Source organism: Shewanella corallii (genome assembly GCF_023349125.1).
Lineage (GTDB): Bacteria > Pseudomonadota > Gammaproteobacteria > Enterobacterales > Shewanellaceae > Shewanella > Shewanella corallii.
This window is the reverse complement of the sequence record NZ_JAKIKT010000004.1, coordinates 56,112-171,454: the sequence shown is the minus strand read 5'-3', so window position 1 is coordinate 171,454 and position 115,343 is coordinate 56,112. Positions and strand designations below refer to the sequence as shown.

At 50.5% G+C, this 115,343-nt stretch carries 106 protein-coding genes and 1 riboswitch (2 of these 107 cut by a window edge); of the genes, 46 read left to right on the top strand and 60 right to left on the bottom strand.

Annotated elements, in window-relative coordinates:
* Positions 1-805 carry the 3' portion of a BRCT domain-containing protein gene (locus tag L2725_RS12295; RefSeq protein ID WP_249249233.1) on the top strand. It extends 65 nt beyond the left edge of the window, so the window shows 805 of its 870 coding nt (coding positions 66-870); the start codon falls outside the window, past its left edge; the stop codon is at positions 803-805.
* A 411-nt stretch (positions 806-1,216) separates the two neighbouring features.
* On the opposite strand, the gene dmpG is transcribed toward L2725_RS12295, so the two are convergent.
* Genes dmpG through L2725_RS12280 form a run of 3 tightly spaced genes read right to left on the bottom strand, consistent with a single transcriptional unit; the run spans position 1,217 to position 3,989 of the window.
* A complete protein-coding gene (dmpG, locus tag L2725_RS12290; protein WP_249249232.1) occupies positions 1,217-2,236 on the bottom strand; it encodes a 4-hydroxy-2-oxovalerate aldolase in 1,020 nt (339 codons plus the stop codon).
* A gap of 14 nt (positions 2,237-2,250) precedes the next feature.
* Positions 2,251-3,171 carry an acetaldehyde dehydrogenase (acetylating) gene (locus L2725_RS12285; protein WP_249249374.1) on the bottom strand — a complete coding sequence of 307 codons (921 nt, stop codon included), beginning with the start codon at positions 3,169-3,171 and terminating at the stop codon, positions 2,251-2,253.
* A 32-nt stretch (positions 3,172-3,203) separates the two neighbouring features.
* Positions 3,204-3,989 carry a fumarylacetoacetate hydrolase family protein gene (locus tag L2725_RS12280; RefSeq protein WP_249249231.1) on the bottom strand — a complete coding sequence of 262 codons (786 nt, stop codon included), beginning with the start codon at positions 3,987-3,989 and terminating at the stop codon, positions 3,204-3,206.
* Positions 3,990-4,156: 167 nt separating this feature from the next.
* Between L2725_RS12280 and L2725_RS12275 the strand changes: the two genes are divergently transcribed.
* Positions 4,157-5,074 carry a LysR family transcriptional regulator gene (locus L2725_RS12275; RefSeq protein WP_249249230.1) on the top strand — a complete coding sequence of 306 codons (918 nt, stop codon included), beginning with the start codon at positions 4,157-4,159 and terminating at the stop codon, positions 5,072-5,074.
* Between the two features lie 9 nt (positions 5,075-5,083).
* On the opposite strand, the gene L2725_RS12270 is transcribed toward L2725_RS12275, so the two are convergent.
* The 9 genes from L2725_RS12270 to L2725_RS12230 all read right to left on the bottom strand — a co-directional run bounded on the left by L2725_RS12270 (position 5,084) and on the right by L2725_RS12230 (position 14,054).
* A complete protein-coding gene (locus L2725_RS12270; protein ID WP_249249228.1) occupies positions 5,084-6,052 on the bottom strand; it encodes an alpha/beta hydrolase in 969 nt (322 codons plus the stop codon).
* A complete protein-coding gene (gene kynA / locus L2725_RS12265) occupies positions 6,053-6,913 on the bottom strand; it encodes a tryptophan 2,3-dioxygenase (RefSeq protein ID WP_249249227.1) in 861 nt (286 codons plus the stop codon).
* Positions 6,914-6,915: 2 nt separating this feature from the next.
* The gene (locus L2725_RS12260; protein WP_249249226.1) at positions 6,916-8,286 is read right to left on the bottom strand and encodes an FAD-dependent oxidoreductase; all 1,371 of its coding nucleotides are present in this window, start codon (positions 8,284-8,286) and stop codon (positions 6,916-6,918) included.
* The gene (kynU, locus tag L2725_RS12255; RefSeq protein ID WP_249249225.1) at positions 8,279-9,589 is read right to left on the bottom strand and encodes a kynureninase; all 1,311 of its coding nucleotides are present in this window, start codon (positions 9,587-9,589) and stop codon (positions 8,279-8,281) included. Before kynU ends, L2725_RS12260 begins: the two co-directional genes overlap by 8 nt.
* 19 nt (positions 9,590-9,608) lie before the next feature.
* Positions 9,609-10,379, bottom strand: coding sequence for a 2-keto-4-pentenoate hydratase (locus L2725_RS12250; RefSeq protein ID WP_249249224.1), 771 nt, complete (start codon positions 10,377-10,379; stop codon positions 9,609-9,611).
* Between the two features lie 75 nt (positions 10,380-10,454).
* On the bottom strand, positions 10,455-11,483 hold the full coding sequence (locus tag L2725_RS12245) for an amidohydrolase family protein (RefSeq protein WP_249249223.1): 1,029 nt from the start codon (positions 11,481-11,483) through the stop codon (positions 10,455-10,457).
* Positions 11,480-12,037, bottom strand: coding sequence for a 3-hydroxyanthranilate 3,4-dioxygenase (locus L2725_RS12240; RefSeq protein WP_249249222.1), 558 nt, complete (start codon positions 12,035-12,037; stop codon positions 11,480-11,482). The genes L2725_RS12245 and L2725_RS12240 overlap by 4 nt, the downstream gene beginning before the upstream one ends.
* A gap of 59 nt (positions 12,038-12,096) precedes the next feature.
* Entirely contained in the window at positions 12,097-12,531 is a 435-nt protein-coding gene (locus L2725_RS12235) for a RidA family protein (RefSeq protein WP_115137579.1), read from the bottom strand.
* A 59-nt stretch (positions 12,532-12,590) separates the two neighbouring features.
* Complete coding sequence (locus L2725_RS12230) at positions 12,591-14,054, bottom strand: 2-hydroxymuconic semialdehyde dehydrogenase (RefSeq protein ID WP_249249221.1); 1,464 nt, start codon at positions 14,052-14,054, stop codon at positions 12,591-12,593.
* A gap of 307 nt (positions 14,055-14,361) precedes the next feature.
* Between L2725_RS12230 and L2725_RS12225 the strand changes: the two genes are divergently transcribed.
* The 3 genes from L2725_RS12225 to L2725_RS12215 all read left to right on the top strand — a co-directional run bounded on the left by L2725_RS12225 (position 14,362) and on the right by L2725_RS12215 (position 21,326).
* Positions 14,362-18,102, top strand: a complete 3,741-nt coding sequence (locus L2725_RS12225; protein ID WP_249249220.1) for a response regulator — start codon at positions 14,362-14,364, stop codon at positions 18,100-18,102.
* 169 nt (positions 18,103-18,271) lie between these two features.
* A complete protein-coding gene (locus L2725_RS12220) occupies positions 18,272-20,662 on the top strand; it encodes a zinc-dependent metalloprotease (protein ID WP_249249219.1) in 2,391 nt (796 codons plus the stop codon).
* A 130-nt stretch (positions 20,663-20,792) separates the two neighbouring features.
* On the top strand, positions 20,793-21,326 hold the full coding sequence (locus L2725_RS12215) for a GNAT family N-acetyltransferase (RefSeq protein ID WP_249249217.1): 534 nt from the start codon (positions 20,793-20,795) through the stop codon (positions 21,324-21,326).
* Between the two features lie 15 nt (positions 21,327-21,341).
* On the opposite strand, the gene L2725_RS12210 is transcribed toward L2725_RS12215, so the two are convergent.
* Positions 21,342-22,718 (bottom strand): MATE family efflux transporter, encoded by a 1,377-nt coding sequence (locus L2725_RS12210; protein ID WP_249249216.1) that lies wholly within the window; start codon positions 22,716-22,718, stop codon positions 21,342-21,344.
* Positions 22,719-23,051: 333 nt separating this feature from the next.
* On the opposite strand from L2725_RS12210, the gene L2725_RS12205 reads away from it, so the two are divergent.
* Together L2725_RS12205 and groL are read left to right on the top strand one after the other, a co-directional pair.
* A complete protein-coding gene (locus L2725_RS12205; protein ID WP_249249214.1) occupies positions 23,052-23,342 on the top strand; it encodes a co-chaperone GroES in 291 nt (96 codons plus the stop codon).
* A gap of 47 nt (positions 23,343-23,389) precedes the next feature.
* Positions 23,390-25,036: a chaperonin GroEL gene (gene groL, locus L2725_RS12200; RefSeq protein WP_249249212.1), complete on the top strand. Its 1,647-nt coding sequence runs from the start codon at positions 23,390-23,392 to the stop codon at positions 25,034-25,036.
* 527 nt (positions 25,037-25,563) lie between these two features.
* Here groL and L2725_RS12195 read toward each other — a convergent pair.
* A complete protein-coding gene (locus tag L2725_RS12195; protein ID WP_249249211.1) occupies positions 25,564-26,472 on the bottom strand; it encodes an NYN domain-containing protein in 909 nt (302 codons plus the stop codon).
* 670 nt (positions 26,473-27,142) lie between these two features.
* On the opposite strand from L2725_RS12195, the gene L2725_RS12190 reads away from it, so the two are divergent.
* The 8 genes from L2725_RS12190 to L2725_RS12155 all read left to right on the top strand — a co-directional run bounded on the left by L2725_RS12190 (position 27,143) and on the right by L2725_RS12155 (position 34,886).
* Positions 27,143-27,724 (top strand): hypothetical protein, encoded by a 582-nt coding sequence (locus L2725_RS12190; protein WP_249249210.1) that lies wholly within the window; start codon positions 27,143-27,145, stop codon positions 27,722-27,724.
* 48 nt (positions 27,725-27,772) lie between these two features.
* Positions 27,773-28,066, top strand: a complete 294-nt coding sequence (locus L2725_RS12185) for a G protein-coupled receptor family protein (protein ID WP_249249207.1) — start codon at positions 27,773-27,775, stop codon at positions 28,064-28,066.
* A 225-nt stretch (positions 28,067-28,291) separates the two neighbouring features.
* Complete coding sequence (ybiA, locus tag L2725_RS12180) at positions 28,292-28,852, top strand: riboflavin biosynthesis intermediates N-glycosidase (protein WP_249249205.1); 561 nt, start codon at positions 28,292-28,294, stop codon at positions 28,850-28,852.
* A 211-nt stretch (positions 28,853-29,063) separates the two neighbouring features.
* Positions 29,064-29,723, top strand: a complete 660-nt coding sequence (locus L2725_RS12175) for a Bax inhibitor-1 family protein (protein WP_115137591.1) — start codon at positions 29,064-29,066, stop codon at positions 29,721-29,723.
* A 273-nt stretch (positions 29,724-29,996) separates the two neighbouring features.
* The gene (locus L2725_RS12170) at positions 29,997-30,470 is read left to right on the top strand and encodes an HAD family hydrolase (protein WP_249249204.1); all 474 of its coding nucleotides are present in this window, start codon (positions 29,997-29,999) and stop codon (positions 30,468-30,470) included.
* Positions 30,471-31,210: 740 nt separating this feature from the next.
* Positions 31,211-33,283 carry a S8 family serine peptidase gene (locus L2725_RS12165; protein ID WP_249249203.1) on the top strand — a complete coding sequence of 691 codons (2,073 nt, stop codon included), beginning with the start codon at positions 31,211-31,213 and terminating at the stop codon, positions 33,281-33,283.
* A gap of 343 nt (positions 33,284-33,626) precedes the next feature.
* A complete protein-coding gene (locus L2725_RS12160) occupies positions 33,627-34,001 on the top strand; it encodes a DUF6841 family protein (protein ID WP_249249202.1) in 375 nt (124 codons plus the stop codon).
* Positions 34,002-34,013: 12 nt separating this feature from the next.
* Positions 34,014-34,886, top strand: coding sequence for a hypothetical protein (locus L2725_RS12155; protein WP_249249201.1), 873 nt, complete (start codon positions 34,014-34,016; stop codon positions 34,884-34,886).
* A gap of 44 nt (positions 34,887-34,930) precedes the next feature.
* Here the strand turns inward: L2725_RS12155 and L2725_RS12150 are convergent, their stop codons facing one another.
* Entirely contained in the window at positions 34,931-35,821 is an 891-nt protein-coding gene (locus tag L2725_RS12150) for a LysR substrate-binding domain-containing protein (protein ID WP_249249200.1), read from the bottom strand.
* 109 nt (positions 35,822-35,930) lie between these two features.
* Between L2725_RS12150 and L2725_RS12145 the strand changes: the two genes are divergently transcribed.
* Complete coding sequence (locus L2725_RS12145; RefSeq protein ID WP_249249199.1) at positions 35,931-36,236, top strand: hypothetical protein; 306 nt, start codon at positions 35,931-35,933, stop codon at positions 36,234-36,236.
* Positions 36,237-36,330: 94 nt separating this feature from the next.
* Positions 36,331-36,714, top strand: coding sequence for a hypothetical protein (locus tag L2725_RS12140; RefSeq protein ID WP_249249197.1), 384 nt, complete (start codon positions 36,331-36,333; stop codon positions 36,712-36,714).
* A 16-nt stretch (positions 36,715-36,730) separates the two neighbouring features.
* Here L2725_RS12140 and L2725_RS12135 read toward each other — a convergent pair whose 3' ends face one another.
* Positions 36,731-38,590 carry a sensor domain-containing diguanylate cyclase gene (locus tag L2725_RS12135; RefSeq protein WP_249249196.1) on the bottom strand — a complete coding sequence of 620 codons (1,860 nt, stop codon included), beginning with the start codon at positions 38,588-38,590 and terminating at the stop codon, positions 36,731-36,733.
* 401 nt (positions 38,591-38,991) lie between these two features.
* On the opposite strand from L2725_RS12135, the gene L2725_RS12130 reads away from it, so the two are divergent.
* From L2725_RS12130 to L2725_RS12115, 4 genes are all read left to right on the top strand, one after another.
* On the top strand, positions 38,992-40,803 hold the full coding sequence (locus L2725_RS12130; RefSeq protein ID WP_249249195.1) for a hypothetical protein: 1,812 nt from the start codon (positions 38,992-38,994) through the stop codon (positions 40,801-40,803).
* 334 nt (positions 40,804-41,137) lie between these two features.
* Positions 41,138-41,764, top strand: a complete 627-nt coding sequence (locus L2725_RS12125; RefSeq protein WP_249249193.1) for a hypothetical protein — start codon at positions 41,138-41,140, stop codon at positions 41,762-41,764.
* Between the two features lie 595 nt (positions 41,765-42,359).
* Positions 42,360-43,019: a DUF2799 domain-containing protein gene (locus L2725_RS12120; RefSeq protein ID WP_249249192.1), complete on the top strand. Its 660-nt coding sequence runs from the start codon at positions 42,360-42,362 to the stop codon at positions 43,017-43,019.
* 43 nt (positions 43,020-43,062) lie between these two features.
* On the top strand, positions 43,063-44,319 hold the full coding sequence (locus tag L2725_RS12115; RefSeq protein WP_249249191.1) for a DUF3137 domain-containing protein: 1,257 nt from the start codon (positions 43,063-43,065) through the stop codon (positions 44,317-44,319).
* On the opposite strand, the gene L2725_RS12110 is transcribed toward L2725_RS12115, so the two are convergent.
* Positions 44,316-44,714, bottom strand: coding sequence for a hypothetical protein (locus tag L2725_RS12110; RefSeq protein ID WP_249249190.1), 399 nt, complete (start codon positions 44,712-44,714; stop codon positions 44,316-44,318). The two genes, L2725_RS12115 and L2725_RS12110, sit on opposite strands and share 4 nt — an antisense overlap.
* A 13-nt stretch (positions 44,715-44,727) precedes the next feature.
* Positions 44,728-45,405, bottom strand: a complete 678-nt coding sequence (locus L2725_RS12105) for a biotin/lipoyl-containing protein (RefSeq protein ID WP_249249187.1) — start codon at positions 45,403-45,405, stop codon at positions 44,728-44,730.
* A 194-nt stretch (positions 45,406-45,599) separates the two neighbouring features.
* On the opposite strand from L2725_RS12105, the gene L2725_RS12100 reads away from it, so the two are divergent.
* From L2725_RS12100 to uvrB, 3 genes are all read left to right on the top strand, one after another.
* A complete protein-coding gene (locus tag L2725_RS12100) occupies positions 45,600-46,913 on the top strand; it encodes a DUF3137 domain-containing protein (RefSeq protein ID WP_249249185.1) in 1,314 nt (437 codons plus the stop codon).
* Positions 46,914-47,477, top strand: a complete 564-nt coding sequence (locus L2725_RS12095) for a LemA family protein (RefSeq protein WP_115137602.1) — start codon at positions 46,914-46,916, stop codon at positions 47,475-47,477. It begins immediately after the preceding gene.
* A 108-nt stretch (positions 47,478-47,585) separates the two neighbouring features.
* Entirely contained in the window at positions 47,586-49,562 is a 1,977-nt protein-coding gene (gene uvrB, locus L2725_RS12090) for an excinuclease ABC subunit UvrB (protein WP_249249184.1), read from the top strand.
* A 32-nt stretch (positions 49,563-49,594) separates the two neighbouring features.
* Here the strand turns inward: uvrB and L2725_RS12085 are convergent, their stop codons facing one another.
* Together L2725_RS12085 and L2725_RS12080 are read right to left on the bottom strand one after the other, a co-directional pair.
* A complete protein-coding gene (locus L2725_RS12085; protein WP_249249183.1) occupies positions 49,595-49,942 on the bottom strand; it encodes a 50S ribosome-binding protein YggL in 348 nt (115 codons plus the stop codon).
* A gap of 117 nt (positions 49,943-50,059) precedes the next feature.
* Complete coding sequence (locus L2725_RS12080) at positions 50,060-51,736, bottom strand: hypothetical protein (RefSeq protein WP_249249182.1); 1,677 nt, start codon at positions 51,734-51,736, stop codon at positions 50,060-50,062.
* Positions 51,737-52,051: 315 nt separating this feature from the next.
* Between L2725_RS12080 and L2725_RS12075 the strand changes: the two genes are divergently transcribed.
* Positions 52,052-52,210, top strand: a complete 159-nt coding sequence (locus L2725_RS12075; RefSeq protein ID WP_162807211.1) for a hypothetical protein — start codon at positions 52,052-52,054, stop codon at positions 52,208-52,210.
* Between the two features lie 229 nt (positions 52,211-52,439).
* Positions 52,440-53,471 (top strand): cytosolic protein, encoded by a 1,032-nt coding sequence (locus L2725_RS12070; RefSeq protein ID WP_248936593.1) that lies wholly within the window; start codon positions 52,440-52,442, stop codon positions 53,469-53,471.
* 34 nt (positions 53,472-53,505) lie between these two features.
* Here the strand turns inward: L2725_RS12070 and L2725_RS12065 are convergent, their stop codons facing one another.
* Both L2725_RS12065 and L2725_RS12060 read right to left on the bottom strand, forming a co-directional pair.
* Positions 53,506-54,357, bottom strand: a complete 852-nt coding sequence (locus L2725_RS12065; protein WP_249249181.1) for a DUF4253 domain-containing protein — start codon at positions 54,355-54,357, stop codon at positions 53,506-53,508.
* 137 nt (positions 54,358-54,494) lie between these two features.
* The gene (locus L2725_RS12060; protein ID WP_249249180.1) at positions 54,495-55,388 is read right to left on the bottom strand and encodes a YeeE/YedE thiosulfate transporter family protein; all 894 of its coding nucleotides are present in this window, start codon (positions 55,386-55,388) and stop codon (positions 54,495-54,497) included.
* A 266-nt stretch (positions 55,389-55,654) separates the two neighbouring features.
* On the opposite strand from L2725_RS12060, the gene L2725_RS12055 reads away from it, so the two are divergent.
* Both L2725_RS12055 and L2725_RS12050 read left to right on the top strand, forming a co-directional pair.
* Entirely contained in the window at positions 55,655-55,876 is a 222-nt protein-coding gene (locus L2725_RS12055) for a hypothetical protein (RefSeq protein ID WP_249249179.1), read from the top strand.
* A 72-nt stretch (positions 55,877-55,948) separates the two neighbouring features.
* The gene (locus tag L2725_RS12050; RefSeq protein ID WP_249249178.1) at positions 55,949-56,212 is read left to right on the top strand and encodes a glutaredoxin family protein; all 264 of its coding nucleotides are present in this window, start codon (positions 55,949-55,951) and stop codon (positions 56,210-56,212) included.
* A 171-nt stretch (positions 56,213-56,383) separates the two neighbouring features.
* Here L2725_RS12050 and L2725_RS12045 read toward each other — a convergent pair whose 3' ends face one another.
* Both L2725_RS12045 and creD read right to left on the bottom strand, forming a co-directional pair.
* On the bottom strand, positions 56,384-56,959 hold the full coding sequence (locus L2725_RS12045; RefSeq protein ID WP_249249177.1) for a hypothetical protein: 576 nt from the start codon (positions 56,957-56,959) through the stop codon (positions 56,384-56,386).
* A gap of 182 nt (positions 56,960-57,141) precedes the next feature.
* Complete coding sequence (gene creD / locus L2725_RS12040; RefSeq protein WP_249249176.1) at positions 57,142-58,575, bottom strand: cell envelope integrity protein CreD; 1,434 nt, start codon at positions 58,573-58,575, stop codon at positions 57,142-57,144.
* Positions 58,576-58,792: 217 nt separating this feature from the next.
* Here creD and L2725_RS12035 point away from each other — a divergent pair, with 217 nt between their 5' ends.
* Together L2725_RS12035 and L2725_RS12030 are read left to right on the top strand one after the other, a co-directional pair.
* The gene (locus L2725_RS12035; protein ID WP_249249175.1) at positions 58,793-59,206 is read left to right on the top strand and encodes a PaaI family thioesterase; all 414 of its coding nucleotides are present in this window, start codon (positions 58,793-58,795) and stop codon (positions 59,204-59,206) included.
* 2 nt (positions 59,207-59,208) lie between these two features.
* Positions 59,209-61,905 carry a DEAD/DEAH box helicase gene (locus L2725_RS12030; protein ID WP_249249174.1) on the top strand — a complete coding sequence of 899 codons (2,697 nt, stop codon included), beginning with the start codon at positions 59,209-59,211 and terminating at the stop codon, positions 61,903-61,905.
* On the opposite strand, the gene L2725_RS12025 is transcribed toward L2725_RS12030, so the two are convergent.
* From L2725_RS12025 to L2725_RS11975, 11 genes are all read right to left on the bottom strand, one after another.
* Positions 61,902-62,366 carry an HIT family protein gene (locus tag L2725_RS12025; RefSeq protein ID WP_249249173.1) on the bottom strand — a complete coding sequence of 155 codons (465 nt, stop codon included), beginning with the start codon at positions 62,364-62,366 and terminating at the stop codon, positions 61,902-61,904. The genes L2725_RS12030 and L2725_RS12025 overlap by 4 nt on opposite strands.
* Complete coding sequence (locus L2725_RS12020; RefSeq protein WP_249249171.1) at positions 62,356-63,939, bottom strand: amino acid adenylation domain-containing protein; 1,584 nt, start codon at positions 63,937-63,939, stop codon at positions 62,356-62,358. Before L2725_RS12020 ends, L2725_RS12025 begins: the two co-directional genes overlap by 11 nt.
* Positions 63,927-65,981: an alpha/beta fold hydrolase gene (locus tag L2725_RS12015; RefSeq protein ID WP_249249170.1), complete on the bottom strand. Its 2,055-nt coding sequence runs from the start codon at positions 65,979-65,981 to the stop codon at positions 63,927-63,929. Before L2725_RS12015 ends, L2725_RS12020 begins: the two co-directional genes overlap by 13 nt.
* 8 nt (positions 65,982-65,989) lie before the next feature.
* Positions 65,990-66,232, bottom strand: coding sequence for a hypothetical protein (locus tag L2725_RS12010; protein ID WP_115137620.1), 243 nt, complete (start codon positions 66,230-66,232; stop codon positions 65,990-65,992).
* Between the two features lie 18 nt (positions 66,233-66,250).
* Complete coding sequence (locus tag L2725_RS12005) at positions 66,251-67,099, bottom strand: diiron oxygenase (protein WP_249249169.1); 849 nt, start codon at positions 67,097-67,099, stop codon at positions 66,251-66,253.
* Between the two features lie 365 nt (positions 67,100-67,464).
* Positions 67,465-69,111, bottom strand: coding sequence for an AMP-binding protein (locus tag L2725_RS12000; RefSeq protein WP_249249168.1), 1,647 nt, complete (start codon positions 69,109-69,111; stop codon positions 67,465-67,467).
* Positions 69,112-69,461: 350 nt separating this feature from the next.
* Entirely contained in the window at positions 69,462-69,674 is a 213-nt protein-coding gene (locus L2725_RS11995; protein ID WP_115137231.1) for a type II toxin-antitoxin system antitoxin, read from the bottom strand.
* Between the two features lie 7 nt (positions 69,675-69,681).
* Positions 69,682-70,527 carry an SPFH domain-containing protein gene (locus L2725_RS11990; protein WP_249249167.1) on the bottom strand — a complete coding sequence of 282 codons (846 nt, stop codon included), beginning with the start codon at positions 70,525-70,527 and terminating at the stop codon, positions 69,682-69,684.
* Between the two features lie 232 nt (positions 70,528-70,759).
* On the bottom strand, positions 70,760-71,188 hold the full coding sequence (locus tag L2725_RS11985) for a DUF6491 family protein (RefSeq protein ID WP_249249165.1): 429 nt from the start codon (positions 71,186-71,188) through the stop codon (positions 70,760-70,762).
* A gap of 94 nt (positions 71,189-71,282) precedes the next feature.
* Positions 71,283-71,489: a hypothetical protein gene (locus tag L2725_RS11980; protein WP_249249164.1), complete on the bottom strand. Its 207-nt coding sequence runs from the start codon at positions 71,487-71,489 to the stop codon at positions 71,283-71,285.
* A gap of 322 nt (positions 71,490-71,811) precedes the next feature.
* On the bottom strand, positions 71,812-72,063 hold the full coding sequence (locus L2725_RS11975) for a hypothetical protein (RefSeq protein WP_249249163.1): 252 nt from the start codon (positions 72,061-72,063) through the stop codon (positions 71,812-71,814).
* A gap of 185 nt (positions 72,064-72,248) precedes the next feature.
* Between L2725_RS11975 and L2725_RS11970 the strand changes: the two genes are divergently transcribed.
* Complete coding sequence (locus L2725_RS11970) at positions 72,249-72,692, top strand: hypothetical protein (protein WP_249249162.1); 444 nt, start codon at positions 72,249-72,251, stop codon at positions 72,690-72,692.
* 167 nt (positions 72,693-72,859) lie between these two features.
* Entirely contained in the window at positions 72,860-74,845 is a 1,986-nt protein-coding gene (locus tag L2725_RS11965; RefSeq protein ID WP_249249161.1) for a S8 family serine peptidase, read from the top strand.
* Here the strand turns inward: L2725_RS11965 and L2725_RS11960 are convergent.
* Entirely contained in the window at positions 74,842-75,264 is a 423-nt protein-coding gene (locus L2725_RS11960; RefSeq protein ID WP_249249160.1) for a DUF3592 domain-containing protein, read from the bottom strand. The genes L2725_RS11965 and L2725_RS11960 overlap by 4 nt on opposite strands.
* Before the next feature lie 301 nt (positions 75,265-75,565).
* On the opposite strand from L2725_RS11960, the gene L2725_RS11955 reads away from it, so the two are divergent.
* Positions 75,566-76,867 (top strand): hemolysin family protein, encoded by a 1,302-nt coding sequence (locus tag L2725_RS11955; RefSeq protein ID WP_249249159.1) that lies wholly within the window; start codon positions 75,566-75,568, stop codon positions 76,865-76,867.
* Here the strand turns inward: L2725_RS11955 and L2725_RS11950 are convergent.
* Positions 76,864-79,617 carry a methyl-accepting chemotaxis protein gene (locus L2725_RS11950; RefSeq protein ID WP_249249157.1) on the bottom strand — a complete coding sequence of 918 codons (2,754 nt, stop codon included), beginning with the start codon at positions 79,615-79,617 and terminating at the stop codon, positions 76,864-76,866. The genes L2725_RS11955 and L2725_RS11950 overlap by 4 nt on opposite strands.
* A gap of 170 nt (positions 79,618-79,787) precedes the next feature.
* Positions 79,788-81,158 (bottom strand): NCS2 family permease, encoded by a 1,371-nt coding sequence (locus tag L2725_RS11945; RefSeq protein ID WP_249249155.1) that lies wholly within the window; start codon positions 81,156-81,158, stop codon positions 79,788-79,790.
* A 70-nt stretch (positions 81,159-81,228) separates the two neighbouring features.
* Positions 81,229-81,328: riboswitch (purine riboswitch) on the bottom strand.
* A gap of 277 nt (positions 81,329-81,605) precedes the next feature.
* On the opposite strand from L2725_RS11945, the gene L2725_RS11940 reads away from it, so the two are divergent.
* Positions 81,606-82,175, top strand: coding sequence for a hypothetical protein (locus L2725_RS11940; protein WP_249249154.1), 570 nt, complete (start codon positions 81,606-81,608; stop codon positions 82,173-82,175).
* A gap of 32 nt (positions 82,176-82,207) precedes the next feature.
* Here the strand turns inward: L2725_RS11940 and L2725_RS11935 are convergent, their stop codons facing one another.
* The gene (locus L2725_RS11935; protein WP_249249153.1) at positions 82,208-83,065 is read right to left on the bottom strand and encodes a patatin-like phospholipase family protein; all 858 of its coding nucleotides are present in this window, start codon (positions 83,063-83,065) and stop codon (positions 82,208-82,210) included.
* 182 nt (positions 83,066-83,247) lie between these two features.
* Between L2725_RS11935 and L2725_RS11930 the strand changes: the two genes are divergently transcribed.
* The gene (locus L2725_RS11930; RefSeq protein ID WP_249249152.1) at positions 83,248-84,141 is read left to right on the top strand and encodes a LysR family transcriptional regulator; all 894 of its coding nucleotides are present in this window, start codon (positions 83,248-83,250) and stop codon (positions 84,139-84,141) included.
* Between the two features lie 74 nt (positions 84,142-84,215).
* Here L2725_RS11930 and L2725_RS11925 read toward each other — a convergent pair whose 3' ends face one another.
* The 7 genes from L2725_RS11925 to L2725_RS11895 form a co-directional block, all read right to left on the bottom strand.
* On the bottom strand, positions 84,216-85,277 hold the full coding sequence (locus L2725_RS11925; RefSeq protein ID WP_249249151.1) for a DcaP family trimeric outer membrane transporter: 1,062 nt from the start codon (positions 85,275-85,277) through the stop codon (positions 84,216-84,218).
* A gap of 112 nt (positions 85,278-85,389) precedes the next feature.
* A complete protein-coding gene (locus L2725_RS11920) occupies positions 85,390-85,866 on the bottom strand; it encodes a peptide-methionine (S)-S-oxide reductase (RefSeq protein ID WP_249249149.1) in 477 nt (158 codons plus the stop codon).
* A 51-nt stretch (positions 85,867-85,917) separates the two neighbouring features.
* Complete coding sequence (locus L2725_RS11915) at positions 85,918-86,208, bottom strand: DUF3624 domain-containing protein (protein ID WP_249249148.1); 291 nt, start codon at positions 86,206-86,208, stop codon at positions 85,918-85,920.
* A 43-nt stretch (positions 86,209-86,251) separates the two neighbouring features.
* Complete coding sequence (locus L2725_RS11910; RefSeq protein WP_248936633.1) at positions 86,252-86,515, bottom strand: DUF5062 family protein; 264 nt, start codon at positions 86,513-86,515, stop codon at positions 86,252-86,254.
* Positions 86,516-86,638: 123 nt separating this feature from the next.
* Entirely contained in the window at positions 86,639-87,319 is a 681-nt protein-coding gene (locus L2725_RS11905) for a polyphosphate polymerase domain-containing protein (protein ID WP_249249147.1), read from the bottom strand.
* Positions 87,316-89,949, bottom strand: a complete 2,634-nt coding sequence (locus L2725_RS11900) for a CotH family protein (RefSeq protein WP_249249146.1) — start codon at positions 89,947-89,949, stop codon at positions 87,316-87,318. The genes L2725_RS11905 and L2725_RS11900 overlap by 4 nt, the downstream gene beginning before the upstream one ends.
* 2 nt (positions 89,950-89,951) lie before the next feature.
* Positions 89,952-90,668, bottom strand: coding sequence for a DUF4956 domain-containing protein (locus L2725_RS11895; RefSeq protein ID WP_249249145.1), 717 nt, complete (start codon positions 90,666-90,668; stop codon positions 89,952-89,954).
* Between the two features lie 268 nt (positions 90,669-90,936).
* On the opposite strand from L2725_RS11895, the gene L2725_RS11890 reads away from it, so the two are divergent.
* Positions 90,937-92,358: an Lcl C-terminal domain-containing protein gene (locus L2725_RS11890; RefSeq protein WP_249249144.1), complete on the top strand. Its 1,422-nt coding sequence runs from the start codon at positions 90,937-90,939 to the stop codon at positions 92,356-92,358.
* Positions 92,355-92,963, top strand: coding sequence for an outer membrane beta-barrel protein (locus L2725_RS11885; RefSeq protein ID WP_249249143.1), 609 nt, complete (start codon positions 92,355-92,357; stop codon positions 92,961-92,963). Before L2725_RS11890 ends, L2725_RS11885 begins: the two co-directional genes overlap by 4 nt.
* A 64-nt stretch (positions 92,964-93,027) precedes the next feature.
* Here L2725_RS11885 and L2725_RS11880 read toward each other — a convergent pair whose 3' ends face one another.
* Positions 93,028-93,342 (bottom strand): cation diffusion facilitator family transporter, encoded by a 315-nt coding sequence (locus L2725_RS11880; RefSeq protein WP_249249142.1) that lies wholly within the window; start codon positions 93,340-93,342, stop codon positions 93,028-93,030.
* Between the two features lie 282 nt (positions 93,343-93,624).
* Between L2725_RS11880 and L2725_RS11875 the strand changes: the two genes are divergently transcribed.
* From L2725_RS11875 to L2725_RS11860, 4 genes are all read left to right on the top strand, one after another.
* Positions 93,625-95,805, top strand: coding sequence for an amidohydrolase family protein (locus L2725_RS11875; RefSeq protein WP_249249141.1), 2,181 nt, complete (start codon positions 93,625-93,627; stop codon positions 95,803-95,805).
* 142 nt (positions 95,806-95,947) lie between these two features.
* Positions 95,948-96,670 (top strand): YebC/PmpR family DNA-binding transcriptional regulator, encoded by a 723-nt coding sequence (locus L2725_RS11870; protein ID WP_248936641.1) that lies wholly within the window; start codon positions 95,948-95,950, stop codon positions 96,668-96,670.
* Positions 96,671-96,744: 74 nt separating this feature from the next.
* The gene (locus tag L2725_RS11865; protein ID WP_249249140.1) at positions 96,745-97,224 is read left to right on the top strand and encodes an Lrp/AsnC family transcriptional regulator; all 480 of its coding nucleotides are present in this window, start codon (positions 96,745-96,747) and stop codon (positions 97,222-97,224) included.
* A gap of 279 nt (positions 97,225-97,503) precedes the next feature.
* Entirely contained in the window at positions 97,504-98,871 is a 1,368-nt protein-coding gene (locus tag L2725_RS11860; protein ID WP_249249139.1) for a sodium-dependent transporter, read from the top strand.
* A 58-nt stretch (positions 98,872-98,929) separates the two neighbouring features.
* Here L2725_RS11860 and L2725_RS11855 read toward each other — a convergent pair whose 3' ends face one another.
* A complete protein-coding gene (locus tag L2725_RS11855) occupies positions 98,930-99,355 on the bottom strand; it encodes a MarR family winged helix-turn-helix transcriptional regulator (protein ID WP_249249138.1) in 426 nt (141 codons plus the stop codon).
* Entirely contained in the window at positions 99,352-100,398 is a 1,047-nt protein-coding gene (gene dmeF / locus L2725_RS11850) for a CDF family Co(II)/Ni(II) efflux transporter DmeF (protein WP_249249137.1), read from the bottom strand. The genes L2725_RS11855 and dmeF overlap by 4 nt, the downstream gene beginning before the upstream one ends.
* A gap of 134 nt (positions 100,399-100,532) precedes the next feature.
* Here dmeF and mnmC2 point away from each other — a divergent pair, with 134 nt between their 5' ends.
* Entirely contained in the window at positions 100,533-101,222 is a 690-nt protein-coding gene (gene mnmC2 / locus L2725_RS11845) for a tRNA (5-methylaminomethyl-2-thiouridine)(34)-methyltransferase MnmC2 (protein WP_249249136.1), read from the top strand.
* A gap of 34 nt (positions 101,223-101,256) precedes the next feature.
* Here the strand turns inward: mnmC2 and rarD are convergent, their stop codons facing one another.
* On the bottom strand, positions 101,257-102,144 hold the full coding sequence (gene rarD / locus L2725_RS11840) for an EamA family transporter RarD (protein ID WP_249249135.1): 888 nt from the start codon (positions 102,142-102,144) through the stop codon (positions 101,257-101,259).
* 223 nt (positions 102,145-102,367) lie between these two features.
* Positions 102,368-103,795 carry a sensor domain-containing diguanylate cyclase gene (locus L2725_RS11835; protein WP_249249134.1) on the bottom strand — a complete coding sequence of 476 codons (1,428 nt, stop codon included), beginning with the start codon at positions 103,793-103,795 and terminating at the stop codon, positions 102,368-102,370.
* 228 nt (positions 103,796-104,023) lie between these two features.
* On the opposite strand from L2725_RS11835, the gene L2725_RS11830 reads away from it, so the two are divergent.
* On the top strand, positions 104,024-104,695 hold the full coding sequence (locus tag L2725_RS11830) for a YiaD family glycine zipper/OmpA-like lipoprotein (protein ID WP_248936649.1): 672 nt from the start codon (positions 104,024-104,026) through the stop codon (positions 104,693-104,695).
* A 59-nt stretch (positions 104,696-104,754) separates the two neighbouring features.
* On the opposite strand, the gene L2725_RS23325 is transcribed toward L2725_RS11830, so the two are convergent.
* Together L2725_RS23325 and L2725_RS11820 are read right to left on the bottom strand one after the other, a co-directional pair.
* Complete coding sequence (locus L2725_RS23325; RefSeq protein WP_249249133.1) at positions 104,755-106,005, bottom strand: sensor histidine kinase; 1,251 nt, start codon at positions 106,003-106,005, stop codon at positions 104,755-104,757.
* Positions 106,002-106,697, bottom strand: a complete 696-nt coding sequence (locus L2725_RS11820; RefSeq protein ID WP_249249132.1) for a response regulator transcription factor — start codon at positions 106,695-106,697, stop codon at positions 106,002-106,004. The genes L2725_RS23325 and L2725_RS11820 overlap by 4 nt, the downstream gene beginning before the upstream one ends.
* A 121-nt stretch (positions 106,698-106,818) precedes the next feature.
* Between L2725_RS11820 and L2725_RS11815 the strand changes: the two genes are divergently transcribed.
* Genes L2725_RS11815 through L2725_RS11805 form a run of 3 tightly spaced genes read left to right on the top strand, consistent with a single transcriptional unit; the run spans position 106,819 to position 109,738 of the window.
* Entirely contained in the window at positions 106,819-107,877 is a 1,059-nt protein-coding gene (locus tag L2725_RS11815) for a glycosyltransferase family 2 protein (protein WP_249249131.1), read from the top strand.
* Positions 107,877-109,322, top strand: coding sequence for an ArnT family glycosyltransferase (locus L2725_RS11810; protein ID WP_249249130.1), 1,446 nt, complete (start codon positions 107,877-107,879; stop codon positions 109,320-109,322). Before L2725_RS11815 ends, L2725_RS11810 begins: the two co-directional genes overlap by 1 nt.
* A complete protein-coding gene (locus L2725_RS11805) occupies positions 109,319-109,738 on the top strand; it encodes a GtrA family protein (RefSeq protein ID WP_249249129.1) in 420 nt (139 codons plus the stop codon). Before L2725_RS11810 ends, L2725_RS11805 begins: the two co-directional genes overlap by 4 nt.
* A gap of 42 nt (positions 109,739-109,780) precedes the next feature.
* Here the strand turns inward: L2725_RS11805 and mgtE are convergent, their stop codons facing one another.
* The 7 genes from mgtE to lptB form a co-directional block, all read right to left on the bottom strand.
* Positions 109,781-111,154 (bottom strand): magnesium transporter, encoded by a 1,374-nt coding sequence (gene mgtE, locus L2725_RS11800; RefSeq protein ID WP_249249128.1) that lies wholly within the window; start codon positions 111,152-111,154, stop codon positions 109,781-109,783.
* A gap of 182 nt (positions 111,155-111,336) precedes the next feature.
* Positions 111,337-111,609 (bottom strand): HPr family phosphocarrier protein, encoded by a 273-nt coding sequence (locus L2725_RS11795; protein ID WP_248936656.1) that lies wholly within the window; start codon positions 111,607-111,609, stop codon positions 111,337-111,339.
* Positions 111,599-112,450 carry an RNase adapter RapZ gene (rapZ, locus tag L2725_RS11790; RefSeq protein ID WP_249249127.1) on the bottom strand — a complete coding sequence of 284 codons (852 nt, stop codon included), beginning with the start codon at positions 112,448-112,450 and terminating at the stop codon, positions 111,599-111,601. Before rapZ ends, L2725_RS11795 begins: the two co-directional genes overlap by 11 nt.
* Positions 112,447-112,890, bottom strand: coding sequence for a PTS IIA-like nitrogen regulatory protein PtsN (gene ptsN, locus L2725_RS11785; RefSeq protein WP_115137194.1), 444 nt, complete (start codon positions 112,888-112,890; stop codon positions 112,447-112,449). Before ptsN ends, rapZ begins: the two co-directional genes overlap by 4 nt.
* Positions 112,891-112,892: 2 nt before the next feature.
* Positions 112,893-113,180, bottom strand: a complete 288-nt coding sequence (gene hpf / locus L2725_RS11780) for a ribosome hibernation promoting factor (protein WP_248936658.1) — start codon at positions 113,178-113,180, stop codon at positions 112,893-112,895.
* A 30-nt stretch (positions 113,181-113,210) separates the two neighbouring features.
* Positions 113,211-114,686, bottom strand: coding sequence for an RNA polymerase factor sigma-54 (locus L2725_RS11775; protein WP_115137192.1), 1,476 nt, complete (start codon positions 114,684-114,686; stop codon positions 113,211-113,213).
* A gap of 145 nt (positions 114,687-114,831) precedes the next feature.
* Positions 114,832-115,343, bottom strand: partial view of an LPS export ABC transporter ATP-binding protein gene (gene lptB, locus L2725_RS11770; RefSeq protein ID WP_115137191.1) — the 3' portion only. It continues 220 nt past the right edge of the window; only the last 512 of its 732 coding nucleotides appear in the window; its start codon lies beyond the right edge, outside the window; it ends in the stop codon at positions 114,832-114,834.

Below are 115,343 nucleotides of genomic sequence, written 5' to 3'. Positions count from 1 at the left end.
AATTTTGAAGGGAATTGATGCGGATAAGACGCTGAAGAATGAGGAGGTCCTGTTTTTAGGCAGTTGGCTAAAGGAACAAAAGTACCTTCCCAGAGATGGCGATGTACTGGATATCGAAGATTTGATTACGGATATTCTTGATGATGGAATAATTACCCAGGATGAAATGGATGACTTGAGGTCTTTATTACGAGATGTCGTTGACTTTAACGACTGTGCCGTTATCGGCTCCGACGAAGCTGTGAATCAATTGATAGGCTTCATGAAGGGAATCACTTGTGATAACACTCTGAACGACCGAGAAATATCGTCCTTAGCTGACGCCATAGCCTCGTTAGGGCTGGGAGCAGAAAACAGCGTGATATCCATAGTCACACGGAAGTTGGAGCAGATTCTTGCTGATGGCGTTGTTACTGACTGCGAGAGGCTTGAGTTATTGAATCTATTAAAGCGGGCAAGTGGTCAAGAGTTTATGGAGACAGGGGCCGCTGAAGGATGTGCGCTGTCTATTGTTACTGAAAATCTTCCTTTTCAATCGATTTCCGGTGTGACAGTTTGTTTTACCGGAACGTTTAGTGGTCAGTCGCGAAAAGATATCCAAAAAATAGCAACCCTTCGCGGTGCAATTGTTTCCAAGTCGATAACTCAGAAGCTAAATCTGTTGGTGGTTGGCGGCGAGGCATCTCGTGATTGGAAGTTCAGCAGTTATGGTAGGAAAATCCAAACAGTTTTCGAATTGCGAGATAAAGGGTTTGAGATTCACATTATTGATGAGCCCACATGGACTGCTCTGGTAGACGGATGACTCAATAGCTATCTCTGAGTTAGCAGATTACACCATTCCCCATTGAAGCGGCTGCAGTGAATCGATTCAAATGCCGTGGGCGAGACATGGGCGAGTATCGCGAAGCGATAAGCTCACGAGCGCGAGGTAGGATAACCGAGCGGGGAGTGAAGGACATGGATGTGCTTCGTCGAGCCAGCACCAGTCGAATCATGGACGAGCGTCTGGTGCGTTAGGTAATTTGAAACGTATTCACAAAGGGTTGTCCGCTTCGTTGGGGTCGACGGGGGATTGGAAAGGGGGCCAATCGAAATGGCCCTCTTCCCCGGGTGTGGGCTGGAAGCCCGCGATGTTCACGGAATAAGGTTTTACTCAGAAGGTAAAACCCTTGATACCGCGACAGCAAAGCAGGACTGGAAACAGTCCCTATAACTACTTTCCCTTGGCCAGGTTGATGGCGACATCTTCAATCATATCTTCCTGGCCGCCTACGGTTTTCATTTGTCCCAGAGTCAGCAGTATCTGTTCTGAGGGGACGCCGTACTTTTCGGCGGCGCGTTTGGCGTGGAGCAGGAACGACGAGTAAACACCGGCATAGCCCAGTACCAGAGAATCCCGATCAACCCGTATGGGCTGATCCATTAAGGGCACGACTATCTCCTCTGCCGCTGCCATCAGCTTAAATACGTCTACTCCAGTGGTTGCTCCCATACGGGTAGCGACAGCGTTGAATACTTCAAGAGGGGTATTGCCCGCTCCGGCTCCCAGTCCAGCGGCTGAGCCGTCGATACGGCTGGCTCCCGCCTCGACGGCTGTCAGCGAGTTGGCGACACCCATCGCCAGGTTATGGTGTCCGTGAAAGCCGATTTCGGTTTCCGGTTTTAATCCTTCCCGCAAGGCTGAAATACGCGCATACACGTCATCCTGCAGCATATAGCCTGCAGAATCTGTGCAGTAGATACAGTTGGCCCCGTAACTCTCCATCAACTTTGCCTGCTCCAGAAGCTCTCCGGGCTCAAGCATATGGGCCATCATCAGAAAACCGACAGTATCCAGCCCCAGATTGCGGGACAAAGCGATATGCTGCTCAGTCACATCGGCTTCAGTACATTGGGCCGCAACCCGAATAGTGCTGACGCCCAGCTCATGGGCCATACGCAGATGATTTACTGTGCCAATTCCGGGCAGTAGCAGGGCAGATATCCTGGCTTGCTTCATCAAGGGAATAACGGCTGACAGATACTCTTCATCGCTGTGCGCCGCGAAGCCATAGTTGAGTGAGTTGCCGCCCAGGCCATCACCATGGGTGACCTCAATTAAGGGCACTCCGGCATCATCCAGTGCCGTGGCCAGGCTAATCATCTCTGTCAGGCTGATTTGGTGGCGTTTGGCGTGCATGCCATCGCGCAGACACATGTCGTGGAGGGTGATCTGTTTGTTATTGATATTCACTTTGATCCCCTCATCTATTCGATATGAGTCTGTGGCTGGCCGCTCAGCTGTCTCGCCAGCATTTCACCTGCGCCAAGCGCAGCCGAAGTCATGATGTCCAGATTGCCTGCATATTCAGGTAAATAGTCTCCAAGGCCTGCCACCTCCAGGAAGACTGACACCCGATTGCCATCGAATACTGGCCCATTTTTAAGGCGATAACCGGGCACATACTGCTGTACCTGTTTCACCATGGCTAACACTGAGTCTGTAATTGCCTGCTGGTTTGGTGTGGTTTCGGTAAGGCAATGCACTGTGTCCCGCATCATCAAAGGTGGCGTGGCCGGGTTCATGACGATAATGGCTTTGCCCTGTTTTGCGCCACCAAGCTGTTCAATGGCGCTGGCAGTTGTCCGGGTAAATTCATCAATGTTTTTGCGGGTTCCGGGGCCTGCCGATTTGGAGGCGATGGTGGCGACAATCTCGCCATATTCAACGCCCTGAACCTGGCTTATTGCGGCAATAATGGGAATGGTGGCCTGACCGCCACAGGTCACCATATTGAAGTTATTGATTGGTGATGCTTGATTATCGGAGGCCATCAGGCGTTCCAGGTTGACCGAAGGAATGCAATAAGGGCCGATTGCTGCCGGTGTTAAATCGATTACCTTCACCCCTTTGCTCTGCAGCTTATCGTTGTGCTCACGGTGGGCGTAGGCAGAGGTAGCGTCAAAGGCGATCTGAATCTTGTCGGCTTCCACATGTCTGAGCAGTTCATTAATACCTGCGTCACTGGTTTTCAGCCCCAGCGACCTGGCCCGCTTAAGGCCGTCTGAGTCGGGGTCGATCCCTACCATCCACTCCGGGTTTAACATCGGGCTTCTAAGCGCCTTAATCATCAGGTCTGTTCCGATATTCCCGGAGCCAATGATGGCGATATTGACTTTGTTATTCACCATTTGCTGATTTCTCATTATTGCTGAAGTGCTCAGATAAAGCGGTAGCTGGCGCCGCCAATCCCTTCGATTTCAACTGTCATATCATCGCCGGGCTGGCAGGGGATCATGGCCGCAAGCGAACCGGATAAGATGATGTCTCCGGCATTCAGGCTGATGCCGTAATTGCCCAGTGTATTGGCCAGCCAGGCGACGCACTTGAGCGGTGAGCCCAATGCCGCGGAGCCCTGACCTCTGGCAACAACCTCGCCGTGGTTTTTAATCACCATCTGGCAGTTTTCAAAATCCACATCCTGAGGAGAGACACGCTCGCGCCCCATCACAAAGATGCCGCAGGAGGCATTGTCGGAGACCGTATCTTCGATTTTGATTTTCCAGTCCTTTACCCGTGAGTCCACGATTTCAAAGCATGCCGCGACACTGTCTGTTGCATCGAGCACATCCTGCTCTGTGACATTGGGACCCTGTAAGCTCCGCTTTAAAATGAAGGCGATTTCCCCCTCTGACTTGGCCTGAATAAGCGGGCTGGCGAAGGGGATCTCACTGCCGGATTCGAACATCATGGCATCAGTTAAAAAGCCGAAGTCAGGTTGATGTACCCCCAGCATCTGCTGGACCACTTCGCTGGTCAGGCCGATCTTTTTACCTATGACACGTTCGCCATCATTGAGTCTGTGTTGCAGGAAATGCAGAGAGATTTTATAGGCGTCGTCCAGGGTCAACTCTGGCTCCCGCTCCGTTAACGGGGGCAGCATTTTCTGGGCGCGCATTGCCTGATATAGCTCCAGTCCCAATTGCTCCAGCTTTGCAGACTTCATTCGGTTTATTCCTGTGGTAGAGGCACTTACTCCAACTTGATAATCCCAAGCTACTTGATTATGTTTTATAAAAATAATTGAATTAAGTTTTAGGAATAATTCATTTTCTGAATGTGTTTGATAGCGGTCCTGATATTCAGACTTAATATGAATTGAGCGGGTAATTTATGGATATCTCTAAGATTCAGCTTAATATCAATCACCTGAAAATGATTTGTACGATTGCCAAGTCGGAGACTGTGAAAGAAGCGGCAGAGTCGCTGTTTATCACCCAGCCCGCGCTGAGCAACCGAATTCGCGAAGCAGAGCGCCGTCTCGACACCGTACTGTTTGTCCGCCGGGGCAGGAAGCTAATCATCTCCAATGCCGGTAAGCGTTTACTGCACTCAGCCCAGAAAATTCTCGATGAGCTGGGGCGGGCCGAATATGACATCGCCCGTTTATCCGATGGTATAGAGCAGGTTCTGAGGTTGGGTCTGCCCCAATATGCTTCCTTTAAATGGCTTCCGGCCGTTACCCGTTATTTCGCTTCCGATTTACCCCATATCGAATTGGAGATTACCGCCGCTTCACAGCCGTTGAATGCTCTGTTCAATGGTGACGTGGATATTGCGATGATCTCAAGCGCACAGAAAAGTCTGTCACTGGATGACAATCTCTATGAGTCGAGTTTCCTGCTGCAGGATGAGCTAATGGCCTGTTTGTCACAGGACCATGAAAAGGCGAACCGTCAGTATCTGTTGGCTGAAGATTTCAGTGATGAAACTTATATCACCAACTCCATCATTCCCGAGAAAGACAGGGAGTATGAGCTCTTCTTCCAGCCGGAAAATATTCTGCCGAGGAAGGTGCTTCAAGTGGGGTTTAATGAGGCGATTATTGAATTGGTGAAGGTCAATTATGGCATCACCATAATGTCAAAACACCTGATGTCTCCCTATCTGGAGTCCGGCGCGATAACGGCTGTGCCACTGGGAGAAAAAGGGCTGAATATCTACTGGCATCTGGTGTATCTGAAACAGAGTAAGATCGCCAGACCTGCCAAGCAGCTCAGTGCTATCCTGCAGCAGTACGCCAGGGGATAGTGGGCAGCTCTACTCGGTGTTCATTTGACGCTGCACTTGTTTAAATAACCAGGAGTTTACCTGACCCAAATCCAAAATGACGTCGAAGTGATTGCGTTGGGATATCTCACCCAGGGTCAGCTCAAAACCTTCCTGCTCCAGTTGTGTCTTCATCATCAGGCTCTGGCGCTTGAACTCATTGGTTTCGTTATCACCGTAGGCAATGATCACCGGGCACTGTTGTGGAGTGGCGTGGTTCAGAGGACTGTTGGCTTCGACCTCCTGAGCCGTTAATTGCAGCGGGTTATTAATTGTTGTGTGCAGCAAAGGCTCAATATCATAGATCCCGCTTACTGCGCAGACTCCCCGGATATCAGGGCTCTTCAGTTGGCTGTTTGGCTGCGATTCTGGTTGGCACCGGGGCTTTTCGTTTATCCCTGCGCCATCGAGTTGGGACAGGTACTCCTGCCAATTGGTTTGCAGCATCATCAGGCAAAGATGCGCCCCGGCGCTGCTGCCAGACAGATAGATCTCATCCGCATCAAATCCCAGCTTTTCTGCATTGGTGGCAAGCCACACCAGTGCCCTGCGATTTTGCTGCACGATTTCAGTGAGACTGGCTTTGGGGGCCAGACTGTAATTGATCACCGCAAAATAGTGTCCGGCCTGTTGAAAGGCTGGGGCTGCAAAGGAAGATTCATCCTTGCTCAGCTCCTGCCAATAACCGCCATGTATGTAGACCTGGAGTTTTTTTCCAGCCTGAGTTCCGCTTTGGCTGTTGTTGTTATTGGCTATTGCGTCTGGCAGGTAGAGGTCGAGAACCTCATCTTCACTGGCGCCATACTGTATCGCCCTGATGACAGTGTTATTGGCGATAGCCTGCTGGGTTACTGCCTGGCTTTGGTCACAGTATTGCTGAATATAAACATTGATATCCTCAATGCAGCTACTGGGGGAGTACTCCCGTTCGAACCAGGCTTTATCACGATGCTCTATCATTCAAAGGTGTGTCCTTAGTTCAAACAGCTCTGGAAAGAAGCTGATATCCAGTGCTTTTTTAAGAAAGCCAACCCCAGATGAACCACCGGTTCCCATCTTGTTGCCGATAATTCTCTGTACCGCATACATATGCTTGAAGCGCCATTGCTGGAAGGCATCTTCAATATCAATAAGCTTCTCAGCCAGTTCATAAAGCTCAAAGTGAGCATCTGCGTTGCGATAAACACTAAGCCACGCGTTCAGCACTGAAGTGTTGGCCTCATAGGCTTGTGTCACGTCCCGGTTAAGCACTGACTCATCGATAGTCAGTCCCCGCTGGTGCAGTATCTTAATGGTCTCGTCATACAGGCTTGGCCGCTCCAGTACCGCCTTCAGCTCACTGTGTACTCTGGGGTTACTCTCATGAACCTTAAGCAAAGAGGTGTTTTTGTTCCCCAGTAAAAACTCAAGCTTTCGGTAGCCGTATGACTGGAAACCTGACGAACGTCCCAGTGCATCGCGAAACTTCAGATAATCCACCGGGGTCAGGGTTGAGAGGATGTTCCAGGATTGGGTCAGCTGATTCAGAATATGCCTTACCCGGGATATCACCTTAAAAGCGTGGCTGAAATCCCCCTCCTGAATATTGGTTATCATGGTTTCCAGTTCATTCCCCGCCAGCTTCAGCCAGAGCTCACTGGTTTGGTGAATGATGATAAACAGCATTTCGTCATGGACTTCCGACAGCGGGTGCTGCGCCGACAGGATCTGGTCAAGGCAAAGGTAATCACCGTAGGACATATCATCCTTGAAGTCAGTGTGTATGCTATCTTCCATCTCCCGGCTGTTGGGGCGAACCGGCTTATTCAGTGGGCATGCCATAGTTATTTCTCCAGTTTCGCCAATGCCAGTTTGTGCATTAGTTGGTAAACATGGGGTGATTGCCACTCTTGATGAATATTTTCCAATTGCATGATCTCATCCATGATCTCAGTTTGAATGTCGCCAATGGCCAGTGCTGAGGCGTATGGCAAATGGGGCGAGAAGGTCACCATCGAATACAGAGGCACCCATAGCTCTGGATACATGTTACTGAATTGCTGCTCAATTTTTTTACGCAGCAGGAAATTCTTGTCACCGGACAGGTCACTCATTTCAACAAAGTTGCGTTTTGCCAACTCAATAATGGCATCGCCATTTGGCTTTCTTTCTCTTTGATAAGCCGCAAGAATCGACTCCCAATTTCCTTCGTGTTGCGCAACCAGTTCACTGAGTACCCGGCAATCTTCAAACCCACAGTTCATCCCCTGACCGTAAAACGGCACCATGGCATGGGCGGCATCACCAATCAGTCCAACCTTGTTATTGAATACCCAGGGGTAGATATGAACCAGGCAGAGAGGCGAAGCGGCCTTGGACATAAAGGCGTCGACGGGGTTGGAGAGCAGGGGCAGGGCATCGGCAAAGTTCTGCTCGAAAAAGGCAGTGACTTTTTCCTTGCTGTCCAAAGACTCAAATGAGGTGTCACCCTCCTGATCCAAAAACAGGGTACAGGTAAATGAGCCATCGGTATTGGGCAAAGCGATGAGCATAAAGGCTTTTCGAGGCCAGATATGGAGAGCATTTTTCTCCATCTTATGGCTGCCATCGGCGTTGGGCTCTATGGTCAGCTCAATATAGCTTTGCGGCATATACTCAAGGCTGTGGCTGATCCGCTGGCGGGGCAGCTCCTGAGCCAATCGACGTACCTTGGAGAAGGTGCCATCGGCCCCAAACAGCAGGTCTGAATTATGGGTTACAAGCCCGTTGTCTTTGGTTGAGAATCTGGCTTCCAGTGAGTCGAAGTCCAACTCTTTAAGTCTGTGCTCAAAGTGGAGTTCAATTAAGGGTTCCTGCTCTGCCAGGGAGATTAGCTGCTCATTGATGCCCGCTCTGGATACCGACCAAATAGCCTGCTCGTCCTGACCATAGGGCAGTCTGGTCAGCTGCCCCTGGGTATCGTGCATAACCCTGCAATACATGGGGATCGCATGTTCGCGAATAGTGTCACCCACTCCCACGGCTTCCAGTGCCAGCCAGCCCCGGTCCGACAGCGCCAGGTTGATTGACTTGCCCTGGTAAATATTGGCTTTACGGGAGTCGGCTCTGGATTCAAACAGGTCAACTCTGTAGCCCTGCCTGGCCAGCATCACTGCCAGCAGTGCTCCGACAGGTCCGGCACCTGCTATGGTGATATTTTCCATCTGCTTATCCATTTGTTCTCCAGCCGTTTGTCTGCCAGTTGTGGGCCAATGACTTCAGTGTCTGCCCCAGCTGATAAACATCTTCAAAACAGTTATAGAGTGGTGTCGGCGCCAGTCTGATCACGTCGGGCTCTCTAAAGTCGGCGATAACACCTGCTTGTGTCAGCGCCTGGAAAAATTCTTTATTGGTGCCAGCCAGTCTGATTGAAAGTTGGCAGCCCCGGCGGGCAGGATCTGTCGGTGTGATGATTTCCAGATTGATATCGGGAAACTGGCCGATGACATCGTTGAACACAAATTCCAGATAGGCGGTCAGCTTCAGGCTCTTGGCTCTGAGCACATTGATGTCCGCCTGCTGGAAGATATCCAGAGAGGCTTTCAATATTGCCATGCCCATCACGGGCGCATTACTGAGTTGCCAGCCTTCGGCGCCGGACATGGGCTCAAAGTGATTCTCCATCAAAAAGCGTCGGCTCTTGTTGTGTCCCCACCAGCCACCAAAGCGGTTGATTTCCGTATTGTCGCCGTGGCGGTCGTGAACGAATATACCGCCCACATTACCTGCACTGGCATTGAGGTATTTGTAGGTACACCAGGCTGCAAAATCCACATCCCAGTCGTGCAGCTGCATGGGCACATTGCCAATGGCGTGGGCAAGGTCGAAACCGGCCAAAGCGCCGACTTTGTGGGCGGCTTCTGTGAGCCTGCGCATATCAAACAGCTGACCGCTAAAGTAATTCACGCCGCCGAAGAACAGCAGGGCCAGCTCATCGGCATTGTCGTTCACTGCCGCAATAATGTCCTCTTCGCGGATCAGGTACTCGCCCTCGCGGGGGGCAATTTCAATGATGGCTTCGTCAGGATCAAAGCCATGATGACGAACCTGAGTCTCCAGCAGATAACGGTCAGACGGAAACATCTTGGCTTCACTGATGATTTTGAAGCGCTTTGCTGTTGGCTGATAAAAGGAAACGAACAGCAGATGCAGATTGGTGGTTAACGAGTTCATGCAGACCACTTCTGACTCGTTGGCACCCACCAGTTGAGCCGAGGCCGGAGTCAGTATTTCGTGGTAGCTCACCCAGGGGGTGGTGGCATGAAAGTGGCCTTCCACGCCCCATTTGGCCCAATCATCCAGTTCCTGCTGAATATACTCTTTGGCTTTAACAGGCTGCAGGCCCAGCGAGTTGCCGGTGAAATAGAGCACAGGCTTACCATCGATAATCGGATGGTGGAATTGCTGCCGATAGTGAGCCAGTGCGTCCTGCTGATCCATCTCCCGGGCAAAATCGAGTGTGTTGGCGAATCTTGTCATTATTGTTTCCCTGCCTTGATTAAAGCGGTTGAGCCATGGTGCTGAACTGACAGCTTGCCAGTCCGTCTACTTCCACTGAGATGGTTTGCCCCGGTGCCAGTGCCACCGCTGCAGTGGCTGCGCCTGCCAATACAATTTGGCCCGGTTGCAGCGACTCACCATATTCAGCAACGCAGCGGGCGGCTTCGATAAGCGAATTCAGTGGATGGTCCAAAATATCCATGCTGCTGCCCCGCTGCGCCTCGATGCCGTCGACTTTCAGCACCATGGGCAGGTTATCCAGCTGAGTGTCGGCGTCATGCCATGGCCCCACGACATAGCCTGTGCTGGAGCAGTTATCGGCGATAACATCGCTGAGGGAGAACTTGAAATTCTGGTAGCGGGAGTCGATCACTTCGATGGCGCAGGCAACGGCATCAATGGCTGCCAGCGCAGTTTCTTTGCTGACCTTGCCCGACAGGGGATGCTTGAGACGAAATGCAATTTCAGGTTCGGCTCTGGGGTGAACATAGTCGCTCAGACTTATCTGGCCACCGTCGGCAATCATCATGGTATCTGTCAGTCGACCCCAAATCAGATCATCAACCCCCATCTGCTCCATTTTGGCCCGGCTGGTGAAACCCAGTTTGTAACCCACTAATTTTTCACCCCTGAGCAGTCGCAGCCCGATACTGAGCTTCTGCACTTCGTAGGCCTCATGCAAAGATAGCTGGGTCGAAGCAGAGAGTTGGGTGATGCTTTGGGCGTTAGCCGCTGCCTGGTCGAGTTTGTCGGCGAGTTGTTTAAGCATATTCATTCTCACAATGTGTCTTCTTTGTTGGAGGAGTGGCATCTGCCATGGCCATCAAGGCCTTCCACCAAAGGGTTACAGGGTAAAAAACTGTTCGGCGTTATCCGCCAGCAGCTTTTGTTGTGTTTCGGCACACAAGTCATCGGCGCTTTTGATGAGCTGCCCCATTTGTTGTTCTCCCAGAGGGAAGGGGTAATCAGTGCCAAACATCAGTCTGTCCGGCCCCATTTTGCTGACCAGCAGGTTCAGGGCGTCGTGATCAAAGACGGCGGTGTCGAGGAAAAACCGGTTCAGGTAGTGGCTGGGAGGATGCTGTGATTTGCCTCTGGCGATATCTCTGTGGTGCCAGGCATTTTCCAGTCGACCCAACAAAAAGGCGAAGGCGCCGCCGCCATGGGCGAAACAGATTTTGAGTTTGTTGCTGACCCGGTCGAATCCACCGCCCAGTATCATGGAGACGATAGAGAGTTGAGTTTCTGCGGGCATGCCCACAGTCCAGCCCATCATGTAATCTTTGGTGCGGTTTGCCGCCATCATGTCCCAGGGGTGGACGAACACGGGGATCTGCTCATTGGCGCAATGCTGCAAAAAGGTGAGTATCCCTTCGTCATCCATATTTTTATCGCCAACATGGTTGCCTATCTGCACGCCCACATGGCCGCAGTTTTTGGCCCGGCTGGCTTCCATGCAGGAAGCATCTATATCCTGCAGTGGGACTTGAGCCATGCTGAACAGGCGATTATCACCCCGGGCGCAGATATCGAGGGCCGCATCATTGAAAATCTGAGCACAATAGAGGGCCTGTTCAACGGGGCGTTCATAGGCGAACAAAATCGGCGTGGCTGAGATAATCTGCTTGTCGACGCCGTCTCGATCCATCTCTTCAAGGCGTACTTCCGGGTTCCAGCAGGCTTCATACACAGGGCGAAACGCCTTGTCGCCCTTCATCAGCATGGCTTTTCCAGGCTGTTGGGGTTGGTGCACCAGAGTGGAAGGGTTTTGGTTATGATCCAGCCAGGGCCAGTCATCACCACCAAATTTCTGCTGCAGGTTTTCCCATTTCTCGGGAATAAAGTGGGAGTGGATATCAACAATTCTTATCACTTATCTGCTCCGTGCAGGGTGACCCACCCCTTGGGGGGCTCTTTGCCCGGATGCACTTCTCCACACCGGGGGCAGGTGCGCGCCTGCTCATCCTGATAGAAGGCCTGATAGATAGGTGGCAGGTCTTTGACTATGGATTTCAGTGTGACTTCGACTCTGTGCACCAGGGCTTCACAGTTAAAGCAGTACCACTCAAAAGCATCCTTCATGCCTTCCGGACGCTTGGGTTCAATCACCAGTCCAATGCTGCCCTCCATGGGGCGTTGGGGAGAGTGGCGAACATGGGCGGGTAAAAAGAAGATGTCACCCTCCCGGATAAACAGATCCCGGCACTTACCATCCTCGATAACCTTAAGCACCATATCGCCCTTCAACTGGTAGAAGAACTCTTCCACTGGGTCGTCATGGAAGTCGGTGCGTTGATTGGGACCGCCCACCACAGTGACCATCATGTCGGTGTTTTCCCATATCTGCACATTGCCCACCGGGGGCTTAAGCAGATGTTTGTGCTCTTCTATCCAGTTTTGAAAATTAAACGCGGCTAACTTGCTCATCTGTCTACTCACTCAGTTGATTCTTTGCGGCCCCTCATAGGAAGCCTGGCTTGTGACTCTTAACTTTCCCGGGGTTTGTACGCGACCGCCTTACACTCAATCAGCAGGTGAGGGTGGGGCAGTTGGTGCACGGCCACCGTGGTACGGGTCGGGCCATCAAAATCAAAGAACTCGGCGTAAACCCGGTTATAGCCGCCAAAGTCATTCATGTTGACGAGGAAGGTGCTGATCTCCACCAGATCCGATAAGTCGGCCCCCACGGACTGCAGCATGTCGCGGATATTGTTGAGCACAGCTCTGGTCTGCACCTCGATATCCAGATTGGTGGTGCCCATTTCATCCACCTCAACCCCGGCAAAGGAGTTATCCGGCAGACGGCTGCTGGTTCCTGAGATATAGATAAAGTCTCCGGCGCGCTTGAGGTGAGGGAACTTGCCTCTCGGGGTGGCCTTGCCTTCAACTAACTTTGCTGCCGTTTTATCGTTATGTTCCATGGCACTTTTTCTCACTGATTTGGTTGGTAACTGGGGGAGTGCGTGGCTGTATCAACAGCTCAGGGGTCGATCTTGATGCAGATATTGATCGGTTCGCTGTAGAAGGCGAGGGAGTGCTGTCCGCCTTCACGGCCTATGCCAGACAGTTTGACGCCGCCAAAAGGTGCCCGCAGATCCCGCAAAAACCAGGTGTTAACCCAGACCAGACCCACATCCAGTTGCGGGGAAACCCGGTGAGCGCGGGACAGGTTCTCGGTCCACACGGCTGCCGCCAGTCCGTATTGGGTGTTGTTGACTCTGGCAATCACCTCGTCTTCATCTTCGAAGGGGGAGATATGACAAACCGGGCCGAAGATCTCCTCCTGATTAACCCGGGCGGTATCGCTCAGTCCGGTGAGAATCGTGGGCTCAATAAAGGCGCCATTGTCACGTTCATCGTTGAATCTGGGGACCCCGCCGCCGGTCACAAAGGTGGCACCTTCATCTTCGGCCAGACGGTAATAGGAGAGCACCTTCTGTTGATGAGTGCTGGATACCAAAGGACCCATAAACACGCCATCGTCGCAGGGGTAACCTATCTTGAGCTGGTTGGCCTCTTGTTTCAGCCCCTCAACAAACAGGTCAAAAATGGCACGATGAACATAAACTTTCTCAGTACAGAGGCACACCTGACCGCAATTGGTAAAACTGGAACGGGCCACGCCCTTGATTGCCTTGGTCAGGTCGGCATCGGCAAACACTATGGCTGAGTTCTTGCCGCCCAGTTCAAAGGAGATGGGTTTTACCTGATCGGCCACTGACTTCATAATCCGTTTGCCCGTGGCGGATGCCCCGGTAAAGGTAATGGCATCGACCCCTTCGGCAGAGGTCAGGGCATCTCCCACCGCACTTCCCCGACCCAATATCAGATTGAATGCTCCAGCAGGTATACCCACTTCATCCATCACCTGGGCCAGCAGAAAAGCAGTGGATGATGTCTCTTCGGAAGGTTTTAAAATCACACTGTTACCACAGGCCATCGCCGGTGCGATTTTCCAGGTTGCCAGCAGTAATGGCAGGTTCCAGGGGGAGATAACCCCCACTACGCCCAGCGGCTTGTTGACGCTGTAGTTGAGCGCCTTGCTGCCATCGGGCGTTTCAGTGATAAAGGTTTCACCTGAGTTGAATTGAGCCAGATCGGCAAAAAATCGGAAGTTGGCTGTGCCGCGTGGAATATCTATGGTTTGAACCTGATGCAGCGACTTACCTGTGTCGGCAATCTCTGCATCAATAAACTCCTGCTCTCGCTCGGCCATCCTGTCTGCCACTTTGTGGAGCAGGGCACAACGCTGCTTGACCGGCATCTTGCCCCAGGTGTCCTGCGCCTGTCTGGCACTGGCCACTGCGGTATTAATCATCTCCAGTGAGGCTTCATCGATATGAGCGATAACCTGACCGTTAACCGGATTAACGTTGTCGAAAGAGACCCCGCTGGTAACAAATTTGCCGCCGATATAGCTGGTTAATACCGGAAGTTCAGACATTACGCCGCCCTTAAATAGCTCTTGGTTCTACCATTTAAGTTATCGGCTCTTAATCAATAACGATAATTTTATAAATCTTGGTTTTAGATTCATAAAATGAATGTTTAGTTTTAATTAAACCGTCTGTCTGTCCTGTTCCATTTTTGACAGGCGGGAGCATGGCCGAATCAGATTGGCCTGCCCTGATTCGACACGTACCCGGGAGCAGTGAGCATAGTCGCGACTTCTGTGACGCCAAAGGGATACTCAAGCCTGCGTCAGCTTGTTATCATCGACGCATGTCCTTGATCCCTATGCCAGGTTATTGATGAAATCCCGTGAGCAGGATTTTCAGTTGAAGTCCCCCATCCTCAAAAATTACAACCGCGCTGTGTTCTACACCTACATAGGTGTGATTGTGTTGGCTCTGTTGACCGCCTGGATCGATTTCGACCGCAGCCGTGATCAGAATGCGGTTCAGCGAAAAGAGGAAGTATCCCGCCACGTCATGCAGATTGACCTGCTGTTGGAAGCGGGTATCCGCGCTGTAAAAAGCTTGCGCAATGTGGCGGTGGACCACCTGCGACTGGGCGAGATGGTGCGCCAAAACAGTCTGCCCAAGTACGAAAAGTTCAATGAAAGTGGTCAGTATTTCACCCTGGAACCCAGCTTTGCCCAGAGTGGCAAGCCCTTTACCAATATGGGGCGGATAACAGGTACAGGCTCTCTCGATGGCCGCAGTCAGAAGTTCTATCAGGAACTTGAGATGCTGTTTGAGCTGTCTCTCTCCTTCCCGGTGGCGATGGAGGCTGTGCCCAAGGCATCGGCTATCTACTACATCTCCAAGCGCCGCATGATGTCCTATTACCCCTGGCCCAAGGATGAACAAAGATTCCGTGAAGAGCTGCTGAACAAGAAGCAGTTCCAGCTGGCGACCCCAGCGATGAACCCCCAGCGCAGCGTGTTCTGGAGTGAAGCCTATGTGGACAGCGCCAAGGGCTTGGTTACCACGCTGGGTGTGCCCGTTTATCTGCAGGATGAGTTTATCGGCTCTATCAACCTGGATATGACTCTGGCGTCGCTGACCAAGCAGATCCGCATGTACTTCAAAATGCCGGGTACTGTGATTTTGCTGGATCAGAACAACAATATTTTGTCCCACAGCGACCATGACGACTCCTCGGTCAGCCGGGTTTACCACCTGAGCCAGCGGCTGCCTGCCGCCTTGCACTCCCTCAGCGAACATGAGCTGTTTGAGGCCAGCCAGGGGATAGTGCGTAATGGCTACTATATCCATTCGGTTGCACTGCAAAACGCACCATGGCGTCTGCTCTATATCCAGAGTGAAGATGAACTGAACAAGAGCTCGTGGGAGAAGCTGGAGAAAAACTTCCTGCTGGTGGTGATTGCCCTGTCGGTGCTGGTGACCATAGTTCACTGGCAGACCCGTCGCTCCTTTGTTACCCCGGCATCCAAGTTGCTGGCGCACCTTGAGGGTTGCTCCATTGCGCCCCGTAAACCGCCACAAACCATTACCCCGGGATGGGAGCCCTGGTTCCACCTCATCAGTCGGATCTTTGAGGAGAACCAGCAGTACACCATGCACCTGTCGGAGCAAAACAAACGCCTCGACAAGCTGGTGGCCCGCCGTACCGAACGTTTGAAAGAGACCACAGAGCGCCGGGAGCGGGAGTATGCCCTGTTGCGCTCCCTGCTGGACTCCATCCCGGAAGCGATCGTGTTTAAAGATAAAGATGGTCGCTACCTGGGTTGTAACAAGTCCGCCGAGCGTATGCTGGGGTATACCGAGAGCGAGATTATTGGTCTGTCTGCCTACGAGCTGGCTGCGCCGGGTCAGGCGGAACGCATCCGGGCTGAGGATGAGCAGGTATTGCGTGAGCGACTGCCACTCAAGTATCAGGAGAAGGTGGAACTGGCCGGTAAGCCTGTGCTGCTGGATGCCATGAAGATGCCCTTCTATAACCGTCGCGGTGAGCTGCTGGGGCTTATCTCCGTATGGCGTGATGTTACCCGTGAGTATGAGTCTGCCGAGCAGCTGAGACTGTCTGAACAGCGTTACCACCTGGCGATGGACGCGGTGGAAGATGGTCTGTGGGACTGGTATCTGGATTCAGAGCAGATTATCTGTAACCCATCCTACTACTCCATGTTGGGTTATCGCCCCAATGAGTTCCCGGCATTGCTTTCTACCATAGATGGGCTGATGCACCCGGACGACCGTCAGCGGGTGGAAGAGTACCGCGAGCAGTACCTTTCCAATCCGGTTGATGGCTATGAGATTGAGTACCGCCTCAAGGGCAAGAATGGCCAGTATCACTGGATCCTGTCCCGGGGCCGGGTGGTGGAGTTCACTGCCGACAATAAACCAAGACGTATGGTGGGTACCCACAAGGATATTACCCGTCAGAAACTCAACGAAGGCGCACTGCTGGAAGCCAAGCAGGATGCTGAACTGGCCAACCTCTACAAGAGTGAGTTCCTGGCCAATATGAGTCATGAAATCCGCACGCCAATGAATGCCATTATCGGCATGCTGCAGCTGGCGGGACGCACCAGTCTGACCGCCCAGCAGAAGGACTATCTGGATAAAGCCAGCTTCTCGGCTCAGTCACTGCTGCGCATCATTAACGACATTCTGGACTTCTCCAAAATTGAAGCCGGTAAGCTGGAGCTGGAGAAAGTTGAGTTCCCGCTGGACAAAGTGTTGGATCATGCGCTGGATCTGAACGTTATCCGTGCTCAGGAGCAGGGTGTTGAGTTGCTGCTGTACGCACCTGTCACCGCAGGCTTGATGCTCAAAGGTGACCCGCTGCGACTGGGACAGGTGCTGATTAACCTGCTGTCCAATGCGGTGAAGTTTACCCAACAGGGTGAAGTAGAGCTGGGCTGTGAAGATCTCGGTGAACGGGATAACCGCATCACCCTCAAGTTCTGGGTGCGGGATACCGGCATAGGGATCAGCAAGGAGCAGCAGGAGAAGCTGTTCGACGCCTTCTCCCAGGCTGACGGCTCCACCACCCGCAAATATGGTGGCACAGGTCTTGGTCTGTCTATCAGCAGGCACCTGGTAACCATGATGGGTGGCCAGATGCAGGTCACCAGTGAGCCGGGTAAAGGTTCAACCTTCAGCTTTACCATCAGCATGGCGCTGGCGGAGGAATCCAAGCCTGCTGAATTTATCGTGCCTGAGCCTATCTCCCGCCTGCGGACCCTGGTGGTGGACGATAACCCAAGTGCCCTGCAGATATACTCGACTCTGCTGCGTGACTTCCACTTCGATGTGAGCACCGCCGCCAGTGGTAAAGAGGCATTGTACAAGCTGCAGCAGGCACCGGTGGATCTGGTACTGCTGGACTGGATGATGCCGGAAATGGATGGTCTGCAGGTGATCGATGAGATAGATGGACTGATTGCCACAGGCAAGCTGGAGAAGCGCCCGGTTATCATCATGATGACCGCCTACAGTGCCGAACCACTGCAGGAGCAAATCGACAGCAACAAGGTATTCGCCCTGCTGCAGAAGCCATTTAAGTCATCCACTTTGTATGACGAGATCATGGCGGCCTTTGAGAAAGAAACAGATGACGAGGTGATTGAACTGACCCCTGAATCTGTTGCTATCGAAGAGCCTGAAGAAGCGGTAGCAGAAGCGTCTGAGCATAAGGGGCTGGTGTTGCTGGTAGAGGACAACTTTATCAACCAGCAGGTGGCATCTGAGCTGCTTAAGAGTGGTGGCTACGAAGTGGTGCTGGCAGGTAACGGTCAGGAGTCGCTGGATATGGTGGACAGCCAGCCGTTTGATGCTGTGCTGATGGATATTCAGATGCCGGTGATGGATGGTTTGACCGCGGCGCAGGAGCTGCGTAAACGATTCACCACTGAGCAATTGCCGATTATCGCCATGACGGCCCACGCCATGTCAGGAGACAGAGACAAGAGTCTGGCGGCGGGGATGAATGCCCATATCACCAAGCCGATCGAGCTGATGGAACTGTTTGACACCCTGGAGCAATGGGTGAGCTACAAGCGTAAACATCAGTCGGCCTGATTTGTACGGCATCAAGCCATACAAAATTGTATACAAATCGGTTAGAGTGGCTGGGTATTTATTATCCAGCCTTTTTTTTGTCCTGATGGAATAAATTGGCTGGTAAGCAGGGTCTAATACCAAACTGATTTGATAGTCCCTGACACAACCAACAAGAAGGGAGCAAGGAATGAAACTCCACCTGATGGCACTGGCGGTTGGCCTGGGCCTGTCTTCAATATCGGCTGTGGCGATGGCCGACAACGCAAAAATTCTCAAGCAGAGCAGAGCCGCTGATGGCTTTCTCGACCTTAACTATCACAACGATTCCGGTGAAGTGTATCTGGAGGTCACAGAAGATCTGCTGAACAAGCCCATGATCCTGATGACCAGCCTGCCACACGGTGTGGGCTCCAACGATATCGGCCTGGATCGGGGCCAGCTGGGCCGTACCCGACTGGTACAGTTCGAGCAACAGGGACCTTTCCTGATCCTTAAGCAGCTCAATACCGACTACCGTGCCAACACAGACAATGCCGCCGAGCAAAGAGCAGTGAAAGAGGCGTTTGCCGAGTCAGTACTGTGGCGGGGCAAGGTGCTTCCCGGCAAGACTAAACTCGTCCCCCTTAATCAATTGGTGATTAACGACCTGCACGGAGTGACAGATACTCTGGCCCGCACCAAACAGGGGAGTTACCGACTCCAGCCGGACCTGTCACTGGTATTGCCTGAAGGGGTGAAGTCCTTTGACAACAACGCCGACGTCGATGTGCTGCTGAGCTTCAGTGCCGACAAGGCAGGTCCGCAGGTGGCTCAGGTGACACCGGACGGCAAAACCATCTCTATCCGTATGCGCTACTCATTTGTGGCGCTGCCGGAGCCGGGTTATGTGCCCAGAGCCTACCACCCCAACTCAGGCTATCTGTCCGACAGCTATCTGGATTACGCCACCGCCGTGGATCAGCCAGTGCGCCAGCACCACCTGTTGCGTCACCGACTGCAGAAGGTGAATCCGGGACCGGCTCCAAGCGAAGTGGTAGAGCCCATTGTCTATTATCTGGACCCGGGTGTACCTGAGCCGGTTCGCAGCGCACTGCTGGAAGGCGGTCGCTGGTGGGAAGATGCCTTTAACGAAGCGGGCTTTATCAATGGCTTTAAGGTTGAACTGCTACCGGAGGATGCCGACCCTCAGGACGTTCGCTACAACGTGATCCAGTGGGTTCACAGGGCAACCCGTGGCTGGTCCTATGGCGCAGCGGTAACCGATCCCCGTACCGGCGAAATCATTAAAGGCCATGTCACTCTGGGCAGTCTGCGGGTTCGTCAGGATCACCTGATCGCCCGTGGTCTGACTGCAGGTTGGGAAGACAGAGATGCGGCAGCACAGGCTGCCATGTCGCTGTCGCTGGACCGTATTCGTCAGTTGTCAGCCCACGAGATTGGTCACACTCTGGGGCTGGACCACAACTTTGCCGCCTCCACCAATAACGATGCGTCTGTGATGGACTATCCCCATCCCAAGGCGACCCTCAAAGGTGAGCAGATAGATATCAGCCAGCCTTATGGCACGGGTGTCGGAGCCTGGGACAAGTTCACCATCGCCTATGGTTATGGTGAGTTTGAAAAGCCGGAAGATATGGCTGCGCTGGTGGAAGAGGGACAGAATCAGGGCCTCAGATATATCGGCGAAAGTGACTCCCGCGCTGCGTCGGCAGCCCATGCCTATGCCAGCCTGTGGGACAACGGCAGTGACCCTGTGGCAGAACTGAGTAGATTGGCCGAAGTGCGTCGGGTGGCCATTGATAACTTCTCCGACAAGGCGTTGCTGGATGCTGATCCCAGTGGTGAGCTGGCGGATCTGTTTGTACCCATCTACCTGCTGACCCGTTTCCAGATCACCGCGGCGGCCAAGTTACTGGGCGGCGTAGATTACAGCTTCCAGCAAACATCACCTGGCAGCTGGCACTATGTGGCACCGGAAGCGCAGGAAGCGGCACTGGACGCCCTGCTGACCCAACTTAAACCTGCCGCTCTGACCATTCCGGCTCAGGTGCAGGAGCAATTGGTGCCCAAGTCAGGCAACTACTGGCGCACCCGCGAAAGCTTCCCGTCCGGTTTGGGAGCGGTCGTGGACTCCCAGGCGATGGCTGAAGTGCTGTCCCGTCATATTGTTTCCACCCTGCTTCAGAGCGAACGTCTGAACCGCGTCAGTCAGGCAGCTTTGCTGGACAGAGAACAGATGACAGTTAAACAGTTGCTGGACAAGCTGGTGGGACAAACCCTGTATGAGGAGCCGGGCAGCGGTGTGCAGCAAGCGGTATGGAAACGGACCAATGCCGTGATTGTCGATGCCATGCTGACGGCCCTGTATCAGGATGCCACCGCCCCGGAAGTGAAGGCGGATCTCAAAGCCAAACTGAAGGATATGCTGCGTCAGTTGCAGCGTAAGGCCAAGCGCTCCAGCGATACTCTGGCGGCTCATTATCAGTATCTGGCGGATGGTATCAGCGAAGGCCTGGATGACAGCAGTAAGCGGCTGATCACCAAGCCTCTGCCTATGCCACCGGGCTCGCCGATTTAACCGCGCCTGTTTAAGCGAGAATCGCCACCAGGCGTTCCGCTTTACAAAAAGACGAAAGAAGGGCTTGAGAGTTAAGCCCTTCTTTTGTTTTCATCTCTTAGGTGATTGATCGCTTTTAACAGGAAGCCCTATGACATTTGAGTTCATCACAAGCAGGCTGAATGTTGTCGACTGGCGTCAGGCGCAGCTGAACCTTGGCGAAGCCTTCTATGGCCAGTTGCTGGCTATACTGACACCTGAGGTGACCAAAGCCCTGCCTGAGGGGTGGCAAAACCTGAGCGCTGAGTCTATTGAAGACTGGTTTAAGGCGCGGTCTGCAGAAGGGGAGATTCTGACCCTGTTGCTGGATGATAATCAGGAGTTGGCAGATACCCATGAACTGGCCGGTTTGTTGATGCTGTATGCCGAAGAGGGAAGGGATGAATCAAGCCCCGGCACTACGCTGCATATTGGCTACCTGCTGGGGGCGTCGTTTCAGGGGAAGGGACTTGCCAAAGAGTTACTGCAGGGACTGATTACACACTGTCAGTCCTTGCATGATATCAAGGCCCTGGTGGGCGGCGTTCATGTCTCCAATCAGGCTTCAAGGCACCTGCTGGTGCGCTGCGGTTTCAACATTCAATCTCAAACCCCCGAACACATCTTCTACCAGCTTGAGCTGTGACGGCTCAACAAGCAGTCAGATGGCTTCGCCGTGTTCACCATGGTGACTGCCGGAGCGTTTTTGCGGCTCTGTCAGCTTGCGGGCCAGCATATAGCAAAGTGCGCCCATCAGAGTGTTGGTCACCGGCAGCGCCAGCAACAATCCGCCCACACCGGCCAGTACTGAGCCCAGCAGGGCCAGCGGCAACATAATCAAAAACAGGCGACACAGATTAAGCGCCAGCGATGACATGGGTCTGTGGTAGGCGTTCAGTGCAGTGGCCAGCAGTATCACCATACCCAGCGGGCCATAGGCGACAGGCAGCGCCAGAATATAGAACTCCAGATACTGTAATACCTGAGGATCGGTACTGAACAGCCCGGCGATCTGTTGATGGAAAATGGCGACGGGAATATAGATGAGCGTCTGGAACACCAGCACAAACTTCAGCGACATCATCAGCGCATTGTGGGCTCGCTCCCTCTGTCCCGCCCCTAAGTTCTGGGCGATAAAAGGCACCAGAGATGATGACAGGGCCATCACGGCAATCAGCAATATCGACTCAAGTCGGGTACCGGCTCCGAAGGCTGCCACCGCCTCATAATCAATACGCGCCAGCATAGCCATCAATACCGCGTTGGCCACCGGATTAATCAGGTTCATCAGCGCCGCAGGCTGGGCAATGTGGGCCAGTTTCTTCCAGTTCTTTTTAAAGCGTGAAATAGACAGGGGCGCCAGCGTCAGCATATGGCGTTTAATAATCAGCAGGTAGGCCGACAGCGACATAGCCACTACCCAGGCCAGTACAGAAGCAATGGCTGCGCCCTGAATGCCCAGCGCGGGGACAGGCCCAAAGCCAAAAATGAGTATCGGGTCCAGCACCAGGTTAATCAGCGAGGCCAGCGCCATAATCTTGGCCGGTGAGCGGGTGTCGCCTGTGGCCCTCAGCCCCTGATTCCCCACCATCATAAGTACCAGCAAAGGCGAGCCCAGATACCAGATCATCATGTATTCATGGATCAGTGGCAGGGTGTCGGGCTCTGCGCCCAGCAGGGTAAACAGGGGAGCAATACAGAAGGAGCCCAGCACCGCCAGTGTCCACAGCACCAGAAAGGTGAGCATCAGCGCATCGTGCAGAAACAGCTTGGCTTCCGGCGCATGTCCGGCGCCGATTAAACGACCGAGATTGGTGGACACCCCGGCACCTATGCCGATGGCAATACTGGAGATAATCAGGGTAACCGGAAAGGTGAAACTGATGGCAGACAGGGCATCGGTACCCAGCTGACTGATAAAGTAGGTATCGACCAGATTGAATCCGAGTACAGTAAGAATTCCCACCAGATTTGGCAGGCTCATATTCAGCAATACACGACCGATTGGCGCACTGAGCAGCCCGTGTTTGTCTCTCATTCCATCTCACTGGCGATGTTACAAGTGGCGGATTTTATCAGGATATCCCGGACATTAGAAAGGCATGAATCACAGACTGAAACCCCAGTGGGGGCGATATCAGACCTGCCAGTCATAACGAATGATAGCCGGGCACTGAGAATCCTCCTTATCAGTCCCTGATTTGCGACCCGGGAGTGAAAAAATGAAATTTTTTTGCCTCTGGCACTTGGATCTCAAATCCCCGTCCCCATATTCATTTCATCCGGCGAATTTCGAGCATTACTCTTCGCCAACACCATGAAAAACCGCCACGTTTGTTGGGCAAAAAGGAATCATTAGGAGAATCCATCAATGAATATTCGTCCACTACATGACCGCGTTATTGTTAAGCGTCTGGAAGTTGAATCAACGTCTGCGGGCGGCATCGTGCTGACAGGCAGCGCCGCTGAAAAATCAACTCGCGGTGAAGTACTGGCAGTCGGCAATGGCCGCATCCTGGAAGATGGTACCGTTCGTCCGCTGGACGTGAAGGTAGGCGACGTAGTGATCTTCAACGAAGGCTACGGCGTTAAGAAAGAAAAAATCGACGGTGAAGAAGTTCTGATCCTGTCTGAAGCCGATGTAATGGCTGTAGTGGAATAATCCACAGTCTATTCCACCCAAATTTTAGAAATTAAAGGAAAAGAGAAATGGCAGCTAAAGAAGTCAAATTCGGAAATGACGCCCGCGTTAAAATGCTGGCTGGTGTGAACGTTCTGGCCAACGCAGTTAAAGTTACCCTGGGCCCTAAAGGCCGTAACGTAGTACTGGACAAGAGCTTCGGTGCTCCACTGATCACCAAAGACGGTGTATCTGTAGCCAAAGAAATTGAACTGGAAGACAAGTTCGAAAACATGGGCGCGCAAATGGTTAAGGAAGTTGCTTCCAAGGCCAACGACGCTGCCGGTGACGGTACTACCACTGCTACCGTACTGGCTCAGGCTATCGTAAACGAAGGTCTGAAGGCGGTTGCCGCCGGTATGAACCCAATGGACCTGAAGCGCGGTATCGACAAAGCTGTGATTGCTGCTGTTGAAGAGCTGAAAGCTCTGTCTCAGGAGTGTGCTGACTCTAAAGCTATCGCTCAGGTAGGTACCATCTCTGCCAACTCCGATGCTTCTATCGGTGAAATCATCGCCACTGCGATGGAAAAAGTAGGCAAAGAAGGCGTGATTACCGTTGAAGAAGGTCAGGCGCTGGAAAACGAACTGGACGTAGTTGAAGGTATGCAGTTCGACCGCGGTTACCTGTCTCCATACTTCATCAACAAGCCAGAAACCGGCACTGTTGAGCTGGACAGCCCATTCGTACTGCTGGTTGACAAGAAAGTCTCCAACATCCGCGAACTGCTGCCTATTCTGGAAGGTCTGGCCAAGACCGGCAAGCCTCTGCTGATCGTTGCAGAAGACGTTGAAGGCGAAGCGCTGGCGACTCTGGTAGTAAACAACATGCGCGGTATCGTGAAGGTAGCAGCTGTTAAAGCTCCTGGCTTCGGTGACCGTCGTAAAGCAATGCTGCAGGATATTGCAATCCTGACCGGCGGTACTGTTATCGCTGAAGAGATTGGTCTGGAGCTGGAAAAAGCCACTCTGGAAGATCTGGGTACTGCCAAGCGCGTTGTAATCTCTAAAGACAACACCACCATCATCGATGGTAACGGTGACGAGTCTCAGATCCAGGGCCGTGTTGCTCAGATCAAGCAGCAGGTTGAAGAATCTACCTCTGACTACGACAAAGAGAAGCTGCAAGAGCGTATGGCTAAGCTGGCCGGCGGTGTTGCAGTAATCAAAGTGGGTGCTGCCACTGAAGTTGAAATGAAAGAGAAGAAAGCCCGTGTTGACGATGCTCTGCACGCAACCCGCGCTGCCGTTGAAGAAGGTGTGGTTGCTGGTGGTGGTGTTGCCCTGGTTCGCGCAGCTTCCAAGATTGGTGAAATCGCAGTAGACAACGAAGATCAGAAGCACGGTGTGACTATCGCACTGCGCGCGATGGAAGCTCCTCTGCGTCAAATCGCCACCAACGCCGGTGAAGAAGCCTCTGTTGTTGCCAACAACGTGAAGAACGGTAACGGCAACTATGGTTACAACGCGGGTAACGATACCTACGGCGACATGCTGGAAATGGGTATTCTGGACCCAACCAAGGTAACCCGCTCTGCACTGCAATTCGCCTCTTCTGTTGCTGGTCTGATGATCACTACCGAAGCTATGGTTGCTGAACTGCCTAAGGAAGAAGCGCCAGATATGGGCGGCATGGGTGGTGGTATGGGCGGTATGGGTGGCATGGGCATGATGTAATATCATCGCCTTGTCAGCCGATGATCTAAACTCCGTTTAGATTCCCCAGCCATAGTGCTGGGGTTCTTGCTTTCTGACGGATAGGAAAAGGCCCACGCATCGAGCGTGGGCCTTTTCTATTGGGAGTGTGCTGTTAAGACTTGTGTTCGCTCATGAAGCCGAGCGTGGCTTATGGCTTTGATATAGCTCATCGCCTGCGGCGAGCGAATGTGCACTCGACTTCTCGGCTCGTCGCAAGTACCTCCCTGTAGACTCCACTCTGGCATCCATGCCAGAGAGGGCCTCAAATCCGAGTACACTTGGATCATCTGGTGCAATCTGTTGATGTGGAGTTTAATTTGGCTTGATGAGACACCTAAACGTCTATGTAAAGCGCCTTGTTCTAACCCGATTTATTCTGCGCAAAATGCATACCCGGCCTAAGCCCTAAAGCTTAAAGCCAAAAGAAACCCCGAGACTGGAAAGAGTGTCGGTTTTTTTTATTAATTTCGGTGTAGTGGTTCTGACCCTATATGCAGACCGCAATCCTATTTATTTGATTTAATGTATTTTACGTAAGCTTTAGCATGCTCTAAGACTGCTAATGCCGATTCTTCGTTATCTAATAGATTTGCTGGTATGTCCGAAAGCTTTGGAAGACCATCAGGAGCTGGTTTCTTTTCATCCAACCACTTCCAGCGCTTTGACGGACTTGGTATAGCTTCTTCTAGAGTATTCAGAATTTCTTGCAGAATGTCAGGTTGACCAAACCAGCTTTCGGGTCGGCTTGCTGGCTTTTTGCCACCCAGAATGGAGCGTGGAAAACCTGAGAGGCTGAGCTCTTCATCTGTTATGTGGGTTCGAGTCCAATGCGCAAGAGACTCCAGTTCTTTGTTTGCTCGGCGCTCATCTCTTGTAGGGATGACAAGACCTATTTTGACTTGGGAAAGTTCTCTGATTTTTTTGAGTGCTGGAGCAAGATCAGTATCGTTTGTTACGAAAACGACATGTTTTAACTCTTGGTCAGTCAATACGTCTACGACGGCATCGAGAGCTAAATTTACGTCACTTTGCTTTTCTTCAAGCTTCCATATATCGACTCGCTCACAGTCTCTTGGCCATTTATCAGGTTGCTCTCTGTCGACTTTGTATGCTGATGTTTTGATAACAGAGTAGTAGCCTTCTTTTACGTTTACACTACCGTCAGGGTAGGCAAACTTGATGGCCCGGTGGTATGAATCTTGATCTTTTACAGAATCCGGTGATCTTCCTGCTTTTTCAATAATTTTAGCGGTATAAAAATTTATACAATCTGGGGCTAATGTATACGAAAACGGAACAGAACTTGGAAGTATATAGTCAGAAAATAGTCTTTTTAGATCTAACCACTTGTAACAAGTACCTTTCAAACAGCCATAGTACAAGTTGTAACCATCGATATAGATCTTTGTTTTCAACGAGGTCCCTTCCTATAGAAATGAAAAAACCGGCACTAGGCCGGCTTTCTCCCCCAGGCTCAGGGGTCATAATGCCACGCGTGAGAACTGGGTTAGTTGTTATATATAATTATGCATAATTTTAAACCTCATCTGGTCTGACCAGATGTGCTGTGCATCGATATAGATAACACCTACCTAAATCTACATGTACTGAACCCCAAGATCCAGTACTTTAGTGGTAAACCGCGGCCTATCCGTATAGGAGAGTGTCTACGTGGACACCCATAATTATTTTTGGTTCATTACCGCCCATGGCTTGCGTCTACCAAACTGCCAATGTTCTTTATGATATTGCTTTAAAACAGTTGACTGGGGAAGTGACGTACCGCAAAGAAAGGGGATTTAGTGGGGGATTTTGTCGTCCGTAACTACTGCTTCCTTACTATTGGCGATACCGGACCTTTCCCTGGGCCTGCATACTATCTGCCTGAACATGCAGGGTATTTCCGTATAGGGAGTAGGGCAATAGCCTGTACATGTTGTTACAGTGAAATCAGTCTTTTAGTTGAGGTGATAGAAGATTGGGCAATAGCTTGTGGGGCTTGCCTGGGTTAGCTTGTATGAGGTTGTTTTAAAGCAGGAATAGCAATGGTCACAGGAATGGTGAAATGTGGTAGCCGGAGGGCGAATGCTGACCTCTGATAAGCTGGCAGAGGCGCCCAAAGAGGGAGAGAAAGCGTTACTGGGCAAGACCGAGATTGGGTTTGTGCACCGGGACGAGGCGGGCTTAACGCCTGAGCCGAGTAGCTATCCACTTGAATGTGTACTCAGTCAAAACGCCGAGTACATGGATATAGGCGCATCTGAGTTCGACCATAAACCCAGCGGCTGGTTTCGTACTCTGGGCTGCTTACTGCTGCCAGCCTTCATCTTTATCGTATTGGCGGCGGCATCTGATCCGGGCATTTCCTGGTTGCCAATGGGTATTGTCTTTGGATTGGGTTTGCTGTGGCTCGTTAGCGGAATGGTCTATTACGTGCTCAGGCGTCGGCGGCGGACTACCATCTCTTTTTATCGCAAGCGTCAAAAGCTGGTGTTTAAACCTTCATCCCGAGCCGAGCCTGTTGAACTCGATTGGGGTGACGTTGTGCCATACATACGACCTCGAAGAATACGCGGGGTGATAGGGAGCCGTTTTATTGATATGCCGGGAGTGTCCCTTTGCCTGGCATGGTACGACAGCGAATCTCAAATGCTGCACACCTTCTAAACCTCTGAGTTCAAGTTCAGCCTGTTTGTGGCGGATGAGTGGAGGCTGATGCTCAGATACATGAATGGTGACGATAATAACTTTGCCAACAATTATGAGCCGGTTGCGACCAGTGCCAACTTTCAGGAAAAGCGGGATAAGTTGTGGCGTGATTTTCGGGCCAACAAGAATAAGCGGCTGTTTACTTTCAGCTTACGCGACATGTCGGTCTCTTACCTGTCGATGATAGTGTTCTATCTGATGCACCTGCTCGGATGGTGGCGTCTGCCTTATCTTTATTGCGACTTGTACTTTGCCCTCGCCGTTACGCCCTTTCTGCCGCGAGACCGCAAACCAGGCTGATACGGGTAGCAGCTGTTTGGGCGCTTCAATCCTGCAAGCTAGGCTTTTGTCGTGGTCATTACGATAGTGACAGCGCTGATTCAGGCATTAGAGACTAATGGCCTATATAGCGAAGTAGATCAAACCGGGACAATACTACTTGTTTAGCTTGTACCAGGAGCCTGCTCACTTTGGTTGTGTGTTTAAAATGATTAACACGAGCGAACATCAAGTATTGGAGAAGCATTGAAGATTAGAACAAGAGAAGAGCTTGTCGATTTTTTGGCTCACGGAAATAAGGTGAAATATGTCTATTTCTGGGGGCACCAAGAAAAAGGCAAACAAGTTACCAAGAGCTGCTTTAGCCAGTGGTATGAGTCAAAATTCGAAGATGGTGGAAACGAATTTATGACGGCTGAGCACTACATGATGTATCACAAAGCTAAATTGTTTGGTGATAGTAAAGCGTGTGAGAAAGTTCTTGCTGCCAGTAAACCTGGCGAAGCAAAGGCTGTTGGGCGAGAGGTGCTCGGGTTTGAGCAAGACCTGTGGGATGAAAAACGATTTGAAATTGTCGTAAATGCTAACTTAGCGAAGTTCTCTCAAAACTCAGCGCTAAGGGCATTTTTACTAAATACTGGAAGTCGCGTATTAGTCGAAGCTAGTCCAGTAGATAAAATATGGGGTATCGGATTAGCCCAAGACAATCCTTTGTCTGAAAACCCGAATACATGGAAGGGTCTCAACCTTTTAGGTTTCGCACTCATGGAAGTCAGAGAGCTGCTTGCAAATCAGGCAGGAGCTTGAGGGAAAGGTGTTGTGCGCGCGGTTGTCATTTTTCATGATTTTGCCTCTCCCTATTGGGAGGCCAGAGCAGAGTTCAGTGAGTTTTAGGACTGGTTTCGCAGTATTGTCGAGTTTTTATAGAAGATGAATGAAGATTGGCTTCACAAGGCTTGCAGTGGACCTCATGCACCTGTGGTCAGTCTTGTATGAATAGGGAAAGGAGAGATTAAACATGATGGAATCGAATGTCTTTGAACGTACCAGCAACGGAGAGCAGGAAATCAGCCCAAGCTTGTACAATTTTACGATAGGCGCAGTGCTGTGTTGGGGCTTTTTGGTTAACTGGCTGATGGTTGGATATATTTCCGTTGAGTCGATTCAATCTATCAACCCCTGGGTGTTTTTTATTGGCTATTTTGCGAGTTGTTTCTTTGGGATTTACTTATTCAGCAAATCATCAAACCCATTGGTAAGTTTTGTTGGTTACAACTTTGTCGTTGTTCCTTTTGGCTTGATTATCAATATCGTTGTCTCCAACTATGACCCATCGTTAGTGCTGGATGCGATTATGGTTACGGGTCTGGTGACTGGCATCATGATGTTTCTCGGAACACTGTTCCCAGCTTTCTTTCAAAAAATCGTCGGTGTATTAACCATTGCCTTGATAGCTGTGATAGTGGTTGAGCTCTTTCAAATCTTCGTACTCGGCATTCATCAGGGGTGGATAGACTGGGCAGTGGTTATCATCTTCTGTGGTTACATTGGCTATGATTGGGGACGAGCAAATCAGATACCCAAGACGCTGGACAATGCAGTCGATAGCGCGGCAGCGCTTTACATGGATATCATTAACCTGTTTTTGAGAATACTCCGAATCATGGGGCGCAAATAGCGTTCACATAACAATAGACTGTGACAGCCCATCACCCCTGCAAGGTAGGTCAGGCCTAAACGTCTGGGCTACCTTGCTAAGTACATTGTAAAAATACTAAGAGCCAAGGCTGGTATGAGTAAGCTATCAACTATTTTGCTACTTTTTCTCGGATGTTGGAGTTTGAATATCATGGTTATTGCGCTTCACAGAGAGAATCAACCATATTGAGTGATTCATTGTCATACAACTACTGGTAGCGCCATCCATAACCCTTAGCCGCGGGGAGGCTTAATGAGCACTGTTTATTTATTCGATTGGGGCGACACTTTGATGGTCGACTTTCCCGGCCAGAGCGGCAAGATGTGTGATTGGACTGAGGTTCAGGCTGTAAGCGGCGCAGTAGAAGTGCTCGAATGTTTATCCAGAAGTAATACAGTTTATGTGGCAACCAATGCAGCAGACTCTTCCGAAGCTGATATTCAGTCTGCATTTGAGAGGGCGGGCCTCTCCCGTTATATCTCCGGTTACTTTTGCAAATCCAATCTTGGTATCGGCAAAGGCTCGCCGGAATTCTTCGAAAAGATAGTCAACCTCTTGGATGTATCGCCTCAAGCTGTCGTTATGGTCGGCGACACTTATGATAAAGACATTGAGCCAGCCGTCACCGCAGGCATCACGGCCATCTGGTTCAACCCTAAAAAATCTGACTTTCAAGCGAGTCCGGGTGTCAGGCAAATCCAACACTTATCTGAGCTATGTCTATAAACGGCGACTGTGACATTGCTGTTCACTTCACGGCAGCTCTCGATAAGGACCTAGCCATTAACTTCAATCTGCGCAGCGCATCTAGAGACTGTCAGCACTCGCAGAGCACGCATGGGACTTATTCACACCTTCCTTAACTGAGCTTTGAAGATCTTCACTGCGTGGTGCACTGAACTGATATTGGTCGAGGCTTTTACTTGTTAAGGCGTATAACTTTGAGTAATGGTGTTTTGTTGGTGTTAATCACTTTAGTTTTTTTAATATCCAGATTTAAACTGTTTTTCAATTTGTTTTTTCAATATTATTAATTGAAACTCTCGTGGTAATCCATATGGTTTTTATCCCAGAGAATTTATTCTCTGGTGAGAATCAATTGTTATTAGTTATTCCCAGTGTGTGCAATAAAATATTTACAGTGATTTTTTATTGATTAATTTGATGCTCATTATACCCGGTGTTTTCGGAGCCTGTGGCTATTGAGCTAAATGGCTGAGTTTGTAATTTATATTTTACACTTGCTTACTTGCCAATGATAACAGGCTAATTTTTAATTTTATTTTAATTGGTTATTCCAATCGCAATGAATCAGGCGCTAGTTTAATTATGGCGATGTCTACAAAGGCATTGTTGTGGAGAAAATTGCTGGGAATAAAAACAACATCGAAAGCGCTTTGCTCCTTCTGCTATCAAAGTCAGCAGTATTGATAGGTACCAAACCAAAAAATCTAGAAGGTTTAAAAATGGCTACATATCAGTTACAGGGAACTTTATTGGGTATTTGTACCCTATCTATGGTCGCTTCCGCAGTGGCTTCAGAATTACCAACTTCGGCTAACTTGCAAGAGCGATTTATTGTCCAGTTGAAAGATACTGAAGTGGCAACGTTACAAAGCAGCGATATTCGTGCTGCGACCATCAATTTATTGCAATCAACAGCCTCAGATGTCAATGCGGAGATGGTAAGAAGTTTGCCATCGATCAATGCTATGGCAGTGGTGCTTGATGCTAACCAAAAACAAGCACTTGAGTCTGATCCCCGGGTTGCATTTGTTGAAGTTGATCCCAAGCGCTATTTACATGCTGAATCAACTCCATACGGCATCACTATGGTGCAGGCACGACAGGTGTCTGACAGCCTCACCGGTAATCGTAAAGTGTGCATCATGGATACGGGTTACCAACGCAGTCATGAAGATTTGATCAGTTCGGGTGTCACCGGAAATGATGGCTATGGGTCAAACAACACGGGTAACTGGTATCAAGATGGTAATGGTCACGGTACTCATGTTGCGGGCACTATCGCGGCATTGGGTGGAAATAGCCGGGGCGTGGTCGGCGTCAACTCATCAGGCTTACTCGGATTACACATAGTAAAAGTGTTCAATGATTCGGGTAATTGGGCATATGGCTCAGATCTGATTGGCGCTGTTACTCAGTGTCAAAATGCGGGTGCTAACGTAATCAGCATGAGTTTGGGAGGTGGTGCATCTTCAAACGCTGAACGCCAGGCATTTGCCAGCGCTAAAGCTGCAGGGATCTTGAGTATTGCTGCCGCTGGTAACGATGGTAACAGTACTATGTCGTACCCCGCCTCATATGATGAAGTTATGTCGGTGGCCGCAGTCGACAGCTCGGGCACAGTGGCGAGTTTTTCTCAGTATAACTCGCAGGTCGAGATTGCCGCTCCCGGTGTTGGCGTGAACTCTACTTATAATGATGGCGGCTACAAGTCACTCAGCGGAACGTCAATGGCGACACCACATGTGGCTGGTGTGGCGGCGTTGGTTTGGAGTCATTTCACCGGCTGCAGCAATGAACAGATTCGTGCTGCATTGAATGCTACTGCAGAAGATAAAGGCAGCGCTGGCAGAGATACCAAATATGGTTATGGTATTGTCAAAGCCAAAGCTGCATATGATTACCTGCAAAACTCTGAGTGTGGTGGCGGTACAACGCCAGACCCGAAACCGGTCGCTGACTTTACTGCAAGTGTTAATGGCAACTCGGTGACATTGACCAATCAATCAACCGATGATGACGGAATTAACTCCAGCCTCTGGGATCTTGGGGATGGCAACACATCCACTCAATCCAGTCTGACTCATACCTACGTATCATCAGGGGCTTATCAGATCAGTTTGACTGTTACCGATACAGCCAATCAAACGGCGACAGTCTCAAAATCCATTGTTGTTGGTGATATTGTGGAGCCACCTTGTGGAGGCGTTTCAGCCTGGTCGGCTTCGGTAAATTATCAGGTTGGTGACAGGGTGTCCTACAGCGGCAAACTGTATGAAGCCACTTGGTGGTCTACAGGTGCTCGCCCTGATTTGTTCAGCAATGTGTGGAAAGTGGTTGGAAAGTGTGATGGTGAAACGCCAAATCAGCCACCTGTTGCGGGCTTTTCGGCCAGTGTTAATGGGTTAACAGTCACCTTTGCAAATAGCTCTACTGATGACTCAGGTGTTGTCTCACACAGCTGGAGCTTTGGTGATAACGCCATCTCTTCACAGGCCAACCCGGTTCATACTTACCCACAGGCTGGTACTTACAATGTTGAGTTGACAGTCAAAGATGCTCAGGGGCTGTCTGACAGCCTGAGGATGAGTGTAACCGTCAGCGATGACAGTACTACACCTCCAGATGGTTGTGTTGGATTAAGTAACTGGAGCGAAAGTGCCGTTTATCAAAGCGGGGACAGTGTGGCTTATCAAGGCGTGAAATATACGGCGAACTGGTGGAGTCAGGGTGACAACCCAGCGAGCAACTCCGGTCCATGGTCGGTCTGGACAAATAATGGCAGTTGTAACTAGCCAGTAGCTGCACGCTAAGCTTATATGGAGGCCATCCCTGAGGGAGGCCTTTTTATATTCCAAACTGCTGCTATAGAAACACTATGCCGTTGCCTGAATAACATTGACCGGCAGTATGATGTACGGTAAAAGTAAGTGTGTTTTATTAGATAAATTATGGTTCGCTCTCTTCTTGACTTCTATTTTCCAAAGAGTGGAATTTACACAATGTCCAGGATCTCTTCATTACTTGGCTGTAAGTTAAGGCTCAGATCCAGTCCACCAAGATAGACCAGACTTATAAATTTGGATTACCTTGCAAAGCCACATAGCTAAATATTCATGAAACAGGAAAGTCGGGAGTATGGAAGAACTTCTAACTAGTTATGCATTAGCATTCGATAAGTTGGATCCCCAGCTTATTGCAAATCTATATCGACTGCCGTGTGCAATTTCTGATGCTGATGGCGTACAGACCTTCACTGACAGATCGACTTTGGTGACCAAATTCCGAGAGAATTGTGAGGTATTGCGCCAACTTGGCTACCAGAAAGCAAAGTTTAATGTTCACAGTTCTGAACACCTTAGTGACAATGAGGTAGTTGTCCATGTTGGCTGGCGAGTTAATACCAGCATCTCTGACATTGATTTTCGAGCCTTTTACATTTGCCATCAAGTTGAACGACGTTGGTTTTTATATAGCGCCAATGTTTATCCAGGGAGCTTTTACAGTCCTTAACAACAAGTGACAGTGGCATTTCTCTGGATCTTGCTTCAAGCTGGAGTTCCAATCGCAATGGCAAAGTGCCGGTCACAGCCAGAACAGGCTTGGCATGAACCGACTGATGCGGTGAACCAGATGGAGAAGGGAATGAACAAGATCACAGCCAGCAGTCTGTTTGCTTTGTCATCGGTGACTGCACTCGCAGGCTGCGGTAACAGTAATGAGCCTGAGTATTCGAAGAGGATTACAGAGTGCCTGGAAGCTGCTCACGATGCGACGAGTTCGAGTGGCACGGTATTGTTCTTTAAGAACCCAATCCGAACGTGTCTGGATAACCGTCTGGCGCAGCAAACATTACCGGCAATCTCTTTTGTTGACGGTGACAACCGTCAGATTTACCTGAGTAGCATTGAAAAGCCATTGGTTATTCAGGTGCTTTCAAATGAACACAGTGCCTCAACATTTGAAAGGGAATATTTAAATGAGATGGTGCCGCAATACAGCGACAAAATAGACTTTATATTTGTTGTTAATCGGGACCAGGAAATCCCCAGAATGTGTTCTTCCCAACTCTATCGGGCTAAGTCGGTAGAAGAGTGCACGCCGTTTGAATATAGCAAGCAGGCCAAGCTCGTTTACTTTGATAAAGAGCGAGTTGAGGCTCTTGAGCCAGGACTCGGATATCTCATCAGTGGATTGCGGGCAACTGAGTTTCCAACCACTTATTACGTCAACAAAGACAAGACGATATTTAAGCTGGAAACCATTGAAGATATTCTGGTGAGCTCAAACGTGATTTATAAGGTATCACCGGGAAAGTCTGACGAGGCGGTGGCCCGTTCGAGCTTCGAGCAAAGGGTTCCCGAGACACTGGCAATGCTTGTTGAATACAACCAATAATCTGGCCATCCACTTTCTTTATGGGCTCGCCTGGGGGCTGAGGCTTAACTCACATTGGTGCTCATTTGCTCCATCAGCCAGCGACGGAATTGCTCCACCTTGGGCCAGCGGAAATGGCTTTCGGGGGCGACGAGGAAGTATCTGAACTGGCAGGTGATCTCAAAGTCGGTGATCTGTTCAAGTTGTCCCAGTTCAATCAAAGGGGCGATAAGCTGGCGGCGCAGCATGGCGATCCCTTGTCCTGCCTGGGTGGCCTGCACCACCAGAGCGGCGTTATCGATAGACAGAAACTCGGGGATATCTTGCTGAGCGATCTCATGATGGTCGAACAGGGCCTGCCAGGCGCGTTCTGCGTCGGGACAAACATCCATAATCAACTTCTGCCTGATTAGCTGCTCTCTCAGCGGCTTGCTGGTATCTATGGTGCCGGGTTTGCAGGCCAGCAGTACGCTGTCTTCCGACAGGCATTCGCTTTTCAAGTTAGGGTAATCGCCGTAGCCAAAGCGGATCCCCAAATCTGTATCTCCTACATCGAACTGCACCAGACTATCGCTGGGTTCCAGCCGGAGCTTTATATCCGGGTGGTGCTTCTGAAAGTCGCTCAATCTGGGCATCAACCAACAGTGGGCGAAAGAGCTGAGTACCGACAGGTTAAGGACGTTGGGTCTGGGGTCTCGCTGGAAGCAGGCAACACCTTGCTCCAGGCTGCCAATTCCGCTCACTACATAGGGGAGTAGCTGCTTTCCTTCCGGGGTAAGTTCTATCTGGCGCACTTTACGCAGGAATAGCTGACATCCCAGATGTTGCTCCAGTGATTTAATCTGCTGACTGACGGCAGCCTGGGTGACATAAAGCTGTTGGGCCGCCGTTTTCAGGCTGCCGCTTTGGGCGACGTGCTTAAAGTAGAGCAGGCTTTTGAGCGGAGGAAGCTTCATAACATACTTAAGATTTTCTTACCTGTGATTAAATTTAAAGCGTTTGCCAGGGTTAAGCAAACGGCGCAACACTCATTGCTGTTGATTACAGAGAAAGGAGTGATACGCCATGAGAATGTTTGCTTTTATGTTGTTTGTTTTGTCATTCCCACTATTGGCTGATAACCCACTGCCCGTCGAACGGCTGGATACCGATGAGGGCTATCCGTATAAAAACTTAATTATGCGGGCGCAGCGGGTCGAGCTTATATACAGCGAACTGGGCAACAGGGTTGAATGCCGGGTGACTGTAATGATGCCCGATGGCAGCTTCGAGGGCGAAAAGCGGGAGGTCAGTGCCAAATCCTTCCACCGTAAGCCAATGCAAAGCTGTATGGACAGAGATAAGGCAAAACAGCTGCTGACCCGGTTGTAATGGGCTGGGTCTGAGTGGCGCAGTAAGTATGTATTTTAGGGGGTAGTGTGAGTGGGTTAGCTTTTATGGAAGAATGCAAAACGAAGGGGTCGTAATGAAAGCTCACTTGGGTTTGTTGTGTTTATGCCTGCTCAGTGTGGCAGGCACGGTGAAAGCCGAGGCCAGTCTCAGTGGCATTCAGTCAAACATGTTTGACGAACTCTTTTCAGCCTATGCCGAGAGTAGCATTGTCAATTTTGGTGGAAAGCTGGCGTTGCCCGAAATCCCGAAGAATGCGGCTGCTTTGATTGAGAACCGCAAGATAATGATTCCTGACGAGCTACCTTCAGGCCGTTTTTGTGGCTATGTTGAGGCTCGAAGAATTGCCCATAAGTATATTCAGGTCAGTTTTCAGGGGAGGCCAAACAACTCTTCTGTTCTTTCCCCTTATGCCAAATTCGCTGACTCAGATTACTGGCAGGTTATCTATCCTGAATAAGTCTGGCTGAACCCGACTAATTCAACATTTCTCCACGACAGATTTTTGCCAGTACGCAGCGCAGGTGTTCGGCTTTACCGTTGCGACTGGTGCCCGGATTGCCTTGTGCCATTTGGGTCAGGGTGTCAGGTATTAACCGGGCAGGCATCGCCTTGGCGAAGTACCAGCCCTGGATCAGGTCGATTCCCATATCACTCAGCCAATCCAGGTCGTCCTGAGACTCAACCCCTTCAACCAGAAGCGGCAGATTCATGGAGTCAGCCGTACCCTTGATTAAACGCAGCAGAGCGGCCACATGTTCATTCAGTGATACGCCGTGAACAAACTGACGATCGACCTTCAGCAGATGGCAGTCGATATTGGCAATGGTGCCAATATTGGAAGTGCCTGTGCCAAAGTCATCAATGGCGATGTTGAAACCCAAATGCCTCAGTGAGCTGATGTGATTGGAGAGCATTTTGTCGTCAAGAGGCAGGCCATCCTCGGTGATTTCCAACTCTATTTCTTCTGCAGTTATTCCAGTGCGTTGAAGGATCTCTGCCATTTCCCTTTCAAGGTGTTCCGTCAGCAGCGTGGTGCGGGAGATATTGGTCGAGATTCTTGGAACCTTAAGGCCCTGACTTTTCCAGTTGGCGATATCTTCACACACTTTTCTAAACATCAGGATATCCAGCACCGGCGTCATTCCCATGTCCTCAACCAGCTTTAGCACCTGCCAAACTGCGGTGTTCTGGAAGTGGGAGTTATGCCAGCGAAGCAGCGCCTCAAAACCGACGATTTCTCCACTGCTCATATCTATTTGAGGTTGATAGTAAGGGGTGAGGTAGTTGTCGCTTTCATCCTGGTGCAGGGAAGCTCTGATATCCATGGCCATCTGCTGATTGGGTGTCAGGCCATCCTGAAAATGCACATTGGCCACGCCACTGCGCTTCTTTTTGGTTGAGGCCAGCTCGGCCATATCCGTTAGTGCGGCAGCGTTTGCTTCATTGGAGTAGGCGGATGCGACCCCTATGTTAACCGTGGTAGAGATAGTGATACCTGAGAGTGTTATGGGTACTGAAAGTATCGACAGCAGGTTGGAGACATCTGCACGACTGTCTTTGCCAAAGCAGGCAAAAAAGAAATTACCCCGGCCGAAGTGAGCCAGTAACCAGCGTGAGTTATTCCAATCAATAATCCGTTTGGAGATGATCTCCAGCAGTTCGTCCCGGAAGTCTGCCCCATAAATATTGGTCACGTGCCTTAGCCTTTGCACATGAATGGACCCGACTGACACTTTCTCTGATTTTTGGTTCATCAATCCCTGCAATCGGCGGATGAAACTGGTGCGGTTAGGCAGTTGTGTGACTTCGCAGTTATAGATATCGCCAAGGAATTGAGCCACATAGGCACTCATACTCTTGAGTATGGTCTTCATGTCTTCGGTCAGCTCAACAGGCTTGGTATCCATGATCCACAACGTACCGATGGCAAACCCCTGTTTGCCATAAAAAGGTGCCGCGGCATAAAAGCGGATGTTGGGGGCATCCTGTACCAGAGGATTGGTTTTAAAGTCGGAGTCGACCAAGGTATTGGGCACGGCAAACAGTTCCTGATTGCAGTCAATGGCTTTGGCACAAAAAGCCCCTTCTCTGGGCAGGCTGGAGGCTTCAATACCATGGTGCGCTTTTATCCATATATGGTTACTGTCGACCAGGCTGACGCCTGAAAAGGGCACTTTGCAAAGACTCGCCAGCAGTGTTGAAAGGGCGGTTAGACTCGAATCGTTTTGTTGGACGACAGCCATATAGTGTTCAACTTCTTTCACTCTGAGTTGTTCGCACTGGGCTCTGTCCAGCTCCACATTGTCTGTTTGACATATCGCTTCGTTGATCACTGGCCGCTCCTCAAGCACTCTACGCAGTTTTATTTTCAGTATAGACGCTGGATTGCGGGCGCTTGGGATATGTGACATCTAACGTAAATCACGTGCCTGGCGAGCTGAATTTGCTGCCGTTGAACTGGTGTCTGTGTTCGTGTCATATCTTTAATGTGATGTTTTTAAGTCTCTGTTTTATTGACATCTTATGTGTTTGCTGTCCCCATTTTTTCCCAGTATCCCCCAGTTTTGCCCTTATAAGGTGTATGGGATTTGCCCCTGACGTTTGCATGCTGGCAATTGCTTTGATGAGCAATTTGAATAGCAACAGCCCCTGGCCCTATCGGCAATGTGATGTGTGGTGTCAGTTCGATGTCAGGCTGAGATTGTTGGCTGTGCGACAGCATGGAGGAGATGTTATGAAACTCAGAAGTCTCAATAGAAACTGGAAGGCCGTGTCAGCGCTGACAATGACTGCGATGGCAATAACCTGCCTGTTCCCCGAAAAGGCCCACGCAACAGATTGTCCGGGGTCAGCTCTGGCGAGTCCCAAGAACAGCAATCTGTACCTGTATTATCCAACTGTGGTGGATAACCTGTTCCCCAATTTCCAACCCGGCTATGGAGTGACTCCGGCCCAGCCGTTTGATGTGTCAGATTTAGACGGAACCATAGGTACCACGGCACAATTGAGGGATGAGGTCACTCAGGTCGTAGTGAACGATTATTGTGAGTTCAGTGTTGATGTGCGCCCTGTGACCACACTGCCGGCCATGCCTGAGCCCAGATGGCAGGTTGTGGCGATCGGTTCAGATACTTCCAGTTGGAATCCCGGCCTGTTTGGCATTGCTTCGGCCGTGGATACCAATGATAACGACCCGCAGGATCATGGTCGGGTATTCAGTCAGGCATTTGCCGCATCTTGCGCTTCGGCACTGTCGGGGACCAACTCAACACTGGGGCGTTGGGCTTACGCCATTGGCGGCACAACCAGCCATGAAGCCGGGCACAATTATGGGCTGGCTCATGGCAACTCTTCGGCCCTGCCGGGGGAAACACCCACCAACTCGCATATATTGGCAACCGGCTCTACCGGCCTGACCTGCGGTGGCCGGGTTGTGGATCGTCATTTCAGTGATACCAGCTACAGTATTCTTGGTCATAACGTCGGGCTCAACTCGATGACGTTGCACAACTGGGACTTTGTGAATCCCAACGGTGCTCCGGCCCATGCGATGAAGATCAAAATCCTCAGCAGCTCTTCTTCACTGAATATGAACTGGGTATACCTCTGGACTATGGCGCCATGGGATACGCCAACCATATCCGGCCCGCTGGGAACACAAACCTATCAGGGCACCAGCTACAACGTATTTGAGCTGCACTATTCCACACCCAAGTCCTGGAGTGGTGGGGCTGATGGCGTAGTGCCGCCCGGCAGTATTTTCCATCTGGGCGCGACCTTTGATGAGAACGTGATTGTGGTCGATACCCAGCTGTTTGACTCCAGCAACAACCTGATGACCCTGGCACCCAGGATCCCCAGCTATGACGTGGGTGATATCAATGTCAGCAATGGTAACTTTGAGATTGCATTGAGTAACCTGGAGCCTGAACGGCCGATGATTATCAGAGACCTGCGGGTACAGTTACTGCCTCGTACCGCTGCGGTTGAGTCCATGATGCGTAATCAGGAGCCATTCTTCTTTGCCGGGGATGAAAGGGTTGGTATTGAGCCGGTTAGAAATGTGCCGATTTTGTGGGAACGTGAGCAGCAAAAGGAGTTTGAACTCACCGAGGAGCCCATGGTTATTCCTGTGGCGAATCTGGCCAATGGCCGTAACGTCGACATTATTTACGAGAATGACCCTGATTGTGACAAAGAGTCCCGTGCCCGTATGGAGTCGGAAGCTGATGCCAACATAGGAATGCCGGAAGTGCATTACTGTAAAGAGGGGAGCGCACTGGGACTGTTCCCTGCGACCCGGGTTTATATCACGGCAACTGTTATCGAGCCGGATGTTGAGCAGTGGGATCCTGAGCGTCGCGAGTACGTCAGTGGTCCTCTGGAAACCCGTATCTTCTTCCAAACCGAAGGTGTTATCCCGGATCTGAACCGCAATGGCACAGATGACCTGCTGGATATTCGTTATGGTGAATCCAGAGACAGAAATAAAAACGGCATAGTGGATGAAGTCGAGCGCAGAAGGGAGCGAAGAAACGCTCGCTAAACCTGAAAAAACGCCCGGTACATCGGGCGTTTTATTTTGTGTTTCGTCTTTTGGATTGAACGAAGCAATATAATAATGCGAAAAATAATTGTGACGTGTTGAGTCTATAGATTCTAATTACTTAATTGTGAGTAATTGTATGATTATATTGGGTGGCAATTAAGTTCCGCTATATTTTTCGTACGGCAATTGGTTTCCGTTGGTTTGATGCTTAATTTTGCGAAGCTATGTGGGGTGAATGATATTATTGCTCTAGATTCATAAGCATAGATTTTAGACGTGTGTACTGGCATGAGAGTTGCTCATGTTCTCTTGGAATAATTAAGGGGGAATTATGTACATATCAAATAATCAAGCTGCTTATATACATAGCTTAGAACAAAGTTCATCTAATATTCAGGCAAAAGAAAAGCAAAATGTGAATGACATTGAAACATTGATGCTTAACCAGGACGAAAGTATTCAAATCTCCGGTATTGGCATGAGCTTGGGGGCTTTGGCTGAGGGAAGAGAGCTGTTTCAAATGCAGAGCGGAATTCCTAAGGCTCTCACTGAAGAAGAGCAACAGCAAGAGAGCGAAATTCATAAGAAAATTGACGACATTATGAGTAAGTATTTCAAGCCACCGAGTGAAGATGAGCAAAAGGAACTTGCAGATATCTTCAGTAAGATAGATGCTATTTTTGCAGATGGCGAAGTGACTGCCGATGAGAGTAAGCAGTTGAATGCGCTTACTCGCAAACTGGATGAGTCCCATAGTCGAGACGTTGACCTGGAAAGTATGTCCGAAGAAGATAAGAAAGCACTGGATGAGCTATTTGCATCTCTGGATAAGCTATATGGCTTTGACCAACTGAAAAAAGAAGATGTTGATTCAATCAATAATACGATGAAAATGATAGACGAGTTACTGGCTAAACTGGAAAAACAAATAGATGAATCCCAGAATAGCTATAAGTAATAACTGTCGGGATAATTCAAGGACGTAATCTGAGTTGCTATATATCATCAATGTTTCGGTAGTTTTCGTATATCGCTAGAAAAGGCAGTTTTAGAATCAAGAGATGTCTGCTTGTTGCCTTTATATAGCTAATCGATTGTTTGTCGCTCATTGTCAGTAATGAACGACAATTTTTTTGTTGTCACATTTTGCTATTTACACGCTGAGACAAATAGTTATCTGTCTCAATTTTTTCGCGGTACTAAAACAGCATAAGCATTGCTGACCGCGCTGCTCCGCATATTTGGTCATGTGTTATTGCTTCAGTGATTCAAGCTTTTGAAACAACAGAGCTATGGCCCGACGTTTATTGGCATGTTGGCTACGCTCGCTGAACCTGAAAAAACGCCCGTAGAATCGGGCGTTTTTTATTGGAGCTTAGGTAGTGCTCCTTATAACAAAATCTGCCTGTTAGAAGCCAAAATGGAAGAATGGGTAATGGTCGCCAATCTGCACTTTCTATAGGGTTAGCAACTGACTCCTGTCGGGCCATTCAGCCAACTTAGTAGTTGGTGTGAGTGAAGACGTTTAATCAATAATAAGATCAAGGAATAGCATGAGATTTATTACCCTGATAGCTGTGCTGTCGATGTTGACAGCCTGTTCCTCCCTATCTGTTGAGGACTGTGCAAACACGGATTGGCAGGCTCGTGGTTACGATGAAGCCAAGAGAGGATTTTCCCTTACCCAGTACGACGAGTACGCCAAAGAGTGTAAAGAGATAGGTGGCGTTATTCCCCTCAAGAGTGATTACACCACGGGGCATTACAAGGGAACTCAAGAGTTTTGTACTGCGACTTCGGGTTATGCTTTTGGCAAAAGTGGTGGTTACTACAGGGCGGTTTGCAGCGAGTGGAACCTGGACGATTCTGATTTTATGAAGGGGTATAAGCCTGGATCTGAATATTTCGCTGCAAAAAAGAAAATCGACAAGGCGATAAAAGCCTTGGAAGACCACAGAATCTCAATTGAGGATGCTTCGTTCCAGATAAGGAACAGGACAGAAAGGCTAAACAGCCCGGACTTGACCGAGCAGCAGCGACGCAGCATCCAGATTGAAATTCAGAATCAGAAAAGCCGCTACAATGATTTGAAGCGTTCAGAGCCCAGATATGTCGCCAAAATCGACACTGCCAAGGCTGAGCTTGAGTATCTTATCCAGAAACATAAGCAGCTGAATTACTGCGACTATGAAGGCTGCTTCAGCGGCTCCTGATAGCAGTATAGGAGAAGGATAGATTTACTGACGTGAAGGAAGAATGAAGCCGCAGTTCAAAGTTGTCTCGCACAATGCGAAGGTTGAGCAGAACATTGAAGCGATCCGCGATCAAGTGTCCAGCGCTGAAACTCAGCAGGATTTGGAGACAGTGATCGAAAAAGTGAGTAACCACGCTGGCCCACTGGATTATCAGGACACACTCTACCGTGTGTTTTTTGGCTCCGGTCTGGTGATGGTTATCCTGTCTATTATGGCGATGTTTGCCGATGACAGCGCGGGTAAGGTTTGGCAATCGCCTCCTGGCAGTGTGGTTATTGCAGCCTATGTGTATCTCTATCCCGTGTTGGCTCTGGCCACTCTGGGACAATGGCTGGAGGATAAGGGATATGGATTACCTGTATCTCAATCTGCCAGGGTCAGACTCGGGTGTTGGGGTGTCGCAGGCGCGCTGTTTGCTTTCATGCCCAATTGGCCACAGGAGCTGTCCTATACCATGGGGTTCAGCAGTCCGGTGACAGGACTCATGCTCTCCAATCTGGTTTTTGTCATCCTGATGTTCCCCTGGCTCAGATCCCGGGCAAACTGGCGCAAACCATTGTCAGATAAAATCTTCCTGCTGGATGCCCTGTTTAATAATCAGCTTAAAGAGGTCCCTTTCTCCAGAAAGGAAAAGGCGGATGAGTTATATGGCTTGTTCAGGGAATTTGGTCGGGGTAACCACTTGCGGGAAGTGCTTGCCCTGTATCAGGGGCGATATGAAGGCGAACAGCACAGCTTTGATTACCATCTGTATAAATTCCACTATGTTGAAAAGAAAACGGAAACCTATACCGACTCAGACGGTAAGACCCGCACCCGCACGGTAAAATATGACTACTACCGCTACGGCATATATTTGCAGTTTCCGTTTGCCAAAGGTGTTTCGTTTCAAGGGGATGGAAGAATATTCTTACGGGACAAGACCTTCAGCGGTACCTCCAATGATTTTAATCGGATCTACAAGGTTTCTACCGAAGACACCATGGACGCCGCCAGAATGCTTTCGCCCTTGCTTGAGGAGGCGCTGGTTAAATTTGGTGAGAAGTTCAGTTCACCTGTGATTGAGATTAATCGATATGGTGATATGTGCGTGGCATCGAAAGACAAGCTACTGGTGACGGAGCGAGTTAATGGGCTGGACAACCCGGACGCATTTTTGCAGGAAATCTCAGGTCACACTGAGCTTGAAGACCTGAAGCTGATGCTGGATACAGTGCATGAAATGATGCGTCTTTGCGATAACAATTTCGTCAACTAGTAAAAGACAAAACTGAAGCAAAATATCAGCCCCAGATAGCCAAGAACAAAGGCGACGTCTTCGCAAATTTCGCTGCTGGAGACAGATACTCTGGCAGCGTAAATTTCACCCGCGGCGTGAGAGAAAATCACCAGCCCCAGGTTCAGACCCGGAAAGAAATAGTAGGACATGAGTCCTTCCAAATCCCCGTCATTAAAGAAGCTGCTCCGGTCGGCTTCGCTCCAGACAAACAGAATGACCAGCCAATACAAGATGGCGATGCCGATGGCAATCACCTTGGCTGCTCGCCATTTATCGAAGTTATCTCCCATCGACAATCCGTACTCTCGAGAAGAGATAAAAGCCAGCGCCAGCAGAGGGATTAGAAAAATAAACAGTCCTGATACAGTGGCCATTGAGGTGCTCTTGTTAGTTAGCAAATATGAGATAGCCAATGACTGCTGCCAGCGCTAGTGCGCCGACGATTTTGAGCAGTGACTTGTCTATTCCCATAACAGCAGCGGGTTTTCTTGTTTGGTAACTGGTCTGTGACTTGTGGGATTGGCTGGATGAGGAGCGAATGGGTTGCTGCTCCGCGATACTCTTGCTCTGCTCTCCTGTTGTTTTCATTCGCGCGATAACCTGCTCAGGCTCTACAAAATCACCTTGGTGAACCAGGAATTCCGTTATCACTCCATCAGAGGGGGCGTTGATCCCGATCACTGCTTTATCAGTTTCAAGATCAACCAAAGGGGCATCTTTGCGAAAGGGCTCGCCGGCTTTCACGTGCAGGGCTGCAATGGTGATATTGCCGCTTTCAGGTATGGAAGGGACCTTGAGTTTTCTTTCCTCCGAGTCGTCCAGTTGTCCGGTCATCAACATGGTGGCGACCAACTCGCCTGGCTCCACAATTTCGTCTTCTTCGACAAAGTATTGGGTGACGACACCATGACAGGGAGAGCGCATTTCCATAAGCCCGTCATCGGATTCTATGACAAAAACAGGCTCCTCCTGACGGAGTTTTTGATTAACCCTGGCATTCAGTGAGTAAATTGACAGCTCACCATGATCCTCGGTGAATACCGGTACTCTGAGTTCTACTATCATCTTCTGTTATATGCAGGCAAAGGCCCTGAGTGAAGGTGCTGGCCTGATTATCTTGTTCGACTGAGGTTAGCAATGAGGCTAGCAGGAATGGAGGGGATTAAAAATCAGCCATTTATACCGATTTATCTTATTGTCATCTTAACCGTTTCATCTGTAAGATTTTTGTTTCATGTTGCACGGGGTGATGCAAGCAGTTGGAGGGAACACAGCTGAATAATAAGGCGGCCAATTCATACAATGCTCAGGTGCGCAGAAACATAGCGCGCATTCGCGAGGCGATTGAGCTGGCTCGGGATCAGGATGATCTCATCAGAGTGATTAATGATGTGGCTGATCACAGAGGGCCTCTGGACTATCGGGATACCTGGTACAGGGTGTTGTTCGGACTGTCACTCTCTATGGTGTTGTCGGCACTGCTGATATTTGTATGGGGCTCAGAACTCTGGTCCTGGCTGGATAAGTCGATTTACTTCTATGTTTTTAGCCTGGACCTTTGGTATCCGGCGGCACTGTTGGTCACAGTCGGTCATCTGTTGGAAGACAGGGATATTGCCTTACCTTTTCCCGCAGTCATGTGGGGACGAATGCTGATATGGGCCGCCATTGGCTTTGTGATTCCCCTGAACCCCAACTGGTTTGATTTCTTTTGGGGTACTCTGATTGACTCCCTGGCAAGTTTATTGGGGACTGAAGACCCCGTAGTCGGTGTATTGCTTCTTAACCTGTTACCCGCCGTGCTGATGCTGTTTTGGCTGATAAAACGCAGCCGTTGGCGTGCGGGCTTATCTGACAAAATCTATCTGAAAGATGCGCTGTTAAACAATAACCTTCAGTCGGAAGCTGTGTACGGTAAAGGTATGGCCGGGGAGCTGAGTGAGCGCTTTTGCGAGTTCCGGCGGGGTAACGAACAGCAGGAGATCAAGGCCCTGTATAAAGGCCACTATGAAGGGAGCCAGTACAGCTTTGATTATCAGCTGTATACCTTCCATTATGTGGTGAAACGAAAGGAAAACCGATTGGGATCCGGTGGCCGCCGGACAACTCAAACGGTGACGATTGAAAACAATCGATACGGTATCTTGCTTCAGTTTCCTTTTGCCAGGGGCATCTGCCTTTCAGGTGACTGTGATATCAAGCCCGCCGGCGAAGCCTACACTGGCGCATCCAATGTGTTTAACCGGGTGTTTAAGGTTTATGCATTGGACCCTTTAGCGGCGGCAAGGCTGCTGACTCCTGTGTTGGAAGAGAAGCTGGCCATGTTGGGGCAGCACTTTCTCGGCCCTGTGGTTGAAATCGCAATCGACGGTAGCTTGTGCGTGGCGGTGAATAAAGAGCTGTTACCGGTAAGACGTAAATTCGGCCTGGACAGGCCAGAAATTTTTGCCAAAGAGATCGCCAGGCATACCGAACTGAAGGAACTGGATCTGTTGTTGGATACAGTGCACGAAATGATGCGTCTGAGTGATAACAATTTTGAAGGACGCTCAGTAGGAGAGAAGGAGAGTTAGATGGAGATGATTATCGGGATTGGCATATTGGTCGTATTGGTGGGGACCTGTATTGGGCTCTATAACGGCATTATTGGCAAACACAATGCTGTCGACAGAGCCTGGGCATCGGTACTGACTCAGGAGCGCCAGAAGAATAAAATTATTCCCATGGTTGAGCAGTTGGTTGAGCAGTATAAGTTGCATGAATCGGAAGTCCTGTCCCGGGTGACCGAGCTGCGCAGCGCCATCGCCCAGATGAGTGAAGGCGTGGATACCGATAAACTGGCGGCCACCGAACGTCAAACCAAACAGCTGTTGCAGGGATTGCAGGTCACAGTAGAGGCTTACCCTGAACTCAAAGCGTCTGACACTTACTTGCGGGTGATGGCTGAGATTAGCGAACAACAGGAGCAGGTTGGCGCCGCTATCCGTATCTTTAATGCCAATGTAGAGGACTTTAACAATGCCATTGAGATGTTCCCCGGCTCAATGGTCAACAATATGTTTGCCCATAAGCAGAAGCTGAAGAGCTTTACTGACAGTGAAGCCCAGGCGGGTTTTGAGTACAAGCCAAATCTGTAATACCAATCTCCTACGCCGATTGGTGTCAGGACTCTTCTGCTATTGACTTTGTCGCCGCAGGCGCAGTTACTTGAATGCTCAGATGTCAACTGACAAGGGGAGCATTCCATGGCAGAAGGGTCATTTCTTTTACATGCCAAACACCCACCAGCAGGGGATCAGCCTGATGCGATCGCCAGGCTAATTGACGGGATTCACCAGGGGAAAACCCATCAGACACTCAAAGGTGTCACAGGCTCAGGTAAAACTTTTACCATGGCCAATATTATTCATCGGCTGAATCGTCCCACCTTGATTCTGGCCCATAATAAAACCCTCGCGGCTCAGCTTTACCAGGAGATGCGGCGCTTTTTCCCTGAGAATGCCGTTGAGTATTTTGTCTCCTACTACGACTACTATCAGCCAGAAGTTTATATCCCCGGCAGCAACCGTTTTATCCGGAAAGACTCAGCCATCAATGCGCAATTGGAGCGCCTGCGTTTATCGACAACCAAGTCGCTGATAGAGCGTCAGGATGTGATTGTGGTGGCGTCAGTTTCCTCTGTTTATGGACTGGGCTCTCCCGACGCTTACCGGGCTTTGCAGCTGCACCTTACAGTTGGTGATGTGGTTAGCCTTGGAGAGATTGAAACGCGACTTGGACAGTTACATTACGAGCCTGCCGGCGGTGTACTGAGTCGTGGCAGCTATCGCATTCAGCCCCACAAGGTGGAGATATTCCCGGCTGACTCTGAAGTGCTGGCGATAACAGTGATATTGGATAACCAACAAACTATTACCCAACTGCAGCAAGTGGACAGCGCCACAGGGCAATTGCAGGGGGAGTTGACCCATTATCGTGTGTCTCCCAAAACCCTTTATTCGACCTCTCCTGACCAGATTGAACGTGCCTGTCGGGAGATTGAAGTGGAGCTGGAACAGCAGACTGCCAGGTTGAGTTCGCAAAATCTGATTGCCGAAGCGGCCAGACTATACGAACGAACTACCCGGGATTTGGAAATGCTGCGGCAGCAAGGGTATTGCAGCGGCATTGAAAATTACGGCTCCTATCTCACCGGGCGTGATCCCGCTCTACCTCCGACCACCCTGATGGACTATCTCCCCAAGGGAGGGCTTCTGTTTATTGATGAGTCCCACGTGATGGTTCCCCAGATACATGCCATGTTCAAGGGAGATCAGAGCCGCAAGGAAACACTTATCGATTATGGCTTCAGGCTGCCCAGTGCCAAATATAATCGACCCCTGAACTTTTCTGAGTTTGAGAAAATTAAACCGCAAACGATATTTGTGTCTGCCACTCCGGGGGAGTATGAACTTAAACGTTCCGGTGGCGTTGCGGTCGAGCAGATCATCAGACCAACGGGTCTGTTGGACCCTGAAATAGAGATAGTACCTCTGGCGGAGACCCAATCAGACCTGTTGCGTCAGATCAGAGAAAGAACGGCGCGTAACGAGAGGGTACTGATCACTACGTTAAGCAGGCGGAGTGCAGAAGAGTTATATCAGCATCTGACTGATAAAGGTATTCGCTGTCAGTACATTCACAGCGATGTGAAAACCGACGACAGAGTCGAGATCATTGGCCAGCTAAGGCGCGGCGAACTGGAGGTGCTGATTGGCATTAACCTGCTGCGTGAGGGACTGGATATCCCAGAGGCATCTTTGGTGGCCGTGTTGGAGGCTGATCATGCCGGATTTTTGCGTTCGTCTGAGGCGTTGATTCAGATAATCGGGCGGGCTGCCCGCAACGCCAACGGCAAAGCTGTGTTGTATGCCGACAAGGTGACTCCTGCGATGAAACTAGCCATGGATGAGTCGCTTGGCCGCCGGCAAAAGCAGATGGCATACAATGAGCAGCATAAGCTGAAGCCGGTCAGTTCCAGCAGGGCGATGGAGGCCGTGACCGCTCAGGGCCATCCCGATATACAGAGTGAAAACCTGTGCGCGACGCTGGCTAATTTGTGCAGTCAGATTACAGCAACAGAACATGAGCTGTTGCAGCAGGCCGCAGAGGGACAGTCTGAGAGGGTGGCAGACTTACGTTTGAAGCTGGACTCACTCTATCGGCAGTATATTTTTATGTAACGCCACAATCGGCGAATCTGATTGTTTTGACGTTAAAAGTGGTCGTGATGAACGTCCAGAGTTCCAAGGTCATTTAGCTCATTGACCTCTGGGCGTTGCTCAAGCCAGTTGAGCACCAGTTGTTTATCGGTATCACTGATTGAGCTGTAACTGCTGCCGGGCCAGATTAACGCATTCAGTTCATCTGTACCTGCATCGACACAGATAAGCAGTTTGTACTCATGCATCATATCAATCAGGTCATTCAGCAGCTGTTCTACTAAGTCCAAATCCCGGCAGCTGAGTTGGCAATGAATACGCATGCCCAGCTGCTGGAACTCCCCCAGAAAGAGCTTTTTACGCAAGCGACGCTTCTTGGTGGTGACCTTATCCAGTTTCATGAGTTCTATGCTGACGGGTATTGGAAGATTGCCTGAATTGTCCGGCAAGCTGAGAAGCTTAAATGTGATTATGTTCAAAGAAGGCAGATGATGAACAAAGTTACATCCATCGCCTCATCAAAGTTGCTCCCATATTGCCCGTCCTTTGTCTTGCCAGCTCTCCTGTTTTTGCTGTTCCATTAATTGCTCTCGCTGATGCCGTATCTGTTGATATCGCTCTGGGTTAAATGACAATGCATGCCAAATCAATTCCGCGTATGTGGGGTTGCCCTGTTCATCAACCCGGGTGGACACAGTCTCAGGCCTATCAGGGCTGCGATCATCCAAGGCTGGTCTGAGGGCGAGCAGCTCAGCCAGACCTTCTACCTCCTGATTTAACATGGCGACTCGCCACGCAATATGGGCGTCGGTATCCCCTTGTGGTATTGGCAATGTCCGGCGTACATCATCAGCGAGCGGCACCAGCAGCGAGAGAATATAGGCTTGTTTTTCGAAGTCCTTATCCTGCCTTGGAAGAAAGGCGAACCTCTCTATCTCGTAGTTATTTTGCCAATAAAGCTCTGCCAGTGCCCTGGCCTGCTCGCTGTCTATTGTGGGAGCTGCGCGGTGGATCTGCTTAAGAGTCGGCAGGGGTGGGTACTTTCCCTGGCTGGCTAATGTCAGTCTGGCGTTGAGCACATTGGGAGTAGAAATCGTCAATTTCTGCCTCAGGGGGGCAGAGATTTCCTGATATTCGGTAGCGAGCTTGATGTAGTCAGAGGATGAGATCTCAGCGCTTTGATACCAGCGCTGATAAATACTCAACAAGGGATGCGCTTGCGTCAGTGCTGCTGTGCTTTTATGGGGGAAATAATCCGTAAAGAAGTCCCTGACCTGGTTATGCCATTCATAAGCTTGATAGCTTTCCCACTGAGTTAATGCGCGCTCCTGCAGATTAATCAGCCTATCCAGCTCTCCCCGGTTGTCGATAGCCGGATGTTGGATAACACAATCAAGAATTTTGGTGGCCTGGTCCCCTCGGCTAATGACAGCCGTGTATTCGAGCAATTGTTGTGGTGAACTGCTGAGGTCATAGTTCATCAAGCTATCGTTCAGGCTGCACCAGTGTTCAGCCAGGGGCATAAATTGCGGCACTGTGAGTTTTGTTGTCTTCAGTAGGGCAATCGCCTGTTTTTGCTGGACCTGCTTCTGTTGAGAATGGACAAGCTGAGATCTGAGCTGTGATATTTCAGTATTGAATTGGCTTAATTCAGCCTGCGAGTGGAGCTGAGGCAGTATGGTTATCAATTCACCGGAAAGCGCCAATGGAGCCTTATCTGTGGAGTCTATGACGGTTTTGCTCAGCAACTTACTGGATGCGATGGACAGGGTATCTGACTGAATTCTTGCCAGGTGTCCACCACTCTTGTCGTACAGAAGATCCATCACCCACTGACCATCACGGAAAAAGCTGACCTGATCCAGGGTCACTTCATCTGCTGACAACATATCCAGCAGATAGACAGGCAGCAGGATAACGCATACCGGAGAGTGTCCACAGCCACCCCCGCCTCCGCGGTTCGAGAAAGTGTGCTCCTGGATGGTGATTTCCAGCCGGTGGTTCTGAGCGTATTGCTCTACTGCATCAAGGTTGATTGGCAGTTGGTAGTGGGTTTGGTACTGCCAATGACTGCCATCTGCCAGAGATATCCCGCTGGTCTGATACTCCTCTAAATAAATTTCCTTGTCGAAATCAATGGCAATACTTATGTGGCTGATTGCAGATAACAACAGGAGCAACAGGGGCTTAAGCAATACAAATACCTCAATGCAAAGAGCTGAATTGCTATAAACACTAACGAAACAAGCAGCTGTGTCTCAATAGCACAAAGGTGGGGAATAGAGGGGGAAGTCCTCATTGAATGAGTTAAATCTGATGTTGGGTTAATTGAGTAAAAAGTATTTTTGTAACAAGTGATTGTAGTTAGATTCTGCCTCTTGAATTTCCCCGCTACTTCCTTAATTCCTCCCGACTAAGCCCTGTTTAAGTGTGATCTCCTGGTGCTGAATAGTGATCGACGGGGCACGTTTCCCCTATCTGTTATTTATCAATATTGTCAGGAGTAGAAAATGGAAAGCAAAGATAAATTTGAGCTGATTGAAGAGGCTCTGCTGGAGTCAGTCGTTGGAGGAGTTTTGGAGAGCAATTCATGTGGTATATGCAACTGTGATGGCTGTTCATGGCCCTGCTTTTTCGACTGGGATACCTGTGGCCTTTGTCGTAATTAATCCCCTCAAGAACTCTAATTGGCCAATTGAAGGTCTGAGCATGCTCAGGCCTAATCGCCTGTCTGGGTATGTAAGTTGTTGTTGATGATTCTTTTCAGTGATGAGCCGAAACCGGTGAAGCCTCTGTGTATTAAAATGGTTCCAGTTGAAATTATCACTATTCGAACCAAATTTTCGTCAAACGGCTATCTTTGATACAATTCCGCGGTTGTTTTCAAGGGTGGGTAAGATGAAATTATTGTATTGGTTAGACGAGTGGTTAACTCACTCGCGTTCAGAGCAACAGCAAATGCTCCCTATGTCGGGAGACGATCTGCTTGACGATGTCTTTGTTAAGTATGAGTTTGTTGATTTGAATAAACCTTTGCTGTTCACCTTTTCCCCGGCCGGAACTAATGTTCAGGAGCAGGATTTACACCCGGATTTTGCCCCTTGGGGCTATCATTTGGCCCAAAAGCAGAAAGTGAACATTATTGCCTTCCAGCACCTGGGTAAAAGCAATTGGTTCCGCAGTCGCAATTTAATCTTCTTCCTCGAACAATTATCCACGCTGCTGGAGCCATTCGAGTGCAAGCTGGGTTATGGCCTGAGCCGGGGCGGTTTTGCCATTGGTGCTTTTGCCAAACTGCTTAAGCTGGATCAGGTGTTGTTATTCCACCCGGTGAGCACCAAGAACAAAGATTTAGTGCCCTGGGATGATAGATCAAGTACGGATTTGGCCCAGCAGTTTGATTGGCAGGGTGACTACCATGACCTGGATCTGGGTGATGCAAAGGGCTATATCATCTATGACCCGACCAACCATATCGATCGCATGCACGCTAAGCGTTATCCGCAGCTGACCCACCTGAGAGTGTTTGGTATGGGCCATGGTACTCACGCCAGTTACCTGAATAAGTTTGGCTTTTATAAGCAAGTGGCTGTGGATTTTTTGCAGCATCAGCAGATAGATATCGCCCAGTTCCGCCAGCAAACCAAAACCCTGCGCTTTAAAGAGGACTACTACCAGAGTCTCAATAAAGCTAATGCCAACTCAATGCACCGTTTGGGCTTGCTGAGTAAGGCTCACAATATTCTGATTGATGAGAAAGAGGCGCATGTACAGGAGCATCAGGCTCAGATTGATGTACAGCCCTTGATTGAGATTGCCCTTAAGCATCAGGATGAGTTCCCGCAGGATGCGATTCAACTGTTGGAAGTTGCGCAGCAACTGGTGCCGGATGATCCTCTGGTGGAGCACAAGCTCAAGCAGCTGACCTGAGTGTGCTTACGGGCTTTTTGTTTATACGAAATGCTCAGGTGTGAATTAAAAAGAACACCTGCTCTTCATTAAGGCGTTGGCTGATCTGCTCTGCCAGATTGGCCTCGTAACCTTCTGCGATCCCCTTGTGGTATACCTTCATAATAGTGGCTGCGATGGCAGAGTTTTGGGCTTGAGTGAGTCGCTGTGGAATCCAAAAACCCATGAATGATGCGCCTATGGCAACCAACTGAATATCGAAGTTGTCTTCAAGGTATCTGGCTATGTAATAGATATCGTATGGTTTGAGTGCATCGGCCCAGTAGTTTTGAGGTGAGCAGGCGATTGTTTGATAGGCGTGTGCTACCGGCACCACGGAAAATTCGGGCGGGTTGCGACTGTCCAGTGCCGGAGAGTTGTCGTCCTCCCGATAATTATTCTTTAGTTCGCTCAGGGTATACAGGGTTTCATCCATCCAAAAGCCGCCACTGCGTTCATTAAAACGGCTGAATCCGGCCTCCATATCCACCTTGCTTTCAATGTTGCGCAGCCGAAAAGGGAAGTGACTGGCCTGATAGTAAAACTGGTAGTTCAGTTTGTCGTAAACCGGGTAGTCAGGATCCAGCCATTGCTCCAGCGTCACCCCTTCTTCCTGCCATTTGAGCCTGTCTATTTGCGTTAAGTCAGACTGTAAAATTTCATCAAGGTCATTGGCGTCGATACAGTGACCACTGGTGTAGTCAGCCTGGTTTTGGTCGTCCAGAGTACAGAGAATTCGAGCTTCCGGGTGTTTGTTGGCAAGTGCCTGAAAGACGGAGAAGTATTCATCGAGGTTGAGGATACGATGGGCCACATAAGTGGGACATAAGCCTGCGCTTTTGTACTCAAGTTGATTAATGTCGTACATCCTGTCCGCCTTAAGTTCTGATTGAACATACATGTCCTGACAGTGCCAATATTGCAGGAACTCCAGTGCAATCACATTGGGCTAAAGTCTGTTTCTGAAAGGCGTTGGCTGTGAAAAATAGTCGTTTAGTCTTAGGGTTAGCGCTCTGAAATCAGTCTTCTGCCCAAATAGATGCCCAAAAGGATAAAGAAAACTGTAGTCATGCCTGCCGGTGAGAGCGAGGGCAACGCCAACAGCAGTTGAGTATCGTTGCCGCCGCTGGCAACCGCAGCTCCAATGCCCATCATAACGCCAGCGGCCAGATGCTTAACCGCCTGTCTGCCGTTGATATAGCGGAGTTTGAAGTTTCTGGCTTTGAAGGCGGCCAATAGCATGCCGCCCAGGAGTGCCAGAAACAGCGCGAACCGACTTGTTTCAGGCCAGCTGCGGTTTCCACTCAGTGAGCTGCTCATATCTCTAAGCAGGGCGCTGGGCGTCCAGTGTGGCTCCGCCAGGAAGACTATGCTGGCCATCAGACCAATCAAGAGCATGCTTAGCCAAACTTTACGATTGCGAGGTGTTATTTTGATATTGAGAACCACTATCCCCCACGTTAGCAGCCCTAATCCCGCGAGATGCCTGCTTTCAGTTAAAGCGAAAGGTTCTGGCTGGATATCAGGGCCAAACATTGCCAGCAGAAACCAGCCCATCAACCAGCCGCAGATAGTCACCGCCATGGCCAGATGTCCACGAGCCAAACGGCTGATAGTGGAGACACCACAGCCATTATTGATGGCAGAGCCAATTCCAAATATCAGGCCGCCCAATACTGCCCATAGTGAGAGATTGAATGAGATAAACGGGGTTTGCATCTGCAGATGCTGCGCAACTAATATTGATATCCAGGAAAGTGTGCCGCTGAAAATAATCGCTATTAAAAACATTGGCCTGCCGTTAGATGCTTCCCTCACTCCCCGCACCATACACAGGCCAACAGACTGAGCCAGATATCCCAGTGCAGCAATCAATATTATTGAAATTATCAGCAGCATATTTCTAACGATTCAATTTTCATTGGTTAGCTCAACTTATTTTATTTAAGCGGTTTGTGCGAGTTTGATTGTCATTGCGCTGTTATTGCGTCTTTGTGGTGTTCAGGCAAATTGGATTCCCCTTTAGGTTTATTGCTACCCATGCAGACCGGTATGGCCAGGCTGGAATTTCGGTCGTGATGGGTTGGGTGCTTCAACTCCGAGGCGCTGACAACATTTCGAGTTTCTCTGTTGGTGAGTCAGTGACAGTGTAGCTAAAGGAGTTATTGGCTTTTAAAGATGACAGTGAAGAGCGATTCCTGAGTGATATTACCCTTAACCATGACGGTACCTTGCTCTATCAGCTGGTGGGTAATCAGGGGCAGGTGATTATCTTTGATGTGTCCGGCGATGGTGAATTGAAGATGCGGTATGTGGTTTCAGGTTTACCTGAGTATGGCGGCTATGGTTTGCTGAGAATTGATGAACTCTTTGCTTTTATGTCATAAAAATCATGTTAGCTTGGTCTGATATTCCAAATTTCTGTCAAATCCAATCATAACTACTAAAAAGGAATCCCTATGCCTGATTTGAACGATCTCAGCCTGTATCACAAAGCATACTGCCCATTTTGCAGAAAAGTGCGTGAGGCGATGAAAACCATGAACCTGGATATTGCGCTGGTGGATGTTGATGATGATCGCTCTGCCTATCAGACGCTGGTGCAGGAAGGGGGACGCAGTATGGTGCCCTGTCTCAGGATAGATCACGGCAATGGCAAGGTTGAATGGATGTATGAATCGGACGATATCATCCATTATCTGCGGAAAAATTTCGCTTCCTGATTTCAGTCATGTAATTGCAAGCAGCCCAGATTGAGTTAGCTCAGTCCGGGCTGTTTTACTCTTCCCCCAGGTATTATTCCCCAGAATGAAAATCCCACTAAACAGCCGGCTGATAGCAATGCCATTTGATCTCTTCAATACCCTGAACAGTCTATTGGCTTTTATTTTTGCTCATTGGGTTTGCTCCTCTTGTGTTGGAGGCTGGGATTGGACAGTGCTACGCAATGCATTAAGCACTGACGCGGCGAGTATCAGGGCGACCAGATAGAGAATGGCGGACAGGCCGTTGTCGTAGCCTTCGGGGACATACAGTTCATAGCCCGACGGTGACAGCAGTACCATATTGCGACTGAATCCATTGCGGCGTGCCTCATCTATTGCTTGCCAGTGATCGCCGGTTTGAATCATGCCATACACACTGGTCACTGCCTCGCCAAAGGTGGGGAGTTGTATTCCCACCATTGCGTGGCCAATCAGGGCCATAATTATAAGGAGCATTGCCAGTATCAGTGCCGGTTTTCTGAACTTTGGCAGGTACAGCATTACCACAACCACAGTATTGACCAGTCCGGCGATAGGTCTGCCATATTCGTTCAAATCGTAGAATTTCCACATATCTCCCAGAGCGGTAAACACATAGAGGGATTGGGGCAGTTGAAACAGCAGGGACCATACAGGTTGCAGTAACATAAAGGCGATAAACAGCACCGCCCAGTTGATAAAGGTTTTCTTATTATTATGTCCCATAAAGGCCTTATTTTGGTGCAATACGCCGGGAAGTCTTTGTTGTTTGGCGTATAAAACTGATTTTTGTGATTGTATCTGGATGGTCGAAATTAACAAGGTGTTAACTTTGGAGAGAAAAAAGCCGGCATTCCAAAGGGGATGCCGGCGCCTTCAACACAACCAAAGGCAAGGGATAGGATGGGTTACCCGGCGGCAGACTGACGCCGGGTGAGATACATGAGTGTCAGCAATACTGCGACCAACAGGCCGCTGCCCATCAGCAATGCATAGTCTTCCAGCCGCAGAATTGAAAACAGCAGGGCATACAGACCCAACAGCATGGCCAACATAACAACGCCTTTATTGCGACTGCCGGTGGCGCTGGCAACATAGGAGGGAATGCTCAGCACGGGCACGCTGGCCGCCGCCATATAAGCGATGGCGAAGCTCAGATGCTCAGACAGGGCCAGCAGTAACAGGTAAAAGAGGGTCATTGCGGCGCCTACCATCATGTATTGCAGTGGAGACAGGCGCTGTCCCTGGCCCAGCTCAAACATCAGCAACACGATAAAAGTCAGAGCGACAAACAGCAGACCATATTTCATTGCGCGGTCTATCTTGCCGTAATGGGTTGCTGGCTCGAACAGCTGGGTTCCGGCATTGGCCTCATCCAGATTCTTGCCGCTGGAATCCCGGAAAATCTGTGGATAGTTACGGCTCAGGTGAGTGATGTCCCAGGAAGCTGAGAATCCCTGCTCATCTATATTCCTGGCGGTGGGCAAAATACCGTTGAAGCTGGGATGCGGCCAGTCAGTGGTTAACTCGAATACTGAGCTTTCTCCCAGAGGCAGGAAACTGATGCCCTGTGAGCCCCGCAACTGCATTTTGAAATCCAAAGTAAACGGGGCTGCCCCTGTCATTCCTGCCAGAGGGCGATGGAATCCTCGACTTAATGCAGGCGTGGCGAGTCCTGTACCTGACTGCAGGCTGTCCTGGGGCTCAAGTCCTTCCCCGCTGACATCGAAGCTCTCCACGGTATCGATAGATTTATTGGCTGACAGTCCAAATACCAGGCGTGCTGACTCAAAATCAAAGGCTTCCAGGTTGGGGAGCTGAGGCAGTTCAAAATCAAATTTTGCCTGGCCTGTGATATTGCTGCGATAGACCAAAGAGCGGTATATACCACGGTCCCTGAAGTCGTGAGTCAGTTTGGCGTCTATGTTTAACTGCTTTGGCAAAATCAGCAGTTCATCGCGCATTAACGTTCTGGTTTCCCGTGGTTCCCCATCCCTGTTGGTACCCTTGGTAATCACCACATATTGATAGGGCAGCACCAGCACCGGACCTGCCAGTTGCTGTTTGCTGCCCCAGGTATGACCCATTTCGTAAACCACATTTTTATACAGTCCTTCACGTTCAGTGGTCATATCCCTGACCATGGTCAGGGGCACAATCGCCAACAGACAAAGCATAACCGCCAGTGTGCTTTTGAGTATGAGTGAACTGCGGGCCTCATGAACCGGGTCATCTGATTGACCATACATGCGTTTCAGCCCCATCTTGACCAGCACAAATGCGCCAAAACCCAATCCTGCCAACAGTACCAGTGCCAGCAGCCCAAATATGATGTCTCCCATAAGTCTTCCCTGTTGTTAAATCGTAGTGATGTATTGAATCAAAGGGGATCGCAGATAGGGGGGCAGACCTGTGATCAATTGTGGCGAAAATCGGGCAATCGCTGAGGTTGTATTATCCAAAAGTAGAGGTTTTTTGATGGCAGCCAACCTGTTGTGCCTTGAGCCTGCTGTGGTAACTTGAGCCGACAAAAAGCAAAACAGGAATGGATAACGTCAAATGGCAGATAAGCAGGCGCTTGAGCAGTTTTTCAGGGAAGAGTTTCCCCAAGCCAACTTCAGCATTGAAGCGGTAGGCAATCGCCATGCGCAGATCAGAAAGCAGATAGGCTTTGAGCATTTGCGGCCAGGTGGCACGGTGTCAGGCCCTTTGTTGATGGAGGTTGCTGATGCTGCTCTTTATGTCGCGATTCTGGGGGAAATTGGCCTGGTTGCTATGGCGGTAACCACCAATCTGAACATCAATTTCCTGAGTAAGCCTGCTGCCGATAGAGATATTCTCGCCAATTGTAGCTTGCTGAAAGTGGGTAAGACTCAAATCGTCGGCGAAGTGACAATTTACTCTGAAGGTAAGACTGAGCCGGTTGCTCATGCTGTTGCCACTTATGCTATTCCACTCTCCGAGGGGCGTTGATTGTGCAACCAACTCCAATTAACGCTTTTCTTGGCTACTATCGTGACTGTTACAGGGAGGACTGTGTTGACCTTAACCTGTGGAATCTCAGCAAGCTTGCCAAAACCGACTGCCTGTTTATTGAGGGTGAAGATCAACTGCTGACAGGCTTTCTGCCCAGACAGGCTCTGGCCCCGGATGAGACCGAGCTGATGTCGCAAAGGGTCGAGCGATATCAAAGAGAAAGGGTGTTGCTGTATGTCTCTCACTTTGTGGTGGGTAAGGTTGAAGATAATGGCGAGAGGAGAGCCCTGTTCAGTCCCCTAGTATACAGTGAAGCGCTGTTGGAACAGGATAGCAATGAGTGGTTTGCCAGCTTTAAAGAGGCAGGACTGAGCCTGAATGAGCCTTTACTCAGGATGCTGTTGCCTGAGGAATCTGCTGCCGAGCTGCTTGCATCCATTACCGCGCCCGAGAGTGCTGCCACATGGACCGCCTTGCTGAAAAAGCACAGTCAACATGAGTTGGAAGCGTTGGAACTATTGTCCTTTCCCAGATTGGTGGGGCTGGAACAACTGAAGCGTAAAGCCAGGGCGAACACTTTGACCGTATTGCCTGCTTCGGCTCTGGTACTGATCGAGCGCCCGTTGAGCAGCAGAGGCATATTGCATGAGCTCGCCTCAATGGAAAATGCGGCTGAATTGTCTAACCCCTTGCTGTGCCTGACGGGGCGAGCTGGTCCCCAATCTCCAAAAGTCACGCCCAAAAGCCGCTACCTGCCCTGTCTTTTATCCCATGCGCAACAACAGGTATTGGAGATAGCTGCGAATCAGCATCTTGGGTTGGTTGTTGGTCCGCCGGGTACGGGGAAAAGCTATACTATCGCAGCCGTGGCTGCAGAGCATATGGCGAGAGGGAAGACGGTGCTGGTGGTGGCCAATAATGAACACGCCCTTGATGTAATTAGTGACAAGCTCAAGGCCCAGTTTGGCCTTGGTGATATCTGTTTAAGGGCGGGGCAAAAGGCCTTTCTTAAACAACTCAAGGATTATATCGACGGCTTGCTCAGCGGCATGGTCCAACATGAGCATGAGCGCTCAGCCACTGAGCTGGAAAGCCAGCTGGAGAGTATTAACCGCACCCTGGCAAAAGATGAACGCAGCTTGCTGAAACGTTTGGGTCAGGCGATACGACGCGGACAAAGGTTGCAGCGTTTGGAAAGCTCAGGCCCTGCGTGGTTAAAAGCACTTTATCTTGCGCTGTTTGGGCAGTCGATGGCCAGGCTGCAGCAGGAATGGCAGGTGTTGGAGGAGTACAACAAGAAACTGGTCAGCAAAGAGAGCCTGGCTGCGGCATTTTTGCAGGCGGCCAAATCTGAGCAGGTACAAAAGCTGCTGGATAATGACCGAAGCCACCTCAACACATTTAATAAAGCCATTCGATCCCGCAGTTCCCAGAGGCAATTTGAACTGTTTGCCAACCTGGATTATCAGGTGTTGCAGCAAGCGTTTCCGGTTTGGCTGGTGAGCTTGAATACCCTGCACAGAGTGTTGCCTTTGCAGCGGGAACTGTTTGATTTGGTGATATTTGATGAAGCTACCCAGAGCAACATCACCAGCGCTCTTCCTGCCTTGTTTCGGGCCCGGCATGCGCTGGTGGTCGGCGATGGCAAGCAACTACGACATATCTCTTTTTTATCCAGAGCCAAAGAGCAGGAACTGCAATCTCTGCATAGTGTGACTCCCTCCATGGCTGGTATCACCAGCTATCGCAATGCCTCAATACTCGATCTGTTTTCAGATGAGCTGGTGTCGCAGCAACAGGTGGCATTTCTGGATGAGCATTTCCGCAGCGCGCCTGAGCTGATCCACTTCAGCAATCAGACCTTCTATCAGGGCAAACTCAGAGTTATGCAGCATAAGCCCTGCACCAGCAGTGGTCACCTGCATCTGCATTCAGTTGGTGGTGAACGTGATGCCAAAGGCGTTAATCAGATCGAGGTTAATGCCGTTATCAGTAAACTCAGTGAGCTGATTGAGGATTGTGAATCCCGGGATGTGGTGAAATCCATCGGGTTACTGTCGCCATTTCGGGCTCAGGCTGACGCGTTGAATGATGCAATCGGCGAGCAGTTTTCTCCCTCTCAGCAATTGAAGTATCAGTTGCGGGCCGCGACGCCATTTGGTTTTCAGGGAGAGGAGCGGGATATTATGTTGCTCTCCTTTGGTCTGGATAACAGTGCCAAACGTGCTGCCATATATTTAAACCGGGAAGACGTCTTTAATGTAGCCATTACCCGTGCGAGAGAGCAGCAACACCTGTTTATCTCTTTTGATGCCGCTTTGCTGCCAGCCACAGCTCTAGTCAGACGCTATCTGGATTCAGTATCCGACTTTGCTGCCAGTCACAGTCAAAATGAGCTGGTGGATGAGTTTCAGCTGGCGGTGGTGGATGCCTTAAGGGAAAGAGGTGTAGAGACCTGGACCGGCTACGAAGTCGCAGGCACTGAAATCGATATTCTGTGCCGCCAACATGGTCGCTATCTGGCGTTGGACCTGATTGGTTACCCCGGCCCCTGGGAGCAGTTTTTTGAACTCAATAGCTACAGTATTCTGAGGCGTGCCGGCGTTCAGGTTATCCCCATCAGCTATGGGTTGTGGCGCACAAGACCGCAATCTTGTATAGACAAGATAGTGTCATCATTCGAAACTAGACCCTAGTCTCTGTTGAGTGCTTCCGACTCCAGCCACATTTGCTGCACCTTAAGCAAAGATGCTGCCTTTCCCATTGAACTAAAGGGGTTGATAAAGCGGGTGAACAGACGCCAGTAAAAGCTCAGGGTATCGCCTTTGCGTCTCGGAATAATATGCACATGAACGTGAGCGATATGCTGACCTGACGCGGGCCCATTGTTGATGATGATATTGGTATCAGTAATATCCGGCATGACGCGGGTAATCACTGTGCTTAACTGGTTGGTGAGCGCCAACAGCTCGCGGCTTTCTTCAGGTGGAAGGCTACCCAGATGAGCCTGGTGGCTGCGGCTGATAATCAGCAGATGCCCGGCGGTGATGGGGTTGATATCCAGTACCACTTTAAAGTCTGAGTCGCTCAATAGCTCATAGTGAGGCAACTTATCACGGTTGATTTGGCACAGAATGCAGGCCTTTTCAGATGTCATGGGTCTGATCCATCTCCCGGGCAATTGTCAGCAGGGCGTGGCGGTCGGTTTTGCCATTGGCGTTGAGGGGAAACTCTGTCAGGCAACAGGCTCGGTCCGGAACCATATAGTCAGGCAGTTGTTGGCGACAGCAATTCAATACTTGCAGTTCAGTTAACCTTGTATCCAGATAAAAGGCAATCAAGCCCAACACTTCTCCGTCTTCTCCCAGTGGATAAGGTGTCACCGTTATCCTGGCAATATCTGTGATTCTGGAAATTGCTGTTTCAATCTCCTGTAGCTCAACCCGGTAGCCCCTGATTTTGATTTGATGATCCATTCTGCCGTGGAAGTGCAGGTCTCCGACTTCGTCTTTGTGTACCAGATCTCCTGTCAGGTAAGCTGTGCATGGGTCCAGGTTTGCTGCCTGCAATTTGATAAAACTCTTTGCCGTGGTGGTGTCATCCCGCCAATAGCCGGTTGCAATCTGAGGGCCGATTAATGCCAGCTGCCCCGTCTCCCCATCTGCCACTGGCTGGTTATTTTCGTCGACCACCTCGACCCGGTTAGCACCGAAGGGTTTGCCGATAGGCACAATTTGAAGCTGACTATGGGCCACCTGATTCACTCTCTGGCGGGTGAAGGCAATGGTGGCTTCAGTCGGACCATACAAATTATCCATCAGAGTATTGGGCGCCAGCGTCAACCAATCGAGTGCCAGGCGTGCAGGCAGAGCCTCGCCGCACAGCAGGGTGTAACGCAGGGAGGGCAGTGACAGCTGATGGAACTGTTGTTTTAAGACTGCCTGAGCATGGCTTATCAGCGAGGGGACAGAGAACCAGACTGTCAGCCGGTGCTTGCGGGCGAAATGGATCGGCATTAAGCGGGCGAACTCATCAGCGGCGTACAAGCATCCGCCGGAGGTCCAGCACACCAGTAAGTCATGGATGGAGAGATCGAAGGTGAACTCGAAAAACTGACTGTGTCTGTCGTACTCGTTGAAGTCATAAAGTCTGTGGATATGATTCAGATAGTTCAGCAGGTTCTGCTCAGATATGGGCACTCCCTTTGGCTGACCTGTGCTACCTGAGGTAAACATCAGGTATGCCGGGCTGACCTCGGGTGCCGGGCCTGCCTGGGAGAACAGTCCCATCCCCGGCAGGCTGCCCAGGGATATCAGACTGTGATTCCCTGTATCGAGCTCTATATGTTCACTGCAGATTATCTTAAGCGACGCATCGATATGGGGCAGCAGACTCTGCAGCCTGTCGGCACACTCTGGGTCGACCAGCAGCATAGTAGTGCCACTGCGCTGCACTATGCTGGCCAGTTTGCTGTCGGGGAAACTGTCATTGAGAGGAATATATGTTGCGCCCGAGAGAAAGCATGCCAGTATGGCGCTGAAACCTTCGAAGCTCTTTTTTGCCAGTACCAGTACGCCGTTTTCCGGTTGCATCCGCTGCAGTCTCGCGGCCGTGCTTTCTGCACTGGAAAACAGATCGCTGTAGCTGTAGTGACGACTGCTTGCCCACAGCGCTGGCCGCTCGGCATAGCGCTGGGCACAGAGTCGCAGCGCCTGGGTCAGTTCTGACATAGTATCTGCTCGTTGTGAGGCTGGCTGCGTATCGCAAACTCCGCCAGCATCTTAGCAATTCCGGCATCATAGTATTGGGCGAAGTGGCCGGCGTCGCTGAGCATAACCAGCTCTCCTCTGGGCAGACGGTGGGCCAGCGCTCTGGCGAGTTCGGGATGAGTGACCTCATCCTGCTCACAGCCCAGTACCATCACCGGGGCCTTGATACCCCGGGTAAAGGCATCTTCCCGCTCGTTGAACATGGTGTGCATCATGTTGGCATACCGATACAAAGACTCTGCATTGCGAAACGGCATACTGGTCATATAGAGCAGATGAGGATCTGTACTGGTGAGCACTGAGTCGATGGCCTTTTCATCCGCTTTATCGGCATCGAGATTGCCGTAGATTAACTGGCAATAGAACTCTGCCATTCGGCGGTTGGCGCTGATTTTGGGCAGCAGAGACTTAAGATTCTCTTCGAACTGACTCACTGGCAGATCTGGCTGACGAAGTGAAACGCCGCCATTGAGTAAGATTCCGCAGCTCAGTCTATGGGGATATTCATGCAGGGCTCGCAGACAGGTCTGAACGCCACTGCTCCACCCTGTAATCGCGGCTGTTGGCAGACCGAACTCATCCATAATGGCAATCACATCTTTGGCGTGGGTCAGTGAGTTGCATTTATCCGCTTCAAACTCTCTGGTCAGTGCCGGTACCCAACGGGTATCCCAGGTGAGTACGAAGTGGGATTTACTCAGCCTGCGTGCCAATGGGGTAACAAAATCCACCGGCATACCATAGGCGTTGGCGATAATGATGGCGGGATTGTCCGGTGAGCCCAGACTGTGGACTGTCAGTACCTCATCATCCCAACTGCTGATTTGATGGCGACGCATTTGTTGGCCTTTGGCCTGGGCATCCAACTCATCGGCGAACAGACGAATAAAGTTCTCTATGCTGGACAGCGTCATGGGTTTATGGGGTGGGAGCGCCCGTTCAAACCGCTTGATGGTGCCGTAATAGCCCTCGTAAAAGCGGGTTTTACTGTCAAACAGAGATTCAAAGGATGAGACTTTCCCCTGACGTTCGACGACCAGCTCCATGCAGTCGAGGTCATTGTGCTGCTCACACAGCTTGATGACATCAAACACCTTGATATCCCGAGAGTTAACTGAGTGGTAAACCTGCTGATCACCAAAGTTGATTGATCTTAGGTAGAGCAGATCCAGCACCACCTGGTCCACAGGAATAAAGTTGCCCACAGCCTCTGGATGTCCAACTAATCTGAGCTTGCGCTTCACTTGAGACAGGGTATCGCGCATCTGGTGCATTTCCTGGAACAGACCATAGAGGCCAAAGCGGGTGCCGCCGCTGCACTGGGTTAATTCTGGCCCCAGAATAATGGCGGGGCGGACTATGGTGCAGTCAATACCTCTGGCTTGGGTGTAACTGCTGATCAGTTGTTCTGCTGCCCATTTGCTTTGTTCATAATAATTGGTGAACCCCAGGCTGTCGCTGTGCAGCGCCTCCGGGATTATTCCGCTCTGTTTACCAGCTGTGTAGGCGGTAGAAATATAGATAAAACGTTTGGCTGCGATTTGGCTGCAGAGGGTGAGCAGATGCTCTGTGCCCCGGATATTGGTCGCGTCTATTTTGTCCTTGTCTTCCCATCGAAAAGACAGGCTGGCAGCAAAGTGCCAAATTTCACAGATCCCGGCTTGCATCAGGTTCTGCAACTGGGATGGCTCCAGGCCCAGTCCGGGTTGTTTCAGATCCCCGCGCACGCAGATCAGACGTTCACTCAGTATTGATTCGGGAATATCAGGCAGATTGTAGCTGTGGGCACAGGCCGACAGGTTGGCACAGACTCTGGCTCGGGCCTGGGCATCATCTTCTCCTCTGGCAAGGACGTACACTTTGCCCTGGGTATGGAGTTTCCAATAGAGGTAATGGCCGCCGAGAAACCCTGTGGCACCGGTTATAAAAATGGCATCGCCCTTGTCATAAAGGGGAAGTTTCAAAATATCCAGCATGCCCCTGGATTGATTTGCATTGTCCATAATTTTGCTCACTGATTAAAAAAATGAGTTTTGACTGCAGCAAGGGAAGCAACTTTGGGCTGCAGCGTGTCATCAATGATGATTTCCAGGCCGGTGCTTTCTTCAAGCATCATTAAAAACTCCACGAAAATAAGGGAGTTAACGACCTTGTTTTCAATCAGATCCAGTTCGAGTGGAATACTGTCCTGCCACTTCACTTTTAATCTGAGCCACTCGCACAGCTCAGAAAATTTCTGCTCTTCTGTGTCCATTAGTCAGCCTTTAAATAATCAGGAAAGGGGGATGCCAATACGCTCCATCAGGCGCTTGAAATTGCCCAGCAATTTGGTCTCATGGAAGTCAATTCGTGCAGGATCGCTCAGCAGGGCATCACGGATCTGCATCCCTTTTTGAAGACCAGCGTCGCGATAGGCCGCTGGGTTATAGAGCGCTCCGATATTGATGGCGATTGACTTGTCCAGCTGCGCCGCCAATAACCGGTCGCTGCCTTCCTCCGCCAATGCGTCTGCTGCCAGGTGCTCCAGTACCTGTCTGCCGTAGGCGATATGGCGGGACTCATCACGGTAGTGTTCCTGATTGATCTCCCGGATAAAGGGATGGACTCTGTCATCTCTGGCGTTCTGAACGTTAAAGTAATGGCCAACTTCTTCGAAGATGAGGATCCGGGCAAACACCAGGAAATGGTCCTGAGCAGGAGTGAGGCTGGCTTTCTCCAGTTGGAACTTTTTGTTGGGGTAGACCTTTCCGGCATAGTCCAGGCAAAACTTGCGGAAGTACCACATGTGCTGGTTTTCTTCGTCGATAAGATGAAACAGATATTCTCTGGCCTCATCCAGTTTCACCTTATCCAGAATACGGCTGACCTCCTGAATGAGTTCCAACTCGCCGGTGTAATTAAGGCTAAATGAATTAATACACTCCCAACGGGAAAGTTCCATCAACTCTTGTTGGTTGTAATTCTGAAGTTTATCTGTCAGTGCAGGTGTCAACAGATCCGGTGACTGCCACCAGGTATCATGGGGGATAGAGTCAGGCCAATCAAAATGCGCAAAAGCGACATTATGTTTCTTCACTGATAATTTGGATAAATTATCCGCGCGCAGCAGCAAGGTATTCATAGCAAGTCCCTGTGAAAGACAAATCCGAATGAATTTAGGCCCGGAATATGCCAATAGGCATTGAAATAGAATATTGCTGTTTTGTTTTTTATTTGAACTTACCTGAGCTGATTGGTGTTTTCAATCAAACGTTTAAATTTATTTTTAATTTGCATCTAGTTGATTGATTATTAATGTTTTATATCTGCATTGGATACCATATAGTTGGATTTAAGATACTGGTTTATATTTTTGTAGGTATTTAAAAATAAGTAGCTCTTTACTGTTAATCTATTTTTTAGTCTTAGTAGATAGCGATAATTAAATAATACAAGTCAGAAAAATAAAAGGCCGGATAACCGGCCTTTTATTCAGGAGATATCATATCAGCTAATATCTTCTTCCCAGACAATGGACTGTTTTAATCCTGTAGTCAGAAAGTGCCCATATTTCTTTTCAAGTTGATCACGCTTTAACTTGAGCGTTGGCGTCAGCATTTCATTTTCTATGGTCCAGGGCTCGCGAGTCACGATAAGGTGATCCAGTTTTTGGTGGGACTCCAGCTCGGTGTTAACGGATGCCAGAGTTGCTGATAGTTGATTTTGCAGCTCCTGCCTGTCAGTGGATGCGCCTTCACCCAGCACAATCAGGGCGATAGGTTGCTTGCGACCCGAGCCCATTACACAAACCTGCTCTATGTCTGCGTCGCGCCCCAAACTGGACTCGATGGGAACGGGAGCCACATATTTCCCCTTGCTGGTTTTAAATTGCTCTTTGACTCTGCCAACAATTTTCCAGGCACCGTCGACCGTGATTTCCCCTTTATCCCCGGTTTTAAACCAGCCATCTTCAAATGCTTCTGCTGTGGCTTCCGGGTTGTTGTAGTAAGAGGTAAACACCGCGTCCCCCTTAATCAGTACTTCACCCGCTTCAGACAGGCGCATTTCCACGCAGCTTTGTGGCGTGCCGATAGTACCCACATGGGCGAGTTCAAAGGGAATATTGCAGCAGGAGAGGCCGGATGTTTCTGTCATGCCCCAACCTTCCCCTATGCTGATCCCCAAACCATTGAACCAGTGCAGCACGTCCGGAGAGATGGGGGCACTACCTGATCCAAACAGGTCGGCTTCCTGCAGACCCAGTGCGGTTCGGATTTTTTTGGCGACCAACTTGCCGATCAGCGGCAACTTGAGCAGGAACTGCAGCTTGTTGTTGGGAACCCGGGACAAAATTTGCGACTGAAACTTAGTCCACAATCTGGGCACCGAGATAAAGCTGGTAGGCCTGGCGTACTGGACATCTTCGATAAAGGTATCCAGTGACTCGGTAAAGTAAATCCCACTGGGGCTGTAGACTGATGGCAACTCCACCACACAACGCTCGGTGATGTGTGCCAGTGGCAGATAGGACATGAACCTGCCCTCTTTGCGAGTAACCAGCAGGTTGGCAGCTGCTTTGGCGGATGAAGCTACATTTCTTTGAGTCAGGAGTACGCCTTTTGCCAGACCTGTACTGCCGGAGGTGTAGATAATGGAAAACAGGTCATCTGGTCCTGGGGTGGGTAGCTCTTCAATGGGTGGATATTGCTCCAGCCACTCTAGCCAGTTAGCTTTGCAAGCTAGAGTGGGATAAGGGAAGGCGATACTGAGAAGCTCCTGTGGCAGTGCTTCTTCCAGGGCCTGAATATTATCCATTTTGCCCACAAATATTGCCTTGGCACCGCTGTGCTCAAGCACATAGCGGATGTTATCGGCTCCGGCTGTGGGATAAATCGGAACACTGATAAGGCCTGCCATCATGATGGCAAAATCACAGATAAACCACTCGGCAGAGTTTTTGCCTATGATGGCGACCTTGTCACCGGGTTGCAGTCCATTGGCATGCAAAGCGCTGGCGATTATGCGGGCCTGAGTATCGGCCTGTTTCCAGGTGTAGCTGGTCCATTTGCGGTTAACGGGTTGATTCAACCAAACTTTGTCAGGGTGGGACGCGACATTTTGCTGCATCTGTTCCAGAGGGAGACGATATTCCATATTTTTCTTCATCTGTTCGCTTGTTGGAATTCCGGATAAAGCATCAGGGCTTTGCAATGCCTGAGTGTTTACCTATGAATGTCCGGTTTGGATTGAAGCTGGAACAGGGAGGTCAGCTGTCGGCCATTCCGGACATGGGTAAAGCGGCTATGAATTAAACTCATAGCCGGTACCCCTGCCGGGAACGTCAAACAGTTCAAACCTTGATGGACCAGGGCTTTCAGGAAGTGAACAACCCGGGAAAATCATCTGTTGATGACTGTTATCGCAGCAGATTAATGCTTAAACCTAACGGCTCATGGGAAAATCTGCAATTTATCTCTGGTGTCTGATTGCTGACACAAGCGAGATTATTTTCCATCTTGCTCGTTATCAGCATCAGCCTCTGTGACTTCGGTGACCACTTTTTGCACCAGTTTTACCCGGCCACTGTTGACCAAAGCATCTCTCAGCACGTATTCAATCTGGGCATTGACACTGCGCAGTTCGTCATCAGCCCAACGTTGCATGGCCGCCAGGACATCTGCGTTGATGCGCAGCGGATAGGCCTTTTTACTGCTCATAGGTACCTCAGTACAGGCTGCCGGTATTCACTACGGGTTGGGTGCTTTTATCGCCGCACAGTACCACCAGCAGGTTGCTGACCATCACGGCTTTACGCTCCTCATCCAGTTCAACAACGCCTTTATCGTGCAGACGTTCCAGTGCCATTTCTACCATGCCGACTGCTCCTTCAACTATCTTGGCGCGGGCAGCGATAATGGCCGTCGCCTGTTGACGTTGCAGCATGGCACTGGCGATCTCCTGAGCATAGGCAAGGTGACTGATCCTGGCTTCATGGACGGTGACACCAGCACGGCCAAGACGGTCCTGAATCTCTTCTTTCAATTTCTCAGAAATTTGCTGTGGGTGACTGCGCAGGGCGATACCATCCTCATCCTGAGGATCATAGGCATAGCTGCTGGCCATGTTTCTCAGTGCAGCTTCACTCTGAATGTTGACGTAGCTTTCGTAGTTGTCGACTTCAAACACAGCTTCGGCACTGTCTGTCACTGACCAGACTACAATGCTGGCTATCTCGATAGGATTACCCAGATTGTCGTTCACCTTGATTTTGGCACTTTCAAAGTTGCGGATCCGCAATGAGATGGTTTTGCGGATAAACAGAGGGATGGTCCAGCGCAGGCCTGTTTCGCGCACTGAGCCGACATAACTGCCAAACAGTGTCATCACCTTAGCCTGATTGGGCTGCACCATAAAGAAACCGGGCCAACATAAACCTGTAAGGACAGTACCCACAATGCCTGCCAGTTCACTGCCACTGTCGATCACCAGTAAAAAACTGATGTGCAGGGCGATCAGTATGGCAAAGACCAGATAGCCGTTCAGAGAAAATCCACGTCGCTCTTGAATCATAACCAACTCCTTTTGATATCATTTTGATATCAATTTAAAGGCGTGCGGTTAAAAGATCAACAGTTGGACATAAAATGTCACACTTTGTTTTGATGGCGCTAAAGGGATGGCGTGATCAAAAAGGCCGAAACCCTGTGCGGCACCGACTTTGTGGTATTGCGTCTAAGTGACAGGAAGGATGTTATGGCAACAAAAAGCCTCTGACTACAGAGGCTGATTAACTGTCATTAAATTAGCTTTTGTCTGCCGGTGGGTTATCCAGAGCCTGCAGTGTCTTAGCCTGTTCCTTTGTCAGCGGATAGATTTTGCTGATCTGGCAAGGAATGCCGGGACTGTTGCCGGGAGTAATAGAATCAAATCTGGCTGACAGGGAGGTAGATGTCGACTGTTCCGTTAAAATAGCGTTGGCAAAGTCCAGGCCGGGACAGCGGGAGTTCAATTCAATTAAATAGGGTCTTGATGGGCTGGTACGGATAATCAGATACCTTTCCCCCAGTGATGACCAACTGTCCAGCGTGAAGGTGGTGATAGTGGGTAAGGATTGAAGTTGCCAATCTTTTACTTTGGCTTCTACCTGGTTTTTCCACTCTTCATTACTAAGGTGGTTGGTACAGGCCATTGTCAGCAAAGCCAAAATTGCCACAACAAGAAACTTTTTCATAAGCGCTCCTATAGGTTGGTGTTTAAAAAACACTCAGTCCAATCTGGAGTGCATTTGTTGGTGTGTCAACCGGCCCAGCCAGGGCTGAGCAGTTTCAGTGGCTGCTTTTATCTGCCCTGGAGGCATAGAACACGGCCGCGGCTGCAATGACCATCAGCACAAAGGGTACTGGGGCCGCCAGCATGCCCAGGGAGTGAAACTCCAGTATAAAGGCCATGGCGATATGACCTGCCAGTGTGATGACCAGTGCAACAGTTGTCAGGATCAGTACTATCAACTCGGGTTTCATGCCAGCTCTCATTATCAAACTCCTGTTCATGCTGTATTACTGAAATAAGATGTAATCAGTATGTAATTAAGAGCTGTTGATATTTTGACCTGGCTCAATTTTTGAGCCGAGTTTCTGTGTCAGATGACAAAAGTTTGTTTCAGGTCAATTTTTAGCCTGTTTGATTTCAGGTACTTGGCTTTCATGGGAGAAATCATCCCTGATACCCGTTTGCAGACTGAATATGAGCTTCTACACTTTGCTTATGGCCATCCTTTCGACCTGAACTGTTCGTCCTGGAGCAAATTCTATGGTGGGGGGATGGCCGGCCAACTTCCCCGGGTGACGGCCAAAGTCAGTTATCCAGCTTAATTGGCACAGTCTGTACCTCTGACTCAGTATAATTTTCCCTAATCATCCCCGCTTTGCAGGGCGTCTGGCACCTGCTGCAGTTCAGCTTGTTTTTACAGGCCCACAGACAGGTATGCCACAAAAAGGTTTTAGTATCCCGGTCAAGGCAACGCAGGTCGGCGGCGCACACCACGCCATCAGCGATCAGCTTTGCCAGCTTATCTTTATCTATTCCCACAAAGGCTAAATGGCTCATTACTGCTCCTCCTTACAGTTTATTTGATAATAGTTCTCAATTGCATTTTGGTAAATCCTGTTGAAGCGGTTCTGTGATGGCCAGTTGAATGAGCGAGTTGGAGTCTTCGGGCAAAGTTCCTGTAGGATGAGGTTGATGGCCCCTTGGTGATATTTAGAACCGAGGAAAACTGACAAGGAAAGAAGATGAAAAGCGATGTCGCAATTGTTCCACTATTGGCCGTGCTCGCCGCTCCCGCCAGTGCTCAAGCTATGTCACCTGCTCAGGAGTTTGGCGCCTGCATGACAGATTCATTAAGTGGCAAGGAGCGCAAAGAACTGGCTAAGTGGATTTATTTCGGTATGTCACATCACAGCACGATCAAGCAGTACTCCAATGCCACTGCCAAGGATACCGACAATTCGGACCGCTATGTGGGTCAATTGATCACACGGTTACTGACCAAGGATTGTCCTGAAACTGCCAAACTTGCTTTTGAAACCGGCGGGGTTCAGGCCTTTGAAATGGCATTTGGGTTTGTTGGCGAAGTTGCCATGCAGGAACTGATGACAGAGGCCAGTGTTTCCGAGGCGCTGGGGGCATTTGAAAAGTATCTGGATCAGGCTGAGTTCGATCGGGTATTTAATTGATTCCCGACTAATTGACAGGAGTTGAAATCCTGAGTTTGTAAAAACAATCTGCTGTCATTTGGCGCTAATTTAGGTATTTGCTCTGTACAAATAGTGAGCTGGTGTTAGCTTGGTGATTGGTCATTGTGTGGCGCGATGGCCAGATTAAGCTGATCCAGGAGCTAATTATGCAGAACAAATACCTGATGTCAGCCATGCTGGCAATGTCAGCGCTGGGGCTATCTACAGCTCACAGCGCTCCGAACTTAAAAGGAAAGGAATTCCAGCTTAAACCTCCCAAGGAAGTCAATCGGGGCTTTAAGAACACCTATATCGTCGTATTTAATACCCCCAGCATTCTTAATACCCGCAGTAAGGGGGCGGTATCCGATTATGCCCGGATGCAGGCCAACATGATGGAAAACCGATATGGAGTCAGGATGGCTGATGATTTCGGTGACATCATCAATGCTGTGGAAGTCAGGGCTTCTCCCAGGAAAATTCGTCGAATGAGGCGAGATCCCAATGTTCTTTATATTGAACCGGTAAAACTGACCAGAGTAGCGCCAGTATCTGCCTCTTCGTCGACCTCTTCCTGGGGGCTGGACAGGGTAGATCAGAGGGACCTGCCTTTAGACGGCAACTATCACTATGACTATGACGGCAGTGGTGTGACGGCCTATGTGATCGATACCGGGGTGATGAATTCTCATAATGACTTTGGTGGCAGAGCGACCAGTGGCTATGACTTTTACGACAACGATCCGGATGCCAGTGATTGTCATGGCCACGGGACTCATGTGGCTGGGACCATAGGTGGCAGTACCTGGGGAATGGCAAAAAACGTCAATCTGGTGGGTATTAAGGTACTCAGTTGTGGCGGTTCCGGCAGTACTACTCAGGTCATTCAGGCGTTGAACTGGATCCGCAACAATCGCACCGGGCCATCAGTGGCCAATATCAGCTTGCAGTTCGGCTCATCCCGCGCTCTTAATGACGCGGTTAATGCAGCTGTCGATGCGGGTATCAATGTGGTGGTGGCTGCGGGTAACTGGAGTACTAATGCCTGCAATGTGTCACCGGCAGGGGCAATGAAGGCAATCACAGTGGCAGCGAGTGACCGCAACGACCGTAGGGCCAGCTGGTCAAATTACGGAAGCTGTATCGACATATTTGCTCCTGGTGTGAGTATCACTTCGGCCATGATAGGTTCCAATAGCAATACGGCGACCTGGAGTGGGACCTCAATGGCCTCTCCACATGTAGCTGGCGCAGTGGCACTCATGCTGGATGCACATCCTGGCATGACACCGGTGCAAATCCGGGATGATATTGTTGAGCGTGGGACTGAAGGTAAAATTAGTAATCCCAGCGGCTCGCTCAATAAGCTGCTTTACTCCCTTGAAGAGGTGGTTTGTGCTGCTTGTCCACCGCCACCCTGTACATCAGATTGCCCTCCCGGAGGAACCTATTCCAATGATAACCCGGTTGCTCTCGCTGTAAGTGGTTCAGCTTCAAGCTCGGTGAATGTGCCCGTGGCTGAACCCGTTAAAAAGCTTGAGGTACGAGTAGAGGTAGAGCATCCGACTATCAACGAACTTGAATTGGTTCTTCACAGTCCGACGGGTAATCGTTATGTATTGCAGGACAGAGTAGGTAATGGTGGCGCAGCATCTATGGTTAAAACCTTTGTCGTCACGGTTTCTGAAGGGGAAGATGCTGCTAATCAGGGTAACTGGAGACTGGAAGTCGCCAACCATAACCAGCAGTCGTCCGGTCGGTTGAAACGCTGGCAGATGACCCTGTTTGATGAGTTCAGAGTGCTTTACGGCAATCGTACTGAATATCCGATTTCGGATGTGAACCCGAGCTGGGACAATTGGCTGGTCAGTCATGCATCGGTGTGGGATGTAGATCGTGGTGCGTATTCTGTGTTGGTGGAGGTCGCCGTCGATCATCCCAACCCTGATAATCTGGAGCTGGACTTAATTGGGCCTTCTGGCCGGGTATACAGGCTCAAACGCAGTGGCCAGGCGTTTTATGGCGATGGGCCGACCCGCACCTTTCCGGCTGGCACAAGAGAGAGAAGTCGGGCCGGGATCTGGCAGTTGAAAGTCAGAGATCCTATCAACAATGAACCCGGCACGCTCAAATCCTGGTTGTTGGAGTTTTAACGCGGGCTCTGCTTGCTTACGGCGATGCGGGCCCCTCCACCAATCAGCAGCCATAAGGCTCCAAAGCCGAGAAAGAAGTAACTTAACCCCCAAAGATGCAGTGTTGAACGTATCTTGGCGGTTGAGGGGGCGTCTTCTGCTGATGGGTCATAAAGCACCAGAACAGTTTCGCCCTCTTCATGGGATGGCGGCTTGGAACTTGTATTGGATTTGAATACATGTTGCTGGCCTGCCTCGTCCCTATACTCCACTACGGGAGCCATACTGCCTTCACCTGTATCAACCAATTCGACAACGACTCCCTGCACCGGAACGGCTCTGTCGATAAATTCCTGGGTTTTTGTAAACAGATAAATGCCCAGCGCCATCAGTAAAATGCCTATCACAATAAATATATTCAGCATTCCGGTTACTTTCATTATCGAGCCCTCTGGTGAAAAACAGCTGTTATGACACATCTTCTCCGGCCGGGACAATTACCCGTAAGTCTGGATTACCAAACTGACTTTCCAGCAAAACATCTTATAAGACAGTGGCTAAAGCTGAAGCACTGCCGGGGCATTAACAGGCAAGAGATGGCTGCGCACTGCAAGAGTCGCGGCGCTGCGCTTTCAGGCGGCTGAAATTGTTATCAGGCGCACATTAAACAAACAATCACTTTAGCTTTGCGTCTGCTTAAGCCAAAGTGATTGGCGAAAGTTATCCCACTTGGAAGTCCCTATGGATCTGCTTATTCTGCTGCTGTTAATCCTGCTCAATGGCGCCTTTGCCATGTCTGAAATAGCCCTGGTTTCAGCGAGAAAGGGCCGGCTTCAAAAGCTGGCGGATAAAGGTGATGCAGGAGCAGCCGCTGCCATGGCGCTGGGGCAGGAACCAACCCGGTTTCTGTCAACGGTACAAATCGGTATTACAGCCATAGGATTGCTCAATGGTATCTATGGTGAAGCGGCATTGGCGGCTCCCCTCGCAGACCATATGGTGCAGTGGGGCATGGCAGAAAAAACCGCTTCTATGGCATCCACTGCCGTAGTGGTGTTGGGTATCACTTATTTGTCTATTGTCGTCGGTGAACTGGTTCCCAAACGTCTGGCGCAGCTCAGTCCTGAGTTCTTTGCCCGTTTGATGGCAAGGCCTCTGACCTTGTTGTCGACACTATCGAAACCCTTTGTGTCTCTGTTGGCCTGGTCTACAGAGCTAGCCCTGAGAATCTTGGGTAAAGGTGATGCAGCACAGGAGGGGGTCACCGAAGAAGATATCTTTGCTCTGATCAATGAGGGGGCTCAGGCCGGTGCGGTTGACGCAGGAGAGCGGGATATGGTTCGCAATGTGTTTCACCTGGATGACCGCAGGGTATCGTCATTGATGACCCCGAGAAGTGAGATACTGGCATTCGATATGAGTAAAGGGCTTGATGATAACCTCAGTAAACTGATCTCCTGTGAACATGAACGTTTTCCCGTGATTGAAGGAGATATAGATAGCCCGATTGGGGTGCTATCTGCCAAGCAGCTGCTGAGCTTTAAGCTGAACGGTGGCAATGACACCCGTGAACTTGGGACTCTTGTCTGCAAGCCTGTCTTTATCCCTGAAAGCTGGACTGGTACTCAGTTGCTCGAGTTCTTCCGACACAGTGGTGAGCACTTGGTGTTTGTAGTGGATGAATATGGCGATCTGCAAGGGATAGTGACCCATAAAGATCTGCTTGAAGCCCTGGCCGGAGAGTTTAAAGATAAGTCATCGACCAGTGTATGGTCGGAGCGAAATACTGATGGCAGTTGGACCATGAACAGCATGATCCCGGTATTGGTATTGAAGGACTTATTGGAGTTGGAGTCTTTACCCGATGAACAGGAGCATGGATATCACACCCTGAGCGGCATGTTGATGTGGTGTTTCGGAGGCATGCCTGAGGTGGGGAATACCTATACCTGGCAAAACTGGCAGTTCACTATCCTGTCGCTGGAGGGAAATCGGCCTGATAAGATTGAGGTCAGGCCGACTCCCATTAACAGACCTGATTAACTTCCGGCTCTGCGCAGCGCTACGGTATTGCCTGTTCTCGATAGTTGATTGGGAGAGGCGGTACTGAAGAAGGCTACCCGCTCAAGCAGGCTCTCAGCTTGTTCCTTCAGTGACTGACTGGCGACAGAGGCTTGCTCCACCATGGAGACATTCTGCTGCACCATACTGTCCATGTTTGAAACCGCTGTGTTGATTTCATTGATTCCCTTCGCCTGTTCCTGGCTGCCTTCGTCTATGTTGTTGACCATGACAGTGATGTTTTCAACTGCAGCGACCAGTTGAGCGAAAGTTTCTCCGGAACGGGCGACCAGTACGCTGCCGTTGTCGACCGCGTCGACGCTCTTGTTGATCAGCTCCTTGATCTCCTTGGCGGAGTTGGCACTACGTTGGGCAAGATTGCGGACCTCAGCGGCTACCACGGCAAATCCCCGTCCCAGCTCGCCCGCCCGGGCTGCTTCGACTGAAGCGTTCAGAGCCAGTAGATTGGTCTGGAACGCAATCTCATCAATCACAGCAATGATGTCAGCAATGCTCTTACTTGAGGACTGAATATTGTCCATAGCCTGGATGGTATTACCCACAACCAGTTGGCCCTCTTTGGCGCGTTTGGCTATTTCATCAGACTCCCGGGTTGCTTCAGATGCCTGTCCGGCATTGCCTGACACCAGCTTGGTCAGGCTCTCCATAGCGGCGGCTGTTTGCTGAAGACCAGCTGCCTGAGACTCAGTTCTCTGGCTGAGATCAGTGTTGGCCTGCGTTATTTCGCTTGAAGCCTGCATCACGTTTTCTGATGCTTCGCGGATTTGAGTCACCATGGTGGAAAGCTCATCCAGCAGGGTGTTCATAGAGATGGCCAGTTTGCCAAACTCGCCTTCCAAGTCAGTGGGGAGTTTGCAGGTAAGGTCGCCACGGGACATGGCCATGACAGAGTGCATAATGCTCTTCACCGCTTGCTTCTGAGCGGTAATATCAGAAGCATATTTGACGACTTTCAGCACTTGCCCCTGATTGTCCAGGATTGGATTATAAGAGGCCTGAATCCAGATTTCATTGCCCTGCTTGTCCACCCGCATAAACTCACCACTGGCGAACTTGCCTTTGCCCAAATCGGCCCAAAATTGCTTGTACTCTTCGCTGCTCCGTTCGGTTTCACTGACAAAGGTCCTGTGATGCTTACCTTTGATCTCATCGAGCCGATAGCCCAGAGCGGCCAGGAAGTTATCGTTGGCGTCGAGTATGGTGCCATCCGGTGTAAATTCAATAACGGCCTGGGACCTGCCAATAGCCTTGATTTGACCTTCAAAGTCGGCATTTTTCAGCTTTTGGGCGGTAATGTCAGTGGCAAACTTGACCACTTTCACCACTCTGCCCTGGTTGTCCAGGATGGGATTGTAGGATGCCTGAATCCAGATATCCTGGCCCCGACTGTTAACCCTGCGAAATTCACCCTGTTGGAAGCTGCCGCTGGCCAGATCCTCCCAGAACTTCTGGTATTCGGGGGATGCAGCAGCTTCAGCGGGCATAAAGGTTCTGTGGTGTTTGCCTTTAATCTGCTCCATTGAGTAGCCCATGGCGCCGAGAAAGTTGTCATTGGCGGTGAGGATCAGCCCCTCCGGGGTGAACTCAATCACCGCCTGAGAGCGGTTGATGGCGTCGATTTTGCCCTGATAGTCAACGCTCTTCTGTTTTTGCTCAGTAATATCCGCAGCGAACTTGATCACTTTGACGACCTGTCCATCGTCATTTTTGATGGGGTTATAGGAGGCCTGTATCCAGACATCTCTTCCCTGACTGTCTTTACGGCGAAATTCACCAGAGAAATACTGGCCTCTGGCGAGGTTCGCCCAGAAGTTCTGGTAGTCGGGTTTGGCGGCATCTTCCGCTGGCATAAAGATTCTGTGGTGTTGCCCCTGAATCTGGGTCAGCTGATATCCCATAGCGCTGAGAAAATTGCTGTTGGCGGTAAGAATATTGCCTTGGGTATCAAACTCAATGACAGCCTGTGACTGGGAAATGGCACCCAGTTGCCAACCTGCCTCCTGCTGACTTTCCACCATCTGAGTCATATCGCTGATAAATTGGCGAACCCGGACAATATTGAGGTTATCGTCGACGTCCGGGATCAGGCTGGATTGTACCCAGATGCGCTTGCCATCAGGAGTTTGCCATTGCAGCAGATCCTGATGAGCTTCACCTGGAATAAGGGATGCCCAGAGCTGTGACATAGCTTCCTGCTGGGGCTGGCTACTGAATGCGACGAAGTTGCAGTGATGTGATTGCGTATCCCTGCCAACAACCTGCTCGAATCCGCGATTGGCTGAAATCAGGGTGCCATCCGGGGCATAGTGTGCCACACCAAAACAGGCGTTGACCGCGTCTTCAAGGCTGTCGTCCTGCTTTTCCTCTGCATCGGTTTTACGGGTGAGCACCCCCAGATAGTGGCCTTTTAATGGGTCGCTGCTGATATCCAGTTGGTATGAGGCACTGTTGCGGCTGACTTCAAAGGAGGCCGGCAATTTACGGGTCATTGCAAGCCAGCTGGTCTCTATTTGCGATTCAAGTTTATCCAGCAGGGAAACGCCGCTCAGCTTATCGGTGCGGGTTTGCAGGTAGGACTCCATCAGGTCTGTTGTGGCGATAATGCGGCCTTGTGCATCAAGGCTACAGAGGGCAACAGATGACTGAATTTCATTAGGTAAGGATTTGATTTGTGATGTTAAATCCTGAGTTTTATTTCCAAACCACATCATGTTTGGCTCCTGTCCCTGATAGTAATGAATTCACAAGTTTTTCTGATGAGCGCAAGCGCACGGCCTTATTCCATGCAGATGCCAACCTAAAGTGTAGTCAAGACTGGAAAAAGAAAGGGCTGCAATTGCAGCCCTTTAAACAGAATTTTTGCCAGTGGTGGCAGGTGGGATTACAACATCACCAGATAAGCAATAAAGATTAGGCTCAGGGCATAGATGATAGGGTGAACCTGACGTCCCTTGCCTGCCACCAGCATGGCAAAGGCGTAGCTGATAAAGCCCATGGCCATGCCGTTGGCAGGGGAGAAGCTGAGAATAGTGAACATTATGGTGAAGAAGGCCGCGACACAGGACTCCTTTTGGTGCCATTGGATCTGGCCCAGGCGGCCCACCATGTAAATCCCCACCACTATCATGGCCGGTGCCACAATCGCGGTAGAGAACATGGAGAACACCGGGTAGCAGAATAACGCCAGCAGGAATAAGGCAGCCGTGGCGACCGCAGCCAGTCCAGTTTTTGCCCCCTGAGCTGAAGCAATGCCTGACTCAGAGAAACAGGTGATTGAGGTTGTACCCAGCACACTGCCAATCACTGTACCGCCGGCGTCGGCAACCAGGGCTGCCCGGGCGTTGGGCACCTTCCCGTCTTTGTCGATAATACCCGCGTCCTTGCCAACCCCCACTATGGTGGACAGGCCATCAAAGAAGTCGACGATAAAGAAAATAATCACAATAAACAGCAGGTCAAACAGCTTGTCAGCGGTCAAAAACTCAAAGTTAAATACGGCTCCAAAGCTGGGGGCCATGCTTGGTGGTGCCGAAAACCACTGGTCCGGGATAGGGGCATAGTTGGTACCCAGTACTGCGTCACTGGCCAGAGTCAGCAAAATTGAGGTCATAAAGGCGATAAAGGTTGCCAGCTTAACATTGCGCACCATGCAGCCCACTGCGACAAATAAGCTGATAAAGGCGATGGCCACCTGCGGGGTTTTGATATCCCCCATACTCACCAGAATTATGGGATTGGAGACAATGATGCCGGCATTCTTCAACCCCAGGAACGCAATAAACAGGCCCAGAGATACGGTAATTGCCAGCTTGAGATCTTCGGGGATCGACTCGATCATCTGCTTGCGTATACGGGTCAGTGAGAAGATCAGGTAGATCACGCCGGACAGGAAGATGCCAAATAGAGCTTCGTGCCAAAGCAAAGCGACAGAACTGGACAGCAGCATCCCTTTGAAAAAGCCATTCATACTCATGCCGGGAGCCAGCATCACAGGATAGTTACCCCAGATCCCCATAATCAGAGTCGCGATGGCTGCCGCGATGGCCGTGGCGGTAAATATCGCCCCCTTATCCATCCCGGGAATCCCACCCAATATGGCTGGGTTAACCGCCAGAATGTAGCTCATGGCCAGAAAAGTGATAAAGCCGGCGTAGAGCTCTGTGCCTACTTTGGCTTTGCGCTCGGTGAGTTTAAAGGTGGAGTCCAGAACCGGATTGGTGCCGGCGCGATTGAGGAGAGTTTCCAGTGCCACAGTAATGCCCATATCTGTCATTGATGGAGTAATTTATTGGCAGATAACACTGGAGTTCAGATCGAAAAAGATCTGAACAGGACTGTGCTGTAGTCACAAGATTAGGTCTTGTGGTAGAGACTTCTGGACCAAATTTCCAGGGTTATACAGCGCAATAAATTTTGTTGGCGCGGATTCTACCCTTGAGAAGTTGTGAGGCAAGTCTCCCGAAAAAATGTGTGCTTTATGTCTGTTTTTTTACCCAAAACAATGATTTCACACTAGTGAACGTAGGCTGATTTCCTCCTGAATGGTGGCACATCTTATTGACTTGATTGTTTATTCCATTATTTGTTTGTGGTTATTTGTGTCGCGCTTCGCTGCGGTCTTGGTGTTATCTGTTGTTTTTTGGTGTTTTTGTGTGCAAGGATCCGTGTTGCTTAAATGTAAACAGGAGGCCGGATAACAATGTTTAAAAACACTATAAAAAGAATATCCCTGATGGCAGTGATTGGTGCACTTGGATTTGCCGGTACCGCCAATGCCAACTCTTATGTCTTGCCCAACACAGTTGTTGTGGATGCCAAGATTACCGGGACTGAATTGACTGAAGCCAATAATGGTCGGATTAAGGTGGTGGAGTACAACCACGCTGACATCAATGTGAATTACTCATTTGACCCCAATTCTCATATGTTCACCGCTCCTCAGACAGGCTTGTACAGCATTGATGCCAGATACTCTCAACGTGCCTGTGGCTATAACTATCTATTAAGAATTGGCATCTCATTGCCCAATGCTGCCGCACCTGGTGGAAATAACGCTATTGGACCTGTGACATTCGCCGATATTGCCAATTATGGCTGCGCGATTCCTGGCATAGCTGCGGTTAACAGCATTATGGAACTGGAGCAGGGGGATACCATCTTTATTCAGGCGCGTTACCAGCGTGCTCCCTATAGCATTGCGGCCTGGAATTATAACGATGAGTACCAGAACAGATTGCTTATCACCTATCTGGGTGGTCTGTTCCAATAACTATAACAGGGCCGTTTGGCCCTGTTTTTCTTTTATCTTACCGCTTCTTCAATCCAGGCCTGTATTGCCCGGGAACCCGCTTGATAGCCAAGTTCATACGCTGCTTTAACATCTTCCGCAGTATTGCCCAGACGCTTTACTTTGAAGCCTTCCGGTGGGCAGATCTGAACTATGTTGACGCCGGCAGGCGGATTGGCTATCAGCTCCAGTGTTTTGTTGTAGCGGATATGCCGGGTCTGCATCAGTGGGATCAGTGCCGGGGCGTCTTTCAACATTGGTTTCATCAGTCCCGGTATCGCTGGCGCACTCTTACGGTATGAGGCTGGACGACTGCGCAGCACCATAATTTGAGTGGCCCCACGCCTGATGGCTTCGGCGACGGGAATAGCATCACTGACGCCGCCATCTACGTATCTGTGCTGTCCCAGTTGGACGCCATTTCTGTAGGCGATAGGAACCGCGCTCGATGCCTTCATGGTTTCGGCCAGCTTGTCCGGTGACGGCGTGATATATTCACTTTCGCCTGTGTCTCTGCGGGTGACGCCGAGAAAGAAGGGACGTTTTTCCTGTGCCAGCACCTGCTTATCTATTCCCAGATCTTTCAGTGTTATCTGCCACATCCAATCCAGATCCATCAGGTCTCCACCCAACAGAAATTTGCCCGGGGTCAGAAACTCTTTACGACAGCTGTAGTCGGCATACACCTTCAGATTACGGCCCGGCATTTGTGCGAGGAAGGCGGCAAGATTACTGGCCCCGGCCGATACGCCCCAAAAGCTATCGAAGGGGTTGAAATCCTGATGCATGAAGTAATCCAGAATGCCACATGACCATATACCACGGGTGGCGCCTCCTTCGACAATCAATGCTGACTTTCCTACTGACTCCATTATGTCCCTCTCCTTTGTCCCATTCTTGTTTAGCTGGATGGGTATCTGTGCAGGAATTGTATATCGGGGCTGATGAAAATGCTGCGCCCAATAACGTTAAACAGCACTGCACCTTGGTACCTCACTCAAACTGGAGTTATCATCAATGAGTATTTTAATAACTTTGAGTTATGGCTTGGCTGATGCTGAATATCCAATGGTTGACCACATTTAAAGTGCTGGTGGAACAGAAGCACTTTACCCGCACGGCTGAACTTCTGTACATGACGCAACCCGGCGTCAGTCAGCATATTAAAAAGCTGGAGCAAGCCTGTGGCTACTCTTTGTTAAACCGTATCAATAAAGGATTTGAACTGACAGAGCAGGGCCTTGCGGTATACCAATATGCTTTGTCTCTGGAGGAGCAGGAGGCTAGATTGCTGGACTCACTGGGTGTGAATGACCCGGGCAAGGGCGATATTCGACTTGCCTGCTCTGGCTCACAGGCATTGGTGCTTTACCCCAGACTGCTGGAGCTACAGCAAGCCTGGCCCGGTTTGAATGTGATGGTGGAAGCTGCACCCAACCACAAAATATTCAGTAATGTTATTGCCGGTGAGATGGATCTTGGCATAGTGACTCAGCAACCTGACCCCAATCAATTCGACATTATCCCTCTGGGGCGCGAGCCTCTGTGTATGGTGTTTCCCGCTGGTATGCCCTTGTCGTCTCCCTGGCAAAGTATGCAGAGATTGGGGCTGATTGAGCACCCGGATGTCAGGCACTATCTGGATATTTTTACCGGGCGTTGTGGTGAGCCTGAACTTCAACAGGCGGATCTCAGAGTGTTGTCAGTTTCCGGATATATCAATCAAATCTCACAGATATTATTGCCGGTTTCACAGGGGCTGGGATTTACTTTGTTGCCTCTCGCTGCCGTAAAGGCGTTCAGTGACAGCGATAAATTGCAGCTGCTCGAGACCCCCAATGCGGTGGCGGAGTCCCTTTATCTGGTGGTGAAGCGACAGCGTAAGCTGCCGGCGAGATTTGATGCTGTGATAGAGCTGCTGCAAAACGAAAGAGTGATAGCAGACTGAACAAAGTTGCCACAAGGCGAAGAAAAAACCACGGCATCAGGCCGTGGTTTTTCAATTTTTATCGCTGTAACAACTTAGATAAAGAACTGCATGGAGAACTGCACATAGTTGGAGCTGCCCCTGATATTCTCAGGACGCCCGACAGTACTGCCATCATCTACGTCATAGCGTCCCACTTCCACACCCACCACCAACTCACGGGTCAGATTGCCGAACAGGTTGACCGCATACTGGCGACGATTGTTGTTCTCTATTTCCGTCTTGGTCTGGCCGTAGAAAATGGATGAACGCAGGTTGTCGTTCCAGAAGTGACGATAAGCCACTGTGCCCCCCAGAGTGGTTTCAAGCTCGCCGTGGAAGATATCCAGTGCAGCACCGGTTCCGACATAACGACCCAGATTGCCGTAATGCAGTTGAATACGAAGGTCATCCCTGCCGGGCAAATTGAACTTACCCGCGATGGAGCCACCTAAGGCAGCTTCATAGCTGTCTACCGGCTTCAGGCCTCTGACCAAAGCTGCCACTGACACATTGCCCCAGTCTCCACCGAAGTTACGACGCACTATCAGGTCGGGGATGTAGTCATCCTCCTTCGGATAGCTTTCCAGCTGGTCGTCCTGATTGATGTATTTGCCATAGGTGGTTGGATTTTCCAGTGCGACTTGCCAGGCGTTGTTGTCGAATGAGTAACGCACCAATGCCTGACGAACCATGGCTTCACCGACCAAAGGACCGCCCAGGTTGGCTGATTCCGGGAAGGTGGAGGTGTTGACCATGGTGGACCAGGTCTGCCCCACCGTCAGGCCTTCATAGCTGATATAGGCGTGGCGCAAGCGGGGGCTGTAGGAGTTGGACACTATGCTGTTGCCCTGTGCAGAGTTGGCAAAGTCGATCTCGATAAAGCCTTTAACCTCTCCTTTGGTCACAGTGGCGTTGATACGACTTTCCTGAGCGCTGAACTGGGTTTTCCTGGTCGTGTCGCCGGGAGGCATAATCCCATCGTAGATCTCTTTAAATGGCAGATCACCATCAGCGAATTTTACGTTGGTTTTGAGGAAGCCGCCGACACTGAAATCCGCAGCATAAGTCGGCGTCACCAACATGACCCCCAGGGGTAAAAGATATTTGACCTTCATAAACCATCCTTGTGTTATCGCCATTGTCTGGCTTTTTATCTGATGGAGAAGGCTAAGGGACTGAATATTTAAGTGTTGAGAGCTTGGTCACTGGGATATGCAGGTGGAAATTTTATTCGTGAGTCCGACTGTGAAATTTGTTTTTAATTGGTATCCATCTCAGTTGTTGTAGTGGTGCAACTATCCGACGGCAAAAAGGCAGCCCTGGGTATCGAAGAAACAGGTGTTGATAGCGCTCATCAGCTGCGATCAACTCACGGGTTGCTGCCACATGCAGATGCGATGCTTGTGGGTTTTGTTCGAGCACACCTCTGGCCTCTGCGATTGTGCCGGGATTATCGAAATAGATACCGTGGGGGTAGCGACTTCTCAGGGCGTGAGCAGAGCCCTGACAGAACATACATAAATGTACTCTGAGCAGCTCGGCAAGGGGAAGTTGCAGTGGATCCCAGTCAGCAGTAACCACTTCAAACTTGTCGGACTCATGCTGATACCAGCCGATGCGGGTATTGCTGATCCCTTTCATATGGTCCAGTACCGCTTGAAGGCACCAGTAGCAGGTTCCGGAAAGTGCGATTTTTGCGGGCATAGGAGACTCCTTGGTGGGGAGTAAGCTGACCGGTTTGAGGCTGTAAAGATTTCAAATGCCGTTTTGCAAGCTACGGGGCCGTGGTCGACGCCTGAGATTACGCAATTGTCTGGCTTTGAGCACACGTCCTGCTTTGACCATCAGATGTATCATCAACAAGCCGCTGAAGGCACAGCAGAATAATCCAAGCGCAATGGCATTAACCTGGGTGGGGGAGTCAGCATAGAGATAGAGCCAAAGTGGCCAGCCGATAATTGACAGCAGAGTGAGTTGCAACATACAAGCCCTGCACCGTCCCAGCTTGCGTTTGAAGATATTGTCATTACAGGAGTTGCAGGGCATAAGGTTATGTTTTTAGTAGTTATTAGTTTTGCCTGAGTCTCGCTTAATTTAACAGTGGATGCTCCGTTGGCAGCTTATGGCTGATCCACATCACCAGCCTGTGGCGCATATTGGGGCCATCTTCTTTATCTTCCGGCAGGGGGCCGATTAACTGATCCTGCACCAACAGACGGTAGACACACTCCACCTTATCTTTCTCAGAAAATCCCTTCTTGTTCGGGATGCTGAATCCCCGCTTGTGGGCATAGGCTAGGCCGATTTCCAGAGCCATCTTTAGCAGTTGAGCTTCATTCTTGTGTTTCTTCACTGGCGCTTCCCTCTTGATGACTGATATTCACAAGCTAGCGAATAATTCAGTCGAGGAGAAGTGTGCAGATCAATATAGGTACAACAATCCTGATTAACCTACAAATTGATTGGCTTATCTCCGTTAACCAAAGAACAGGTTGCGGATGCCGTTAACATATTTGGAGTGGCGGGATGGCCGCAGCGGACAGCTTGAGATGATATCTGACAGCTGGGTCTCAAAGGTCTCATCGGCCTTCAGTTCAAGCAGGACATAGTCGCCCAGTGACCTGGCTTTTGAGAGATTGGCCCTGCGCTGATACCTCTGGTCAAACACCTGCATCTCTCTGTCCAGAGTCGCACGGATATGCCCATCAGCAGAGCAGAAGTACTCCCTTTGATAGCGGCAGATAAGGACTGGGTTTAACTCAGATCCCCAAAGCTGACGGCCGTTTTCATCCAAGGTGCGGTAACAGGTTTGCAGTACCCTGTGCCAGCTGAAGTCGGGTTGTGACAGGGGCAGGGAAGTGGGAAAACTGACTTTATATCCCTTACCGGCTTCCCTGTGCTTAAACTCCAGTGTGGCGCGATCAGCTACGGTTAACTCCTGATACCAGCGGATCCTGACTTTTCGTCTGTGGCTGATACCGCTGAGGTTTTCCTCAAACCTGCCCAGGTCTGCAGTATCCAGATACAGGCTGTTGACGTATCTGGGGGCATGCTGGCACTTAAACAGAGCCGGGTGACTGCGCAGCCAAACCAGTACCTCTGACAGCCGATTGAGTGGGATAGGAATTTTTACCTCAAAGCGTCTGCTGTGTGTCATTGGGGCTTATCCGATTTCATCACTGTGCGGTACAACTCTTTGACATTCAGTTTCTTTGGCGGCACGGGGATGCCATCCAGCAAGAGCTGACTTTCCAGTGCGACTCTGGCCTTGTCCAGGCAGGAAAAACCGTCACACTTAAGAGTTTCAACCGCCATGGTTGCAGGGCCAAAGAAAGGCTTTTTGCTGTAACTCATCAGGCCATAGTGGGTGACAGAGCCTATCTCGATATTATCGGCTTGTATGTGGGATGCGTCTTTGGAAACCAGCGCAAAGTTAACGTCATCAAAACGGCAGTGACTGACATCGAGACGACTGTTTTCGCCGGCTGAAATCGCCTTGTCACGGACGGTGTAAAAATTGATATCCCGGATGCTGAGATTGGAACCGCTGACATCGATACCATCGCCGCCTGAGCGTTTTCCTATATTACTGAAGCTCCCCCCCTCAATGGTGCCGGTGCAGAAATCACAGTCAAAGGCGTCAGACAGGGCATTGCTGATCTGCAGTTGCTTAATCTCCACCTGACTATTGATGATATTGAGGGCATCTTCAGAGCTGTTATCGGTAATGCTTAAATGGGCTATATCGAGCTTGGAGTTAACCAGATAGACGGCCCCTCTGGGTCGCCAGTTTCCCTGTTTGGGACTGGCAGCATGGCTGACGTTAAGGTGGCGGATTTTGGAGGAGCTTAATCCCTCAGTTCCCATCAGTGTCAGGCCCTGCCACCCCTGTTTGGGGTTGCTGGCGTTTAACTGCACTGGCTTGTTTCCTGTTCCGGCGATATGCAGTTCGCCAAATATCATGAGTCCGGCTCCGGGGGCGAAGGAGAGTGTCGTGCCTGCCGGGATCAGCAGCTTCCAGTCCGGCGGTGATACCAGGTAGTCGTCTATTTGCCAATTGCCGGGACGAATTTGCCAGGCGTTCTGTTGAGGCACAATGAAGTCCGGTAGCTTGTTTGCTGGCGCCTGCCCTCTGGGCAAAAAGTTCTGATTATGGCTGTCCGACCATTCATAGGGGGCCATATTGCCGCCGACTTCAGCCGCGAACAGGGTCACTGTCGGGTACTTCAAAGGAATAGCAAAGTTCAGGCTTTCACCGGGTGCCAATAAGGTGGGGAAGGTGACCGTATCACTGTCCAGTTCAGCCACTTCATCAAACCGGGTGCTTCCCGTTAACTCTGCGATTTGCAGCGGCTTTGGCAGAGTGTTGGTTACGGTTAGCTGATAGCCTTCTGGTGTTTTGGTGAATTGAGAGGCTCTGTCCCAGGGGGGGATCGCATGAGTCCGATCAAAGTGTTTATGCAGGGCTGGGTCCATGGCCTGAATTTCCGAGCACTCAGGTTTTTTGAAGCCAGTGTTCAAACAGGTTAACTGTGTCTGCAGTACCTTGAGGTCAAAGCTGCCCAGCAGGGGAGCGCTGGTATGCAACTGACGTTTGAGTATCGTCTCGGCTTGTTGCAGGTGAGCCGTCAGCTTTCCTGATATCAGATCATGCTTCAGCTTGGCCAGAGAGGCCAGATAGCTGGCTCGAACCTGTCCGTCAGCAAGCATTTTTCTGGATAGATGAAAGGACTGGCTGGGGGGCCGCATTAACCAGATATGGGCGGCTGGCACGACGGCGACGTCACTCTGAATGGGCTCCAGCCGGGCGGTATGGGGATTAAAATACCAGCGCCAATTGTTCCAGGTCAGGGCGTGCCAGGCACCCCAGGCATCAACTGTCGCCAGATACTGACCAAGTCTAACGGTATCAAACACATCGCTGGCTGGGCGGGTGCCGGCCAGAAAGTCACTGATCAGGCCAAGTGCCTGGGTCCGCTGACGCCTTAACGCTGGGTTCCCCATAATAGTGCCCTGCTGCAGTACCCTGGGCCTGAGTTTACGTACCAGCAGTCCCTCATCATCCAGATACTCGCCGTCCAGCTCCAGACGGGCGATCAGGCCTTCGGTACGGTTGTTGACTGCCAGCAACTCCTGACTAAACGCCTGCTCAAACAGCATTACGCCCCAGTCACTGCCGTTGACTATGACTCTAATAGGTTTATGGAAAGGTGCTATAACATCGAAGCCAGCATACTTCATGGTCTCGCTGAATAGAGTTGGCCCCTGATGGATACGGACATCCGGGCTGACAATAGCAAATCTGCGGGAGGAGAAAATCGCCTGCTTCTTATCAAGTTGGACCCGGAATGACCAACGGTTCGGCCCCTTGATATGATCCAGCATATCCCCCTGCAACCTGACTTTGGCTTTGTAACTTTTATTCAGGTATTGCAGGCTGGCTTTGACCGTTTGTCTCTGCTCGGGAATCACACCATCTGCCAGTGCCTGGTCACGATCGGCACTCAGTTTCATCCACTCCTGATACTTGATATCCAGCTGTAACAGAGGCAGTTGGCTGTCGGCCCGCAACATATTGACCGGCGCTTTGAACCCGTCACTGACCAGCTGACGCACCTTATCGCCGCTGTTGTTGGACATGGCCATAAAGCCCTTTTGAATGAGGAAAGTTTTCACCCAGGCCGGGGATGGGGTCAGTGCTGCAACCAGCACCAGCAGCCCAAGTATCAGGGTGATTTTCTCCCATCTCCCCAGGCGCTTTTTACGACGATCCGGCAGTATCTCCATCACTACACCCCGGCAATGTTGTGTTGCTCAAGCAGTGACAGGTTCAGCCCCTGATATTTGTCTTTAAGGGCTTGAAACAAACTATCTATCTGTCCCGGCTCCTTAACCGTGACAAAGAAGCAGGCCTCTATCTGGCCAGCATCATCGTCGTAACGGCGTAACTCAATTCTGTCCATATGGTCAGCCAGCATGGACTTCAGCTCCCCCAGTTGCATGCTTTCACTGCCGCCATAGCTGAGGGTCAGAAAAATCCCTCTCTCTTCGTACTCTTTAATCGCCCTGCGTTTTACCCAGGTCACCAGCGCCAGTGTGACAAAACAGGCAAGAATCGCTGCCAGCGTTTGTCCTGCCCCCAGGGCTACCGCCACGCCAATATTAAGAAAGAGATAAACCAGCTCTTCCGGCTCTTTAATCGGGGTTCTGAAGCGAACGATTGAGAGCGCACCAACCAGCCCAAGTGCCAGAGCCAATGAAGCTTTTACTACCGTGATGATCAGAATCACGGTCAACATCAACAGGGGAAACAGACGACTGAAATCCTGGCGGTTGCAAAAGGCGCTGGCATACTTTCTGAAGTGAGCCCCAATCAGCAGAGCCATTAGAAATCCGGTCAGCAAATTCAGCACCAGAGCGCCCAGATGGACACTGGCGTAAGGCAGGAACATAGCCCTGATATCACTGGGTAAAAATGCTGTCAGAACGGGATCGACTGTTTCCATCGTCACCTTCTCATTTGATGCTTGTTAAACCTGCCCCTCCTTTTGGATGAGCTCTCCCTGTCAACACTCAAACTGACGTGTCGCCAAATTTGCGCTTGCCACTCATAAGATTAGGTCAGCTTGGTAAAAATGCTAATTGGACTGGCGCTTGTTGGTCAGGGTTGGCTGGTGGCATTGCAGAGCCATGAACTTCTTCTAAACTCATTAATGAAATCAATTATTTCTAAAGCGCTTGCTGGGTCTGGTCAGGGCGACCACGGAGGGATGGATGAAAGCAGGGAAAACCTGGTCTGCTGTGGTTTATGCTGGCCTGCTCTGTGCATTACTGAGTGGCTGTTTGTATGAAGCGGCTGAAACTCAAGCCGAGACGCCGACAGATAGTGGTGGCGAAGGCGGTGGTGAGACCCCTGCACCGGAACCTGCGGAGTTGCCGGAGCTTGCCAGTTGTAATGGACCTTGCAGTTGCGATGAGATGGTCAGGCCTGCAAATGATACCGGTGTGACCTTCTCCGGCGTTTTTCCATCCGGGAACCTGGCGAGCTGCGCTGATACTGCCAATCCTCAGGATTGTGACTTTGGCCGGGACCGCAAAGCGGCACTGGGTGAGCTGAGTAAAACCGGCTCAGGGGCTGCCGGATTCGACTTTGTCAAAGTGTCTGCCAATGGCGATCTGCTCGATAAGGATGCAACTTCCTGGCAGTGCGTACTGGATGTGACCACAGGCTTAATGTGGGAGGTCAAGGCGCCTGATGATGCTCAGGGCCTGAGAGCCAGTAATCAAACCTACTCTTGGTCAGACAATGGTCAGCCAGACTATACCAGCGTCAATTTAGGTGAGTGTCAGCAGGAGAGCTGTGACACTCAGCATGTAATCGGCCGAACCAATAGTGCCGGGCTTTGTGGTTTCAATGACTGGCGTTTGCCCACCAAGACAGAGCTGCAGGATCTGGTGTACTACGCCAATAAACAGCCCAGCATAGATACCGATCTCTTCCCAAACATCAAATCTGATATCTATTGGACCTCAACGCTGGACACCGACGATGTCGGCAGCGTGTGGTCGGTGAACTTTAACTTTGGCACCGTGGCTGGCGGCAGTAGCCGGGATCCTCACCATGTACTCCTGGTTCGCAATGCCAGTGTGCCTGAGCAGCCAGCGGCTGAGATCACCGAGCCGGAGCTGGATATCAGTCTCAGAAACCGGCTTGCTCCTTTGCAACGCTGCAGTGATGTTGGCGTTGTCAGCAGCCCCAACAGCCGCTTTAAACGGGATGATGCAGGTAATGTGTTCGACAGCTGGACAGGCTTGATTTGGCGACGCTGTGTAGAGGGGCTCAGTGGTGACCTGTGCGACGAGGGTGAAGTAGCGTTGCTGGACTGGCAACAGGCGATAGTTCTGGCTGTTGATGCATCTGAAGCAGAGGGGCTGACAGGGGAGAACCGCTGGCGTTTGCCCAGTATCAAGGAGTTACAACAAACGGTGGAAACCCATTGTGAGGAACCGCCGCTGAATCCATTCGCTTTTCCCAATGTGCCGCTGGATCAGGTATGGAGCAGTACGCCCCACACAGGACTGGATGGACACAGCTATCAATATCAATACCAGAATGGAATTCTCTTTTATGCAGCAAGACAGCAAAGGCGGCAGCTGCATTTGGTCAGACAATGCCAACAGGGAGTGGGATTATGACAAAGACGCTAACGCTAATCGTTTTTTTGCTGGGCACTCTGCTTTGTTCTCAGGTAAAGGCCGGGAGCATCGACTTTTATAATTACTATATTGGCCTGCAGCTGCAGGGAATCTCACTGGATGAGCAGAGTGATCAGGGGCTGGATGACAGTGCATGGACTGCAGGAGTCTTTTATAAGGCGAGATTAAAGGACTATTTTCAGTTCGCTGTCGGGGTTGATTACTTCTATACCGAAGATAAAGCCCCCTTTGAACAGGAGGTGAATGACAAGCTGTCGGATGAAACCCGCAGCGTCAGCTCTGATGTCACAGGCCTTTCCTGGTATCTGGAGGCGGGCGTGCAGTACAAGTTTCCACCTGAGGACCGCTGGACTCTGGGTCTGCTTGCCGGGTACAGATACAGCAATATCAGCAGGGGCATCCTCGCCTGCAGCGGCTGTGAAGATCAGGAGTTACCGGATTTTAAAAACGCGGCGTATCTCAAACCGTTTGTTGAATACCAGTGGACCAAGTCGGTTATTACCCAGTTGTTCTTCACTCAATATGTTTCCGGTGATCAGTTTGAGAATGGTCTGGGGCTGCAGATCACTGTCTGGGCTATGTAGCTAAGGCGAAACCTAAAGCGACAAAACCCGGCTCAGGCCGGGTTTTGTGTTATCACCGCAGTTATTATTGGTGGCCGGTTTTATGGTGCTCGCGGCTGTGTTCTTTATGGTCGTGCATCTTCACTTGATGATGTTTGTGTTCATCATGTTCATGTCGGTCGTGATGGGTCTGCTGTGGGTGCTTGTGACTGACCGGGTCGCCACCGTGCTGGGTATGGGGATGACTCTGTTGGTGGTCCCGCATTTGGTGGTGGTCTTTGTTGTGTTTGTGCTCGTGACCATCGTCGTAGCGGCGGGCCATTTTCTCATGTTCAAACTCGGCAGTATGTTGAACGCCGTGGTTATTTTGTTTGTGAGAACCTATGTGTTTATCAGTCATAACAGTGACTCCGAAAAAGTATCTGAACTCAGACTACTCCTACTACCGTCAATGAATATGTTTCTGTTCCGGATTTAATGCTGCCTGCATATCCAGTGCATGATTCTCTTTGATGTTTGCCTGTATCGACGATTGTTGGGAGGTGGAAGAGTTAAGACCAAAGTCTGAATCTTTAAATGTAAGTGAACACTAACTTGATTTAAGCGTTTGAACTCTTTTATATCTGGAGTCGGCAGAAGTTGAGAAGTTGCTGAACCCGTTTCCAACCTCACGGATACCAATATGAAAAGAGTCAGTTCATGGAGAGCGGCTGTTGTTACACAAGCCTTGTTCTCGATTCCACTCAGTGTGTTTATCTCCCTGGCGCCTGCCGAGCAGGCTCACGCGTCTCAAGATGCTGTCGATAGCCTGGCCCAGGGGTGCTATCTCATTCAGTCTCCGACCAATGGTCAATTTATGAAGCGTTTCTACCAGGGGGGGCCGGTTGACAATGGCCTCAGCTATCGCTTCGAAAATGTGTCTCAGGCAGAGGCCAATCGTTTCTTCTTCAAACCCAGCAGTCGCTCCCACTTTATGATCACGGATGAGGATGGCCGCTATCTTGCCAGCCATCTTCCGGCTGAGGTCAGTGCCGGGCGTTATCCCGGAGAGTTCGCCGAATGGCAGGTCAGCGCCGGTGGCAATGATGCTGACCCGAGGTTCAGTTTTAAAGTCACTTCGCTTAACTACACCCTGAGGCATAACTATGGCTTTTGGGGACACTATCGCTATGGCGGGGTCTACTTTTATGATCTACTGAATCTGGGGAACTGGAGCAGTGAGAGTGGTTTCAGACTGGTTCCGGCGGATAACTGCACGCCATTCCCGGAAATTGAGGTGAATGTCGCCGGTGACACAGATGCTCTGAAAGGTGACAGCAATTTGCCGGTACGAGGACTTGCCGATCCCCATACTCATATTACTTCCTATGAGTTTATGGGGGGCAAGGTGATGCATGGTAAGCCATTCCACCGCTGGGGAGTGAGTCATGCCCTGAACGACAGTAAGGATATCCACGGCCCTGATGGCTCCCTGGATTTAATCGGTAATCTTTACGCTTATGGGGATGCCAATTATCGCTACGATACCCGGGGCTGGCCGGATTTTCCTTTCTGGCCTAACCATAAGCAGCTGACTCATTCAGGCTATTACCATAAGTGGATGGAGCGCGCCTGGCTGGGCGGTCTGAGGTTAATGGTAACTCACCTGGTGGAGAATGAGGTGCTGTGTACCGCACAGAAAACCATTAATCCGGCAGCCTGGATTAACCCTAATGACTGTAACACCATGAGCAGTATCCGATTACAGATCCAAAGGCTCAGGGAGATGCAGGAGTATATTGATATTCAGGCTGGTGGCCCGGGCAAAGGCTTTTTCCGGTTGGTGAGCAGCCCGGATGAGGCCAGAGCCGTTATCGCCGACGGTAAGCTGGCGGTAGTGATGGGGATTGAAGCTTCAGAGGTATTCAACTGCGGTATTAAAGACTCCTGCTCCATGGCGGATATTGAACGCCAGCTGATGGAGGTTTACGACGCAGGTGTCAGAGTCCTTTATCCTACTCACAAGTTTGATAACCAACTGGCGGGCTCCCGGGTTGAGAGTGGCTTTATCAATCTGGGGCAGGTGCTGAGCACTGGCCATTTCTTTGAAACCAAGGAGTGTGATGCTCATACCCGTGGCAACTACTTTGAGTCCGGTTTCCCCTTGATTGGCAATGTGCCTGTGCTCAGAGAGATACTCGATGGTATTGGTTACAACCCTGAATATGACGAAACCATTCAGCACTGTAATGTGCACAGTCTGACGGACAAAGGGGTCTATCTGGTGAATCGTATGATAGACATGGGCATGCTGATAGAACTTGACCATATGTCGGCAGATACCGCCACCCAGGTGATGGACATTGTGGAGGCCAGGCAATACTCCGGCGTGATTACTTCCCATAGCTGGATGAATTCAGCCAAAGACGGTGGTTTGCACAACAACACAGTGCGCCTCGCTCAGGCTGGAGGCTTTATGGGGCCCTATAACGCCAATGCCAATCGAATTGAGGGCAGTATCAACCGGTTTCTGGAAGCGATTGCCGAGACGCCTTATCTGGCGGGTGTAGGACTGGGAACCGACATGAGTGGTCTGGGTGGCCAGGCGGGCCCCAGAGACGATGCCGATATCGACCCTTTGACCTATCCATTTATCAGTGAGTTTGGTCTGGTGTTTGACCGTCAGCAGTCGGGAAATCGTACTTTCGACTTCAATCAGGATGGCATGGCGCACTACGGTATGCTGGCGGATCATCTGGAAGATCTGCGCAGACAGGCCAGCCCGCAAACCTATGAAGCGGTAATGAACTCGGCTGAAGCCTACCTGCAAATGTGGGAGCGTGCCCGCGGCCCCAGAGATATGGCCTATATTAATCCTCTTTAATCAATGGCCTGATTACTGGTGAAAGCCCCCTAAAGGCCTCTTCGGAGGCCTTTGTCATCTGTATGCAAACTCGCTTTTTCAGGGGGAAAGCTGTTAAAATCAACGCTTCGTTTAGACCTTTGAGAACCAATCCGAGACTAAGATGGGAAGAGCGTATCAAAACCGCAAAGAATCCATGGCCAAGACAGCCGGTCAGAAGACCCGCCTGTACTCACGCTATGGCAAAGAGATCTATGTTTGCGCCAAGAACGGTGGTGTAGAGCCTGATGGTAACCTGGCACTGCGTCGCATGATCGACCGTGCAAAGAAGGACCAGGTACCGGCTCACGTTATTGAGCGTGCCATTGAAAAGGCCAAGGGCGGCGGCGGTGAAGATTACGAAGTAGCCCGTTATGAAGGATTTGGTCCAGGTAACTGCATGGTTATCGTTGACTGTCTGACCGACAACGTAAAGCGTACCTTTACCGAAGTGCGTCAGGCCTTCGTGAAGAACGATGCCAAGCTGGGCGGCCCGGGCACTGTTGCCCACATGTTTGATCATCAGTCTGTATTCGTGTTCAAAGGCGAAGATGATGAGGCCATTCTGGAGCTGCTGATGATGGCAGATGTAGATGTGACCGATGTTGAAGCTGAAGATGGCATGATCTCAGTATTCGCGCCTATTACCGAGTTCAACAATGTGCGCACTGCGCTGACTGAAGAAATGCCTGACATCCACTTTGAAGTGGAAGAGATCAGCTTCGTACCTCAGACCATGACTGAGGTGACAGGTGAAGATGTGGCGACCTTTGATAAGTTTATTGCGGCTTTGGAAGACTGCGACGACGTGCAGAAGGTTTACCATAACGCTGAGATCAACGAGTAAGTCGTTGCTTTAAAACCTGTTGAAAGCCGCCTGCGGGCGGCTTTTCTGTGTCCTGACCCAAGAGATTAACTGCCATGACTATGAGTTCACTGGATAAGACGGATATCGCCATACTGCGTTTACTGCAAACTCAGGGGCGTATAGCCAATCAGGATCTGGCAGCTGCCGTCGGCCTTTCACCTTCCCCCTGTTCCCGCCGGGTTAAAGCGCTGGAAGAGGGAGGATATATTCAAAGTTATGCGGCTATTCTGGCTCCGGCGCACTTTGATTTGAATCTGACCGTGCATATTCAGGTGCGGATGGAGCGTCATACCCAGGAGATCCTGGCGGGATTTGAACACCAGGTGCTGGAGTATCCCGAAGTGTTGGAGTGCAGCCTGTTAACCGGTTCCGAGTCTGATTACCTGCTGAAAGTTATGGTGAAGGATATGGATGCTTATCGAACTTTTTTGCTGGATAAGCTCACCAGTAATGCCCATATTGCCGGTGTGCACTCCAGTTTTGTGCTTAAACAGGTAAAAAGCCACTCGCCGCTGCCCATTCCGGGTCAATAAGGCCTCCCCGGTTGCAGTTGTCGATAATAACGGCAGAGACAGATCGGCTTCACACTTTCTGATCTTGACCAGCTGTTGAAATTATTGCATCCGGGACGCTGCTGATTAAGGTCGGCGCAATAATATTTTGCAGTTAATCTTAAATCCAATCTATCAAATCCAAAATCTAATTTATTTAGCTCTTTATTGCTCAATGAGAGTGGTTGTGAGCAATAAAAATTCGTTGTCATCGATATTCCTGTCGCTATGCTTGCCGCCGTTAAGTATTCGGAGGTTTCTATGGCGCAGGCCAGTTCAGCAGGGCATTTCAGCTCACGTATCGGATTTGTGTTTGCCGCCGCAGGCAGTGCGGTGGGTGTGGGCAGTATCTGGGGGTTCCCAACTCAAATTGCCAATAATGGTGGTGGTGCTTTCCTGCTGGTTTACCTGCTGCTGATGTGTCTGTTGGGTATGCCTATGCTGATGGCCGAGTTGATGATTGGCCGTCATGGTCAGAGTAATCCGGCTGATACCATGGCTGGCCTGGGCAGTAGTGCGGGTTCCCGCAAATTGGGTTGGTTGATTGGTGCTGTGTCGATTGCTACTGCAGGATTGATCCTGACCTTTTACACTCTGTTGTCAGGCTGGTTTGTCAGCTTCTCACTGGCGTCTGCCATCCAGTTACTGCCCGGCATTGCTGCTGACAATGGCCTGGTCAGCTGGCTGACCGACTTTTCTCTGTCCCGTAACCTGGTGTTTACTGCACTCTTTTGTGTGCTGACCTTTGCGGTTATCCGTCAGGGAGTTCAACAGGGCATTGAGAAGTGGTCCAAGCGTTTGATGCCATTATTGGTGGTCATGTTATTGGGTGGAGTGGCTTATGTCATGACTCTGCCTGCGGCATCTGAGGGGCTGCGTTGGTTGTTTGTTCCTGACTTCAGTCAGATCAATGGTCAGGTGTTGATCAGTGCATTGGGCCAGACTTTCTTCTCTCTGAGCGTGGGAACCGGAGCCATGATGGTCTACGCCAGTTATCTGGGCAAAGAGCAGCATATTGGTAAGTTAACTGTGATGGTGACGGGCATGGCGACGGTAATTGCTGTGCTGGCGGCGGCCATGATAGTCCCGGCCATTTCAGTGGCCCAGCATCAGGGCGTCGAGGTATTTGATGCCAGTGGTGCCCTGAAGAATTCAGACACTTTAGTGTTTGATGTACTGCCTTCGCTGTTTGCTTCACTTGGGCCTGTGGTAGGCGCTCTGTTTGGCGCCGCCTTCTTTGGCCTGATGATTATTGCCGGCCTGACCTCAGCCATCTCTATTGCCGAAGTACCGGTCAACTATGTGGTGCAGAAGTGGCACTGGAGCCGTGACCGGGCTGTGGTTCAAATAGGGGGGGCGTTAACCGCCGGTGCTTTGATGTTGGCTGTGGCCTTTGAGTTCTTGTTCAGCCCCATGGTGGTGCTGACGACGCAGATCGCGCAGCCGCTGGTGGCCTTGGGGATTGCGGTTTATCTGGGCTGGATCTGGCGTCGTAAGGCCCTGGTTGAGGATATCCTGGCGCAGCAAGGTGTCACTGAGTATTCAACCGGGTGGAAGCTCTGGATCGCTTATGTTCAGTTTGTATGCCCGCTGCTGATTATCGCCATTGGCTTGTATCAGTTTGCATAACCCGAATATCAGATAAACAAAAAGGACGGCAATGCCGTCCTTTTTGTTTGCTTTACTGTCAGAATGTCCGGTTCATACGCTCGAAAAAGCCCAGCAGCAAGGCTCTTTCTTCTTCGCTGAAGTCAGCAGTCAGCTCAGAGGTCAACGCTTGATGTTGGTCACTGTGTGCCTGAAACAGCTTTTGGCCTTCAGCAGTCAAGCCCACCAGAATAGAACGTCTGTCCTGTGCATTGGGTATGCGCTCAACCAATTGGGCAGCTACCAACTTTTCTATCTGAACTGTCAGCGTGCCTGTGGTCACCCCTATCTTTTCTGCCAGCTCTTTCATGCGCATGGCGCCGTGGAATCCCAGAGCTTCAAGAGTATGCGCATGGGATAGACTGATCCCCTGCTCCCGGACTATGGCGTGTTCCCAGGAGGAGAGCTTTTCATAAAACTCGACGATGGCATGGTTCAGGCCTGACTCTACTTTATCTGAATTCAAAACTTTCCTCCGGGGCATTGTTCTGGCAGGCAGGTATGAGTCTCAACTGTGATATGGGCCAGCCAGGGGAGATCCGCAAGTAAGGCATGGTATTCCTCGCTGCGTTTAGGGTTGTGACTGACTAAAGACAGCATGACCGCATACTTATCGGCATTGACCCGCCAGAGGTGAAGGTCTGTGACCTTATGGTCGTCCAGGCTTTCCAGCCTATGCTGAACTGTCTCTCTGTGGTTTGAGTCCGGATCAGCATCGAGAAGCACTGGGCTGGTTTGCACTATCAGACCCCAGGCCCAGCGGCCGATAATCAGGGCGCCGACAATTCCCATAATGGGGTCGAGCCAGTTGAGGCCGAAGAATTTTGCCAGCAGCAGGGCGGTAATCGCCAGCAAAGAGGTGAGCGCATCGGCCAGTACATGCATGTAGGCTGCTCTGAGATTATGGTCATGGCTCTTCTCTTCAGAATGGCTGTGGTCGTGCCCGTGACTGCATTCATGCTTATGGCTGTGGTCGTGCCCGTGACTGCATTCATGCTTATGGCTGTGGGAGTGAGAATGGCCGTGACTATGACCATGGTCATGGTGGTGATGGTCTTTCAGCAGCATGGCGCTGACCAGGTTGACCGCAAGACCGATAATGGCTACCAGAATCGACTGGTTGTAGCCAATATCTGCCGGGTTAATCAGGCGGCCAATTGATTCGACCGCCATAAGCAAAGCGACCAGCCCCAGGGCGATGGCGCTGGTAAATCCCCCCAGCACACTGACCTTGCCTGTGCCGAAACTGAACGCGGGGTTATCGGCGTGCTTACGGGCGTAGTGATAGGTAAACAGGGTCAGCAGAAATGCCGCGGCATGGGTTCCCATATGCCAGCCATCGGCCAGCAACGCCATGGAGCCATAGACAGTACCGGCAACAATTTCAGCCACCATGGTGACAAGGGTCAGCAGCAGAACGATTTTGGTGTTCCGCTCTCCACTGTGGTTGAGGGCAGAAAAATTATGGGCATGCTGCCATCTGTCTATGGGATGGGGAGACTGACTCATAACGACTCCAATTTAATTTGATTCTCAAACTATTTGTTTTTCAAATTATTCGTATTTCTAAATAAAATCGCAAGCGATAATGCTGTTTTTTTGTATAATTCCGACCGCGAAGTAGATTCAAGAGTATCCAAATCATGAAGCATGTTGAGTTGCAGCTGACGGCAGATGGCTCCCACACCCTGTTTAATGCCGAGATCAATGAAACCTACCATAACCCTAAAGGTGCAATCGCCGAGGCAAGGTACATCTTTATCCACGCCGGGATGGATGCCATGTTGGAGCGAACCAACAGCCTGTCGATACTGGAAGTGGGTTTTGGTACCGGACTCAATGCCTTGCTGACCATGTTGCGCTTCAGGGAGTTCTTCAAGCTGCAGCATGTGCGTATCCGCTATGTCACCATAGAGCCCTATCCCCTGAGCCGGGAAATGATTGAGTCATTGAACTATAAGTCTCTGTTGCCAGAAGGGTCAGCCGAACGCTTTTTTGATGCCTTGCATGACGCTCCCTGGGATACAGATGTCGAAGTGCTGCCCTGGTTTGTATTGCACAAGAAAACGGGCAAGTTAGAGGATTATCAGGCAGCCGAAAACTCAGTTAATTTGATCTATTTCGATGCTTTTGCGCCCAGTAAACAGGCTGAAGTGTGGGCTCGGGACAATTTGCAAAAGTGCTATCAGTTGCTGCAAACCGATGGCATGCTGGTGTCTTATTGTGCCAGTGGCCAATTCAAGCGTGACCTGAAGGCGGTGGGCTTTAGCGCAACCCCTTATCCCGGTGCGCTGGGAACGCGGGAGATGACCCGGGCCTTTAAAAAACAGTAGTAAAAAGCCGGATTGAATCCGGCTTTTTCAGTTTTCAGTGCATGGCTTTGCGACGCTTGTACCAGGGCAGAGCCTCGAGGGTACAGATAAGCAAACCGGCCCAGATCAGAGAGAAGCTGACCAGCTTGATCTCATCAAAGGCTTCGCCGAACAGCAACACTGCGAGCAGGAACTGCACGCTGGGCTCGATATACTGCATCAGGCCGATATTGGTCAGGGTTGTGCGCATAATCGCCATGGCGAAAAACACCAGAGGTGCCAAAGTCACAGGGGCTGCACCTATATAGAGGGCGATATTCTGCCAGCTTGAACCCGACTGGCTTTGACCCGTGGCAAACAGGTAGATCAAGTAGGCCAGTGCCAAAGGTGCCAGCCACATGGCTTCAATGGTTACCGAAGTCAGCGCATCGAAACGGATAAACTTCTTGGCCAGACCGTACAGGGCGAAGAAACTCCCCATTAGCAGTGCCAACACTGGCAGCTCACCGTAGGAAACCACCTGATAAACAATGCCTGACAGACCCAGCAACACAGCAATGGCCTGACCATGTGTCAGTATGTCTTTTAGGAACAGCACGCCCAGCGCGATGGCAAACAGAGGGTTGATAAAGAACCCCAGACTGGCCGCCAGTACCTGACCATGGGTCAGGGCTATGGTAAACGCGCACCAGGAAACACACATGATACAGCTGGCCAGTAATGCCATGATCATGGAACGTTTGTCTGCCAATACCGCTTGCCAGTTCAGCTTACGCCCCAGCAGCGCCAGAATAATCAGCATAACCGGGACAGAGAACAGGAGTCTGTATGCCAGCAGCTCATAGATATCTGCCCCCGGCAGATACTGGTAATACAAAGGCAGTATCCCCCACAGCAAAAATGAGAATGCCGCAAGCAGATTGCCCTTAGTTTGGGTCTTCATATTCGGAATAACAGGAAAATAGGGAGAGTGATAAATTATCCCACTCTTGCGTTCCGGTAAGAAGCACAATAGTCATCAATCCCTGTGATCGGGATCGTGATTTGAGTGAAATTTATACGCAGACCAATCCACCCTCTAAGCGTCTGGCTCAGGAAGATTAGCATGGTCGAGCTAAAGTCTATCGTCCCGAGCAAACGTCTATCGGCGGCGACAGGGAAGGTCGTCAGCTGCCCTGGGTGCGGGGCAGACCGCGCTGCACTGTGACACAGTTGCGGCCCTGATCCTTGGACTGGTACAACATATGATCCGCTTCGTTGAGTATCTGCTCCAGTTTTTGGTGTCTGGGGTTGAGCCCGGCAACACCTATGCTGACCGTGACAGTCAATATGCCGTGATCTGTAGTGACATTAATCGCTTCGGTATTGGCCCTTAGCCGTTCTGCTATCTGACCGGCTTGTTCCAGGGTGGCGTCCGGCAGAGCCAGCATAAATTCTTCGCCGCCAAAACGCCCGAGTATGTCACAGGGCCTGAGTTGAGCGGAGACAGACTCGACAAACCGCGATAACACCATATCTCCTGTCCCATGGCCATAGGTGTCATTGACCCGCTTGAAGTAATCCAGGTCCATCGCCAACACGGCAAAAGGCTGTTTGTGCTGTATGGCGTGCTCCAGCGCCTCCTGGGTTTTCTCAGAAAAGGCACGACGATTATTGGTGCCCGTGAGGGGATCTGTCTGGGCCTGCTCCCTGAGTTGCTGCTCCAGTGCCTTGCGTTCACTGATATCGTTGAAGACCTGGGTGACCATGGTTTGTCCGTCCAGGGTAATGGTATTGAATGCCATCTCTGCGGCGAAGACATCACTGGCATCAGGACACAGATGTACATCCATTCTGCCGGGTTGGGGCGTACTTTGGCTCAGTTGTTCATCAATATGATCCAGGTATTCACCCCTGTGGCTTTCTTCAACGAATCGTATTGGCTCCTGCCCGATTAACTCTGTCAGGCTTTGTCCAAGCCGTTCGATGGCATAGTCATTTATCATCACCAGCTGGTGGGCTTCGTCGGTAATCAAAATGCCGACTGGGGCTGAGTTCATCAGTTCCTGAAGCTGCTTATTGGCTTTCTTGGACTCCGCCAGTGCAGTGTTGTTCATTTGAGAGACCAGCTTATCCATGGTGATATCTTTGATCGCCACCATGACCTCGCTCTCGTCCAGGGGGTAGAACCTGGCTTCCAGATACAGCTCTTTGGTACGGGTTTTTAGCAGCAGTTCGCGGCGGCTACTGTAGTTTTGTGCTCTGACCTGATCCAAAGTAGAGGTAAACAGATGCAGGCTCTGCCCCAACTTCATGGCACTGATCTCCTCCCCAATAAGGCGGTCCGAAAAGACCCGCGACAGGGATTTCCCCACCCGGATATCGCGTATCTGGTTTAATCCATCGAGCCAGATACAGGTGTCTGCCACCACGTCGGTCAGCACATTCAGTGACATCTCTTTGCTGTGCAGCATGGCCTGACACTCAGCAAGCTGCTGTTGCAGCCTGTCCAACTGTTGGTAGCTTTGCTCTACATAAGGTTGCAGGGGATTGATTTCACGAGGTAAGCCATTGGGAAATACCTGCGCCAGTTGTTGTTCGAGTAATTTATGCATCCTTGGAAACCGTGTTCAGCTTATTGTCAGCTTGATTGGATCAAAATCCTCATCAAATCAGAATATTGACTGCTCGCTTTGGGATGCATAACGCTCCCGGAAGTTGGAGTAATCTGTTTAAGTGTAGTCAATGACAGACGAACGCTTGCCACTGTGTTGGGATATCCGCTATTGTCGTCGGCCTCCGGTGTTGCCGGATGTCACTTTTTTATTTGAGAGGTTAGGTTTATGAAGTTGAAACAAGCCGCATTAATGCTGGTATTGCCTGTAACTGTCAGTTTGGTGACTGGCTGTCAGACAACCAATCCCTATACCAATGAGCAGCAAACAGCCAAGTCGACTAATGGGGCATTAATTGGTGCCATTGCCGGGGCCGCAATTGGTGTAGCCTCATCAAGTAAAAGTGACAGAGGTAAGGGCGCTTTGATCGGTGCTGCGTCAGGTGCTGCTCTGGGGGGCGGTATCGGCTATTACATGGATGTGCAGGAAGCCAAGTTGCGTGAGCAGTTGCAGGCAACCGGTGTGAGTGTGACCCGTGATGGTAACAACATCATTTTGAATATGCCCAATGAAGTGACTTTTGGTGTGGATCAGAGCCACCTGAGCACGCCAGCAAAGCAGGTACTCAACTCAGTTGGTCTGGTGGCCAAAGAGTATCCAAAGACACGCTTGAACATTCTGGGTTATACCGATAGCACAGGTTCTGAATCCTATAATCTGCGCCTGTCTCAGGTGCGTGCGGCCGAAGTAAGCAACTACCTGGCTCAGAATGGTGTTCAGGTAAACCGTTTGAGTGCATCAGGTATGGGTGAAGCCAACCCTATTGCTTCAAACGGCACAAAAGAGGGCCGTGCCCAGAACCGTCGGGTTGAGATTATTCTGACGCCAATTCAGGGCTAACCCTCAGGAATTTAAATAAAAAGCGCCCAGTCAGGGCGCTTTTTTCTGCTCTATTCAAACTATTTGAAGCTCAACACAGCTTCTGAACCCGCCCCGGACTGGGATATCAGCTCAAATTGCCAGCCATATCTGTGACAAAGACTGTCCACAATCAGTAGTCCGAGACCGTGTCCGGATTGGTTATCTTCATGTTTGTCGGGGTTGGAGCCGGGGTCCTGCACTCTTATCTCGCCTTTGGAGATCCGGATCTGGATCTCCCCCTGCTCAGAGGCATTGATGGCATTGTTGAGCAGGTTATTCAGCAGAATCCTTAATACTGCCGGTTCGGGAGTCACCTTTATCGGCTCAGGAAAATCCAGCTTCATGGTTAATTGGCGGGTTTCCGCTCTGGCCTGCAATGGCTCCATAATCTGTTGCACTTCATCCGCGACCAACTCACGGACATTGGTTTTTTGCAGTTTCTCGTGTTTTACCAGGCTCAACAGTGCATCAATCATATTTTGCATATCGTCCGCACTGCGCTTAATTCTGTGTCGCTGCTTTTGTTGAAATACTTCATCCTGATTGCATTCAAGCAGCTTAACCGCGCCCTGAATGACAGTGAGTGGGGTGCGCAGTTCATGACTGGCATAGCGGGCAAAAGCCTGCTCCTGCTTGAGCAGTTTTTGGTTGGCTTCGCGGTAATGATTGATGCTGTCCGCCAGCAATTGAAACTCCATCACCGCGCCCGGTGGGACTTTAAACTCCTGCTCTTTGCCCATTTTCAGCTGATTACTGAGTTGGAATACAGGTTGGATAAGGCGTTTGGACAGGCGGAAAATACCGAATATCTGCAGTGCGATAGTCAGCGCAATAACGGCCAGTAAAAAAGCGAGCAGCTTATGCCACTCCTGCCGGGTCAGCTCGACCGGGTCTGCTTTTTTGGTCAGGTAGAGTTGATGGATATGACCCTTGTACTCAAACTCACTGCGCGTAAAGAAGATTTCCGGGTCGTCGATATCAATAAGCTCACCGACAAAGCCAAGAGGATAGCCAATGATCAGACTGTACTCAGGCGGAACCTGCATACTGTCCACATAGGCGATGGAATCAGGGCCAAAGCTCAGCGGAAACTTCGCTCCCTGGCGATATTGCTCTATGACATAGGGCTCCATCGCCTTGAGGTTGCGCAGGTTGATCTCGTCTTCCAGCCAAAAGTTAAGGGCAACGATCAGCCAGCCGGTCAAAAAACCAACTAACATTGCCACGCTGGTGAAATAGATAATCAGCTTTAGCGTCAGAGTTTGTGCGCTGGAGTTAAGCCGCTTCACTGGGAGCTATCCTCTTGTGTCTGGAGTCTGAAGCCCTGTTTGGGCACTGTCACCAACATGGGATAGGCGAAGGGTTTATCCAATTGATTTCTCAGCTGATACATATGGCTTCTCAAAATATCCTTATCAGGCGCAGCCTCACCCCACAGGGAATCTATCAGATGTTCGCGCCGAACCATCGCCGGGTGTTGACGCATCAGCAGCTCCAGTATCTGATAACAGGTAGGGGTTAACACCAGTCGTTGCCCATTTCTTCTGACCTGATGACGGCGGGGATCCAATTCCAGCTCGCCAATTTGAATGGTTTGCGCTGCCGTTGTGCCACGGGCACGTCGTAACATGGCGTTTAACCTGGCTTCCAGTTCATCAAAGTCGAAGGGCTTGCTCAGATAATCATCCGTGCCGGATTTAAAGCCCTCCAGCAACTCCTGTTTGCCGTCCAGTGCGGTCAGCATCAGCACCGGGGTCGCGATTCCTGACTCCCTCAGTTGGCGGCACACGCTGAGGCCATCCAGCTTTGGCAACATAAGGTCCAGAATTATCAGGTCAAATTCTCCACTGCTTGCCAGTTTCAGCCCCAACAAACCATTGGCGGCGAAGTCCACTTCCGCTCCTTTAGCTTCAAGAAAGTCGCCGAGTATACCTGCCACATCATGATTATCTTCAACGACCAGGATTCGGGATTGCTGCATTGATTACTCCACTGAATGAAGCCGGATTTTAGCGCCGGAAATGTGAAAGAAATGTCGCTGACATTTCATCGACACCCGCTGGTTATGGTAGGTGAAAAAACAATGGCAAGGAAACTAAACCATGACCAAATCCTCATCTCAATTTGGCATCGCAAAGCAGGGTGTTTGCCTGTCAGTGCTGGTGCCTATGTATAACGAAGCTGCCATGGTGCAGCCCCTGTTCGAACGTTTATTGCCGGTACTGCTGGGGCTGCGGGAGCGGTGCGAAATCGTGGTAGTGGATGATGGCAGTCAGGACAACACCTGGGATGAACTGCGGGCCGCTACCGCCAGCCAGCTCGAATTGAGATGCGTCCGGTTGAGCCGCAATTTTGGTAAAGAGGCCGCCATGAGTGCGGGGCTTAAATATTGCCGGGGTTTGGCGGTCATTATTCTGGATGCGGATCTACAGGATCCTCCTGAGCTGATCCCGGATATGCTGGATGCCTGGCGAGAAGGTTATGACGTGGTCAATATGCGCCGCAGTAAACGCCTGGGTGAAACCTGGTTTAAACGTTTTTCAGCACACTGCTTTTACCGGGTGATCAACTGGGTAGCCGATGCTGAGATCCCGGAAAATGTCGGGGACTTCAGGTTGCTCAGCAGACAGGTGGTGGACAGCATCAACAGTTTGCCGGAGCGAAATCGATTTATGAAGGGGCTGTTCAGCTGGCCGGGCTTTAAGCAGACCTGTATCGAATTTGAACGGGACCCAAGACACACGGGCGACAGTAAATGGCCGTGGCGCAAGCTGTTCGGGCTGGCAATGGATGGCATCACCTCATTCAGTTTCAAGCCTCTGCGCTTTGCGACCTGGTGTGGTTTGCTGACGGCGCTGGCGGCATTTGGATACGGCGGATGGGTGGTGCTTAAGACCCTGGTTATGGGGGAGGTTGTTGCCGGTTATCCCTCGCTGATGGTGGTTCAGCTGGCGCTGGCGGGCATTCAGCTGCTGTCCCTGGGATTGATTGGTGAGTATCTGGGGAGAGTGTTTGTCGAAGTTAAGCAAAGACCCCTGTATCTCATCGGTGAAGTGAGTGATACCGGTATGCATCACTCAAGGGAGAGCCACCCTGGTGAAGCAGAAGCCGAATCTCTGCCGCAGGCCAACTCAATAGCCAGACTGGAGATAGTAAAGTGATGTTGAAATCTGCTGTCTCCCGCATCTGGTGGTGCATTGCTTTACTGCTTGTAATTCGTTTGGTGTCTCTTGGCGCCTATCCTCTGATGGACACTACGGAGGCCAGGTATGGCGAAATGGCGCGGCTGATGTTGGATACCGGCAACTGGCTGACGCCGCAGTTTGATATTGGAGTGCCTTTCTGGGGCAAGCCTCCAATGTTTGTGTGGATGAGCGCTGCGGCCAGCGCGGTGCTGGGTGTTGGCGAGTTTGCACTGCGTTTACCGCATTTTCTGGCCGGTGTGGGAGTGTTGGGCTGCATTTACTGGCTGGCTGGTCAACTGAGTATTCGTCGGGAGCTAAGCCTACTGGTATTGGCGTCGACCGTGGTTTTTATTGTCTCAGCGGGCGCCATCATGACGGATATGGCTCTGACCTTTGGTCTGACACTGGCCATGCTGGGGTTTATCTCGGCCTGGCAGGCGAACGAAACTTCTCAGGAATCATCTCAAGCCAAAGGCAAGCTTTTTGGGTATCTGGGGTTTGTTGGATTAGCCATAGGTTTGCTGTCCAAGGGCCCATTGATACTGGTACTGATGGGAATTAGCGTGGTGCTGTTTCTAGTTTGGCAGTATGGCCCGATTTCCGGGTGGCAAAGACTTTGGCGTAATGTTCCCTGGTTTTCCGGTTTGCTGCTGATGCTGGCTATTGCTCTGCCCTGGTATTGGATGGCAGAGCAGGCGACACCGGGGTTTATCAATTACTTTATTGTTGGTGAACACTTCCTCAGGTTTGTTGATGGGGGCTGGCAGGGTGACTTGTATGGCTCAGCCCATGAAGAGGTTCGCGGTACTATCTGGCTGTTTTTCGTGATTGCCGCTATGCCCGGGAGCTTGGTACTACCTATGGCCTTGTGGCGTCTGTGGCAGGTTGAAGGAAGGCGGTTTAGCTGGCAGTCAAAAGTTCTTATCTGCTGGATGTTATCGCCATTGCTGCTGTTTACCCTGGCGGGCAACATCCTGCCTGCTTATGTACTCCCGGGTATTCCCGCCATGGCGCTGCTCATTGCCAGAGGCATGGCAGAGGAGTTTGAACTGTGGGCTAAGCGCCTGGCTCTGGGAGTATGTTTACTCCTGGTCGGCGCGGTTGCTGTGGTCAAACTGCAGACAGCCAAAGATAAAAGTGAAAAATGGCTGCTGGCTCAACGAGAGCAGCCTTTGCCGACTTTCTATTGGCAGTCAGAACCGTTCTCGTCACGTTTTTACACCTCAGGTCAGGCCCAGTTACTGACCTCTGACGACCAGCTCAGAGCACTGTTTGCCAAACCAGGAACGGACAATACAGATGACTGGTACCTTGTCGCAGACAAGCAGGTGCTTGCGACGACTGAGTTGTTCCAGAGCTGCGATTTCGAAGCGGAGAATCGCAAGCGTGTACTTATGTTGTGTCAGAGGGAAGGAACGTGAAGTTGCCTGCTGAATTTGTCCGTTTTGTGCTGGTTGGTGGCCTTGTTTTTTGTCTGGATATGCTGATTTGCCTGCTACTTTGGCAAGTACTGGGATGGTCGGTTGTGGCTGCGAGAGTGGCGGCGTTTGCACTGGCGGCTTTGGCGCAGTGGACTGGCCATCGTTGGTTCAGCTTCAGAGACAGGAGGCAACAAAGTCGGGGAGCGCAGTTGCTGCAAAGCCTATTACTGGCGAGCAGTGCGGCTTTGGTTAATCTCGGTCTGTTCAGCCTGCTGATGATGTTGTTGCCAGATGGGTTGCTCTATTGGGCATTGTCTATGGCGATTGGCGTGTTGGCCGGCATGCTGCTCAATTGGGTGGGCGCTAACAGCTGGGTGTTTGCAAGGGTTGAAGCCGATACTGGCTGTGTGCGATAAAAATGGAAACGGCAGCTCAGGGCTGCCGTTTTATTTTCACGACTACATTGCGTGGTTCATTAAGAATAAGGTTGCCAGTCCCAGGAAGGCAAACAGACCAATAACGTCTGTGACTGTGGTCAGTACCATGCCTCCGGCGAGAGCGGGATCGATATTAAAGCGTTTGAGGATGAGAGGGATGCTGGCACCGGCAAGGCCTGCGATCGTCATATTGATTAGCATGGCACCACCAATCAAACCGCCCAGCGCCATATCTCCCTTCCAGGCCCAGACAGCCAGAAATACCAGGATTGACCACATCACCCCATTGAGGAAACCAATGGCCAGCTCTTTGCCGATAAGCCAGCGGGAGTTACTTTGGCCCACATGACCCAGAGCGATACCGCGAATTACCAGAGCCAGTGTCTGGTTACCGGCGACGCCACCCATGCTGGGCACTATCGTCATCAGTACGGCAATGGTGGCAAACTTTTCCAGCGTGCCTTCAAACATATTACTGACCGATGCGGCCAGCAGTGCAGCAAACAGGTTGATAGTTAGCCAGACGGAGCGGCGCAGGGTACTTTTGACCACAGGGCCAAAGGTGTCTTCGTCATCATCCATACCCGCCATACCCATCATTGAATGTTCGGCATCTTCACGAATAACGTCTACCACGTCATCAATGGTGATACGGCCAAGCAGTTTACCCTCTTCATCCACCACGGGGGCGGATACCCAGTCGTGGCGCTCGAACAGTTGAGACACTTCGGTATCTGACATGGAGACCGGGATACCTTCCAGCTCGGCATCCATAATTTCACGTACCGATGCATTGGGGTTGCAGGTCAGCAGATCGGTAATACGAATACCGCCCAGCAGGTGGTCACGCTTGTCGACAACATAGAGAGTATCAGTCGCCTCGGGCAGTTCACCCCTTAGTCTGAGGTAGCGCAGGATCACATCGATATTGACGTCTGGCCTCAGAGTAACGGTATCCGTATTCATGATACCGCCGGCGGTCTCCTCGGGGTAAGACAGTGCCTGTTCAACCCTGGACCTGTCCTGGGCACTCATGGATTGCAGTACCTGGCGGAACATGGCATCAGGCAGACTTCGCAGAATATAGGCCAGGTCGTCTGTGTCCATGCCCGCAGTGGCTTTGGCTAAACGCTCGGGGGTCATCAGACGGATCAGGTGGTCTTTCATATCCTCAGGCAGTTCTTCGAGGATCTCACCGGCCTGCTCCTGATCAATAAGCTGCCACAGGATCTGACGGGTCTGCGGGGGCGATGACTCCAGCACGTGGGCGATATCAGACGCTGCCATGTCGTGCAGCATATTACGTACGTGCACAAACATACCGCTGCCAAGAGCGTGATTGAGCTGATTAAGACGCTGTTCGGTCAGATCATTATCCAGAACTTCGATCGGCATGTGATTCCCCCTGATACCGATTCCTTTGACAGAGATTTTTTCTGGTCTGGCAGAAGCCAGCCATGGGCCGGGAGCCCGGAAAGGCTATGCATAATAGCTCAGATGTTGAAATTATACAGAAAAAATCGCTGTGTCAGGCTTATCTGACAGCTGAGGTTCAGCTTGAGAGCTTGGTTGGAGGGTTATTTATCTTCTTCAAATCTGGCATTAATCAAGGCGCAGATAGCATCCAGTGCGGCTTCGGCATCATCCCCTTCAGCGCTGAGTGAGATAGTTTTGCCTTTGCCTGATTCCAGCATCAGCAGACCAAGAACACTGGCAGCACTTGCGGATTTCTCGCCATTTGAAAGGGTGACACTGGCATCAAACTGGTTCGCCAGAATTGCTAACTTGGTGGCAGCTCTGGCGTGTAATCCCAGTTTATTGCAGATGGTGACCTGACGCTCAAGCTTCATCTTGAGCCAGTTCTCTGTGACGAATTTTCACTGTGTGGTGACTTTGGCTTAAGCGTTTGGCCAGCTGTTCGGCAATAAACACTGATCTATGCTGACCGCCGGTACAGCCGATGGCTATGGTCAGATAGCTGCGATTGTTACGCTCCAAATGAGGCAACCAGGTCTCCAGCAGGTTTTCAATCTGCCAGATAAATTTGTTTACCAGAGTCTGGCGATTCAGGAAGTCCTGCACCGGCTGATCCAGGCCGGTCAGGGGGCGCAGGTCTGGTTCCCAGTGTGGGTTTGGCAGGAAGCGAACATCAAACATAAAATCCGCTTCGGTAGGCATACCATGCTTGAAACCGAAAGACTCGAAGGTGATAACCAACTCTTTCTCAACGTGTCCCATCAGAATCTGTCTGACTTTATCACTCAGGTCATAAACATTCAGGGAGGAGGTGTCTATAAAGTGGTCCATCATCTTGGACAGGGGCATCAGCAACTGACCTTCCAGTTTAATCGCTTCCTGCAAAGAGGAGTGATTGCGTGAAAGTGGGTGTAGACGCCGGGTTTCGCTGTAGCGCTTCAGCAGGATTTCATCGGTTGAGTGCAGATAAAAGCTGGTAATTTCAGTGTCTTTCAGCGAGGCAAGCTGCTGCTCCAGTATCTTGTCCTGATCTTTCAGGTTACGAACATCGACACTGATGGCGACTTGATCTGTGGTGCTTTGCAGCTGCTCAAGCAAAGTGGCAATCATGGACAGTGGCAGATTATCGACACAGTAGTAGCCGAGATCTTCCAGTGCCCTGAGGGCGACAGATTTTCCTGAGCCACTGCGGCCCGATACGATAACCAGTTTCATGCTGTGATAACCCGAAAGAGTTCTGCGTCGTCCTGTGCTTTACGCAGCTGTTTGACGATCTGTTTGTCACTGAGTTTTTCCGCCATGGCAGACAGAGTCGCCAAATGCTCCTGACACTGCTCCGACGGTACCAATAGCGCAAACAGCAGGTCTACTGGCTGATTATCTATGGCATCGAAGGGAACAGGCTCTGTGCATTTAACCAGAACTGCTATGGGGTGCTCTATACTGGAAAGTCTGCCATGGGGGATGGCAATACCGTTTCCGATTCCTGTGCTGCCTACTTTCTCTCTGGCCAGCAAGCTTTCAAAAACTTCCTGTGAGGAAAGGGTAGGGTACTGAGCGGCAATCAGGTTACTTACCAGCTCGAGTACCTTTTTTTTACTGCCCGGAGTGGCACAGGATGCGCACTCCGGCTGCAGGATGGTACGAAGTTCCATCGTTAGTGTTTTGTCAGCTTCTCTTTGTGTTTAATCACCTGACGATCAAGTTTATCGATCAGGGCGTCTATGGCGGCATACATATCGCTATGTTCAGAAGTTGCAAAGACTTCGCCGCCATTTAAATTCAGTTTTGCTTCTGCAATTTGCTGCAGTTTTTCAACGTTCAGTACAACGTGCACATTATTGATCTGTTCAAAATGGCGTTCAAGCTTGGTGAATTTGTTCTCAACATATTCACGCAATGAATCGGTGATCTCGATATGGTGTCCAGTCAGGTTGATTTGCATAGATAGCTACCTCCTTTGTTCCGGGTAGGGTTATAAACTCTTACGCTGGTTGGAAGGCGGAATCAGCATCGCTTCTCGATATTTTGCGATAGTCCGTCTGGCAACGTTTATTCCCTGTTCTGCCAGAAGCTGGGCCATTTTGCTGTCGCTTAACGGCTTCTTCTGGTTTTCTGCCGCCACCAGTTTCTTGATAAAGGCGCGGATGGCAGTGGACGAGCATTCTCCTCCATCTTCAGTACCGACATGACTGGAGAAGAAGTACTTCAATTCGAAAATCCCTCTTGGGGTATGCATGTATTTTTGGGTGGTCACCCTGGAAATTGTCGATTCATGCATTTCGACAGCTTCGGCGATATCGTTGAGTACCATAGGTTTCATGGCCTCTTCACCGAATTCAAAAAAGCCCTGTTGGAACTGTACAATACAATTGGCCACTTTCAACAGTGTATCGTTGCGGCTCTCCAGGCTTTTAATAAACCATTTTGCTTCCTGCAGGTGGCCACGAATAAACTGGCTGTCCGACTGGTTGCGGGTGCTGCGGGCCATGGCGGCATAATGCTGGTTTACATTCAGCTTGGGCATGCAGTCCGGGTTGAGCTCCACCACCCAGCGGCCACTCTTTTTAGCGACTGAGACATCGGGAATAACGTACTCGTCATTCTCGCGGCTAACCAGCAATCCAGGTCTCGGATTCAATGTCTGGATAAGGTTGATCGCCTCTCTCAGGTCATCTTCCTTTAGTCGGGTTTTGCGCATCAGGGTACGGAAATCCCGATTGGCGATAAGCTCCAGATGCTCTTTAATCAGCAGGCGGGCATTGTCGATATGGGGTGTGTCGGGTGCGAAGTGATGCAACTGTATCAGCAGGCACTCGCTCAGATCCCGCGCGGCCACACCAATAGGATCGAAGTGCTGAATACGTTTGAGTACGGCTTCAACTTCATCCAGCTCAATTTCGTCATCCCCCAGAGCTTCCAGTACCTCTTCGGTGCTTTGTGTCAGATAGCCGCGTTCATCGATAGCTTCGATAATGGCCGTGGCGATGGCGTAATCATTTTCAGAGAATGGGGTAAGGTTCTTTTGCCATTCCAGATGCTCGTACAGGCCTTCGCTGGTTTCTCCCTGGAAAGGCATATCATCATCGCGCATGGCGGGACCTGAGGAGACCGGCGCTGCGGTAAAGACCTCATCCCAGGTGGTATCCATGGGCAGGTCTTCCGGCATGGATTCCTGAGTGACGGCATCGGAGGTTTCAACGCTGGAGCTGTCCTGCGCTGTGGCTGAGTAATCTTCCTGGTCGAATTCGGCGGTGTTGTCTGTAGGGTTATCCTCTGACTCGGAGTCGTACTGCTCCTCGTCCATCTCCAGTAGCGGATTGGATTCCAGTGCCTGCTGGATCTCCTGTTGGAGTTCCAGTGATGACAACTGCAACAGACGAATCGCCTGCTGCAGCTGAGGCGTCATAGTTAACTGCTGACCCAGTTTAAGCTGGAGTGACGCTTTCATGTTTACCGCAAATCCCTGTTTAGAATATTTTTAGTGGAAATTCTCGAGAGCCGGATTGTCCATTGGCCTGGGAAAGGTGCGTTTCCTTTGTACCTGATATTCAGGCCGCACCTTTCGGGGGCATTCACAGAGGCATACGCCTTAACTATAGCCTGAATTGTTCGCCCAAGTACACTGCACGCACCTGCTGGTTATCCAGGATCTCTGCCGGGGTACCTTCGGCGATCAAATTGCCGTGACTGACGATGTAGGCATGCTCACACACGTCCAGGGTTTCCCGCACGTTGTGATCAGTGATCAGGACGCCCAGACCACGACTTTTAAGCTGTTCAATAATCTTTTTGATGTCTATTACCGAGATAGGGTCAACACCGGCAAAAGGTTCATCCAGCAGAATGAACTTGGGGTTGGCGGCCAGGGCTCTGGCGATCTCTACCCGGCGTCTTTCACCACCGGACAGTGCCATCCCCATGGAGTCACGGATATGGGTGATGTTGAACTCTTCCAGCAGGTGCTCCAACTGCTCTTCCCGCTGCTCATTGCTGAGGGCTTTACGGGTTTGCAGTACGGCCATTATGTTGTCGCGCACTGACAGCTTACGGAAAATACTGGCTTCCTGAGGCAGATAACCGATACCTTTGCGGGCTCGCATGTGCA

Excerpts from the sequence above, each read along its gene's own strand:
- L2725_RS11930 (WP_249249152.1), top strand. The coding sequence starts at position 83,248 with ATGCTGAATATCCAATGGTTGACCACATTTAAAGTGCTGGTGGAACAG.
- L2725_RS11875 (WP_249249141.1), top strand. The coding sequence starts at position 93,625 with ATGAAAAGAGTCAGTTCATGGAGAGCGGCTGTTGTTACACAAGCCTTG.
- L2725_RS12085 (WP_249249183.1), bottom strand. The coding sequence starts at position 49,942 with ATGAAACTGGATAAGGTCACCACCAAGAAGCGTCGCTTGCGTAAAAAG.
- rapZ (WP_249249127.1), bottom strand. The coding sequence starts at position 112,450 with ATGAAACTGGTTATCGTATCGGGCCGCAGTGGCTCAGGAAAATCTGTC.
- rarD (WP_249249135.1), bottom strand. The coding sequence starts at position 102,144 with ATGAAGACCCAAACTAAGGGCAATCTGCTTGCGGCATTCTCATTTTTG.
- L2725_RS12015 (WP_249249170.1), bottom strand. The coding sequence starts at position 65,981 with ATGGACAATGCAAATCAATCCAGGGGCATGCTGGATATTTTGAAACTT.
- L2725_RS12275 (WP_249249230.1), top strand. The coding sequence starts at position 4,157 with ATGGATATCTCTAAGATTCAGCTTAATATCAATCACCTGAAAATGATT.
- L2725_RS11815 (WP_249249131.1), top strand. The coding sequence starts at position 106,819 with ATGACCAAATCCTCATCTCAATTTGGCATCGCAAAGCAGGGTGTTTGC.
- L2725_RS12225 (WP_249249220.1), top strand. The coding sequence starts at position 14,362 with ATGAAATCCCGTGAGCAGGATTTTCAGTTGAAGTCCCCCATCCTCAAA.
- L2725_RS11920 (WP_249249149.1), bottom strand. The coding sequence starts at position 85,866 with ATGCCCGCAAAAATCGCACTTTCCGGAACCTGCTACTGGTGCCTTCAA.
- hpf (WP_248936658.1), bottom strand. The coding sequence starts at position 113,180 with ATGCAAATCAACCTGACTGGACACCATATCGAGATCACCGATTCATTG.
- L2725_RS12145 (WP_249249199.1), top strand. The coding sequence starts at position 35,931 with ATGAGAATGTTTGCTTTTATGTTGTTTGTTTTGTCATTCCCACTATTG.
- L2725_RS11820 (WP_249249132.1), bottom strand. The coding sequence starts at position 106,697 with ATGCAGCAATCCCGAATCCTGGTCGTTGAAGATAATCATGATGTGGCA.
- L2725_RS11905 (WP_249249147.1), bottom strand. The coding sequence starts at position 87,319 with ATGACACACAGCAGACGCTTTGAGGTAAAAATTCCTATCCCACTCAAT.
- L2725_RS12165 (WP_249249203.1), top strand. The coding sequence starts at position 31,211 with ATGGCTACATATCAGTTACAGGGAACTTTATTGGGTATTTGTACCCTA.
- L2725_RS12185 (WP_249249207.1), top strand. The coding sequence starts at position 27,773 with ATGCTCAGATACATGAATGGTGACGATAATAACTTTGCCAACAATTAT.
- L2725_RS11985 (WP_249249165.1), bottom strand. The coding sequence starts at position 71,188 with ATGAAAAAGTTTCTTGTTGTGGCAATTTTGGCTTTGCTGACAATGGCC.
- kynA (WP_249249227.1), bottom strand. The coding sequence starts at position 6,913 with ATGGCATGCCCACTGAATAAGCCGGTTCGCCCCAACAGCCGGGAGATG.
- mnmC2 (WP_249249136.1), top strand. The coding sequence starts at position 100,533 with ATGAAGCATGTTGAGTTGCAGCTGACGGCAGATGGCTCCCACACCCTG.
- L2725_RS11925 (WP_249249151.1), bottom strand. The coding sequence starts at position 85,277 with ATGAAGGTCAAATATCTTTTACCCCTGGGGGTCATGTTGGTGACGCCG.
- L2725_RS11940 (WP_249249154.1), top strand. The coding sequence starts at position 81,606 with ATGTTTAAAAACACTATAAAAAGAATATCCCTGATGGCAGTGATTGGT.
- L2725_RS12140 (WP_249249197.1), top strand. The coding sequence starts at position 36,331 with ATGAAAGCTCACTTGGGTTTGTTGTGTTTATGCCTGCTCAGTGTGGCA.
- L2725_RS11890 (WP_249249144.1), top strand. The coding sequence starts at position 90,937 with ATGAAAGCAGGGAAAACCTGGTCTGCTGTGGTTTATGCTGGCCTGCTC.
- L2725_RS11865 (WP_249249140.1), top strand. The coding sequence starts at position 96,745 with ATGACTATGAGTTCACTGGATAAGACGGATATCGCCATACTGCGTTTA.
- L2725_RS11860 (WP_249249139.1), top strand. The coding sequence starts at position 97,504 with ATGGCGCAGGCCAGTTCAGCAGGGCATTTCAGCTCACGTATCGGATTT.
- L2725_RS12210 (WP_249249216.1), bottom strand. The coding sequence starts at position 22,718 with ATGAGAGACAAACACGGGCTGCTCAGTGCGCCAATCGGTCGTGTATTG.
- L2725_RS12025 (WP_249249173.1), bottom strand. The coding sequence starts at position 62,366 with ATGACATCTGAAAAGGCCTGCATTCTGTGCCAAATCAACCGTGATAAG.
- creD (WP_249249176.1), bottom strand. The coding sequence starts at position 58,575 with ATGGGAGACATCATATTTGGGCTGCTGGCACTGGTACTGTTGGCAGGA.
- L2725_RS11970 (WP_249249162.1), top strand. The coding sequence starts at position 72,249 with ATGAAAAGCGATGTCGCAATTGTTCCACTATTGGCCGTGCTCGCCGCT.
- L2725_RS11775 (WP_115137192.1), bottom strand. The coding sequence starts at position 114,686 with ATGAAAGCGTCACTCCAGCTTAAACTGGGTCAGCAGTTAACTATGACG.
- L2725_RS11935 (WP_249249153.1), bottom strand. The coding sequence starts at position 83,065 with ATGGAGTCAGTAGGAAAGTCAGCATTGATTGTCGAAGGAGGCGCCACC.
- L2725_RS12065 (WP_249249181.1), bottom strand. The coding sequence starts at position 54,357 with ATGTACGACATTAATCAACTTGAGTACAAAAGCGCAGGCTTATGTCCC.
- kynU (WP_249249225.1), bottom strand. The coding sequence starts at position 9,589 with ATGACAAGATTCGCCAACACACTCGATTTTGCCCGGGAGATGGATCAG.
- L2725_RS11870 (WP_248936641.1), top strand. The coding sequence starts at position 95,948 with ATGGGAAGAGCGTATCAAAACCGCAAAGAATCCATGGCCAAGACAGCC.
- L2725_RS12035 (WP_249249175.1), top strand. The coding sequence starts at position 58,793 with ATGGCAGATAAGCAGGCGCTTGAGCAGTTTTTCAGGGAAGAGTTTCCC.
- L2725_RS12280 (WP_249249231.1), bottom strand. The coding sequence starts at position 3,989 with ATGAAGTCTGCAAAGCTGGAGCAATTGGGACTGGAGCTATATCAGGCA.
- L2725_RS11830 (WP_248936649.1), top strand. The coding sequence starts at position 104,024 with ATGAAGTTGAAACAAGCCGCATTAATGCTGGTATTGCCTGTAACTGTC.
- L2725_RS12075 (WP_162807211.1), top strand. The coding sequence starts at position 52,052 with ATGGAAAGCAAAGATAAATTTGAGCTGATTGAAGAGGCTCTGCTGGAG.
- L2725_RS12260 (WP_249249226.1), bottom strand. The coding sequence starts at position 8,286 with ATGGATAAGCAGATGGAAAATATCACCATAGCAGGTGCCGGACCTGTC.
- L2725_RS11950 (WP_249249157.1), bottom strand. The coding sequence starts at position 79,617 with ATGATGTGGTTTGGAAATAAAACTCAGGATTTAACATCACAAATCAAA.
- L2725_RS12205 (WP_249249214.1), top strand. The coding sequence starts at position 23,052 with ATGAATATTCGTCCACTACATGACCGCGTTATTGTTAAGCGTCTGGAA.
- L2725_RS11885 (WP_249249143.1), top strand. The coding sequence starts at position 92,355 with ATGACAAAGACGCTAACGCTAATCGTTTTTTTGCTGGGCACTCTGCTT.
- L2725_RS12220 (WP_249249219.1), top strand. The coding sequence starts at position 18,272 with ATGAAACTCCACCTGATGGCACTGGCGGTTGGCCTGGGCCTGTCTTCA.
- ptsN (WP_115137194.1), bottom strand. The coding sequence starts at position 112,890 with ATGGAACTTCGTACCATCCTGCAGCCGGAGTGCGCATCCTGTGCCACT.
- L2725_RS11900 (WP_249249146.1), bottom strand. The coding sequence starts at position 89,949 with ATGGAGATACTGCCGGATCGTCGTAAAAAGCGCCTGGGGAGATGGGAG.
- L2725_RS11895 (WP_249249145.1), bottom strand. The coding sequence starts at position 90,668 with ATGGAAACAGTCGATCCCGTTCTGACAGCATTTTTACCCAGTGATATC.
- L2725_RS11795 (WP_248936656.1), bottom strand. The coding sequence starts at position 111,609 with ATGAAGCTTGAGCGTCAGGTCACCATCTGCAATAAACTGGGATTACAC.
- L2725_RS12240 (WP_249249222.1), bottom strand. The coding sequence starts at position 12,037 with ATGAGCAAGTTAGCCGCGTTTAATTTTCAAAACTGGATAGAAGAGCAC.
- L2725_RS11990 (WP_249249167.1), bottom strand. The coding sequence starts at position 70,527 with ATGATTCAAGAGCGACGTGGATTTTCTCTGAACGGCTATCTGGTCTTT.
- groL (WP_249249212.1), top strand. The coding sequence starts at position 23,390 with ATGGCAGCTAAAGAAGTCAAATTCGGAAATGACGCCCGCGTTAAAATG.
- L2725_RS11965 (WP_249249161.1), top strand. The coding sequence starts at position 72,860 with ATGCAGAACAAATACCTGATGTCAGCCATGCTGGCAATGTCAGCGCTG.
- L2725_RS11880 (WP_249249142.1), bottom strand. The coding sequence starts at position 93,342 with ATGACTGATAAACACATAGGTTCTCACAAACAAAATAACCACGGCGTT.
- L2725_RS11975 (WP_249249163.1), bottom strand. The coding sequence starts at position 72,063 with ATGAGCCATTTAGCCTTTGTGGGAATAGATAAAGATAAGCTGGCAAAG.
- L2725_RS12110 (WP_249249190.1), bottom strand. The coding sequence starts at position 44,714 with ATGGCCACTGTATCAGGACTGTTTATTTTTCTAATCCCTCTGCTGGCG.
- L2725_RS11835 (WP_249249134.1), bottom strand. The coding sequence starts at position 103,795 with ATGCATAAATTACTCGAACAACAACTGGCGCAGGTATTTCCCAATGGC.
- L2725_RS12010 (WP_115137620.1), bottom strand. The coding sequence starts at position 66,232 with ATGGACACAGAAGAGCAGAAATTTTCTGAGCTGTGCGAGTGGCTCAGA.
- L2725_RS11960 (WP_249249160.1), bottom strand. The coding sequence starts at position 75,264 with ATGAAAGTAACCGGAATGCTGAATATATTTATTGTGATAGGCATTTTA.
- L2725_RS11980 (WP_249249164.1), bottom strand. The coding sequence starts at position 71,489 with ATGAGAGCTGGCATGAAACCCGAGTTGATAGTACTGATCCTGACAACT.
- L2725_RS11810 (WP_249249130.1), top strand. The coding sequence starts at position 107,877 with ATGTTGAAATCTGCTGTCTCCCGCATCTGGTGGTGCATTGCTTTACTG.
- L2725_RS12070 (WP_248936593.1), top strand. The coding sequence starts at position 52,440 with ATGAAATTATTGTATTGGTTAGACGAGTGGTTAACTCACTCGCGTTCA.
- L2725_RS12175 (WP_115137591.1), top strand. The coding sequence starts at position 29,064 with ATGATGGAATCGAATGTCTTTGAACGTACCAGCAACGGAGAGCAGGAA.
- L2725_RS12190 (WP_249249210.1), top strand. The coding sequence starts at position 27,143 with ATGCTGACCTCTGATAAGCTGGCAGAGGCGCCCAAAGAGGGAGAGAAA.
- L2725_RS12060 (WP_249249180.1), bottom strand. The coding sequence starts at position 55,388 with ATGCTGCTGATAATTTCAATAATATTGATTGCTGCACTGGGATATCTG.
- L2725_RS12050 (WP_249249178.1), top strand. The coding sequence starts at position 55,949 with ATGCCTGATTTGAACGATCTCAGCCTGTATCACAAAGCATACTGCCCA.
- L2725_RS12120 (WP_249249192.1), top strand. The coding sequence starts at position 42,360 with ATGAGATTTATTACCCTGATAGCTGTGCTGTCGATGTTGACAGCCTGT.
- mgtE (WP_249249128.1), bottom strand. The coding sequence starts at position 111,154 with ATGCCGATCGAAGTTCTGGATAATGATCTGACCGAACAGCGTCTTAAT.
- L2725_RS12105 (WP_249249187.1), bottom strand. The coding sequence starts at position 45,405 with ATGATAGTAGAACTCAGAGTACCGGTATTCACCGAGGATCATGGTGAG.
- L2725_RS12215 (WP_249249217.1), top strand. The coding sequence starts at position 20,793 with ATGACATTTGAGTTCATCACAAGCAGGCTGAATGTTGTCGACTGGCGT.
- L2725_RS12160 (WP_249249202.1), top strand. The coding sequence starts at position 33,627 with ATGGAAGAACTTCTAACTAGTTATGCATTAGCATTCGATAAGTTGGAT.
- L2725_RS12250 (WP_249249224.1), bottom strand. The coding sequence starts at position 10,379 with ATGCTTAAACAACTCGCCGACAAACTCGACCAGGCAGCGGCTAACGCC.
- L2725_RS12270 (WP_249249228.1), bottom strand. The coding sequence starts at position 6,052 with ATGATAGAGCATCGTGATAAAGCCTGGTTCGAACGGGAGTACTCCCCC.
- L2725_RS11915 (WP_249249148.1), bottom strand. The coding sequence starts at position 86,208 with ATGCCCTGCAACTCCTGTAATGACAATATCTTCAAACGCAAGCTGGGA.
- L2725_RS12150 (WP_249249200.1), bottom strand. The coding sequence starts at position 35,821 with ATGAAGCTTCCTCCGCTCAAAAGCCTGCTCTACTTTAAGCACGTCGCC.
- L2725_RS12125 (WP_249249193.1), top strand. The coding sequence starts at position 41,138 with ATGTACATATCAAATAATCAAGCTGCTTATATACATAGCTTAGAACAA.
- L2725_RS12005 (WP_249249169.1), bottom strand. The coding sequence starts at position 67,099 with ATGAATACCTTGCTGCTGCGCGCGGATAATTTATCCAAATTATCAGTG.
- L2725_RS12000 (WP_249249168.1), bottom strand. The coding sequence starts at position 69,111 with ATGGAATATCGTCTCCCTCTGGAACAGATGCAGCAAAATGTCGCGTCC.
- L2725_RS12230 (WP_249249221.1), bottom strand. The coding sequence starts at position 14,054 with ATGTCTGAACTTCCGGTATTAACCAGCTATATCGGCGGCAAATTTGTT.
- uvrB (WP_249249184.1), top strand. The coding sequence starts at position 47,586 with ATGGCAGAAGGGTCATTTCTTTTACATGCCAAACACCCACCAGCAGGG.
- L2725_RS12020 (WP_249249171.1), bottom strand. The coding sequence starts at position 63,939 with ATGTCAGAACTGACCCAGGCGCTGCGACTCTGTGCCCAGCGCTATGCC.
- L2725_RS11955 (WP_249249159.1), top strand. The coding sequence starts at position 75,566 with ATGGATCTGCTTATTCTGCTGCTGTTAATCCTGCTCAATGGCGCCTTT.
- L2725_RS12045 (WP_249249177.1), bottom strand. The coding sequence starts at position 56,959 with ATGGGACATAATAATAAGAAAACCTTTATCAACTGGGCGGTGCTGTTT.
- L2725_RS12235 (WP_115137579.1), bottom strand. The coding sequence starts at position 12,531 with ATGGAACATAACGATAAAACGGCAGCAAAGTTAGTTGAAGGCAAGGCC.
- L2725_RS11995 (WP_115137231.1), bottom strand. The coding sequence starts at position 69,674 with ATGAGCAGTAAAAAGGCCTATCCGCTGCGCATCAACGCAGATGTCCTG.
- L2725_RS12115 (WP_249249191.1), top strand. The coding sequence starts at position 43,063 with ATGAAGCCGCAGTTCAAAGTTGTCTCGCACAATGCGAAGGTTGAGCAG.
- L2725_RS12130 (WP_249249195.1), top strand. The coding sequence starts at position 38,992 with ATGAAACTCAGAAGTCTCAATAGAAACTGGAAGGCCGTGTCAGCGCTG.
- L2725_RS12170 (WP_249249204.1), top strand. The coding sequence starts at position 29,997 with ATGAGCACTGTTTATTTATTCGATTGGGGCGACACTTTGATGGTCGAC.
- dmeF (WP_249249137.1), bottom strand. The coding sequence starts at position 100,398 with ATGAGTCAGTCTCCCCATCCCATAGACAGATGGCAGCATGCCCATAAT.
- L2725_RS12095 (WP_115137602.1), top strand. The coding sequence starts at position 46,914 with ATGGAGATGATTATCGGGATTGGCATATTGGTCGTATTGGTGGGGACC.